Consider the following 112,979-nt stretch of genomic DNA (forward strand, 5'->3'; position numbering starts at 1 on the left):
GCTCCCCGTCGACGTACAGCCGCCCGGCGTTCACCTTCTCCAGATGGTTGATGCACCGCAGGAACGTCGACTTGCCCGAGCCGGACGGGCCGATCAGGCAGAAGACCTCGCTGGGCCTCACTTCGAGGTCGATGCCCTTGAGGACCTCGACCGGGCCGAAGGACTTGTGGACGCCCTCGGCCTTCACCATCGGCTTACCGGAACCGGAGTCCACCTTGGACATGTTGGCGGTCATGCGCTTGCTCCTCCGCCCGCGCGGTTGGACAGGGACAGCATGTTCGCCTTGATCTTCTGGAACGGGGTGGCCGGCAGCGCACGGCTCGAACCGCGTGCGTAGTACCGCTCGACGTAGTACTGCCCGACGCTGAGCACCGAGGTCAGGACCAGGTACCAGGCGGCGGCCAGGAAGTACATCTCCACGGGCGCGCCCGACGACTGGCCGATGTCCTGCGCGTACCGGAACAGTTCGGCGAACTGGACCACCGACACCAGCGAGGTCGTCTTCAGCATGTTGATGACCTCGTTGCCCGTGGGGGGCACGATCACGCGCATCGCCTGCGGGATCACGATCCGCCGCAGGGTCTTGCCGTGGCTCATGCCCAGGGCGTGCGAGGCCTCGGTCTGGCCCTCGTCGACCGAGAGCAGACCCGCGCGGCAGATCTCCGCCATGTACGCGGCCTCGTTCAGACCGAGCCCGAGGAGCGCCGTCAGCAGCGGCGTCATGAAGCTCGACCAGTAGTCCTTGTAGATCGGACCGAGGTTGATGTACTGGAAGACCAGGCCCAGGTTGAACCAGACCACGAGCTGGACCAGGACCGGGGTGCCCCGGAAGAACCAGATGTAGAACCACGCGATCGACGACGTCACCGGGTTCTTCGACAGGCGCATCACCGCGAGGAGGATGCCGCCCGCGATGCCGATCACCATCGACAGCACGGTGAGCAGCATCGTCTGGCCGACGCCCTTGAGGATCCGGTCGTCGAGGAAGTAGTCCGGTACGGCCCCCCAGTTGATCTTGCCCTGGGCGAACGCGTAGATGATGGAGACGAAGATCGCGATCGCGATGACGGCCGAGACGTACCGCCCGTAGTGGCGGACCGGGATGGCCTTGATGGCCTCCGGGCCGCCCGGGGGAGTGTCCTCGGGGCCGGCCGTCTTGTCGATGTCAACAGTCACGGTGTTGCCTTTCAGCGCCGCTGGTTACGCGGTCACTTGCCGCCGTTGAGGGTGGCTTCCTTCACGGCGCCGGCCTCGACGCCCCACTTCGCGATGATCTTGCCGTACTCGCCGTTCTTGATGACCGCGTCGAGCGCGGCCTGCAGAGCGTCCCGCAGCTCGGTGTTCGACTTGGCGACCGCGATGCCGTACGGGGCGGCCTCGACCTGCTCGCCGACGACCTCGAAGTCCTTGCCGCCGCCCGAGGTCTTCGCCGCGTACGCCGCCACGGGGAAGTCCGAGGAACCGGCGTCGGCGCCACCGGCGCGCAGCCGGGTCTGGGCCTGCTGGTCGTTGTCGAAGGCCTCGATCGAGAGCTTCTTGCCGGCCGGACACTTCTTCGCCTGGTCCTTGGCGAGGTCGTTCGAGACCGTGTTGCGCTGCACCACGACCTTCTTGCCGCACAGGTCGTCCCAGGTCTTGATGGACTGGTCCGCACCCTGCTTGGTGTAGATCGAGACGCCCGCGGTGAAGTAGTCGATGAAGTCGACGCCCTCGCCGACCTTCTTGCCGGTCTCGGCGTCGACGCCCTCCTGACGGTCCTTGGTGTCCGTCATCGCCGACATCGCGATGTCGTACCGCTTGGAGCGCAGGCCGGTGAGCAGCGTGTCGAACGTGCCGTTCTCGAACTCGAACTTCACGCCGAGCTGCTTGCCCATGGCGTCGGCGAGATCGGGATCGATGCCCACCGTCTTGCCGGAGTCGTCCTTGAACTCGACCGGCGCGTACGCGATGTCCGAGCCGACCTTGATGACGCCCTTGTCGCGGACGGCCTTGGGCAGCTTGTCGGCCAGCGGGGCGGCGCTGGAATCCGCAGTGTCCGAGCTGCCGCTGTCCTTGTCCTTGGTCTGGTCACCGCAACCGGTGAGCAGCAGGGCGCCTGCGACCGCGATCGCACCGACCGCGGCTATCCGGGACTGCGCGGCGGTCGTACGACGGGTGGAGCGTGCGGTCATGGTGGGTTCCTCCGGCGGGTGGGTGGAGTTGCCGATGGGTCGGCAGTAGCCGATGGGTCGACGAGAACACACACCTTCGGGTGTCGCGACCTCGTGTGATTAGGGCATCTTGCCATTCGGACTCGTCCCTTCAGGGTGCCCGCCATGTCAAAATCGGATAACGGGTGACCCCCTAACCGGACCGAAGCGGTCCGGCTCGACCGGATCATGTGCGGAAAACCTTCGTGAGGGCCGGAGGATCTTCGGTGGATCCACGGATGCGAGCGACCACTTCCACGCACTTACGACACCATGGCGCCTATCGGCGGATTGTTCGCGAAGTGGGCTTGTTCGATGTATTCGGTCATGAGTCATGTCGTCGGTATGTCACCGGTATGTGACCTTCGCGCTCCGGTATACGGGCCCGGGTCCTCGCGATGTGCGGGTCCCGGCTCCTCGGTGTGTGACCTTCGGCCGCCCACGTGTGACCTTCGCTTTATGGACTCGTCCGCGATGCGGTCCGTCCGGTAAGAAGGTTCCTTACACCCCTCATCCGGGGCTCAGGGCGCGTGTGCGGCGCGCCCGTCGCGCATGTTCCGTACTTAACAGTCATCAGGGACATGTGCGGTGCCCGCCCGCTCCTCACCAGGAGCGGCAACCCTCAACCATGAAGACTTAAGGGGTAAAACAAAGTGGCAGCGGAGATCGTCAATCCTCGCAGCGACAGCAGTACGGATCAGGACGGCGGGGCCGAGCCCCTCGATTCCTTCGACCCGGCGTTCGCGCTGCACCGTGGCGGGAAGATGGCCGTGCAGGCCACCGTTCCCGTCCGTGACAAGGACGACCTGTCCCTCGCGTACACGCCCGGCGTCGCGAAGGTCTGCATGGCCATCGCGGAGCAGCCGGAACTCGTCCACGACTACACGTGGAAGTCGTCCGTGGTCGCCGTCGTGACGGACGGGACCGCCGTGCTCGGTCTCGGTGACATCGGGCCCGAGGCCTCGCTCCCCGTCATGGAGGGCAAGGCGATCCTGTTCAAGCAGTTCGGCGGGGTCGACGCCGTGCCGATCGCGCTGGACTGCACGGGCGTCGACGAGATCGTCGAGACCGTCGTGCGGCTCGCGCCCTCCTTCGGCGGCGTGAACCTGGAGGACATCTCGGCGCCCCGGTGCTTCGAGATCGAGCGGCGGCTGCAGGAACGGCTGGACATTCCCGTCTTCCACGACGACCAGCACGGTACGGCCGTCGTCACGCTGGCCGCCCTGCGGAACGCGGCGCGGCTGACCGGGCGCTCGCTCGGCCAGCTGCGGGCCGTGATCTCGGGCGCCGGCGCGGCCGGGGTGGCCATCGCCAAGTTCCTGCTGGAGGCGGGGCTCGGGGATGTCGCCGTCGCGGACCGCAAGGGGATCGTGTCGGTCGACCGGGACGATCTGACCCCGGTCAAGCGGGACCTCGCGGTCATGACCAACAAGGCGGGTCTCTCCGGCTCGCTGGAGTCCGCGCTCGCCGGGGCCGACGTCTTCATCGGCGTCTCCGGCGGTACGGTGCCGGAGCCGGCCGTGGCCTCCATGGCCGAGGGTGCCTTCGTCTTCGCCATGGCGAACCCGAATCCCGAGGTGCATCCCGATGTCGCCCACAAGTACGCGGCGGTCGTCGCCACGGGGCGGTCGGACTATCCGAACCAGATCAACAACGTGCTGGCGTTCCCCGGGATCTTCGCGGGGGCGCTGCAGGTGCGGGCCTCCCGGATCACGGAGGGGATGAAGATCGCTGCGGCTGAGGCGTTGGCGGCGGTCGTGGGGGACGATCTGGCCGCGGACTATGTGATTCCGTCGCCGTTCGACGAGCGGGTCGCTCCGGCGGTCACTGCGGCGGTTGCCGCGGCGGCGCGGGCGGAGGGTGTGGCTCGCCGGTAGGCGTTTCCTTCTGGCCTGCGGCTGCCGGCCGCGGGCGGTCGGTCGCCGGGTACTTGCTGCCGGCCGCTGGCTTCCGGCTTACCGGCTGCCGGCTTCGGGTCCCGTCCATGTGGGCGGGGCCCGAAGCTGTGCCCGGAGGTTTTTGCCGGGGGTTCGGCTGGGTGGGTGGCCGCGGGTTCGCCCGGCGGTCGGGTGCGGGTCGGTGGGGGTTGCTCGCGCCGTTCCTCGCGCCCCTGGGGTGGGGGTGGTCGGGGTGGTGTGTTGGGTGCGGCCGGGTGGGGGCTGGTCGCGCCGTTCCCCGCGCCCCTTGGGTGGGGGGTGGTGGGGGTGGTGTGTGGGGTGCGGGCGGGTGGGGGCTGGTCGCGCCGTTCCTCGCGCCCCTGGGTAGGTGGGGCCCGGCTTTTGTTTCTGGGGGCGCGGGGAACTGCGCAATCTTTTGGGGTGTGGGCGCTGCCAGGGGACGCGTGGGGGCGAGGTCCGGTGGGGGACGCGTGTCACAGGCGAGGGCGGTTCCGTCGGAGGCACCTGCCACCTAGGGTCGGCACATGTTCGCTGCCTACGCCGCCCGTATCGACCGCGACCAGCCCCTGAACGGCCTTGAGTCGGGTGACCGCCCCGCTCCCGAGGCCCGCCCCGGCTGGACGACCGTGAACGTCAAGGCCGCCTCCCTGAACCATCACGATCTCTGGTCGCTGCGCGGGGTCGGCCTCGCCGAGGACAAGCTGCCGATGATCCTCGGGTGCGACGCCGCGGGGATCGACGAGGACGGCAACGAGGTCGTCCTGCACTCCGTCATCGGGCAGACGGGCCACGGGGTCGGCCCGAAGGAGCCACGCTCCATCCTCACCGAGCGCTACCAGGGAACCTTCGCGGAACAGGTCTCGGTCCCCACCTGGAACGTCCTGCCCAAACCCGCCGAACTCTCCTTCGAAGAGGCCGCCTGCCTGCCCACCGCCTGGCTGACGGCGTATCGCATGCTCTTCACCAACGCGGGTGTACGACCCGGTGACTCGGTTCTCGTCCAGGGAGCCGGCGGCGGTGTCGCCACTGCCGCGATCGCGCTCGGCAAGGCCGCCGGGCTGCGCGTCTTCGCCACCAGCCGGGACGAGGCGAAGCGCAAGCGCGCCCTGGAACTCGGCGCCGTCGAGGCCGTGGAGCCCGGCACCCGGCTGCCGCAGCGCGTGGACGCCGTCATCGAGACGGTCGGCGCCGCCACCTGGTCCCACTCGGTCAAGTCCCTGAAGCCGGGCGGCACCCTGGTCATCTCGGGTGCCACGAGCGGTGACCGGCCCCCGCACGCCGAGCTGACCCGCATCTTCTTCCTCGAACTCAAGGTCGTCGGCTCCACGATGGGCACGAAGGACGAGCTGGAGGACCTGCTGTCCTTCTGCGCCGCCACCGGCGTCCGCCCCGTCATCGACGAGGTCCTCCCGCTGGACCGCGCCCGCGAGGGCTTCGCGCGGATGGAGTCCGGCGAACTCTTCGGCAAGGTCGTGCTGACCACCTCCTGATGCCTCTGGGGCGTCAACTGGCGTTGACAAAGCCTTGTGTGTCAATCTAAGTTGACATCATGACCGAAGCAACGGATCTCGCCGAGCGCGCGGGTGACCGCGATCCGCGGATCGGGCTGCGGGCCGTCTCCGCGTTGCGGCGGCTCCTGGAGCAGCTCGAAGCGGTGCAGGTGCGCAGTGCGCGCCATCAGGGTTGGTCGTGGCAGGAGATCGCCGCGGAACTGGGTGTCAGCAGGCAGGCCGTGCACAAGAAGTACGGGAGGCAGTGATGTTCGAACGGTTCACCAAGGACGCCCGCGCGGTGGTCCTCGGCGCGGTCGGCCATGCCGAGCGCCTGGACGCGGAGACGGTCGAGGAACAGCACCTGCTGCTGGCGCTCCTCGACCGCGAGGCCAGCCGTGCGTCGTTCGCCCTGACGTCGCTGGGCCTCGGAGGACGCAGGGAGTCCGTCCAGCGGGCTCTGGCCGAGGCACGCCGTCGCGGCGGGCTCTCCCGCGCGGACACCGACGCCCTCTCGGGTCTGGGCATCGACGTCTCGGCGATCGTCTCCCGGGTCGAGGAAGCCCATGGTGAGGGCGCCTTGGAGGCGGCCCACGGGAACGGTAAGGGGGATGGGAGAGGCGACGGCAACGACAGTGGGCGTGGCAAGGGGTGGTGGGCCGGCTTCGTCGGTCAGCGACGTCCCTTCGCGCGCGGTGCCAAAGACGTCCTCACCGAGTCCCTGCGCATGGCCCTCGCCCAGCAGGACCGGCACATCGGTGACGAGCATCTCCTTCTCGCTCTCGCCGCCCGCCCCGGCGTCCCGTCGGAGGTCCTGGCCGACCACGGCGTGACCTACGTGGCACTGCGGCGCGTGCTGTACGGCGGGGGAGAGGCGAAGGCGGGCTGAGGGGGTGAGGCGGTCCGCTTCCGGACCGCCTCGACCGTCGCTCAGCCCTTGGGTGCCCGCAGCACCGCACCTATGTGCGCCGCGGCCGACGACAGGTGTCGGCGGGCATCGCGCAGTTGTTCCTCCGTCACCCCGTGATCGCGGGCCGCGTCGCGGATGTCGTCGCGGAAGCGGTCCAGCAGGCGGTCCAGGTCCCGGGTGGGGTCGCCCGTGGAGTCCTCATGGGCCCAGGAGGGCTCGTAACCGGCGGGGAAGTCCTCAGGCGTGTCCGTGTAGTCGGGCTTCCGCGACTCCGTCCCGGCGCCCGTCCCGGCGCCCGCCCCCGGCCTGCCGAAGCCGAAGTCCTTTCCGAACTCCTTGCCGAAGTCCTTGCCGAAATCGCCGAACTCCTTGGCGAGCTCGGTGAGGCCCTCCCGGACCCCCGTCGGCCAGTCGCCCCGGGTGAAGTGGTCCTGCACCTGGTCCTGCACGCGCTTGGCGATGCGCTGGAGCTCCTCCTGTGCCTGCACCCGGACCCGCTCCTGGGTTTCCTTGGCCTGGTGCCGGGCCCGCTGGGCCTCCTCGCGGGCCCGCCGGCTCTCGTCCTTGGCGCGCCGGGCCTGCTCCTTCCACTCCTGCTTGACGCGACGCATCTCCTCCTTGGCGGCGCGCCAGGCCTCCCTGTCCCCGAGGTCCGTGAAGTCGCCGCCCGTGCCCTCGTGTTCGCCGTGCGCCTTGGCACCGGCTCCCGTGGAACCCCGCCGTGCCTCGCTCGCCGCAGCACGCATCTCGCGGCGCAGATCCCCCGCGGCACCGCGTACGTCGGCACGGATCTCCGCGGCCAGCTCGGCGACCGATTCGCGGATCTCCAGCTCCAGATCGGCCAGTTCGCCGCTCCGGTCGGCCAGCTCGGCACGGCCGGCGTCCGTGATCGCGTACACCTTCCGGCCGCCCTCGGTGGTGTGGGTGACCAGGCCCTCGGCCTCCAGCTTGGCCAGCCGGGGGTAGACGGTGCCGGCCGACGGCGCGTACAGCCCCTGGAAGCGCTCCTCCAGGAGGCGGATCACTTCGTAACCGTGGCGTGGTGCCTCGTCGAGCAGCTTGAGCAGGTAGAGCCGCAGGCGGCCATGGGCAAAGACGGGAGCCATGTCAGAGCCCCTTCTGGTGGGTCGGGCCGTCGGGTGATCCGTCGGTGGCGTCGGTGGCATCAGTGACGTCCGAGGCGTCGGCGGGTGCCTGTTGAGCGGGGGTGGCGAGGCTGGCCGGCGCGGGCGTCTCGGAGGCGGGTCCGGTTCCGGGCGGGGCAGGAGCCGTGTCCCGCGGTTCATCCTCCCCGACGTCCGCCTTCTTCTCGAAATCCACACCTTCGTCCCACGGTTCGTCCTCCGCCGGGGGCCTGCGCAACAGTGCGATCGAACCGGAGATGGTGGTCGCCTTCAGGCGGCCGTTCCCCGCGCCGAGCCTGCCGGTGATCTTCTTGGCGCCCCACTGGCCGTCGATCCGCAGGTCCTCGAAGGCGCTGGAGACCGTACCGCTCGCCGAGTCCACCTCGACCTCCGCGTCCGCCGGATGCGGCAGGCGGACGGCGATCTCCCCCGAGATGCTGGTCAGCCGCATGTCACTCGGCCGACCGGCCGGGTCCAGGTCGACGATCACGGAGCCGCTGACCGAGTCGACCCGCACGGACGGGCTGGAGCCGTCGATGACGGTCAGGTCGCCGGAGACGGAGTTGAGCCGGAGGTCGCCGGTGAGGGCCTGGGCCTCCACGTTCCCCGATACCGTGTCCGCGCGGACCGGGCCCGAGAGGCCCACGAGTGTGGTGTCGCCGGAGACGCCCTTCACCACCGCGCGGCCGTCGATGCCGGAGACCACGGCGGTGGCGCTGACCACGCCCACCTCGACGCGGGTGCGGGCAGGTACGGCCAGGGAGACCACCGCGCTGCGGCGCCAGCCCTTGCGGTCGAGCCACTTGAGGAAGCCCTTCCAGGGCAGGTCCTCGTACGCGACCGTCAGGGTGCCGTTCTCCTGGGTGACTATCAGGGGCGGTCCCTCTATCGAGGAGACTTCTAGGCGGGCGGGGCCCTCGTCGATGCCCACCACGTTCACCGTGCCGTTGGCGATGCGCACGTGGAGAGCCGTCACCGGTTCGTCGAATGTGAGCTTCCTTGGCTCTGCGACGGACCACTCGGACATGGTGCTGACCTCCTCGGACGGGGGTGGTGTGTTGCGTGACGCGCCATATCGCGTCTTCTGATAGACACGATATATCGCGGATCCGGGAAGTCAAGGTGCTCGTTCTGGTGGTTTGTGGGGTCTCATTGGTGCTATATATGGACGAATTGACCTTGCGTTGACCGTCCGGGCCGGGTGTCCCGTCCTGTCGCGACTGGGGGTTTTCGCCCCCGCCGCCCCTTCCCGTTCCCGTCCACGCATGGGGGCTTCGCCCCCTCGCCCCCGTAATCGCGCTTCGCGCTCGTCCTCAAACGCCGGACGGGCTGGGTTGGCGTGCTTCGTGCTCGTCCTCAAGCGCCGGACCGGCTGGGTTGGCGTGCTTCGCGCTTGTCCTCAAGCGCCGGACCGGCTGGGTTGGCGTGCTTCGTGCTCGTCCTCAAGCGCCGGACGGGCTGGGGTGCGGGGGTTACTCGTCGTCCTCGTCCTCGTCGTCCAGGCGGGCCAGCCAGGTTGCGAGGCGTTCCACCGGGACCTCGAAGTCCGGGTTGAGGTCGACGAATGTGCGCAGCTGCTCGGCGAGCCACTCGAAAGTGACCTCCTCCTGGCCGCGCCGCTTCTCAAGTTCCTCGATACCGCGGTCGGTGAAGTACATGGTGGTTGCTCTCCTGCGTGCGTACCGGTCGTTCTCCTGCGCACAGCCTACGAAACCGGTCGATGCCCCTCGGTGGGACGATCCCGTGACTAAGGTGTGCATCTGGCACAGAATGGGTAACTCCCCTTTCCCGAAAGCCTGTTCATCCTTGTCCAGTCGTGCGGTTCTGGTGCTGCCGAGCGCCGCGATACGGAGCGGTGAGATGTCCGAACTGATGACGGCCGCCGGTCAGCTGGCTCCCTTTCTGAGCGCCGCGGCCGCGTCGATGGGGACGGCCGTGCTCGTGACCGCCCGGGACCGGCTCGCCGAGAGCGTCGTGCAGGGCGGTCGTACCTTCCTGGATGCGGCCCTGGGGCGGGATGCTGAGCAGGGTGGGGAGGGTGAGCGGGGTGGTGGCGCTGGGGTGGGAGGCGTTCTCGCGCGGTTGTCTGGTGCTGAGCGTGAGGTGCTGGAAGCGGCCGTCGGGCGCTGGCTCGCGGGTGGTGATCTGAGCGCGTCCGCTCTTGAGGGGTGGGTGGCGAAAGCCGCCGCGCTTCGGCCGGGCGGAGATATTCATGTGACGGCCACCGGGCGCCACGCCGTCGCCGTCGGGCAGGTTCAGGGGGATTTCAATCTCTCTTATCCGCCTCATCCGCCTCATCCGCCTCATGCACGAGAAAGTGAGTGCGACGAACGGGACGAACGGGCTGATCGCGTCGATCCTTTGAGCGGCAGATGACCAAACCCGCCGAAGGAGTCCGCGAAGGCGCTCGCGAAGGTGTCCCTGCGGGGGCCTCTGGGGGAGAGGGCCCCAGTGTGCGGGGCGAGGGTACCTGGGTCACGGCCGTCGGGCAGGTGCTCGGCAACTTCGTCGTCAGCCTCGTCGTCGGCGACGCGCTGCAGAGCACCCTCGACGGCGCCCGGAACTGGCGGGTGTGGAACTGGCCGCCGTTCTTCGTCGTCCTCGGCCTCGGCGGCGCCGCCCTGCTGAGGACTCCCGAGGGGCCGGGCGACCAGGTCCTCCAGCCCTATCTGATGATCGGTATCGCGGTGCTGATCGCCCTCGTGCGGGTGGTCGGCATACAGGGGCGCGCCGGGGCCCAGGCCCTTGCCTCCGCGCTGTCCGTCGCCCTCGCCGTGGGCGGGACGGTCTGGGTGGAACAGGTGCGCGGCCACGGGGAGGTCGACGTCGCCGGTCTTACCACGGTGACGCCGACCCGGCCGCTGCGAGACGGGGAGACGCTCGTCGTGGGGGTGGACGGAGGCCCAGTCCGTACGCATCTGCGTCTCGTCCTCAGGGTCGACGACGCCGCCCCTGACATGCAGTCCTGCACTCCGGAGACCCGGCTCGCCCTGCGGCTCGGCGGCGGCCCGAGCACGGTCGACGACGTCCGGTCGGGCCGGCCGGTCGACATGCGGCTGGGCGGAGTCCGGGACGGCATACGCGTCACCGTCACGGTCCACACCGACGCCGGCTGCCGGATGAACGTGTTCGTCGACGACGCCGTGCTGCACGGCTGAGGGGTACGGGGGAGTACAAGGTGAGTACAGGGTGAGTACGAAAGTGGGCTCGAAAACCCGGGTGTACGTGGCGGTGGCCGCCTTCTGCGTCATTGTCGCGGTCGGGCTGACGCTCGCGGTCAGTTCGGGCTCGGACGAACAGGACGACACCTTTCTGGGCAAGGAGCGGATCAGCGTCGGCATGCACAACGACCTGCCCGGTATCTCCTACGAGGAGAACTACCGGCGGTCGGGCCTCGACCAGTTGGTGTTCGAGCAGATCAAGGAGGGGCTGGGCATCAAGTCCGCCTCGCCGTCCAACGTGTCCTCGGAGGGGCGTTTCCCGGCGTTGGAGAAGGGCGAGGTCGACCTGGTGATCGCGGCCTTCTCCATCACGCCCGAGCGCATGAAGGAGATCGACTTCGTGGGACCGTACGCCACCACCCGGCAGGGATTCCTGGTCGGGCCCAGGTCGACGGTCCACGAGCTGAACGACTTCAAGGGCAAGGCCGTCTGCTCGTGGGAGGGCACCACGTCCGTGGCGACCCTCCAGGAGTTCCGGCGCGAGGGCATCGAGATCAAGGAGCTCGTCGACGCCTCCGACTGCATCGACGCCCTCAAGCGCGGTGAGGTGCAGGCCGTCTCGACCGACCAGATGATCCTCTACGGCTTCGCGCGCCACTATGCGAAGGAGGGGCTGCGGGTCGTGCCCGACGTCACCATCGGTGCCCCGCAGCACTATGGGATCGGGCTGCCGAAGGGGCACCGGGCGGACTGTGTCGAGCTGCGTGAGTTCGTGAAGCGGTATGTCGAGAGCAGTGACTGGATCAACGACGTGGTGACGTCGTTGCCGGACATTCCTGCGCAGGAGCCGGGGTGGATCAGTGACTACAAGCCGAGTGACGAGTCTATTGACGCGCGCTCCTGTCGGGACAAGCCGAGTGCTTGAGGGTGTGCCTGCCGCTCCCCTGGGGGCTGCGCCCCCAGACCCCCCTGTCGGCCTGAACGGCCTTGTCCTCAAACGCCGGACGGGCTGAAAGATGACCGCTGAACGGCCTTGTCCTCAAACGCCGGACGGGCTGAGAGGTGACCGTCGGACGGGCTGGGAAGTGACCGTCGGACAAGCTGAAAGATGACCGTCGGACGGGACCAAGAGTGGACGTCGGATGACGGAGGGCCCGGCCGCGTGGGTCGCGGGCCGGGCCCTTCGTTTGTGCCGTGTGCCTACCTTCAGGCGTCGAACACCTCGCGGACCAGTTGTTCCTGTTCCGCCTGGTGGCGCTTGGCGGAGCCGACCGCCGGGGACGAGCCCGCCGGGCGGGAGATGCGGCGGAGGCGCTCCCCGTGGGGGACGTCCGCGCCGACCGCCAGGTCCAGGTGGTCGATGAGGTTCAGGGCGATGAACGGCCACGCGCCCTGGTTCGCCGGCTCCTCCTGGGCCCACAGGTACTTCTCGGCGTTCGGGTACTTGGCGATCTCCGCCTGGAGCTCGGCACCCGGGAGGGGGTACAGGCGCTCGATGCGGATGACGGCCGTGTCCGTGATGCCGCGCTTCTTACGCTCGGCGTCGAGGTCGTAGTACACCTTGCCCGCGGTGAAGACGACCTTCTTGACGGCCGCCGGGTCCACCGAGGAGTCGCCGATGACGGGGCGGAAGCCGCCCGTCGTGAACTCCTCCGCCTTCGACGCGGCCGCCTTGAGGCGGAGCATCGACTTCGGGGTGAAGACCACCAGCGGCTTGTGGTGCGGGTTGTGCACCTGCCACCGCAGGAGATGGAAGTAGTTCGACGGGAGCGTCGGCATGGCGACCGTCATGTTGTTCTGCGCGCACATCTGGAGGAAGCGCTCAGGGCGCGCGGACGAGTGGTCCGGGCCCTGGCCCTCGTAGCCGTGCGGGAGGAGCAGCGTGACGCCGGACGTCTGGCCCCACTTCTGCTCCGCCGACGAGATGAACTCGTCCACCACCGTCTGGGCGCCGTTGACGAAGTCGCCGAACTGCGCCTCCCACATCACGAGGGACTCGGGACGCGCCAGCGAGTAGCCGTACTCGAAGCCCATCGCCGCGTACTCGGAGAGAAGTGAGTCGTAGCAGTTGTAGCGGGCCTGGTCCTCCGAGAGGTACTGGAGGGGGGTGAAGTCCTCGGCCGTCTCCCGGTCGATCAGCACCGCGTGGCGCTGGCCGAACGTGCCGCGGCGGGAGTCCTGGCCCGAGAGGCGCACCGGAGTGCCCTCCAGGAGCAGGGAGCCGATCGCGAGCGTCTCGCCCATGCCCCAGTCGATCGTGCCGTCCTCGACCATCGCCGCGCGGCGCTGCAGCTGGGGCAGCAGACGCGGGTGGACGGTGACGCGCTCGGGGATGTTGACCTGGGACTCGGCGATCCGCTTGACGACCTCCTGGGAGACGGCCGTGGTGACCGCCACCGGGAACTCGGGCTTCACGTCGGGGGCGTGCGCCTCACCCGGCGCCGAAGCGGCCTCACGGACCTCCGTGAAGACCTTCTCCAGCTGGCCCTGGTAGTCCTGCAGCGCCTGCTCGGCCTCTTCCAGCGTGATGTCGCCCCGGCCGATCAGCGACTCGGTGTAGAGCTTGCGCACCGAGCGCTTCTTGTCGATCAGGTCGTACATCAGCGGCTGGGTGAACGCCGGGTTGTCCGACTCGTTGTGACCGCGGCGGCGGTAGCAGATGAGGTCGATGACGACGTCCTTGTTGAACGCCTGCCGGAACTCGAAGGCCAGCCGCGCGACGCGGACGACGGCCTCGGGGTCGTCGCCGTTCACGTGGAAGATCGGTGCCTCGATCATGCGGGCCACGTCGGTGGCGTACATGGAGGAGCGTGACGACTCCGGGGCGGCGGTGAAGCCGACCTGGTTGTTGATGACCACGTGGACCGTGCCGCCGGTGCGGTAGCCGCGCAGCTGCGACATGTTCAGGGTCTCGGCCACCACGCCCTGGCCCGCGAAGGCCGCGTCACCGTGCAGGGCGACGGGCAGGACGGTGAAGTCCGTGCCGCCCTTGTTGATGATGTCCTGCTTGGCGCGGGCGACGCCCTCCAGGATCGGGTCGACCGCCTCCAGGTGCGAGGGGTTCGCGGCCAGCGAGACCTTGATCTGCTCGCCGTCCAGACCCGTGAAGACACCCTCGGCGCCCAGGTGGTACTTGACGTCGCCGGAGCCGTGCATCGACTTCGGGTCGAGGTTGCCCTCGAACTCCCGGAAGATCTGCGCGTACGACTTGCCGACGATGTTCGCCAGGACGTTCAGGCGGCCTCGGTGGGCCATGCCGATGACGACCTCGTCGAGACGCGACTCGGCGGCGGAGTCGAGCACCGCGTCGAGCAGCGGGATGACGGACTCGCCGCCCTCCAGGGAGAAACGCTTCTGGCCGACGTACTTCGTCTGCAGGAAGGTCTCGAAGGCTTCCGCAGCGTTCAGCCTGCGCAGGATCCGCAGCTGCTCCTCGCGCTCCGGCTTGGAGTGCGGGCGCTCGATACGGTCCTGGATCCACCGGCGCTGCTTCGGGTCCTGGATGTGCATGAACTCGACGCCCGTGGTGCGGCAGTACGAGTCGCGCAGCACGCCGAGGATGTCGCGCAGCTTCATCAGGGACTTGCCCGCGAACCCGCCGACCGCGAACTCGCGCTCCAGGTCCCACAGGGTGAGCCCGTGCTCGGTGATGTCCAGGTCGGGGTGCTTGCGCTGGCGGTACTCCAGCGGGTCGGTGTCGGCCATGACGTGGCCGCGGACCCGGTAGGAGTGGATCAGCTCGAAGACGCGGGCGGCCTTCGTGACGTCGTCGTCGTGCGAGGCGTCGATGTCCTTGAGCCAGCGGACCGGCTCGTACGGAATGCGCAGGGCCTCGAAGATCTCGTCGTAGAAGCCCTGCTCGCCGAGCAGGTAGTTCGCGACGACGCGCAGGAACTCGCCGGACGCGGCGCCCTGGATGACCCGGTGGTCGTAGGTCGACGTGAGCGTCATGACCTTGGCGATGCCGAGCTTGTTCAGGGTGTCCTGGGAGGTGCCCTGGAACTCCGCCGGGTAGTCCATCGAGCCGACGCCCATGATGACCGACTGTCCGGGCATCAGACGCGGGACCGAGTGGACGGTGCCGAGGCCGCCGGGGTTGGTCAGGGAGACCGTGACACCGGTGAAGTCGTCCATCGTCAGCTTGCCGTCACGGGCCCGGCGGACGATGTCCTCGTAGGCCTGCCAGAACTCGAAGAAGTTCAGCGTCTCGGCCTTCTTGATGCCCGCGACGACGAGCTGGCGGTCGCCGTTGGGCTTCACCAGGTCGATGGCGAGGCCGAAGTTGACGTGCTCCGGCTTGACCAGGGTCGGCTTGCCGTCCTTCTCCGTGAAGGAGTAGTTCATCGACGGCATGGCCTTGATGGCCTGCACCATCGCGTAGCCGATGAGGTGGGTGAAGGAGATCTTCCCGCCCCGGGCACGCTTCAGGTGGTTGTTGATGACGATGCGGTTGTCGAAGAGCAGCTTCACCGGGACCGCGCGCACGGACGTGGCCGTGGGGACCTCGACGGAAGCGTTCATGTTCTTCGCGACCGCGGCGCTCGGGCCGCGCAGCGTCACGTACTCCGGCCCGCCCGAAGACGCGGTGGCCCCGGAGGCGGGCGCGGCCTGCGCGGCGGCCGGCTTGGCCGCGGCGGGCTTCGCCGGTGCGGCCGGAGCCGCCGCCTTGGCCGGTGCGGCTGCGGCGGGCTTCGCGGCAGCCGGTGCGGCCTGGGCCTGAGCGGCCGGGGCCGGAGCCTTGGCCGGAGCGGCCTGAGCCGGAGCCTGAGCGGCCTGGGCCTGGGCCTGGGGTGCGGCAGGGGCGGCCGGAGCCGCCTTGGACGCGGTGGTGGTTCCCGCGGCCCCCGCGGCCGCGGTACCCGCCGGAGCCGAGGCGGCCACGCCGCCGGGCTTGTAGTCGGCGAAGAAGTCCCACCAGGCTCGGTCTACGGAATTCGGGTCCTGGAGGTACTGCTGATAGATCTCGTCGACGAGCCACTCGTTCGGTCCGAAGGCGGCAGCAGGGTTCTTCCCGGCTTGGTCCTCGGTCGAGACGCTCGATGAGTTACTGGGGGACTGTGGCGACACGGCGGCAACCGCCCTCTTCCGCTTCACAAGGTGATGGACAGCGGGAATAAAGGCTACGCCCCCCGGACCGGCTAGGTCAGTCCGGGCCTGGTCATCGTCGCGTAAGTCACATCGAAAAGCGTGTTTCGGCGTTCGAAATGGCGGGAAACAAGCGAGGTTCTGATGTGAAATGGACGCGCCGGGTCGGGGCTGCGACCTCGGAAGGCCGAACCTCCGTGCCAGGAACGCACGATGACACGTGTCCTGCTGCCCCATCACGTGGATCTTGGGCTCTCGCTTCGAACCCTACGTCAACCTGTCCGGCGAGGGCACTCCCGGAAGAGTGACCTGGATCCGGCAACCGCGCTGGGATTCGGCCACGCCGATCCGGCCACCGTGCAGATCGACGGCCCAGCGGGCGATCGCCAGCCCCAGACCCGTACCGCCGTCGCTGCCCGGGCCGTGCGGCGCGACGACCCCGCCGCGGTTGAACCGCTCGAAGACCCGGTGCCACTCCGAGCGCGGGATGCCGGGGCCCTCGTCCAGGACTTCGAGGTCCAGGGACTCGGGGCCGTCGCCGCGCCGGGCCTTCACCGTGACGCGGCCGTGCGGCGGGCTGTGCTTGACCGCGTTGTCGATGAGGTTGGCGACGACCTGGTGGATCCGCTCCGGGTCCGCGTGCGCGGTCAGCTCGGGCGGCGACACGTCGAGGTGCAGATGGACGTCCGTACGCGTGTGGCTGCCGGAGCCGGAAGCGATGCCCGCGCGCGCGGAAGCGACCATGTTGGCCTCCTTCAGCACGCCCGACAGGTACGGCCACACCTCGAAGCGGCGCTTGCGCAGCGGTACGACGCCGTTGTCCAGGCGGGAGAGGTCGAGCAGCGTCTCCACCAGCCGGCCGAGGCGTTCCGTCTGCTTCAGGGCGGTGCGCATCGTCTCGGGGTCGGCGGCGGAGACACCGTCCACCACGTTCTCCAGGACCGCCCGCAGGCCCGCGATGGGGGTGCGCAGCTCGTGCGAGACGTTCGCCACGAGCTCCTTGCGCTGCCGCTCCTGGGCCTCCAGGTCGTCGGCCATGCGGTTGATCGTCTGGGCCAGGTCGCCCAGTTCGTCGCGGCGGTCGGCGCCCCGGACCCGGCGGGTGTAGTCGCCGTGCGAGATGCCCCGCGCGACGGTGTTCATCTCGTCCAGCGGAGCGGTGATCGAGTGCGCCACGAACTGGGTGATCAGCAGGGTCGCGATCATCGAGAAGACCGTGATGAAGCGCAGTTCCGTCTCGGTGCGGACCGCGATCATCAGCAGACCGGTGGTGATGAAGACCGCGACGACGACCAGCGTGCCGAGCTTCGTCTTGATCGAGAAGGGACGCACGTCACCCCAGGATGCCGAGCCGGAGCCGGAGCCGGAGCCGGAGCCGGTACCTGGGCCGGCATTCGCGCTCGTGCCGGACGTGGTGCCGGATGTCGTACCGGACGTCCTACCGGCGCCCGGCGTAGCACCCGGCGCCGGGAAGCTGCCGACGCCTGTGCCGACGGTTGGACCCCGACCGGATTCCGGCCCAGGGCCGGAACGCGCGTCGGTGACCCGTCCCGCGCCCGCCTTGACGCGCTTGCGCAGTACGCCGAGACCCCTCATCACATACGCCCCCTCGGTCAGGGTGCCCGACTCTAGGGTGTCGGGGTCTCCAGCGCGTAGCCCACGCCGTGCACCGTACGGATCCGCTCCGCGCCGATCTTCCGGCGCAGCGCCTTGATGTGGCTGTCCACGGTCCGGGTGCCGGAGGCGTCCGCCCAGTCCCAGACCTCGGCCAGCAGCTGCTCGCGCGAGAGGACCGCGCGGGGCGTGTTCGCCAGGCAGACCAGCAGGTCGAACTCGGTGGGCGTGAGGTGTACGTCGTCGGCGCGCACCCGGACCCGGCGCTGGGCGTGGTCGATCTCCAGCTCGCCGAGGCGCAGGATGCCGGAGCGCGGTGTGGACGCGGCCAGCGCGGCCCGCTCCACGCGGCGCAACAGTACGTGCACGCGCGCGGCCAGCTCGCGCATCGAGAACGGCTTCGTCATGTAGTCGTCGGCGCCCACGCCGAGGCCGACCAGCATGTCCGTCTCGTCGTCGCGGGCGGTGAGCATCATCACCGGTACCGGACGGGCCGCCTGGACGCGGCGGCAGACCTCCAGGCCGTCGAAGCCCGGCAGCATGATGTCGAGAATCAGCAGGTCGGGCTGCCACGCCTCGGCCGTGTCGACGGCGGCCGGTCCGTCACCCGCTGTTTGCACGAGGAACCCCTCGGCGCGAAGCCGGGCGGCGATGGCGTCGACGATCGTCGGATCGTCCTCGACCACCAGCACCCGGCGCTGAGCGCCCGGCGTGGCCGCCGTGCCGTTGTGCGAGGTGTGTGTCTGCTCCATCGCCCGCCCCTGAGTGTGCTTTCCGGAACCAGTGGGGTGATTCCATGACTGCGCTTGACGCTTGAATGATCCGCGTCAGAGCAGCAGGGTACGGGCAGTGACCGTCGCTCGGCTATCCAGGTCTTACCGCGAGATGCACCACGTCCGGAACGCCCCGGGCAACCGGGATCTCTTCGGTACGCACGTGTCGGAACCCGGCATTCCGCAAGGTTCTTGCGAAATCAGGCGAAGGTTTGGCCGACCAAACAGCGAGTACCCCGCCGTCGCTCAACACCCGTGCGCACGCGGTGAGTCCGGCCCGCGAGTACAGGGTCTCGTTGCCCTCAGTGACGGTCCACTCGGGTCCGTTGTCGATGTCGAGGCACAGTACGTCGTACGTGTCGGATGTCTCATTGACGTGCGCGACGAGATCGACCTCGATGATCTCGGTGCGCGGATCCGCGAGGGCGGGGGCCGACAACTCCGCGAGCGGCCCGGACCGGTGCCAGTCGATGACGGCCGGCTCCCGCTCGGCGACCGTGATGCGGCCCCAGCGGGGGTCGGCCGCCGCGTGGGCGAGGGAGAAGCCGACGCCGAGGCCGCCGATCAGGATCCGCGGCGCGGGGCGCCCGTCCAGCGCGCCGAGCGCGGCGTCGACCAGCAGTCTCTCCGAGCGGCCGTCGGAGGTGTCCATGAGGAAACAGCCGTTGGCGATGATCTGCAGCAGCCCGCCGTGGCGGCGCAGCACGACCTCGCCGTACGGTCCCTCGCGGCGGTCGACGACTTCGGGGCTGCCGTGCGGAACGTCGTACGCGGTCATGGCCCCATCCTGGCAAGCCGCCCCCGGCCGGGCAGCCGTTTTCCGCCGCGTCGGCGAACACACCGGCAAGATGATCGTCATGTTCTGACACCCAGGGCCCCGTCGTGGCCGGCCACGCAGTTCCCCGTGCCCCTTCTGTGGCGCGAGTACTGCGCAGTCCTTTGGCTCGGCCCCCACCGGCCGCAGGGCGGCGGCGTCCATCGGGAAGCGGGAAGCACCGCTCGCGCCAGGTCCGAGCGACCGTCGAGCCGGCCCAGGCCCCGGACGGCGAAAGGCCGGTGATGAGCCCCGGCGTGCACTCCCTGCCCCAGTGATCGCTCACAGCGAACAGCCGTAGGGGAACAATCGGAGGCTCACGTGCATTGAGTCGGCATAGCTCAACTTGAATGCCGAAGGGGAGATCATGACTTTGACGTCCGAACCGCTCACTCTGCCCGTGCTGCCGCTCGACGACGAGGTCGTGCTGCCCGGCATGGTGGTGCCCCTGGACCTGAACGACGCCGACGTACGCGCCGCGGTGGAGGCCGCACAGGCAGCCGCCCGTTCCACCGGTGCCAGCAAGCCGAGGGTGCTTCTTGTTCCGCGGATCGACGGCACGTACGCGAACACGGGGGTGCTCGCCACGGTCGAGCAGGTCGGACGCCTCGCCGACGGCGACCCCGGTGCCCTGATCCGCGGTCGCGGACGGGTGCGTGTCGGCGCCGGTACGACCGGCCCCGGCGCCGCTCTGTGGGTGGAGGGCACGCAGGTCGAGGAGACCGTGCCCGACCCGCTGCCCGGCTCCGTGACCGAGCTGGTCAAGGAGTACAAGGCGCTGGCCACGAACTGGCTGAAGAAGCGTGCGGCCTGGCAGGTCGTGGACCGCGTCCAGCAGATCGACGACGTGTCCGCGCTCGCCGACAACTCCGGATACTCGCCGTTCCTGACGACCGCCCAGAAGGTCGAGCTGCTGGAGACCACCGATCCGGTGACCCGGCTGAAGCTCGCCACCGAGCAGCTGCGTGAGCACCTCGCCGAGCAGGACGTCGCCGAGTCCATCGCCAAGGACGTACAGGAGGGTGTGGACAAGCAGCAGCGGGAGTTCCTGCTGCGGCGGCAGCTGGAGGCCGTGCGCAAGGAGCTGCGCGAGCTGAACGGCGAGGCCGAGGGCGAGGAGTCCGACGACTACCGGGCCCGCGTCGAGGCCGCCGACCTCCCCGAGAAGGTCCGCGAGGCCGCGCTCAAAGAGGTCGAGAAGCTGGAGCGCTCCAGCGACCAGTCGCCCGAGGGCTCCTGGATCCGCACCTGGCTCGACACCGTGCTCGAACTCCCGTGGAACGAGCGTACGGAGGACGAGTACGACATCCAGGGCGCCAAGACGGTCCTGGACGCCGAGCACGCGGGCCTGGACGACGTGAAGGAGCGGATCACCGAGTACCTGGCGGTCCGTAAGCGGCGCAACGACCGGGGCCTCGGTGTCGTGGGCGGCCGGCGCGGCGGTGCCGTGCTCGCGCTCGTCGGTCCTCCCGGCGTCGGCAAGACCTCGCTCGGTGAGTCCGTCGCGCACGCCATGGGCCGCAAGTTCGTCCGCGTCGCCCTCGGCGGCGTACGGGACGAGGCGGAGATCCGCGGTCACCGGCGTACGTACGTCGGCGCGCTGCCCGGCCGGATCGTACGGGCGATCAAGGAGGCCGGGTCCATGAACCCGGTGGTCCTGCTCGACGAGATCGACAAGGTGGGCTCCGACTTCCGGGGCGACCCGGCGGCGGCCCTCCTCGAAGTCCTCGACCCGGCCCAGAACCACACCTTCCGGGACCACTACCTGGAGGTCGAGCTGGACCTGAGCGACGTCGTCTTCCTGGCCACGGCCAATGTGCTGGAGGCCATCCCGGAGGCCCTGCTCGACCGTATGGAACTGGTACGGCTCGACGGGTACACCGAGGACGAGAAGGTCGTCATCGCCCGCGACCACCTGCTCCCGCGCCAGCTGGAGCGGGCCGGTCTTGAGCAGGCCGAGGTCACCCTGGACGAGGGCGCGCTGCGCAGGCTGGCGGGCGAGTACACCCGCGAGGCGGGCGTCCGGAACCTGGAGCGGTCCGTCGCACGGCTGCTCCGCAAGATCGCGGCGCAGCACGAACTCGGTGAGCGGAAGCTGCCGTTCACGGTCGGCGCGGACGATCTGCGCGCGCTGATCGGCAGGCCGCACCACGTGCCCGAGTCCGCCCAGGACCCGGCCGAGCGCCGCACGGCGGTGCCCGGGGTGGCGACCGGCCTCGCGGTCACCGGCGCCGGCGGTGACGTCCTCTTCGTCGAGGCGTCCCTCGCCGACCCGGAGACGGGCGCGGCGGGCCTGACCCTCACCGGTCAGCTGGGTGACGTGATGAAGGAGTCGGCGCAGATCGCGCTCTCCTTCCTCCGCTCGCACGGCGCGGAACTGGAACTGCCCGTCGCCGACCTCAAGGACCGGGGCGTGCACATCCACTTCCCGGCGGGCGCGGTGCCGAAGGACGGGCCGAGCGCGGGCGTCACGATGACGACCGCACTGGCCTCGCTGCTCTCCGGCCGGCTGGTCCGTACCGATGTGGCCATGACGGGCGAGGTCTCGCTCACCGGCCGGGTGCTGCCGATCGGCGGCGTCAAGCAGAAGCTGCTCGCCGCGCACCGGGCGGGTGTCACCACGGTGATCATCCCGAAGCGCAACGAGGCCGACCTGGACGACGTCCCGGCCGAGGTTCTGAAGAAGCTCGACGTCCACGCGGTGACGGACGTCCGCCAGGTCCTGGAACTGGCGCTGGCGCCGGCGACGAACAGCGCGGCGACGGAGGTTCCGGTGGCGGCGTGACGGACGCCACCGGTCAAGGAAGGCCCGGGTCCCTCTTCGTGAGAGGCCCGGGCCTTCCGCGTACGCGGGGGCGCGGGGGTCAGCCGTTGGCCAGGGCCACCACGCGGTCGAGGGCGCCGTTGAACCTGTCGTGGTCGCCGACCGTGGGGCCGGAGGACGTGTACTGCCACATCGTGTAGAAGTCCCAGCCCGCCGGGAGCGCGCCCACCGCCGAGGCGTAACGGGCGATCCAGAGCGGGTTGGCGGAGGCGAAACCGGCGTGGTCGCCGGTGCACTGGGTCCACCAGCTGGTGGCCGAGTAGATGACCGCGTCACGGCCGGTGCGGGCCTTGTACTGGTTCAGGAAGTCGCGGATCCAGGTGACCATCGCGCTCTGCGTCTTGCCGTAGCAGGCCGCCCCGTACGGGTTCCACTCGATGTCGAGCGCGCCCGGCAGCGTCCTGCCGTCCTTCGACCAGCCGCCGCCGTTGTCCACGAAGTAGTTGGCCTGCGCGGCGCCGCCCGTCGTGTCGGGGGTCGCGAAGTGGTACGCGCCCCGGATCATGCCGACGTTGTACGAGCCGTTGTACTGCTGGGTGAAGTAGGGGTTCGTGTAGTACGTCCCCTCGGTGGCCTTCGCGTAGGCCCATCTGACCCCGCTGCTCCACAGGGTCGACCAGGCGACGTTGCCCTGGTGGCTGCTGACGTCCACGCCCTCGGTCTGGGTGGCGTCACCGGGCGTCGGCAGGCCGTCCTGGCCGTCGTGCGGGATGACGCCCATGCCCATGTACGCCGAGCCGCGGGCCGGGACGTCGGCCGCGTGGGCGGGATGGGCGGGATGGGCGATGAGCAGGGAGAGGGACAGGGAGAGGGACAGGAGCAGGGTGCCCATCGCGCCGAGGCGCGTTCTGAGGTGGTCGCGTGCGCGCGAGCGGTGGGCCGTTCCGGATGTGTGCACGGACATGTTCGTGCCTCCGAAGGCTCGGTGTTGGCCGGGTGTTGGCCGGGTGGGGGTGCTCAATAAAGTGGCGTGTACATGCCATGCGGGTACTTGTTGAAGAAGCTACGCACGCGGGCGACGGGCGGAAAGAGGGTTCGGCGGCTGCCGTTGGTCTATTCCTGCGAAATACTGGCCGAGCTGCGGCAATGGCGGTCTTTGGCGGAAACTTTCAGGATCGGGAAACCGGGTCATGGGTGCTGACGTGCACGAGGGCGACAAGGGTGAGGGGCACCGGGCGGGATCCGGCGTTCCGGGGAATGGTGTGGACCAGGGGGCCGGGGGCGGGGCCGGGTCCGGGGGCGGCGGAGCCGTTGATCAGGAGTTCCTGGCTCTGGAGCGTGAGCTGTCCGTTCTGCTGAGGCGGGCGCGCGCGTCCTCCGGGGAGATGGTTCGCGAGGTGCATCCCGACCTGGAGTCCTCCGCGTACGGGCTGCTCGTGCGGCTGGAGGAGCGTGGGCGGCAGCGGGCGACGGAGCTTGCCGCCTATATCGGGGTCGGCAAGGCCACGATGTCCCGGCAGCTGCGGGCGCTGGAGGAGCTCGGGCTCGTCGCCCGGGAGCCGGATCCCGCGGACGGGCGGGCTTGGCTCGTGCATCTCACTGACGTGGGGCGGGAGCGGTTCGGGACTGTGCGGGATGCTCGGCGGGCTCGTTATGTTCGCGAACTGGCCAGTTGGGAGCGGGCGGAGGTGGCTGAGCTGGCTCGGTTGTTGCATCGGCTCAACCGTGGGGTTGAGCGGGGCTGACTGGCCGCAGGGGTTGTTCGTCGGGTGCGGGCCGGTGGGGGGCGGTCGCGCCGTTCCCCGCGCCCCTGGAAGGCGGGGGGTGGCCGTGTGTTGTGGCTTGTTGCGCCGTTTCCCGCGCCCCTGGAAGGCGGGGGGTGGCCATGCGTCGTGGCTTGTTGCGCAGTTCCCCGCGCCCCTGGAAGGCGGGGGGTGGCCGTGTGTTGTGGATGGTCGTGCCGTTTTCTGTGGCCCTTCGGCCCTTCGGGGTGCTACAGCTCTGTGTAGACCACCGTCGCGTCGTCGTGTGGTTTGGAGCGGCCCAGGTATGTGGCGGCCGTGTCCGATCGTTCCAGGGTGCGGACCCGGTCGATCAGGGACTGGCCGCCCTCCTTGCGGACCAGGGTGAACAGGTCCGTCCAGTCGCCCTCGCCGAACTTCTCCACCCAGCGGGTCGCGCCGTCCGTGAGGGCCGTGAGGGCGCGGACCTCGGAACGGGGCAGCGTGCCCGTGACGGCGCGACCCGCCACCGAGGGGTCCGCCGCGGCCGTGAAGAAGCCGCCCTCCTTGTTGCGCAGGATCGCGTCCGTCGCCGCCGCCGACCTCAACGTGGCGTGCGGAACCCGCGAGAGGCGGTCGTCCAGGACGGGGATGACCGCTCCCGCCGGCGATTCGATGAGCAGCGCCGAGTCGGAGAGCACCAAGTACTCGACCGACGCCTCTGACCAGCGCGCCAGCACCACCGTTGCCTGCGGGGTGCGCGGGTGAGAAAGGTCACAGGTGGTCCGATGGGCGTCGGCGGTACGGGTGATGGCATGACCCAAGACCTCAGTGAGCGTCAGATCCCGCCGTGAAACGGACAGTTCGTGCAACGCGCCACCGAGCCGGGCGGTGAACCAGGGGACGGAATGAAGACAGCCCTGATCGGTCGGGGGAGGCGTCACACCGTCCAGGACGACGATCGAACCGCCTTGTCCCGAGGCGGGAAGCCCGACCGATGCGTAGTCCTCGTCGGGGCGGGCGGGGTCACCGGGTACCGAGATCAGTTCCGAGCGCATCCGGCCAGTCTGCACGACCCCTCCACGAGCTTCACCAAAGGCTGGCAACCGTCGGTCAAATGGTCCGGACAAGCAGGTCAGGCGCCTGTTTTGCGACGGATTCACCGACTCCGGCGAAGCGTGGCGGCGCATCCTGCCATCGGTTGCCGTGGACGTCCAACCGACCTGCCGCGCAGGGGTCTCGCACGCGCCGGCGGAACTTGCCGGGCCGCTCCCCGGCGATGTTCACTCCTTCGTGTGGCGGGTCAGGCGATGCGCGACCACTGCCCACCGGCACTGGGAAGGTCGGGAGCCGAACCGGGACGACACGCGAGTTGACGGATCGTCACCCGGGCCCATGGGGACACGAGTCAAGAATGCGAGCACCGGTGCAGAAAATGCGGCCTCGGCGCAATGGCAGGCAGCCGGCCTCGGGCGGAGCCTCCGGGCACACCCCGAACTCACCGGCACCGCAGGACACTCCGGACCCCGCGGGACGAGGTCGACCCGCTCACGTACGCAGTCGGCTGATCGTCGCCGTCGCCGTCGTGGCCGCCGCGATCGCGGGAGCGGGCGCTCCGTCCGTGATCGCCGCCTCCGGACAGCTGAACGACTCCCAGAACCTGGTGACGTCGGCCGAGCGGACCCAGGACGCCCTGGCCCTCGCCCACTCACTGGCCGACGAACGCGACGAGGTCACCTCGTATCTCGCGGCCGGCCGCCCCAAGGGCGAAGGCCCCTCGGAGCGCCGCAGCGCCCGCGTGGACCGTCAGGTCGACGAACTGCGGGTCGCCGCCGTCGAGGCGGACGCCCCCGCGTCCTTCCTGAAGACGCTCGACGCGATCGCCGCCGTCCGCAGGGCGGCGCTCACCGGAGAGAGCAGCTCCCTCGAAGCCCACCGGGCGTACTCGACGGCCCTCACCGAACTCCACGGGCTCGCCGAGGACCTGGCCGAGAAGATTCCGCCCCGCGCGGGCTCCGGCGCGCACGCCCTCGCCGACCTCGACACCGCCGTCCAGCAGGCCGCCTCGACCCGTGGTCTGCTCCTCGCCGCGCTGAGCGTGCCCACCAGCAGGCAGACCACCACCGACCCCATCACGGGCCTGCCCACCACGACCACCACGTCGTCGGCCGCCGCGACCAAGCAGCGCGACGCGCTCACCGCCGCGGCCCAGCAGGCCAACGTCCGTGAGCAGGCCGCCCTGGCCGACTTCGCCGGCACCGCGCCCAAGGCGGACCGCACCTCGTACGACTCCACGGTCAACGGGCCGGATGTCGCGTCCGCCGAGAAGTACCTCGCGGGCCTGGCGGACCAGCCCACGCTCTCCGACGACGAACTGGCCACCAGCACCAAGAAGCTGGACGCGGCGCTCTCCTCGCGCGTCGAGCTGATGCGCGGTGTCGAGGCGTCCCTCAACACCCAGCGGGCCAAGGAGCTCGCCCAACTGCGCGACGACGACGTCACCGCGCTGGAGATCCGGGTCGCGATCCTCGGCGCGCTGATGCTGCTCGCCGTGGGCGTCTCCACCGGGATGGCCCGGTCGCTCACGCGTCCGCTGTCCGTCCTGCGCCGCGGTTCGGCACGTCTGGCAGCCGAGCCCGGCACCGGCGACCCGGTCAAGTTCACCGGCCGCAACGACGAGTTCGCCCAGGTCGTGCGCTCCGTCAACACGCTCCACACGCACGCCCTCGCGTTCCAGGAACGCCTGGGCACGCTGGAGGGCGACCGCAAGCACCTCATCGGCCAGCGCCAGAAGATGGCCGACGAACGCGACAGGTTCCGTACCGAACTCGCCGAGGCCACCGCCCGTCTGGAGCAGGTCCGGCAGAACATCCACGGCACCTTCGTCAGCCTGGCCCTGCGCACCCTGGGCCTGGTCGAGCGGCAGCTGAGCGTCATCGAGGGCCTCGAAGAGCGCGAGCAGGACCCCGAGCGCCTCGCCACCCTCTTCAAGCTCGACCACTTCGCCACCGTCATGCGCCGCCACAGCGAGAACCTGCTGGTCCTCGCGGGCGCGGAGCACGGCCACCAGCACCCCGGGCCCGTCCCGCTGGTCGACGTCGTCCGCGCGGCCGTCAGCGAGGTCGAACGGTACGAGCGCGTCCGTATCTCCGCGCTGCCGCCGCACGCGCACCTCGCCGGGTTCGCGGCGGACGACATCAGCCACCTGGTGGCCGAACTCCTGGAGAACGCCTCCTCCTTCTCGCCGCCCGACATCCCCGTCGAGGTCTCCGGCTGGCTCCTGGAGAGCGGCGAGGTCATGCTCTCCGTCCAGGACGAGGGCATCGGCATGACCGGTGAGCGGCTGGAGCGGCTCAACACCCGCCTCGCGGCCTTCGACGCCGAGGACCCGTACGACGAGGAGAGCGGCGAGGGCCTCGGGCTCGGCCTGTACGTGGTGGCCCGGCTCGCCCACCGGCACGGCGTACGCGTGCAGTTGCGCGAGCAGAAGCAGGGTGGCATCACGGCCGTCGTGGTCCTGCCCAAGGCGCTGCTCGCCGCCGCGCCCGCCGTGGCCGTGCCCCAGGCGACCACCGCCCGCACGCCCGGGGGCGCCTCCGCGATGTCCCTGCCGGGAGCGGACGCCGAGGTCAACTCCAACGTCCTGTACGGCCGTCAGGGCCGCGACCCGCTGATCGCGGCGGCGGAGGACACCCTGCGCGAGACCGACGGGGCGGGCACGGCTGCCGCCCCCGAGCCGGCTGCCGCCAACGAGTCGGCGGCGACCGCCCCGCCCGCGGCCCCCGTCGGGCCGACCGTCCCGGAGCCGGAGCCGGAACAGCCCGGCGGCCCCGAGACCACCATGGTCCTCATGGCCCCCGTGCCTCCCGTCTCTCCGACGGACGAACCCGCCGGGCCCACCGAGTCCGCCGAGCCCGGCGCCCCGTCCCCGTCGGACGCCCCGGCGATCCGGCTCCCGGCCCAGGCCACCACGGACCACCGCGCCGAAACCCGGCGTACCAGCGACCCGTACGCGATCGGCCCCGACGCCCACGAGCGCGCCCCGGACGACGTACAGACGTCACAGGGGACCCAGGAGTCGCAGGAGTCGTCGGAGCGGACCACCGACAAGGGGCTGCCCAAGCGGACCCCGAGGATCGCCGCGCCCGCGCCGGCCGCCGGCCCGCGCCAGACGCCCGTCGACGCCGAGGCACTGCGCCGCCGTCTCGGCGGATTCCACCGGGGTGCCAGTGAGGGCCGCCGCGATGTCGAAGCGGAGATCACCGAACAGACGTCGGAGCTGCAGACGCCCGCCGCACATGCCGTAGAAACCAAGGGGGACACCGTCGAGGAGGCAAGCAGTTGACCGCGCCGAGTACCTTCGGACTGAGCCATGAAGCCCGTAACCTGCACTGGCTGCTGACGAACCTCGTCGAGGAGGTGCCGGGCCTCCTGTCGGTCGCGGTGGTCTCCTCCGACGGCCTGCTGCTCCTCTCCTCCGACCCCGGGAGGAACGCGCAGGCACGGCAGGACGAAGGGAGACCCTCGGGTCCCCGCGGGTCCGCGGCGGACCTGGCCACCATCGTCTCCGGCATCGGCAGCCTCGCCATCGGCGCCGCGAAACTGATGGACGGCGGCGCCGTCAAGCAGACGATGGTCGCGATGGAGGAGGGCGGGCTCTTCGTCATGTCGATCAGCGACGGTTCGCTGCTCGGCGTGCACGGCGCCCCGGACTGCGACATGAGCGTCGTCGCGTACCACATGGCGCTCTTCGTGGGCCGTGCGGGACACGTCCTGACTCCCGAACTCCGCAGCGAGCTGCGCCAGTCGCTCGCGGCCACGACGATGGAGACGGCCAAGTGAGCGGCACGCCCGGCACCTCCGGCACGCCCAAGCTGCCGGTCCGCGGTGGCGGCGAACGCAAACCCGCCCGCGTACGCCCCTACTCGCTCACCGGCGGCCGTACGCGCTTCGGGCACGTGCTGCTCGTCGAGACGTTCGTGGCCGCGCTGGAGGCCCCGGATGAGCGGCGTGAACTGGAGAATGGTTCACTCTCCACCCGGGTGATGCCGGAGATGAGGGCCATCGTCGAACTCTGCCGCCGGATGCGTACGGTGGCCGAGGTCGCGGCCCTTCTGAAGATGCCGCTCGGTGTGGTCCGGGTGCTCCTCAGCGACCTGGCGGACCAGGGCAAGATCCGTGTGTACGGAACAGGTCACGGCCCGGGACAGCCGGACCGCGCTCTGCTGGAAAGGGTGCTGAGTGGACTCCGTCGTCTCTGACGTCTCCCGCGTCTCGGATGTCTCCCGATCGTCCGGCCTCCCCGAAGTCGTGGAGCCCGACGAGGAGTTGAAGGCCTGGCAGAAGGATCGGACCCGCGCGCCGATCGCCACGAAGATCGTGGTGGCGGGTGGCTTCGGGGTGGGCAAGACCACCCTCGTCACCGCCGTCTCCGAGATCACGCCTCTCCAGACGGAGGCGTTGATGACACAGGCGAGCGAGGGCACCGACGACCTCAGCTCGACGCCGGAGAAGACCACCACGACCGTGGCCATGGACTTCGGCCGCATCACGCTCGACGACGACCTGGTGCTGTACCTGTTCGGTACGCCCGGGCAGCAGCGGTTCTGGTTCATGTGGGACGACCTGGTGCGCGGGGCGATAGGCGCCGTGGTCCTCGCCGACACCCGCCGTCTCAAGGACTGCTGGCCGGCACTCGACTACTTCGAGAGCTGCGGGCTGCCGTACGTCGTCGCCGTCAACCACTTCGACGGCAGCGAGCGGTTCGACCCCGACGACGTGCGGGAGGCGCTCACGATCCCCCGGCACATACCTGTCATGATCATGGACGCGCGCCGCAGGATCTCGGTGATCGAGGCACTGCTGGCGCTGGTGGGGCACGCGCTCGACGTCAGCCCCGAATAGCCCGAACGGGACGTCAGCCCCGAACAAGGCGTACGCGTACGCAGAGTGCAGAGTGAGGACCAGCATGCGGAAGATACTCGTCGTCGGAGCCGGCCAGTCCGGGCTCCAGCTCGCCCTCGGCCTCCAGTCGAACGGGTACGAGGTCACCCTGATGTCCAACCGGACGGCGGACGAGATCCGTACCGGGCGCGTCATGTCCACCCAGTGCATGTTCCACACGGCACTGCAGAACGAGCGCGACCTCCAGCTGAACTTCTGGGAGTCCCAGGCCCCGAAGATCGAAGGACTCGGCGTCTCGGTCGCGGCCCCCGGCTCCTTCGACCCGGGACCCTCGCAGCGCGCCATCGACTGGGTGGGCAAGCTCGACGGGTACGCGCAGTCGGTCGACCAGCGCGTGAAGATGGCCGGCTGGATGGAGACGTTCGCGCAGCGCGGCGGCCAGCTCGTCATCCACGGCGCCGCGGTCTCCGACCTCGACTACTTCGCCCGTACGTACGACCTGGTCCTCGTCTCGGCGGGCAAGGGCGAGCTGGTGTCGATGTTCGGCCGCGACGCCTCCCGCTCGCCGTACGCGGAGCCGCAGCGCGCGCTGGCCGTCGCGTACGTCCACGGTCTGGGGCCGCGCCCCGAGCACCCGGAGTTCGACGCGGTCCGCTGCAACCTCGTACCGGGCGTCGGTGAACTGTTCGTCATGCCCACGTTCACCACCTCCGGCCGGGCGGACATCCTCTTCCTGGAGGGCATACCCGGCGGCCCGATGGACGTCTTCCAAGGCGTCAAGGACCCGGCCGAACACCTCTCCCTGACCCTGGAACTCATGGAGCGGTTCACGCCGTGGGAGTACGCCAGGGCCACCAAGGTCGAACTCACCGACGCGGGCGGCACGCTGGCCGGACGCTACGCGCCGACCGTCCGCAATCCGGTCGGCCGGCTGCCCGGTGGCGGCCTCGTCCTCGGCGTCGCGGACGTCGTCGTGGCGAACGACCCGATCACCGGCCAGGGCTCCAACTCGGCCTCCAAGTGCGCCGCCTCGTACCTCGACTCGATCCTCGGCCACGGGGAGAAGGAGTTCGACGAGGCGTGGATGCGCGCCACCTTCGAGCGCTACTGGGACACGGCCCAGCACGTCACGAAGTGGACGAACGCCATGCTCGGCCCGCCGCCGGAGCACGTCCTGAACCTGATCGGCGCGGCGGGCCAGCTGCCGCCGGTCGCCGACCGCTTCGCCAACGGCTTCAACGACCCGTCGGACTTCGAGAACTTCTTCTACGAGCCCGAGAAGACGGGGGCGTACCTGGCCTCCGTGGCGGGTGGCTGAGGGCCGCTTCCGCCTTCTGCGCCGTCGTGGCCGGTCGCGCAGTTCCCCGCGCCCATGCAAGCAGGCGTCCTAGTACGTGTCGTAGCCCTCGTCCGAGCCGTCCGTCGCGTTCTCGGGGAGCTTCGGCGGTGTGTACTGCCGCAGGGGCTTCCCGGACGGGTCGGGGCGGACCGCGCCCAGGACCGGGTTCGCCGCGATCGGGGACACCTTGATCCTCGCCCCCGGCCTCGGCGCCTGTACGACCAGGCCGTCGCCCAGGTACATCGCCACATGGGTGGCTTCGGGGAAGTAGACCACCAGGTCGCCGGGGCGCAGGTCGGGCAGGGGGACGCGGGGGAGTTCGGCCCACTGTTCCTGGCTGGTGCGGGGGATGGGGCGGCCCGCGCCGGCCCAGGCCTGTGAGGTGAGGCCCGAGCAGTCGTACGAGTCCGGGCCCTCGGCGCCCCACTCGTACGGCTTGCCGATCTGGGCCACGGCGTAACGCAGTGCCTCACCCCCTTCCGGGGTGGGCCGGCGCGTGCTGCTGAGCGCGCCCGACGCCACCAGCTCGTCCTGGGCCTTCGCCACCCCGGACCTCTCCAGCTCGGCCACCCGCGCGAGCTGCTCCTCGGTGAGCGAGGCCAGCAGCTCCTCGACCTCCTTCAGCCGTTCGCGTACGAGGTCGCGGTCCTTCCCCTGCTTCTCGGCGAGGGCGAGCCGGCCGTCGAGGGCGGTCCGGGCCCGGCGTGCCAGCTCGCCGGTCCGCTGTTCGTCCCCCGCCAGCCGCTCCATCGTCCCGGCCCGTTCCTGCGAGACCTGCCGGATGACGTGGCCCTGGTCGAGCGCGTGCTGCGGGTCACGGGCGAGCAGCAGCCGTACGTAGGAGGAGATCTCGCTCGTGCCCTGGTACTGCTGCCGGGCGAGCCGTCCCGCCGCGCCGCGGCTGCCGTGGAGCGCGCGGCGGGCCGCGGCGAGCCGGCCGTTGAGCTTCGCGACCTCGGCCCGCTGCCGCTTCAGCCGCTCCTCGGTCGCGTTGTACGCCTCGGTGGCCTTCTCGGCCTCCCGGTAGAGCCGCTGAAGGTCCGTCAGCAGCTCGGCCACGGGGCGGTCGGCCGCGGGACGCCCGGACGCGGGGGAGTGGCTCTCGTCGGGGTCGGGCGCCGCCGAGGCCGGTGCGGGTGCGGGCACCAGCACCGCGCCGGCCGCGATCGCCGCCGTGCAGACCAGTCGCAGAAGTCTCCCTGACACGTCGTCACCTCCGGTGCGGGGCGGTATCTCCGCTCCTCCGCACCGTGAGCATCAGACGTCCGCGCGAGCCGCGCGCGCCGACCGTGGGCGGACCGGCCCAACGAAGTCACTCGTGGGTGTCTCTCGGCTTGCCGTCCGGCGTGGCGTCCGGCGTGCTGTCCGGCGTGGGGTCCGGCTTCGACCACGGCCACTTGAGTTTGCCGGCGCGGCCCGTGGGGTCGTACGCGTACTTCCATCCCTGGTGCAGGCCGAGGCGGCTGCTCGCGCCCGCCTCTACACGGCGGTAGACCAGGAGGGTGGGCGGGCCGCCGTCACCGGCCGGCACCGGGACGCGGTACACCTTCGGAGGGTGGCCGGTCGGGCCGAGCAGGACGGGCAGCACGCGGCCGTCCAGGGGGCCGCCCTCGAAGGGGGTGTCTTCGCTCTTCACCTGGCCAGTGTCACAGCAGGTGCGCCGCGTCGCCCACCACGGGCAGCACCCGGCGGGCCAGCGAGCCCATCGGTCCGTCCGCGGACTCCAGCGCCAGCGCGGCCCGTACGACCGCGGCGGTCTGCTCGTCGCGGGCGGCCGTCGCCACCAGGCACGCCACGAACTGCTCGACGAGCCAGTCGCGCAGCTCGTCCAGCGGGGGTTCCTTCTCCTCGTCCAGCCAGATCAGCGAGGCCGCCTCGACGGCCGTGATCCACATCCGGACGGTCATCCGCAGCCGGTTGCCGGGCTCCTCGACGGCCAGATGACTGAGGATGTGCTCGGCGGCGGCCCGTCGTACGCCGTCCACGATGGCCGTCGTCCTCGACGTCTCGACCACGCTGCCGCCCTGCAGCAGGGCGCTGAAACCGGCGTCGTGCTGGGCCACGAAGGCGAGGTAGCGGTCCAGGGCGTTGGAGAGGCGGCGGGTGAGGGGTCCGTCGGGCGGCTCGGCGAAGCAGTGCTCCAGCTCCTCGGCGGCGGAGCGGAGGGCGGCCTCGTACAACTGCTGCTTGCCGCCGGGGAAGTAGCGGTAGACCAGCGGTCGGGAGACGCCCGCCGCCTCCGCCACGTCGTCCAGGGAGATGTCCTCCGGGGCCCGTACCGCGAACAGTGACAGCGCGGCGTCGAGGAGCTGACTGCGTCGTTCCTCGACGCTGAGGCGTCGGTATGCGCGGGTGGGGGCCTGCGAGGTCATGTCTCGCAGCGTAGTCCGTTCCCGCGGGTGCGGAGTGGGGTGGGAGGTGGGTGGGGGTTCGGGGGTGGGTGCGGGTTCGGTGGGGGCTTGTCGCGCAGTTCCCCGCGCCCCTGAAAAGCGGGGCTGCGCCCCTGCCTTTCACCCCGCGCCCCTGAAAAGCGGGGCTGCGCCCCTGCCTTTCAGCCCGCGCCGGGGCCGAGTCGTTCAGGCCAGCAAGCCCGAGGACTTCCACAGGCGGCGGCCCGGGCCTCGTAGGACGCCTATGTCGTCCAGGAAGTCCGTGAGGCGTTTCGAACCCGTCTGCATGATCTCCCGGCGGTGGCCGCTCGCCTTCACCTGGGCGACGGCCGCCCGCCTGTCGAGGCCGATGTTCGTGTAGACCTACGGGTTGACGAAGGCGACCGAGAAGACGCGGGCGAACTCGCCCGAGGTGATCCGGGTGAACTCCTGCGACCAGCGCGGCGCGGTCATCATCTGGCGGCGCAGTTCCTCACGGGCGTACCGGACGTGACGCGCCTCCTCCACGACGTGGATCCGCGTCACCCCGCGCACCAGCGTCTGCACCCGCTCGTCCGGGAACGTCAGCCGCTGCATCCAGTCGAGCACCTCCTCGCCCAGCAGCGTGGCCGTGAACGAACCGGGGGTCGTGGACACCGTCTTGAAGAGCCGGCCCAGGTTCTGGTGCGCCCGGCTCACCGGGTAGTGCGGTGTCCCGCCCCGGCTGATCAGCCGCGCGAACATCTTCGAGTGACGGCACTCGTCCTCGATCTCGGTCAGCGCGTACCGCACGTGCGCGCTCGTCGCCGCCTTGTCGTAGATGTGCCGCACCAGCAGCTGCATGAGGATGATCTCGAACCAGATCCCCAGCGAGGCCAGTGCCGCGGCCTCGTGCCGGGAGAGCAGGATCCGCTGCTCCTCGCTCATCCGCTTCCACATCGGGGTGCCGTAGAGCGACACCAGCTCCGGCGGCCAGAACCACTTGCCGTCCTCGAACGGCGCGTCCCAGTCCAGCTCCTTGTCCGGGTCGAAGGAGTGCTTCGCGGAGGATTCGAGCAGCCGCTCGGCCACCTGTTCCCGGTCCTTGAGCAGGCCGAGCGCGTCGCGCGGACCCGCGACCGCACTGTCCTCCGTCGTCGCGGTCGTCACGGTCGTCCTGCCCGTCACGGTCGTCATGGCTGTGCCCACCTCGCCGTACGTCGTCGTGCCTCGTGGTGTCCGGGCGTACCGGAAGTCATCTGTGTTACCGGGGGTCACGTCTTATGAGACTGCTTGTCAGTAAGCCCGTCAATCCCCCCTGCGCAACTTGTTGACCCGTCGTCTACCACGTGTGAGCCTGCGAGACATGCCGACCTACGACCTGTACGCCAAGGACCCCGGAGCTCCCCTCTGGCAGGTGCCCGCGACCGGCGCGGCACGGTTCAGCTGGGAGTACGACGAAGGGCGCGACCGACTGCTGGCCCTCTACCAGAAGGGCAAGGACAAGCAGTGGGACGGGCAGAAGCGGATCGACTGGGACCTGGAAGTCGACCCGCACGACCCCATCGGCACCCCCGACGAGTCGATCTCCATCTACGGCACGCCGTACTGGGAGAAGATGAACGACCGCGACAGGGGTGAACTCCGCAAGCACGTCGCCTCATGGCAGTTCAGCCAGTTCCTGCACGGCGAACAGGGCGCCATGGTCTGCGCGGCCCGCATCGTCGAGTCCGTGCCCGACCTGGACGCCAAGTTCTACTCGGCGACCCAGACGATGGACGAGGCACGGCACGCGGAGATCTACGCCCGCTTCCTCCACGAGAAGGTCGGGATGGTCTACCCGATCGACGACAACCTCCAGTCGCTGCTCGGCGACACCCTGCGCGACTCCCGCTGGGACATGCCGTACCTCGGGATGCAGGTCCTCATCGAAGGGCTCGCCCTGGCCGCGTTCGGCCTGATCAGGGACACCACCGAGAAGCCGCTGCCCAAGCAGATACTGGCGTACGTCATGCAGGACGAGGCCCGCCACGTGGCCTTCGGCCGGATGGCGCTGCGCGACTACTACCAGCAGCTCTCCGACGCCGAACTGCGCGAACGCGAGGAGTTCGTCATTGAGGGCTGCTACCTGATGCGGGACCGCCTGCGCGGTACGGAGGTCCTGGAGAACTTCGGCGTTCCCAGGGCGGAGGCCGAGGAGTACACCGAGCAGTCGGAGTTCCTGGCCCTCTTCCGGCAACTGCTGTTCTCCCGCATCGTGCCCTGCGTCCGGGACATCGGCCTGTGGGGCAAACGCCTCCAGCAGGCCTACGTCGACATGGGCGTCTTCGACATGGGCAACTCCAACCTCGACCTCCTGATGTCCCAGGACGAGGAACTCGCCGAGAAGCTCGACGCGGACCGCTTCGCGGCGGAGGAGCAAGCGCGGGTGACGGAGGTGGGCGACGCGATCCGGGCGGGGGAGGAAGCCCCCTAGCTTTCAGGAAGCACCCAAGCCCTTTGGCGCTCAGGAAGCACCCTGGGGCTCAAGGAGGGGCCGGGCCTGCCCGGGCGGGAACGGCGTCCGCAGGGTGAACGCGTACGCCGTGGCCCCGTGCGCCCGTAGATGCAGCAGGCGCTCCTCCGCCTCGGCCACCGTCGGCCGATGCCCGGCCGGCACCCACCACAGGGCCGTCATCGCCTCCCGGATCCGCTCGAACCATTCGTTTCGCCGGGCGAGAAGCTCGCGGTGCCGCCCCTGGTACATGAAGGCGGTGAGGGCGTCGGTGTCCCGCCACACGGTCAGATTGATGATCAGCCAGTCGTCGCCGAAGACGGACACGTCCGTCGCGTTGCCCTCGCCGCTCTGCAGCCGCCAGACGAATCCGTCGGCGGCGTCGGCGACCGCGTTCACCGGGTCGAGGGCGTCGACGAAGTCCCTCAACTGCGGTGAGTCCAGAGGGGCTTGAAGTCGTGAGATGTTCACCTGGGCGAGTTCGTACGCGGCTGCCGGCTGAGTCATGACCGAACGTTAGGTCGGGCCACCACGGTGACACCACCCCCGTCTCACCGGTCGAGCACGGCCTCCATCACCGCCCGGGCGATCGGCGCGGCGTCCCCGCCGCCGCTGATGTCACCCCGGTCGGCCGCCGCGTCCTCGACGACGACGGCGACGGCCACCGCCGGTTCCACGGAGTCGTCGGCCTGCGCCCAGGAGATGAACCAGGCGTACGGCGTACCGGAGTTGTGGATGCCGTGCTGGGCCGTGCCGGACTTGCCGCCGACCGTGGCGCCGGGGATCGCCGCGTTCGTGCCGGTGCCCTTCTCCACCACGTCCGTCATCAGCTCGCGCAGTCGTACGGCCGTGGCGGGACTCATGGCCCGGCGCGGGGTGTGCTGCCCGGACGCGGCCACCAGGTCGCCGTCGTCCGTGGTCGTCCGTTCCACCAGATGCGGCGTACGCACCGAACCGTGGTCGGCGACGGCCGCGGCGACCATCGCCATCTGCAGGGGCGTGGCACGGGTGTTGTACTGGCCGATGGAGGAGAGTGCGAGCTGCGCGGTGTCCACCCGGGTGTCGAAGGTGCTGGGGGAGACCCGGAAGGGAATGCCGAGCCTGCGGTCGTTGAAGCCGAAGCCGGCCGCCGTCGTCCGCATCGCGTCCCGGCCCACCCGCACACCCAGCCCGGCGAAGACCGTGTTGCACGACCACTGGAAGGCGTACCGCAGCGACGCGTCCGCGCAGCCCTCGACCTCGTTCGTCAGCCGCGCCGAACTGCCCGGCAGCCGGTACGGGTCCGGGGAGTCGGTGGGCGCGTCCGGATCACGCACCACGCCCGAGTCGAGCGCCGCCGCCGCGGTGACCACCTTGAAGGTCGAACCCGGCGGATACGTCTGCCGGATCGCCCGGTTGAGCATCGGCTTGTCCGCCGCGCCGTTCAGCCGCGCCCATGCCCCGGCCACGCCGGAGTCCGTCCCGGAGAGTTCCCCGGGGTCGTAGGAGGGGGTGGAGACCAGGGCCAGGATCCGGCCGGTGGACGGTTCGAGCGCGGCCACCGCGCCCCGCCGCGCACCGAGCCCGGCGTACGCCGCTTGCTGCGCTGCCGCGTCGAGGGTCGTGACCACGTGACCGCCGGGGTTACGGGCCCGTGCGAGGTCGTTCCAGAGCGGGAGCAGCGAGAGCGCCGGGTCGGTGCCCGCCAGAACGCCGTCCGCGGCGCCCTCCAGCAGGGACGTCCCGTACACCTGGGAGGCGAAGCCGGTGACGGGGGCGTACAACGGGCCGTTCTTGTAGGTCCGTTCGTAGCGGAACTGCTGACCGGAGTCCCGGGAGCCGGTGACCGCGCGCCCGCCGACGAGGATGTCGCCGCGCGGCTGCCCGTAGCGGGCGATCGTGTGGCGGCGGTTGGCCGGATTCTCGTCGTACGCGCGGGCCTGGACGAGCTGTACCCGGGTGGCGTTGACGAGGAGGGCCAGCAGCAGGAGCGCGCAGAAGGCGGCGGCGTGCCGGATGTAGCGGGTCATGGGCCGTCCGTTGCCCGTCACGGCGCGACCTCCCCGCCCTGCTGCTTCTCCTCGGACCGGCCGCGTGCCGAGTCGCTGAGGCGCATCAGCAGGGCCACGATGATCCAGTTGGTGACGACCGACGAACCGCCCTGCGCGAGAAACGGCATGGCCATCCCGGTCAGCGGGATCAGTCCCGTCACCCCGCCGGCGATCACGAAGACCTGGAGCGCCACGATCGAGGCGAGCCCGACCGCGAGCAGCCGGCCGAAGGGGTCGCGCAGGGCGAGGCCCGCCCGGATGCCGCGCTCGACCAGCAGCCCGTACAGGATGAAGATCGCGGAGAGGCCGGCCAGGCCCAGTTCCTCGCCCGCCGTGGCCAGGATGAAGTCCGACTTGACGGCGAAGCCGATGAGGATCGAGTGGCCGGCGCCGAGGCCCGTGCCGAGGAACCCGCCGGCGGCGAACGCGAAGAGGGACTGGGCGAGTTGGTTCGGGCCCCGGCCCGCCTCGATCGAGGCGAAGGGGTGCAGCCAGTCCTCCACGCGGCTGTGCACGTGCGGCTCCAGCCAGCCGACGGCGAAGGCTCCGCACGCCGCCAGCAGCAGGCCCACCGCGATCCAGCCGGTGCGGCCCGTGGCCACGTACAGCAGGACCACGAAGAGGCCGAAGAAGAGCAGCGAGGTGCCGAGGTCGCGTTCGAGGACCAGTACGCCCACGCTCAGCAGCCAGACCGCGACGATCGGGCCGAGTACGCGCCCGGTGGGCAGCTGGAGCAGCCGGATCCGCCGGCCGGTGTACGCGAGGGCGTTGCGGTTGGCTGCGAGGTAGCCGGCGAAGAACAGCGCGAGCATGACCTTCGCGAACTCGCCCGGCTGGATGGAGAACCCGGCGATCCTGATCCAGATCCGGGCGCCGTTCACCGAGGGGAAGAAGATCGGCAGGACGAGGAGGGCCAGCGCGGTGACGACGGACACGTACGTGTAGCGCTGGAGCACCCGGTGGTCGCGCAGGAGCACCACCACCGCGATGAACAGGCCGACGCCAAGTGTCGACCAGACGAGTTGCGTGGGTGCCGCCCGGTCGGCCGGGGTCTCCAGGTCGAGCCGGTAGATCAGGACCAGGCCCAGGCCGTTGAGCAGGACCGCGATCGGCAGCAGCAGCGGGTCGGCGCAGGGGGCGCGCAGGCGCACCGCGAGATGCGCGAGGAGCGCGAGCACGCCCAGCCCGGCGCCGTATCCGGCGGCGCCGGGCGGGACGGATCCGGTCCTGGCGAGCCCGACAGCGCAGTAGCCGTACACGGAGAGCAGGACGGCCATGACGAGGAGGGTGAACTCGATGCCACGGCGCCGGGGGAGGCGTACAGCGGGAGCCGGCGGGTCCGCCTGCGCTGTCGTTCCGGGCGAGAGCATGTCCGGAAGTTAGCAAGCTGGTCGCCCGATGTCCTGTTATACAGCGACAAGTGGGCTGTTCCGGTGCGCCTCGGAAGGCGCTCGGGAAGCGCTCAGCACCAGCGGGGCGAGGCGCCGATGTTGTCGATGTAGCGGGCGGCTCCCCAGGCCCAGGTGCCGTCCGCGAGGAGGTACCACAGGGGATTGCCCTGGACGCTCTGGCCGGGGGTCTTGCAGAAGATGGAGACGACCTCGCCGTACTCCGCGAAGCCGATGACGGAACTGCTGCGGGTCGGCTTGTCCCGCAGGTTCAGCCCGCCGGGCGCGCTGATGCGGCCCTTGTAGTACCTGGGGTGGCTGCTGTCGTGGCTGCTGTCGTGGTCGCCCCAGTCGTCACCGGCGAGGGCGGGGCTCGTGGCGGCCCCGACGGCGAGAGCGCCGCCGGCGGCGGCTATGCCGAGACGGATGAAAGCGGTACGCAGAGACATGGCGGGCTCCTCCGAAATGGGGACCAAGGCTGACTAACCGCCACATTAGAATCCCCCTCCCACAACCGCCCGCCACACTGAGCCATCGGGGCACCGCAACGCTTGCTCTCGGGGCCGCAGCCCTCAGGGGCGCGGGGAACGGCGCAGTCCTTTGTCTTTGGGGGGCGCAGCCCTCAGGGGCGCGGGGAACGGCGCAGTCTTTCGCCTTGGGGGGGCGCAGCCTTTTAGGGGCGCGGGGAACGGCGCAATCTTTTGTCTTGAGGGACGCGGGACCGTGCCGACACGCGACTCCACCGCGCCGCGCCGCGCCGGCAAACACTCCGGGTCGGCACGGCCGGAGGGCTACTCGGCCAGCTCCTCCAGGAGCCGAGCCGTCGCCAGCCCGGTCCGCAGATACTCCACGAAGCGCTCGTTGTGCAGGGCCCAAGGCGAGCGCCGGGAGCGGATCAGCCGGATCGCCTCGTCGGCCGTGTGGCCCGCGAGGACCAGGGCGTGGGCGACGACGAGGCCCGAGCGGTTGTAGCCGTGGTAGCAGCGGACCAGCACGCTCCTGCCCTCGTCCAGCGCCTCGGCCGCGGTCCGGGCGAGCCGTATCACGCCGGCCAGCTGGGTGCCGTCCAGTGGCCCGTCGGGGATGGGCCACACATGGTGCTCCACGCCCGGCTCGGGGCCGTGGCCGGGTAGTCGCAGCAGGGTCAGCACCAGGTCGAACTCGTCGTGTACGACGGCGAACTCCGGTTCTCCCGACCGGCCCGTGTACTCGTGCCCGCCCATCCACAGACCGGGCACTATCTCGCTCCACGGGCTGTCCGGGACCGGTACGTCGGGTTGCCTTCTGCGAGCCCGCAACGGCGCCTCCCCCTCCAACTACTGCCAAAGGTAACCGCCTTCTTGCCCCTGGAGCACCCCGCCTGTTCCCATGGTCGAGAGGTGATGATGCATGAACGCACTGCGCGTCATACCGACTTGGCGGCACGGTCAGGAACGGCTCTACGTCTGCCGCACGGACGGCAGGAACGTCGCCTGGTACGACAGGGAGGCCGCCCGGGTCAATCTGCTCAGCGAGGAGGGGCGCGAGGACGTGCTCGACGCGCTCGGGCCGTTCCTGACCGGAACGGTGACGGTCGGACCGCCACCGGTGCCGACCCCCGCCGAACTCGCCCGGCTGTCCCTGCACCCGGACGACGACCTCGCGCCGAACCGGCCCGGAGAGGCCCTGCAGACCGTGCTCGACCACGAGCCGGGTCCGCAGCGGCGGCTGCGACCGGATCCCAGGCGGCACGCCCTCGCGGCGGAACTCGCGGTGGGCGAGGCGCTGGACCGGCTGGAGGGGGCCGGATGGCGCGTCCTGCACTCGGTGCCGCTGCCTGGCGGGGGCCGCGTCCATCACCTGGTGATCGGCCCGGGAGGCCTGTTCGCCGTGCGCACGGTGCCCGCCCGCAAGCAGCGCGTCCTTGTCGCCGATCCGATGGTCACGGTGGGGCGCCGGGAGGCCCGGCCGCTACTTCGCGGGGTCCGCGCCGACGCGGACCGCGCCTCGTACGCCCTCACCGCCGAGGTGCGCCCCGTACTGGCCCTCTTCGCGCCCCGGGTCGTCTCGGTGACGGCCCCGCTGCGCGAGATGCGCATGCTGCTGGACACCGATGTGACGTCGCTGGCCCGGTCGGGAGGCGTCCTCAAGCCGGCGGACGTCGAGGCGCTGCACGCCATGGCCCGCGACCGGGGGACGTGGGTACGGGTCTGAGGCCCCGCCGCCCGGAAGGGGCGCGGGAGGAACTGCGCGGCCCACCCCACCGGCCCGCAGGCTGTGCGTCAGGGCAGTGATCCCGCCCGGCCGGCGTCCAGCAACGGCTCCAGCAGGTCGCCGTGGCGCTCCAGGCGAGGTGCGATGTCCTCGGCCGTGAAGGCCAGCTCGGAAGGGGCGGCGCAGGACTCGACCTCGTCCCAGGTGACCGGGGTGGAGACCGTGGGGGACTCGCGGGCCCTGAGCGTGTACGGGGCGGCGGTGGTCTTGCGGGCCGCGTTCTGGCTGAAGTCGACGAAGACCTTGGAGGGGCGCAGGCTGCGGGTCATACGGTGGACGACCAGACTGGGCAGATCGGCCTGCGCCTCCACCGCGAGAGCCTTGGCGTAGGCGGAGACCTCGGCGGACGGGGTCGGCTCCAGGGCGGCCAGCAGATGCAGCCCCTTGGAGCCGGAGGTCTTCGCGTACGCCGTCAGACCGTCCGCCGCCAGCCGGTCGCGCAGCCATACGGCGACCCGGCAGCACTCCACGATCGTGGCCGGTGCGCCGGGGTCCAGGTCGAGGACCAGCCGGTCGGCGACATCCGGGGTCCGCGCCGACCACTGCGGGGTGTGGAACTCGGTGACCAGGTTCGCCGCCCACATCAGGGACGGCAGGTCCTGGACCAGGACCATCCGGGCCGGACCCTCCGAACGGGGGACCTCCGTGGTGGCGACCCAGTCGGGCGTACCGGGCGGGACGTTCTTGGTGAAGAAGACCTGGCCGTCCGGGCCGTCCGGATAGCGCAGCAGGGAGACCGGGCGGTCGCGGAGATGGGGGAGGAACGCCTCCGCCGCCGTCGCGTAGTAGTGCAGCAGCTCGCCCTTGGTGAAGCCCGTCGCCGGGTGGAGCACCTTGTCGAGGTTGCTCAGGGTCACCTTTCGCCCGGCCACCTCAGTGATTGGCGTCATAAGATGACAATCCCACGTATTCATACGAAAACGGGTGGGTGGGAAACGGGTGGAAGCGACCTGAAGGGTGTCGAACGTGAGATCCATTTGGAACGGTGCCATCTCCTTCGGCCTGGTCAGCATCCCGATCAAGCTGGTGAACGCCACGGAGAACCACTCGATCTCCTTCCGCCAGATCCACACCGAGGACGGCGGCCGCATCCGCTACCGCAAGGTGTGCGAGGTGGAGGAGCGGGAGGTGACGTCGTCCGAGATCGGCAAGGCGTACGAGGACGCGGACGGCACGATGATCCCCATCACGGACGAGGATCTGGCCTCCCTGCCGATCCCGACCGCCCGGACGATCGAGATCGTGGCCTTCGTGCCGGCCGACCGGATCGACCCGCTCCAGATGGACACGGCGTACTACCTGTCGGCGAACGGGGTGCCGGCGGCCAAGCCGTACACCCTGTTGCGGGAGGCGCTGAAGCGCAGCCGGAAGGTCGCCATCGCGAAGTTCGCGCTGCGCGGGCGCGAGCGGCTGGGCATGCTGCGGGTCGTCGACGACGTCATCGCCATGCACGGGCTGCTGTGGCCGGACGAGATCCGGGCGCCCGAGAACGTCGCCCCGGACGCGGATGTCACCGTCCGGGACAAGGAACTGGACCTGGCCGACGCGTTGATGGACACGCTCGGGGAGGTCGACCTCACGGAACTGCACGACGACTACCGCGAGGCGGTGGAGGAACTGATCGCTGCGAAGGCGTCCGGGGAGGCGGCGCCGTCCGCTCCCTCCGCCGAGAAGTCCGGCGGCAAGGTCATCGACCTGATGTCCGCGCTGGAGAACAGCGTCCGGCAGGCGCGGGTCGCGCGGGGTGAGGACGCCGACGCCGACGCCGCCTCCGGCGGGGGCGGGGCCGAGGTGAAGCCCCTTCGCAAGGGGGCGGCGCGGAAGACGGCCGCGAACTCTTCCAAGCCGGCTTCCGGGAAGAAGAAGGCGCCGGCCAAGAAGACGACCACGAAGTCTGCGGCAGGCTCGAAGAAAACCGCGACGAAGAAGACGTCGGACGCCCCCCCACCCAAAAAGACGTCCCCCCGAAAACGAGCATCGGCCTGACCGGGCCCCGAGACTCGACCGCAGGTCGTCTGTGGCTGGCCGCGCAGTTCCCCGCGCCCCTTAAAAACGCGCCTGCGGTCGCGTGTGGGGCGGGGGCGCTCCGGGATATGTGGTCGGCGCTCCCGAGCCGACAAGTGAACGAACCTTGCCGCGCCGCCCACACATCCCGAACCACCCCCTCAGCACACATCAGCGCCCATAGCCCCCAGAAACTGCCCGCCCCACCCCCGGCCTTTTAGGGGCGCGGGGAACGGCGCGCTCAGCCACGCACGACCCGCACGTACGCACACATCGCTCACCCCCACCCCCTAGGGGCGCGGGGAACTGCGCACCCAGCCACGTACGACCCGCACGTACAAACCCCTCCGGCCACCCCAGGCCTTTCAGGGGCGCGGGGAACTGCGCAACAACCCCCACCGGCCGAAGCCGAAGCCGAAGCCGAAGACGAAGCCCGAGCCGACGCCGAGGTCAGACCCCTCAGCCAACCGCGGCCAGTCGGACCGGCAGAGTCCGATGCCCGTTCGAGATGAACGACGCCACCGGCTCCAACCGACTCCCACCCGCCGCAAGCCGAATCCCCGGAAACCGATCGAAAAGCGCGGGAAGCGCAACCCGGGCCTCCATCCGCCCCAAGGGAGCCCCAAGACAGAAGTGCACCCCGTGCCCGAACGCCAAATGCTCCTTACCGAGCCGGGTGACATCGAAGACACCGGCATCCGCACCGTGATCCACTGGATTGCGCCCCGCCGCGGCGTAAGCCGCAAGAATCGCCTCCCCCTTGCGAATCACCACCCCCGAAGGCCCACCCAGCCCCCCGACCGCCACGTCCTCCACCGCGTACCGCAACGGCAGACTCGCCACCGGCGCCTGCACCCGCAACGTCTCCTCGATCACGTCGTCCCAGCCGGCCCGCCCCGCCCGGACATGCGCGAGCTGTTCCGGATGGGTGAGCAGCGCATGGATCGCGTTGTCGATGAGGTTGACCGTGGTCTCATGCCCCGCGCTGATCATCAGCACCAACGTGTCGAGTAACTCCTGCTCACTCAGCCGCGTACCGCCCTCGTCGTCCCGCGCCGAGATGAGCGCGGAGGTGAGATCGTCCCCGGGCGACTCCCGCTTGGCGGCGACGAGTTCGCCGAGTGCCGCGTACAGCCGCGCGTAGATGTCCGTCACCTCCTCCGGCGTGGCCGCGGTGTTGAAGACGCCGTCCACCACGGCCCGCAGCTCCGCCCCCTTCTGCTCGGGCAGCCCGAACAACTCGCTGATCACCTGGATCGGCAGCGGATAGCAGAACTCCTCGCGCAGATCGACGACTTCGGACCGCCGTCCGGCCTCCTCGATCCGGTCGAGCAGCTGCTTGGTGATCTCCTCGATACGAGGCCGCAGCGCGGCGGTACGACGCGCGGTGAAGGCCTTCGACACCAGGGCCCGCAGCCGTTTGTGCTCCCCGCCGTACGCCGTGAACATGTTCCGCACGGCGACCCAGGTGAACAGCGGCCACTCCGGGGAGATCTCCCCGTTGATCCACAGCGGCCAGTGCTGCCGTGGATCCTTGGACACCCGCGCGTCCGTGAGCAGCCGTTTCAGCAGGTCCGTACTGCTGACCGCCCAGGCCTGGACGCCGCCGGGGAGTTCCACCCGCGTCACCGGGCCGCGCTCGCGTATCCGTGCCGCCTCGCCGTGGATGTCGCGACCCGACGGGTCGATGACGACGGTCCCCTGCTCCGACCGTTCCAACCGCTCTGCCTGTTCTGACATGGGAGCCTCCCGGTACGCACACTCGAACCGCTGCAACAGCAAGACGCCGAGTGACGTTACGGGGCGGCGGCCCGCGCCAACGAGAGCGCGCGAGACCCACTGCGCACGCCGACAAGTTCCCTACGCGTAGAGGCAAGTCGAGGCGGCCTGTCCGTTCTATGGTCATGATCCCGGGTGACAGGTGGAGGCGGCCGAACCATGCCGAGCAGTGATGCGCCGATGTGGCTGCGACCGCTGGGCCCGGAGGTGCGGACCCTCCCGGCCGGCCAGTGGTGGGACGCGGTCCGGGTCCCGCTCGCCACGGGCCTGGGCGTCCTCGAACATCTGGGCCCGCGTACGGGAGCGGTGATCGAGGACGGCTACGGCGGCGTCCTGTACTGGCTCGTCCCGCCGGGCGAGGCCGCCACCTGGGACGTTCACCCGGCCCGCGTTCTCGGCCCGGGCTCCCACGTGGCCGTTCCGCCCCGGCACCGTACGTACGCGCCCGGTCTGCACTGGCGCGTGCCGCCGACCAGGACCCGGCACTGGACGGACCCGGTCCACCTCCACGCCGCCCTGCGCCTCACCCTGTCCTGATCCGATCCAGGGCCCGCCCGGCGGTTTCCTTGCTTTCGGCATCCTGACGCGGAGATCTTGACGGCTTTGAGTTACCGGTAACATCATGGTTGCCGTAGCGCCGTCGCCGACGCCCCGGTCGGCTCGTCGCCCGCGGGAACGCGGGCCTTCAACCGCCAACTGGAGTCCGCGTGAGTGACCACGTGAGTGGCCGCGTGAGCAACGACGTCACCGGTCCGTCGACCGTGCCACCGGTCCCGAACGCTGTGCGGCCCGTGCCCGTGTTCAGCACCGCGGCCGTCGTCGCCTCCTGCGGCGGGTTCGTGCTCATCGGCGCGCTCCAGGCGCTGTACGGGCCCTCGATCCCCGCCCTCCGCGAGGAGTTCGGGCTCTCCCCCTCGGCCGCCGGGCTCGGGCTGAGCGCGCACTTCGTCGGTGGCGTCGCCGGAGTGCTGCTCTTCGACCGGCTGTACGGCCGGCTCGGCAACCGGCAGATCCTCGGGGCCTCGTACCTGCTGATGGCCCTCGGCGCGGCGGGCTTCGCACTCGCGCCGAACTGGCCCGTCGCGCTGACCGCGGCCCTGCTCGCCGGGCTCGGTTTCGGCGGTGTCGACTACGGGCTCAACCAGCTGTTCGCCGTCGGCTTCGGCCACCGTTCGACCGCCATGCTCAACATCCTCAACGCGCACTTCGGCGTGGGCGCGATCCTCGGACCGGCCGTGATCGGCGTGGTCGGCGCCGAGCACTATCCGGTCGTCTTCCTCGTCTTCGCCGTCGTCAATCTGCCGCTGCTGCTGTGCCTCAGGGGAGTACGCGAGCACGCGCCCCAGCCGGGTGCGGGGGAGCAGCCGGTGGGCGGTACGTCCGCTCTCGGCCGCAGCCTGGGGTCGGTGCTCGCCCTGTTCGTCACCCTGTACGTGCTGCACGTGGGCATCGAGGCGGGCGTCGGCGGCTGGGAGCCCACCCACCTGGAGGCGGTCGGGTACGGTGCGGGCGCCGCGGCCACCGCCACCTCCGTGTACTGGCTGATGATGACCGTCGGCCGCTTCCTCGCGGCACCGCTCGCGCTGCGCCACTCCGCCCAGTCGATCCTCACCGTCTCGTGCGCCGGCATGACGGCCTGCCTGCTGCTGGCCACGATCCCGGGCCTCGCCCCCTACGCGTACGCCGGAGTCGGCCTCTTCATCGCGCCGATCTTCCCCACCGGTCTGCCCTGGCTCAACCGGGCCGCCCCGAAGGCCCGCAGAGCGGGCGCGGTGGTCATCGCCGCCTCGATGATCGGCGGAGTCGTGGCCGGACCCGCGCTCGGCAAGGCCATCGAGTGGTCCGGGGTGCGTGCCGTCCCGCTCCTGCTGGGCGCGGTCTCGGCACTGTGCCTGGCCGCCACGCTCTGGCTGGTCCGTGCCACGCGCCCGGCGGCGGCCGACCGCTGAAGCCCCGCGGCGTCGACCGCAGCCGCGATTCCCCACACCGATCCCCGCACCGATCCCCTGTCCGAGCCGAAGGGAAGCAGCATCCTGATGACTGTTCTGAGTACGTCCTCCGACGGGTTCCGGCTCCATGGAGAGCCGTTCCGGATCATCTCCGGTGCGATGCACTACTTCCGCGTCCACCCCGCCCAGTGGGCCGACCGGCTCCGCAAGGCCCGGCTGATGGGCCTCAACACGGTGGAGACGTACGTCCCGTGGAACCTCCACCAGCCCGAACCCGGCACCCTCGTCCTCGACGGCATCCTCGACCTGCCCCGCTACCTGCGGCTGGCCCAGGCCGAGGGCCTGCACGTCCTGCTGCGCCCGGGCCCGTACATCTGCGCCGAGTGGGACGGCGGCGGTCTGCCGTCCTGGCTCACCGCGGACACGGACATCCGGCTGCGCACCGGAGACCCCCGCTTCACCGACGCCCTCGACCGCTATCTCGACCTGCTGCTGCCCCCGCTCCTGCCCCGACTGGCCGCGAACGGCGGCCCGGTGATCGCCGTACAGGTGGAGAACGAGTACGGGGCGTACGGCGACGACCGCGCGTACCTGGAACACCTTGCCGAGGCATTCCGCGCCCGGGGTGTCGAGGAACTTCTCTTCACCTGCGACCAGGCCGACCCGGCGCACCTGGCGGCCGGGAGCCTCCCCGGTGTCCTCACGACCGGCACCTTCGGCAGCAGGATCACCGAGTCCCTTGAGCAGTTGCGGGCCCATCAGCCCGAAGGGCCGCTGATGTGCGCGGAGTTCTGGATCGGCTGGTTCGACCACTGGGGCGAACCGCACCACGTGCGCGACGCGGCCGACGCCGCCGCCGACCTCGACCGGCTGCTCTCCGCGGGCGCCTCGGTCAACATCTACATGTTCCACGGCGGCACCAACTTCGGCTTCACGAACGGCGCCAACCACGACCACGCGTACGCGCCCGTCGTGACCTCGTACGACTACGACGCCGCCCTCACCGAATCGGGCGACCCGGGCCCCAAGTACGACGCCTTCCGGGAGGTCATCGCCCGCCACGCCCCGGTTCCCGATGAGCCCGCCCCGGCGCCGAGTCCCAAACTGCCGCCCACGGTCGTGGAGTTGGGCGACCGTGCGTCGCTCCTCCCGCACGCGAGCGTCCTGGCCGAGCCGGTACGCGTCGACGCCGGCCCGGTGACGACGGAGGAGCTGGGCCTGCGGGCCGGATACACCCTCTACCGCACCACGGTCCCCGTATCCGGCGACGGTGTCCTGCACTTCGCGGGCGGGGTCGGTGACCGCGCCCAGGTCTTCGTGGACGGCACCCCCGCCGGCGTACTGGAACGAGAACGGCATGAGGAAGCCCTGTCCGTGCGCGTTCCGCGGGCCGGTGCCACGCTCGACGTGCTCGTCGAGAACATGGGCGGGGTCAACTACGGCCCGCGCATCGGCGCCCCGAAGGGCCTGCTCGGTCCCGTCACCTTCGACGGCGACGCCCTGCACGGCTGGGACTGCCACCCCCTGGCCCTGGACACCGCGGGTGCGGTTCCCTTCGCGCCGGCCGCGGACTTGCCGTCCGACGCCGGGCCCGTCTTCCACCGCGGCACCTTCGAGGTCCGCACGCCCGCCGACACCTTCCTCGCCCTGCCCGGCTGGACCAAGGGCCAGGCCTGGATCAACGGCTTCCACCTCGGCCGCTACTGGAACCGCGGCCCGCAGCGCACGCTGTACGTGCCCGCGCCCGTCCTGCGCCCCGGCACCAACGAACTCGTCCTGCTGGAACTGCAGGCCACGACCGAGCCACGCGTCCACCTCACCGACACGCCCGACCTCGGCCCGGTGAAGCCCTGATGCCGCCGCTTCGCCTGAAGTCGTCCACACCGGCCGAGCCACCTCTCACCGGCCACCTCCCCTTCTCCGACGCCCCCGGAGTCCCCGACCCGATCGAGGTGACCAGCCGCTGCCTCACCCGCGGCGGGCGGCCCTGGTTCCCGGTCTCCGGCGAGTTCCACTACTCCCGCTACCCGGCGGGGGAGTGGGAGGAGGAGTTGCTGAAGATGAAGGCGGGCGGGGTGACGGCCGTCGCGAGTTACGTCATCTGGATCCACCACGAGGAGGTCGAGGGCCGGATCCGCTTCGACGGCGACCGGGACCTGCGGCGCTTCGCGGGACTCTGCGCCCGCCATGGCCTGGACTTCGTCCCGCGCATCGGCCCCTGGTCCCACGCGGAGGTCCGCAACGGCGGCTTACCCGACTGGCTCCTGGCCCGCGCCCGCACCCCGCGCACCGACAATCCGGCCTACCTGGAACCCGTACGCACCTGGTACGAGGCGATCGCGGGGCAGCTGAGCGGGCTCGACCGCGCGCACGGCGGCCCGATCATCGCCATCCAGATCGAGAACGAGCTGTACGACCGGCCCGGTCACCTGCTGACGCTGAAGCGCATGGCCCAGGCGGCCGGCCTGAGCGCCCCGCTGTGGACGTCGACGGCGTGGGGAGGCGTCCGACTCCCGCCCGACGAACTGCTTCCGCTGTACGGCGGCTACCCCGAGACCTTCTGGACCGAGGCCGACGGCGGCTGGCCCGACACCTGCCGCACACACTTCTTCTTCACCCACCAGCGCGACGACGAGGGCATCGGCGCCGATCTGCGCCCGACGACGGTCCGCGGCACCGAGCCGATCACTACGGAGGGGCGATTCCCCTGGGCCACCTGCGAGTTGGGCGGCGGCATGGCGGTCTCGTACCACCGCCGCCCCCGGGTCGACGCGGCCGACGTCGGCGCGCTCGGCCTCACGAAGATCGGCTGCGGTTCCGTGTGGCAGGGCTACTACATGTTCCACGGCGGTACGAATCCGGTGGGCGAGCGGACGACCCTCCAGGAGTCCCACGCGACGGGCTACCCCAACGACCTCCCCGTCCGCACGTACGACTTCCAGGCCCCGCTGGGCGAGTACGGCCAGTACCGCCCCTCGTACGACGAACTGCGCCTGCAGCACCTGCTGTTGGCGGACTTCGGTCATCTGGTCGCGCCGATGGCGTCCTTCCTCCCCGCGCGGCAGCCGGTGGGGCAGGACGACCGGGACACCCTGCGCTGGGCGGTCCGGGCCGCGGAGGACTCCGGCTTCCTCTTCGTCAACAACCACCAGCCGCACGAGGCGCTGCCGGAGCACCCGGACACCTCGTTCACGGTCGAGTTCCCGGCGGGGCCCGCGCTCACCTTCCCCAGCACATCGGTCACGGTCCCGACGGGCGCGTACTTCTGCTGGCCGCTGCGCCTGGAGGTGGGCGGCCTGCGCCTGGACTGGGCCACGGCCCAGCCCGTCTGCACGGTCGACGCCGACGGCCGTACGGTCCTGGTACTCGCCGCGACGGACGGCATCCCGGTCGAACTGGCCCTGGACGCACGGACATCGGCTTCGGTGCGCGTCCCTTCCGGGCAGAGCGCCACACTCGACGACCGCGTCCTGATCACGGGGCTGCGTCCCGGCACCGACGCCCTGGTGGAGGTGGACACGGCGGACGGCGAACGGGTCGGCCTCCTGGTCCTGGACGCGAAGACGGCCCGTACCGCCTACAAGGGAGTCGCCTGGGGAGCGGAGCGGCTGGTGCTCTGCGAGGCCGGCGCCGGCCTCGGCCTCGGAGCGGGTGTCGGTGTGGGTGTCGTCTTCGACGAGCACGCGCGGGACGGGCAGGGCGAGGTACGGGTGCACGGTCCGGCCGGTGACACTTCGCTCGCCGTGCTGCCCGCGCCGCGACGGCCTCCGGTGGTGACGGGCGCGAGGGTGCGGGAGTCGGGAGACGGGGTGTTCACGCGATACCACCTGACGGACGAGGGCCGGGACCCGCGTTTCGGGGGAGGGGGAGTGGAGGTGGGAGGGGGAGGGGGAGCAGGGCTCGGATCGGCCGAGCTGGTCCGTGCCGCGGGGCCGGCGCCCGCACCCGTGACAGGCGTGCAGGGCCGGGCGAGCGCCCCCGCCGACGAGCACTACGACACGACCGCCGCCGAGTACGCCCTCACCGTCCCGGACGGACTCCCGCTCACCGGAACCCTCCTGCGCGTCCACTGGTCCGGGGACGTGGCACGCGCGTACGTGGGCGACAGGCTGGTGGCGGACCAGTTCCACGCGGGGCGGGTCTGGGACATCGCCCTGGACCGGCTCCCGGCGTTCGCCCTTCGGGGGGAGGGGCTGCGGCTGAGGGTGCTGCCGAGGGCGCCGGACGCGCGGGTGTACGTGGCGGACGCGTCCGCTGCCGACGGGGCTGTGGCGGCGGTCGGGCGGGTCGAGTGGGTGGCGACGCGTACGTGGGTGATCGGGGAGGTCTGAACCCGTCGCACCTTTTCCCTCGCTCCCGCCCGGCGGCCTATTCTGTGGCCAGCCGGGCGGGAGTACGACCGGCGGGACGAACCGTGAATCTGCCTGAAGGACACCACTCGCCATGACCCGAAGTGCCGGTGACGGCGTGCCGCTCCAAGGACCTGGAACCGGACCCGGGCCAGTATCCGGATCCGGGCCAGTATCCGGATCCGGGCCAGTATCCGGATCCGGGCCAGTATCCGGACCCGGGCCAGTGTCCGGGCCCGGACCCTCCGGGGGTGCCCCCAAGGGCCGCAGTCGGCGCAACTTCGCGGGCGCGCGGCCGGTGATGGACGACGTGGCGCGGCTCGCCGGTGTCTCCAAGCAGACGGTCTCCCGGGTACTCAACGACAACCCGGCCGTCCGCCCCGAGACCCGCGAGGTGGTCCTGACCGCCATGCGGACCCTCGGCTACCGCCCGAGCCGCAGCGCACGCTCCCTGGCCAGCGGCCGGACCCGCATGCTGGGCGTGATCTCCTTCGACGCGGCCCGTTTCGGTCCCGCCTCCATCCTGACCGCGATCAACAGCGCGGCCCAGGACGCGGGTTACCTGGTCAGCTCCATCGCGCTCGACACGGCGGACCGGGCCACCGTCGTACGGGCCGTGGGCACCCTGTCGGCCGAGGGAGCGGACGGCGTGATCGCCATCGCCCCCCAGCGCTGGGTGGGCAAGGCGCTGGCGGACGCGCGGCTCGACACCCCGCTGATGGTCCTGGAGAACGACCTCGGCAAGGACGCGTCGTTCGTCACCGCGGACAACTGGGCGGGCGCTCGCAAGGCGACCGAGCACCTGCTGGACCTCGGCCACGCGACGGTCCAGCACATCGCGGGACCCACGGGCTGGCTGTCGGCGGACCGCAGGGTGGAGGCCTGGCGGGCCACGCTGAAGGCGGCGGGGGCCGCGGTCCACGAGCCCCTCGTCGGCGACTGGAGCGCCGACTCGGGCTACGAACTGGGCCGCAGACTGGCCGACGACCCCGACGTCACCGCGATCTTCGCGTCCAACGACCAGATGGCGCTCGGCGTGCTCCGCGCCCTGTACGAGTCGGGCCGCCGGGTCCCGGACGACGTCAGCGTGGTCGGCTACGACGACATCCCCGAGGCCGCGCACCTGCTTCCTCCCCTGACCACGGTCCGTACCGACTTCCCCGAGATCGGTACGCGTTCCCTGCGCCTGCTCCTGTCCCAGCTGGACGGCCCGCCGGAACCGGAACTGGGCCGGGTGGTGCCGGTCGAACTGATCGTGCGCAGGAGTACGGGTCCGGCGCCGACCCGTTGAGCGATTGCGTGCTCACACGGGTCATGGACGAGGAAAATCTGTGTGGATCAGGTGAGTGGGCAGGCACTTCGGCGATATAGAAAGGACACATGCCGGAGCACGAGACCCCTGTCGGAGCCACAGATGACGCCGATGTCACCGAGGACCTTGCCGTCACCGAGGGCTTGGCCGTCACCGAGGACCTGGACGTCATGAAGGACGTGAGTGAAGTGGCGGTGGGAACCACAGTTGTTGCCGGCGCGGGCGTCGACGACGTCGACGCGGTGACCCGGGCGGTGCTGACCGCCTCGCGCGTGCTGGTCGCGGTCTCGGCGCGTTCGCTCGCCGAGGTCGAGGAACGGGTGACACTGCCGCAGGTCCGGATGCTGGTCGTGCTGTCCACGCGCGGCGCCACCAAACTGGTCACACTCGCCGAACTGCTCCAGGTCGCCCCGTCCACGGCCATGCGCATGGTCGACCGGCTCATCACCGCCGGTCTCGCCGACCGGCAGACCAATCCCGGCAACCGCCGCGAGACCCTGCTGCGGCTCACGGACGAGGGTCGGCGCACGGTCGAGGACGTCACGGCCCGCCGGCGGGCGGAGATCGCCACGATCGTGGAACGCCTCACTCCTGGCCAACGGACGGCGATAGTGGAGGCCTTGACCGCCTTCAACGAGGCGGGCGGCGAGCCACCGGTCCCGGACGTGGACGACGCGGAGGACGGGGTGCCGCACCCGCTGGGCTGGGTGGACCCGCCGACGGGTCACGACGCGTAGACCTCTGCCGTTCACCCGACGGCGGGGGTCGGAGTGGGGGTCGGGGTCGGAGAGGTCGTATTGACGTCCAGCCCCTCGGGCTCGTTGAGGACGAGGACGGGCGAGCCGGGCTGCGGGGCGGGCGGGGTCAACTCTGCCTTGGGGAGCTTGGGCGGGGTGGTCTGCTGGAAGTTGACCTGGTCGTAGTTGACGAGGTCGGTCTTCTCCAGCACGGTGATGTGGTCGAGGACGGTGTCGTTGGCCAGGTCGGCGAGTTCACGGATCATGGTGTTCTTGGTGTTGGCGCGGATCTTCGCGATGACGGGGAAGATCTGCCCATGCGTGACGCGCATGATGTTGACGGCGGTCGTGTCGAACTGCTGCCCGGTGCTTCCGTCCACGGTGGCCACGAACTGCTGCTGTTGCGGGCTGGCCTGGTTGGGCAGGGTGACGCCCAGCTCGGGTGCGATCTTCCGACACATCTCGTCGAGCCCGGAGTGCCCGGCGACGAGATGCTTCCCGGCCTCCTTCATGGCGGGAGTGGTCCCCCGCTCCATGGCCATCAGGCCGAGGGGATGCTCCCAGAGTCCGGCGGCCCGAACCTTGACGACGAAGTCGCGATCGGCTTCGGTCAGGGGCCCGTACCGGGTGTTGGCGATGATGCGGTCCTGGCTGGTCGTGGTGGTCTCCACACCGACGAGAGCCGGATACGTGAGCGCGGCAAGCGTCACGACCAGCCCACCGATCACGAATACGGTCCCTGCCGTGCGTTGCGTGACACGCATGCTGCCTCCTGAGCTGAACGACCCGGTCCACAGGAGGTACGTACGAGAAGCACGGGCCAATCATTGCTCAGGGTAAATTTTGCACTCGCGCGGATTTGGCCCACCGGGCCGGACGTCTTCGTAACCGGGCGGTACGGCGTCCTGGGGTGCGGCGGGTTCGTCCTCCGGACGTGCTGGTGGGGCTGAACGGCTGGCAGGCACCGAATGCCACCAGTCGAACGGCCCCCAGACCCGGTCGACGATCGAGCGCACGCCACGGAAGATCAGCACGAGGAGGGCGGCGAGGATGAGGAGCAGAACCCAGCCGACGACGAGAAAGACGATCGTGAAGATCAACATCGCGTCGGCCGTCGACATCCCTCACCTCGCCACGGAGACCGCACTCTCCCGAGAGAGCGCTTCTGCAAGGAAATGTACGAGCGAGGCCGTCGCGTGTCGATGGACCGACCGGACCGGCCGGACATTCCCCGGCCGCCGCGAACGCCACTCCGCTGCGGACTGCGGCTTTGGCGAGGGGCGTTGCTCAGCGCAGATGATCGACGAAGACGCTCCATGCGCCGAGAGAAAAGGCGAGGGTGGGGCCGGTGGGGCGTTTGCTGTCGCGGACGGGTATGAGGGGAGCGAGGTTGCCGGCGACCTCGACGCAGTTGCCTTGGCCGCCGCTGTAGCTACTGGCATGCCATACGGCGTCCGTGAGTACGGGCTGTATGTGGTGGTCCTGGCTCATGCTTGGTACTCCTTGGCGATGCGGCTGATCAGCGTGCGTGATTCCGTGGGAGGCAGCGCCGTGGTACGGGCGTCGTCGAAGAGAGTGCGGTAATAGGCGACGGCCGGTTCGCGCTCCACCCAGATGTTGCCGGTCGGGGTCTCCGTCAATACAAGGTCGAGCGACGTCACCTGAGGGAAGCTCAGCAGCAGGTACGGGCCGAACATGCCTGAGTGTGCGCCACGCGCGAACGGCAGCACCTGGACAGTGATGTTGGGCCGCTCCGCCATGGCGAGTAGGTGCTCCAACTGTGCCTGCATCACGGTGGGGCCGCCCACGTGCTGGCGCAGGACTCCTTCTGCCAGTACCGCCCAGAGCGACATGGGGTCCTTGTCGGTAAGCCGACGCTGCCGGGCGAGCCGGACCTGCACGAACTGGTCGATCTCCGCAGGCGTCTGCCAAGCCCGCGAGGCGACTGTCACCGCACGGCCGTACTCGGCGGTCTGAAGCAGCCCGGGGATCAATTGCACCTCGTATGTTCGGACGCTGTCGCAGATGGCCTCCAGTTCGATCTGATCCCGGTACGAGTCCCCTAGAACGGCGTCGTACGGGTGCCACCATCCGTCGCGGCGACGTCGGTTGGCGCGTTGCGCCATGGCGCTGAGGCGGGCGCGTGTCTCGAAGTCTTGGACTTGGTACGCCTGCATGAGCGCGTTCAGATCCGGAGCGCGGACGGGAACGTGCCCGTTCTCCATCCGGCTGATCTTTCCCTTGGTGCAGTCGAGCAACTCGGCGGCGTCTGCCATGGACACACCCGAGGCCTCACGGAACTTGCGCAGTTCGTCGCCGAGTTGGCGTCCGAGCACGGTGGATGGTTTGACAGTAGGCATGTGTGACTCCTACCAGAGGCCGGGCTTTCAGGCCGCGAAGGTACTCGAAAAGGTGAAACGAGACTATCAACCTCTATGCAACGTTGCGCCAATGCATATGCTGCGGAACGTCTGCTTCGGTGCGCCATTAACTGCCGCCGCGGCGCGGGGATGCGATCGCCACCTATCGACCATCAGGGAGTGCCATGGCAGGGAGCCCGGGCTCGAACGAAGTCACTTTTCAGCTGAGCAACTGCCGTCGCAGCGTGCCGAGAACGCGAGCGCTGGCACACGCCGTGCTCGGCGAATGGGGCGTCGCCCAAGACGTACTGGACGTCGCGGAATTGCTGCTCTCCGAACTGGTGACAAACGCGCTGCGCGCGCACGCACCGAGTAACCAACAGGTTGGCGTCAGGATCGCGAGATCAACGGCAGACGGTCTGCTGAGACTGGAGGTCAGCGACGAGGCCCCGGGCCGGCCCGAAGTGCGGACGCCCAGCGACGACGAGACCGGCGGTCGTGGGCTATTGCTGGTGGAGGCACTGGCTCACCGCTGGGGCGTCGAGGAACGCGAAGGCGGTACCGGAAAAACGGTATGGGCCGAGCTGAAGGCGCCGGACATCATTGCCGAGCCCGCCGAACGGGAGGTCGCGGCGGCGATGGTGCGCCCGGACCAGCTGGTGAAGGTGTGGGGCGAGTGGCGCGCGGTCGTCAGCGCACGAAGCGAACAGCGTGACGGGGACGACCCCGCAGTGCTGCTGAGCCTGGACGAGGGCCCGGCGCTACGAGTCCAGGCAACCGAACCGCTCACCGTCCGGCAACGAGAGGAGGACGCAGGGAACGTATGAGTGTGCGGCAATCCAGCTCGTGACCGCCCCATCAAGACGTACACCGGCAGCATCCGCGCCTACAGCGACCCTGAGTTCGACGACGCGCTGCAAGAGGGGCTTGACCTCATCGCCGAGATCAAGAGGGGCAATCAGGAGTGAGCCGAACCATCGAGCTCGGCATATGACGGGGCCCGGCACAGGGCAACGGCGAGACGTTCGTCTACCGAACCCGCCTCGAACGTCGCGAGGACATGCCGGGCCTGATAGTGGTGTACGTCTACGTGTACTCCAGGCCCACCAGTCAGCGGCGGCAATCATCACGGCCACACCCGACGACGATAAAAACGAGCCGCAGCCCTCACAGGGACTGAGGCAGGGCAGGAGTGCCGCGTCTCACCAGGGCGAGGGAGCGCCGGTCAATGACGGCGTGGCCACGCAACAGCCCTAACCAGCAAGGATCAGGGCGTGGCCCTGGACGGCGGGGAGCGGGCCACGCGACGCCCCCACGCCTGGCGTCTACTCCCGACGGGCCTGGTGAAGCCGGCCGCGCAGAGCGTGGATTTCCTCGTCTGTGACGGGCCCATGCTCGGCCTCTGCAGCCTGAATGATGTCGTTGAGGTCGTCACGTTCGATCTGGCGGGCCACGTCGGCGGCTACACAGGCGGACAGGCCAGAGAGGCCGCTGCGGGCCCTGGCTGCTTCCGCGACGTCGCGCGGCATCGTGATCGAATACTTGCGGACGGTCCCGGGCATGCTGCTCATCTTCCAGCCTGCAACGTGATCGCTGGCGAACGCCCGCTTAAACGGCACCCGGCTGCACATACGCCAAGACCCCGTCTTCAGCGAGAGCACTGATGGCGGGGTCTTTGGGCACCTCATACAGGGTGCCCCCGGCAGGATTCGAACCTGCGCACACGGCTCCGGAGGCCGTTGCTCTATCCCCTGAGCTACGGGGGCGTGTCGGCCGCTGTGGTTGCGGTGACGGGTTGAACCCTACCAGCTCTCTCCGGGTGTTCATGAACGGATTTCGGGGGGTCGGGGAGGGGGCGTCGGAGGTGGCTCGGCGGTTGGTTGGATCTTGGTTGGGTCCGGGTCCGGGCGCGAGCCCGGGATCCCCCGCGTGGGGTGGAAGTAGGGAAAAGCCGGACGCGAACCCGCGCGCCGACCTACTCTCAAGTTGTGCCAGGCGCGTCGGGTCGGGTGCTTGTTGTGGACGACAACAAGGTCATCCGGCAACTGATCAGGGTCAACCTCGAACTGGAGGGTTTCGAGGTCGTGACCGCGGCTGACGGTGTCGAGTGCCTGGACGTCATCCACCAGGTGCGCCCCGATGTGGTCACCCTCGACGTGGTCATGCCCCGGCTCGACGGGCTGCGTACCGCCGCCCGGCTCCGGGCCGATCCGCGTACCCGTAACCTCCCCCTCGCCATCATCAGCGCCTGTACCCAGTACGAGGTCGAGAGCGGCCTCGACGTCGGCGTCGACGCCTTCCTCGCCAAGCCCTTCGAGCCCGCGGATCTGGTCCGGCTCGTACGCCAGTTGCTTGAGCGGCGGGAGAGCGCCGACACCGGTGTGGGCAGTGCCTCCGGCAGTGGGGCCGGTTCGTCGTTCGACAGTGCCGAGAGCCTTTACGGGCCCGGCGGCCACGAGCGCGCCGGCCGCGCCGGGAACTGAGCCCCACGCGACGAGGGCAGGGAGAGAAGGCAGCGCGGAAGCAGGCCTGCCGTCCATATGCCGGACCCTTGTCCAAACCCATTCGCCTACCCACCCCCCTCCTCCCCTACGCTTGTCCCGTGACCCCCGTCGAGCTCTCCAGCACCGTTCTGCGCGCCGTGCGGCGTGCGGTGGACGATGGTGAGCTCGCCGTCTCCGTGCCCGAGCGGGCGCAGGTCGTGCCGCCCGGGCCCGGCGGGCGCGGGGACTACGCCAGCAACATCGCCCTGCGACTGGCCCGGCCCGCGGGTCGGCCGCCGCAGGAAGTCGCCGAGATCCTGCGACCGCACCTCAGTGGAGTGGCGGGTGTCGCGCGGGTCGACATCACCGGTCCCGGGTTCCTCAACATCACCCTCAGCGGCCGGGGGCCCGCCCTCGTCGCGGAGATTCTGCGGCGCCGCGAGCGGTACGGGTACGCCGAAGAGCCGACCGGGCAAGTCGTCCAGCTGCATTACCCGCGCGAAGTGCGCGCCGCCGTCACCGGGCAGGTGCTCGCCCGGATCCTGCGGTCCCAGGGCGCCCTCGTCCGTACCTCCTGCGAGGCCGCGCTCGACCTCGCCTGGGCCGGCCCCCTCGGCGTCACCGTCGACGTCACCCTCGACGCCCACGGCGCGTCCGGCGCGCCCGCGCCGCTCGAAGTCGATCTCCGGCCCGTGCCCGCCGGCCAGGACCCCAGCCACCTCGGCCGGGACGCCGGCCGCTGGGCACTCCTCCACCCCGCGCCCCACGACCGGCCGCGGATCACCGAGGAACACCTCGTCCAGACGGAGGGCAACCCCCTCTTCCGGGTCCGGTACGCGTACGCCCGCTGCCAGGCCCTCGGCCGTAACGCCGCCGCTCTCGGGTTCGCCGCCGCTCCCGGAAACCGCGCAAGCGGCCCCAGCGGCGGTCCCGGCAGCGGCTCCAGCCCGCTTCTCGACGCCCTCGACACCTACCCCCACGCCCTCGCCGCCGCCGCGCGCCACCGCGCGCCCGACCGGGTCGCGCGGCATCTCGTCACCGTCGCCGACGCGCTGCTCGCCTTCCAGCACACCGTGCTCCCGCTGGGGGACGAGAAACCCTCGGCCGCCCACCGTTCCCGGCTCTCGCTCGCCGAAGCCGCCGGGACGGTGCTGGCCGGTGGCCTGTCCCTGCTCGGCATCGACGCACCGACACATCTCTGAGCTGATCAGATCTGATCCTATTGATTTGATATTGATTTGATCCGGTCTGATTTGATTCGATCTGAGATCTTCTAGAAAGCCCAAAAGACATGAGCCGATCCGCACACCCCGCCGGGCCCCGTCACGCCGATGTCCTGCCCGAGGGTCACTACACCGCCCCGGCGGCCGACCTCAACGTCCTCGACCCGAAGGTCTGGGCGCAGACCGTGACGCGTACCGGGAGCGGTTCGGTCAGCGTCGGCGGGATCGATGTGGCGACGCTCGCCGAGGAGTTCGGGACGCCCGCCTACTTCGTCGACGAGACCGACTTCAGGGCGCGGGCGCGCGCCTGGCGTACCGCCTTCGGGCACGACGCCGACGTGTTCTACGCCGGGAAGGCGTTCCTCTCGCGTGCCATCGTGCGCTGGCTGGACGAGGAGGGCCTCAATCTGGATGTGTGCTCCGGCGGTGAGCTCGCCACCGCGCTGTCCGCCGGGATGCCCGCCGACCGCATCGCCTTCCACGGCAACAACAAGTCAGTGGAGGAGATCACCAAGGCCATCGAGGTCGGCGTCGGGCGTATCGTCCTCGACTCCTTCCAGGAGATCGTGCGGGTCGCGCACATCGCGCAGAGCCTAGGCAGGCGGCAGCGCGTGCAGATCCGGGTGACCGTCGGCGTCGAGGCTCACACGCACGAGTTCATCGCCACCGCGCACGAGGACCAGAAGTTCGGGATCGCCCTCGCGGACGGACAGGCCGCCGAGGCCGTCCGGCGCGCGCTCACCCTCGACGGGCTCGAACTGATCGGCATCCACTCCCACATCGGGTCGCAGATCTTCGACATGGCCGGCTTCGAGGTGGCCGCCCGTCGTGTCGTGTCCCTGCTCGCCCAGGTCCGTGACGAGCACGGTGTCGAACTGCCCGAGATCGACCTCGGCGGCGGCCTCGGTATCGCCTACACCAGCGACGACGACCCCCGCGAGCCCCACGAGATCGCCAAGGCGCTCGGGGAGATCGTGACCAGGGAGTGCGAGGCCGCGAAGCTGAGGACTCCTCGGATCTCGGTCGAGCCCGGGCGCGCCATCGTGGGACCGACCGCCTTCACGCTCTACGAGGTCGGCACCGTCAAGCCCCTCGAAGGACTGCGTACGTACGTCTCCGTCGACGGCGGCATGTCCGACAACATCCGTACCGCGCTGTACGACGCCGAGTACAGCGTCGCCCTCGTCTCCCGTACGAGCGAGGCCGAGCCCATGCTCGTACGCGTGGTCGGCAAGCACTGCGAGAGCGGGGACATCGTGGTGAAGGACGCTTTCCTGCCGTCCGACCTCGCGCCCGGTGACCTCATCGCGGTGCCGGCCACCGGCGCGTACTGCCGCTCGATGGCGAGCAACTACAACCACGCCCTGCGTCCGCCCGTCGTCGCGGTCCGCGACGGCGAGGCCAGGGTCATCGTCCGCCGCGAGACCGAGGAGGACCTGCTGCGTCTCGACGTCGGCTGACATGGACGAATGAGCGAGGACGGAAGATCTCCTGTTTTCCGGCCTCGCGCAAATGAAATCGACATCTCACGATCCGGACGAAGGGTAGAAACCCCCGTCCGGTGAGTGAGACTGGTCCCACCGTGACGGTATGAGGAAACGAGGTCGGATGATGCGTACGCGTCCGCTGAAGGTGGCGCTGCTGGGCTGTGGGGTTGTCGGCTCAGAGGTGGCGCGCATCATGACGACGCACGCCGACGACCTCGCCGCGCGTATCGGAGCCCCCGTCGAACTGGCGGGCGTGGCCGTGCGGCGCCCCTCCAAGGTGCGCGCGGGCATCGACCCCGACCTGGTCACCACCGACGCGACCGCCCTGGTCAAGCGGGGTGACATCGACGTGGTCGTCGAGGTCATCGGCGGTATCGAGCCGGCCCGCTCCCTCATCACCACCGCCTTCGAGCACGGCGCGTCCGTGGTCTCCGCCAACAAGGCGCTCCTCGCGCAGGACGGCGCCGCGCTGCACGCGGCGGCCGACGACCACGACGCGGACCTCTATTACGAGGCCGCCGTCGCCGGTGCCATCCCGCTGATCCGGCCGCTGCGCGAGTCCCTCGCCGGCGACAAGGTCAACCGCGTGCTCGGCATCGTCAACGGCACCACCAACTTCATCCTCGACAAGATGGACTCGACGGGCGCCGGCTACCAGGAGGCCCTCGACGAGGCCACCGCCCTCGGGTACGCGGAGGCCGACCCCACCGCCGATGTCGAGGGGTTCGACGCCGCCGCCAAGGCCGCCATCCTCGCCGGGATCGCCTTCCACACGCGCGTACGCCTCGACGACGTGTACCGCGAGGGCATGATCGAGGTCACCTCCGCCGACTTCGCCTCGGCGAAGGCCATGGGCTGCACCATCAAACTGCTCGCCATCTGCGAGCGGGCCGCCGACGGGGGATCGGTCACCGCGCGGGTGCATCCCGCGATGATCCCGCTGAGCCACCCGCTGGCCTCCGTGCGCGGCGCGTACAACGCCGTGTTCGTCGAGTCCGACGCCGCCGGGCAGCTCATGTTCTACGGACCGGGCGCCGGTGGTGCGCCGACCGCGTCCGCCGTCCTCGGGGACCTGGTCGCCGTCTGTCGCAACAAGCTCAGCGGCGCGACCGGGCCCGGCGACTCGGCGTACACCCAGCTGCCGGTGTCGCCGATGGGTGAGGTCGTGACCCGCTACCACATCAGTCTCGATGTGGCCGACAAACCGGGCGTTCTCGCCCAGGTGGCGACCGTCTTCGCCGAACACGGAGTGTCGATCGATACGGTTCGCCAGCAGGGGCGGCAGGACGGAGGCGGCGATGCCTCCCTCGTGGTCGTCACCCATCGCGCGTCCGACGCGTCCCTGACCGGGACCGTGGAGGCGCTGCGCAACCTCGACACCGTCCGGGGTGTCGCCAGCATCATGCGGGTTGAAGGAGAGTAACGAGCAATGACCCACCAGTGGCGCGGAATCATCGAGGAGTACCGGGACCGGCTGCCGGTGTCCGACACCACGCAGGTCGTCTCGCTGCGTGAGGGCGGTACGCCGCTCGTGCCCGCGCAGGTGCTCTCCGAGCGCACGGGCTGCGAGGTCCACCTCAAGGTCGAGGGTGCCAACCCCACCGGGTCCTTCAAGGACCGCGGTATGACCATGGCCATCACCCGGGCCAAGGAGGAAGGCGCGAAGGCCGTCATCTGTGCCTCCACGGGCAACACCTCTGCCTCGGCGGCGGCCTACGCCGTACGGGCCGGGATGGTCTGTGCCGTCCTCGTGCCGCAGGGCAAGATCGCGCTCGGCAAGATGGGCCAGGCCCTCGTGCACGGCGCGAAGATCCTCCAGGTCGACGGCAACTTCGACGACTGCCTCACCCTGGCGCGCAACCTCTCGGACAACTACCCGGTGGCACTGGTCAATTCGGTGAACCCGGTGCGTATCGAGGGGCAGAAGACCGCGGCGTTCGAGATCGTGGACATGCTCGGCGACGCCCCCGACATCCATGTCCTTCCGGTGGGCAACGCGGGCAACATCACCGCGTACTGGAAGGGGTACACCGAGTACGCCGCCGACAAGATCGCCGCGCGGACTCCGCGCATGTGGGGCTTCCAGGCGTCCGGGTCCGCGCCCATCGTGCGCGGCGAGGTCGTCAAGGACCCCTCGACGATCGCCACCGCGATCCGCATCGGCAACCCGGCCTCGTGGCAGTACGCGCTCGCCGCGCGGGACGAGTCGGGCGGCTTCATCGACGAGGTGACGGACCGTGAGATCCTGCGCGCCTACCGGCTGTTGGCCGCGCAGGAGGGTGTCTTCGTCGAGCCGGCCTCCGCGGCTTCCGTCGCCGGTCTGCTCAAGGCCGCCGAGCAGGGCAAGGTCGACCCGGGACAGCGCATCGTCTGCACGGTGACCGGAAACGGCCTCAAGGACCCCGACTGGGCCGTCGCGGGCGCCCCGCAGCCCGTCACGGTCCCGGTCGACGCCGCCACGGCCGCAGAGCGCCTGGGCCTCGCGTAACGAGGGGCCTGGCCCCTACTGGCGGCAGCGAGTGAGCCGAAGGGGCGCGCCTGTGTCGAGAGGGTGACCGCGCGGAGGCCCGACGAAGGAGGGTCGAGCACGGTCGCCCTCTCGACACAGGCTGCAGCGCCCCGGAGGCGAACCGAGCTCTAAGAAAAAGGGGGGTTGCACATGGGGTGTACGACACGCATCGTGCGCCTCCTGTGCGCCCTATGTCGCCACTGAACCTTCCTTCGATAAGCTGTACCGAACCCGCCCGCCGCATATGCCGCGGTGCCGCGCCGCCCCTGCGGCCTCCGGGTCTTCCGCATTCTCCGTACGTCTCGCAGGATTTCGACAATCTCGCAGCTCAAGCTCAAGGAGAGTCATCGAGCGATGGCCGGTCCAGCGTTCCGCGCCGCCGCCGTCCGGGTGCGCGTCCCCGCCACCAGTGCCAACCTCGGCCCGGGCTTCGACGCCCTCGGCCTGTCACTGGGGCTGTACGACGACGTGGTCGTCCGCGTGGCCGATGCCGGCCTGCACATCGACATCGCGGGCGAGGGAAGCGAGACGCTGCCGCGCGACGAGCGCCACCTCCTCGTACGGTCCCTGCGCACCGCCTTCGACCTGCTGGGCGGACAGCCCCGCGGTCTGGAGATCGTGTGCGCCAACCGCATCCCGCACGGCCGCGGGCTCGGCTCCTCGTCCGCGGCGATCTGCGCCGGCATCGTCGCCGCACGCGCCGTGACCATAGGCGGCGACAGCAAGCTCGACGACACCGCGCTGCTGGAGCTCGCCACCGAGATCGAGGGCCACCCCGACAACGTCGCGGCCTGTCTCCTCGGCGGGTTCACGTTGTCCTGGCTGGAGAACGGGGCGGCGCGCGCCATCAGGATGGAACCCGCCGATTCCATCGTTCCGGTGGTTTTCGTCCCCGGCAAGGCGGTGCTGACGGAGACCGCCCGCGGACTCCTTCCCCGTACCGTCCCGCACGTCGACGCCGCCACCAACGCGGGCCGCGCCGCACTGCTCGTGGAGGCCCTCACCAGGCGCCCCGAGCTGCTGCTGCCCGCCACCGAGGACCGACTGCACCAGGAGTACCGCGCCCCGGCCATGCCGGAGAGCGCGGCGCTGGTGGAGCGGCTGCGGGCGGACGGGATCCCCGCGGTCATCTCGGGCGCCGGGCCCACCGTGCTGGCGCTCGCCGACGAGGCCGCGGCCGACAAGGTCGCACAACTGGCGGGAGAGGGCTGGGCGGCCAACCGGCTGGGCCTCGACGCCACCGGAGCGAGCGTGCTGCCGCTTGCTCCGTGACACTCGGTTGCCGGATTTCGAGAGGGGGAATGTTTGTTGGATCCGGTAGTGTTAACCTCAAGTCTGCACCCGACCCCACCATGGCGAGGTGCTTCACGTCCCCGTCCGGGACAATCATTCTTCCGGGAGCCCCCCAAATCGCTTTGTGCCATGCATTGGGTGCTAGGCGCTGAGCGGTGCTGAGTACGCTCCGGAACCGGCGTGAACGAGCCGATGGACACAGAAACTCAAGTCCGCGGCCCCGGGAAACGTCATCCCAGAAATTCCCTCCGCCTTTTGGCGGACCACCGCCCCGGCACGGTCCACACATGACGGACCACTGTCGGACAGCACAACCGGTCGCCGAGCCAGACAGGCCGACGTCCGCTCCAGGGAAGGACCCTTCGTGAGCGACACCACCGATCTGATGGGCGCACGTGTCGAGGAGACCGCTGCCGCGCCCGCCACGGACGCCTCCGCGCCTGCCACCGGTGCCGGCTCCCGTCGGCGCCGCGGTACCGGCCTTGAGGGCATGGTGCTGGCCGAGCTGCAGCAGGTCGCATCCGGCCTCGGCATCAGGGGCACCGCGCGGATGCGCAAGAGCCAGCTGATCGAGGTCATCAAGGACGCGCAGGGCGGGGGCACCTCCCAGGCCGTTTCAGGCTCTGGGGGAGGGGGTGCCTCGGCCAAGGCCGCGACCTCCGCCGGGGACGCCACCGAGACGAAGCCCAAGCGCCGGGCCACCTCGAAGGCCCGTACGGGCGACGAGGCCGTCTCTCCCGCCGACAAGAAGGCGGAGGCCAAGGCCGAGAAGGCCGTGGCTCAGCAGCAGATCGAGATCCCCGGCCAGCCGGCCGGCGGCCCCGCCCGGGCGAGCGAGGGCGGCGAGCGCGGTGGGGACGATGCTCCGGCCGAGCGCCGCCGGCGTCGCGCCACCGCCGAGGCGGGCAGCCCCGAGACCATCACCGCCGAGGCGAAGACCGAGGTCAGGACCGAGGAGCCCGCGCAGTCCCAGGGCGAGGCCAAGGGCGACGGCTCGGACGGCGGAGCCGACGGCCGTCAGGGCCGCCGCGACCGTCGTGACCGCGCCGACCGTGGCGACCGGGCCGACCGCGGTGAGCGCGGCGACCGTGACCGCGGGGGCCGCGACCGCGACCGCCGTGGTGGCAAGGGCGACGAGCAGCAGGGCGGCCAGAGCAATCAGGGCGGCCAGGGCGGCCAGGGTCAGGGCGGCGGCAACCAGCCGCGTCAGGACCGTCAGGACCGTCAGCAGGGCGGCGGCCGGCAGGACCGTCAGGACCGTCAGCGCGACAACGGCCCGCAGGACGACGACGACTTCGAGGGTGGCCGCCGTGGCCGCCGCGGTCGTTACCGCGACCGCCGTGGCCGTCGTGGCCGCGAAGAGTTCGGCCCGAACGAGCCGCAGGTCGCCGACGACGACGTCCTGATCCCCGTCGCGGGCATCCTGGACATCCTCGACAACTACGCGTTCATCCGTACGTCGGGCTACCTCCCCGGTCCGAACGACGTGTACGTCTCCCTCGCCCAGGTCCGCAAGAACGGTCTGCGCAAGGGTGACCACGTCACCGGCGCCGTCCGGCAGCCCAAGGACGGCGAGCGCCGCGAGAAGTTCAACGCGCTGGTCCGCCTGGACTCGCAGAACGGCATGGCGCCCGAATCGGGGCGCGGACGGCCGGAGTTCAACAAGCTGACGCCGCTCTACCCGCAGGACCGGCTCCGTCTGGAGACCGACCCGGGTGTGCTGACGACCCGCATCATCGACCTCGTCGCGCCCATCGGCAAGGGCCAGCGCGGTCTGATCGTGGCCCCGCCGAAGACCGGCAAGACCATGATCCTGCAGGCGATCGCCAACGCGATCACCGTCAACAACCCCGAGTGCCACCTGATGGTCGTCCTGGTCGACGAGCGTCCGGAAGAGGTCACCGACATGCAGCGGTCGGTGAAGGGCGAGGTCATCTCCTCGACCTTCGACCGCCCGGCCGAGGACCACACCACGGTCGCCGAGCTGGCCATCGAGCGTGCCAAGCGACTGGTGGAGCTGGGCCACGACGTCGTCGTGCTGCTCGACTCGATCACGCGTCTGGGCCGTGCGTACAACCTCGCCGCCCCGGCCTCCGGCCGCATCCTGTCCGGTGGTGTCGACTCGACCGCGCTGTACCCGCCGAAGCGCTTCTTCGGTGCCGCGCGCAACATCGAGGACGGCGGCTCGCTGACGATCCTGGCCACCGCGCTGGTCGACACCGGCTCGCGCATGGACGAGGTCATCTTCGAGGAGTTCAAGGGCACCGGCAACGCGGAGCTCAAGCTCGACCGCAAGCTCGCCGACAAGCGCATCTTCCCGGCGGTGGACGTCGACGCGTCCGGTACCCGTAAGGAAGAGATCCTGCTCGGCAGCGACGAACTCGCCATCACCTGGAAGCTGCGTCGCGTGCTGCACGCGCTCGACCAGCAGCAGGCGATCGAGCTGCTGCTCGACAAAATGAAGCAGACGAAGTCGAACGCCGAGTTCCTGCTGCAGATCCAGAAGACGACGCCGATGCCGGGCAACGGCAACGACTGAGGTCTCAGCCGGCGCAGACAGCCGGTACCGCGGAGGGCCGTCCCCGTCACATCGGGGGCGGCCCTCCGCGTTGTCCCGGCTGGTGCCGCCGGAGCGGGTGCAGGCGCTTGTCGTCGCGGGGGATACGGGAGATCTTCGCCACAGATGTGAAGGTCGACACGGTGGCGCGAAAGCGGGGTGTCCGCCGTCGTAAGCGCAGGTGAGCCGCCGACGGCCCCTGTCGCCGCTCACCCCTTGTGTCCGGGTTCGCACAGTACGGTCACAGTGCGTTGTGCAACCCTTTTTCCGGTTTCACCGTCTGAACGGACGGGTCCTGACAGAGACGTCACGGCACATGACCACGCCTGACCCCGACCGCAGGGGGTAACCGAGCCGACCGGCGAGAACTGAGGAGCACATGGCTGCCGAGCGCACACCCAAATCCGGCCACCGCCGTAAACCGCGGAGCAGGCGTCACAAGGCGCTCGTCGTCGCGGCCTGGTCCGCGGCGGGTGTCTTCGTTCTGGGCGGTACGGGTCTCGGGTACGTGTACTTCAACCTCAACGACAACATCAAGAGCGTCGACATCGACCAGGCACTCGGCACCGACCGGCCCCTGGACGTCGACAACGGCTCGCAGGACATCCTCGTGCTCGGCTCCGACACCCGCTCCGGCAGCAACAAGGAACTGGGCGGCGGCACCGACGACGGCAGCGCCCGCTCGGACACCGCGATGGTCGTGCACGTCTACGAGGGCCACAAGAAGGCCGGCGTGGTCTCCATACCTCGCGACACGCTCGTCCCCCGTCCCGAGTGCACCGACAGCGAGGGCGTGCGGCACGACGCCGCGTCCCTGGCGATGTTCAACTCGGCGTACTCGACGGGCGGCGCCGCCTGCGCGGTCAAGACCGTCGAGTCGATGACCGGCATCCGCATGGACCACTACGTCGAGGTCGACTTCAGCGGCTTCCAGAAGCTGATCGACGAACTCGGCGGTGTCGAGGTCACCACGACCGAGGACATCACCGACAAGGAGAGCCACCTCGACCTGGAGGCCGGCACACACCGGCTGACCGGCAAGCAGTCGCTCGGCCTGGTCCGTACGCGGCACGGGGTCGGCGACGGCTCCGACCTCGGCCGCATCCAGCTCCAGCAGGCGTTCATCAAGGCGCTGGTCGAGCAGGTCAAGGACGTCGGCGTACTGACCAGCCCGAAGAAGCTGTACGACCTCGCCGACACCGCGACGAAGACGGTCACCACCGACTCCGACCTGGCCTCGGTCAAGGAACTGGCGTCCTTCGCCAACGGGCTCAAGGGCATCGGCCCGTCGAAGATGAACATGGTCACGCTGCCGGTCCAGTACGACTCGGCCGACGCCAATCGCGTTCTCGTCGAGAAGGACAAGGCCGAGTCGGTCTGGACCGCCTTGAGGAACGACCGCGCGATCCCGAAGTCGGCGACGGAGGGCACGGCGAGTGGTGACGCCAAGGGCGTCGTCACTTCGTGACCGGCGCCCGCTTCTCAGGGGCGGGTGGGCTTGTGCCGGAGGGGCGGTGCCGGTCCGTCGTGGCTGGTCGCGCAGTTCCCCGCGCCCCTTACGGGGGCCCCTCGGAGGCCCGGGGAATACCACCGGCCGTCCCCCGGTTTGGGGAGATGGCACCAGTCCTGGCAGACTGGACAGTCGGCCCCGGTTCACGCCCCCGCAATCCGCGGCAGCGACCCGGCGCCCTCCCGAAACTAGGAGACACCTTGAAGCGCGACATCCACCCCGAGTACGTCGAGACGCAGGTCAGCTGCACCTGCGGCGCGTCGTTCACCACCCGCAGCACGATCTCCAGCGGCACCGTCCGCGCCGAGGTCTGCTCCGAGTGCCACCCGTTCTACACGGGCAAGCAGAAGATCCTCGACACCGGTGGCCGCGTGGCCCGCTTCGAGGCCCGCTTCGGCAAGGCCAAGGCCGCGGCCGACACCAAGTAGCGAGCTCACAGCGCCGGTCTTCGGTGCCTCCGTCCGGGGGCGCTGGGACCGGCGCTTTGCGGTGCAGCCCCCACCCCCGCTCTCGAACGCGACCGAGCAGTTCGATCGAGCAGTTCGATCGAGCAGGGGAACCCCCATGCCGTACCTACGTCCCCGAGCCCGTGATGGTGCCGGGGGCAGTCCATTGGAGCCGGAGATGTTCGAGGCGGTCGAGGAACTCATCGGCGAGCACGCCGATCTGGAGAAGGAGCTCGCTGACCCGTCGGTCCACGCCGATCAGGCCAACGCGCGCAAGCTCAACAAGCGCTACGCCGAGCTGACCCCGATCATCGCGACGTACCGCTCCTGGAAGCAGACCGGGGACGACATCGAGACGGCGAAGGAGTTCGCGGTCGACGACCCCGACTTCGCCGCCGAGGTCAAGGACCTGGAGAAGCGGCGCGAGGAGCTCACCGAGAAGCTCCGGCTGCTGCTGGTCCCGCGCGACCCCAGCGACGACAAGGACGTCATCCTTGAGATCAAGGCGGGCGCGGGCGGCGACGAGTCGGCCCTGTTCGCCGGTGACCTGCTGCGCATGTACCTGCGGTACGCGGAGCGCGTCGGCTGGAAGACCGAGATCATCGACTCCACCGAGTCCGAGCTGGGCGGCTACAAGGACGTCCAGGTCGCCGTGAAGACCAAGGGCGGCAACGGTGCCACCGAGCCCGGCCAGGGCGTCTGGGCGCGGATGAAGTACGAGGGCGGGGTGCACCGCGTGCAGCGGGTGCCCTCGACCGAGTCGCAGGGCCGTATCCACACCTCCGCCGCCGGTGTGCTGGTCACGCCCGAGGCCGAGGAGGTCGACGTCGAGATCCACGCGAACGACCTGCGGATCGACGTCTACCGCTCCTCCGGACCCGGCGGCCAGTCCGTCAACACCACCGACTCCGCGGTGCGCATCACGCACGTTCCCACCGGAGTCGTCGCCTCCTGCCAGAACGAGAAGAGCCAGCTGCAGAACAAGGAGCAGGCGATGCGTATCCTGCGCTCCAGGCTCCTCGCCGCGGCACAGGAGGAGGCGGAGCGCAACGCCGCGGACGCCCGCCGCAGCCAGGTGCGCACCGTGGACCGCTCCGAGAAGATCCGTACGTACAACTTCCCGGAGAACCGCATCTCGGACCACCGCGTCGGCTTCAAGGCGTACAACTTGGACCAGGTCCTCGACGGTGACCTCGATGCGATGATCCAGGCCTGCGTGGACGCCGACTCGGCGGCCAAGCTCGCCGCGGCCTAGGACGCGTACCGGCACGGCCGCAGTGGACAGTCGCACTACACATCCGCACGACGGACAACAGCTCAGCCCGGAGGACGCGTGAACCTGCTGCTCGCGGAAGTGGCCCAGGCCACCCAGCGGCTGGCCGACGCCGGCGTGCCCTCGCCGCGCAACGACGCCGAGGAGCTCGCCGCGTTCGTGCACGGTGTGAAGCGGGGCGAGCTGCACACCGTGAAGGACGCGGACTTCGACGCCCGGTACTGGGAGGTGATCGCGCGCCGCGAGGCACGCGAACCGCTCCAGCACATCACCGGGCTGGCCTACTTCCGCTATCTGGAACTCCAGGTCGGGCCGGGTGTGTTCGTGCCCCGGCCCGAGACCGAGTCCGTCGTCGGCTGGGCCATAGACGCCGTCCGCGCGATGGACGTCGTGGAGCCGCTGATCGTGGACCTGTGCACCGGTTCGGGCGCCATCGCGCTCGCCCTCGCACAGGAGGTGCCCCGCTCGCGCGTGCACGCCGTGGAGCTGTCCGAGGACGCCCTGCAGTGGACCCGTAAGAACGTCGAGGGATCCCGGGTCGACCTGCGCCAGGGCAACGCCCTGGACGCCTTCCCCGACCTCGACGGCCAGGTCGACCTCGTCATCACCAACCCGCCGTACATCCCGCTCACGGAATGGGAGTACGTCGCTCCGGAGGCCCGGGACTACGATCCCGAACTCTCCCTGTTCTCGGGGGAGGACGGCCTCGACCTGATCCGCGGTCTGGAGCGCACCGCTCACCGGCTGCTGCGGCCGGGCGGTGTCGTCGTCGTCGAGCACGCCGACACCCAGGGCGGTCAGGTGCCGTGGATCTTCACCGAGGAGCGGGGCTGGGCCGACGCGGCCGACCACCCGGACCTCAACAACCGGCCGCGGTTCGCGACCGCCCGCAGGGCGACGCCATGACCACGGCGATGTCCCGTGTGGACGACGTGGAAACCGTTAGACGCGCGGCCACCGGGGTCCGCGTGTGCGAGGAGGCTTGCTGATGGCACGGCGATACGACACCAATGACGCGACCGACCGTTCGACGGGTCTGCGCGAGGCCGCGTCCGCCGTGCGCCGGGGCGAGCTGGTCGTGCTGCCGACCGACACCGTGTACGGGGTCGGCGCCGACGCGTTCAGCTCGGAGGCCGTGTCGGACCTGCTGGAGGCCAAGGGCCGCGGCCGGAACATGCCGACGCCCGTCCTCATCGGCTCCCCGAACACGCTGCACGGGCTGGTCACGGACTTCTCCGAGATGGCCTGGGAACTCGTCGACGCCTTCTGGCCGGGCGCGCTGACCCTGGTCGCCAAGCACCAGCCGTCCCTCCAGTGGGACCTCGGGGACACCCGTGGGACCGTCGCCGTGCGCATGCCGCTGCACCCGGTCGCCATCGAGCTGCTGACCGAGACAGGCCCGATGGCCGTCTCGTCCGCCAACCTCACCGGACACGCGTCCCCCGAGGACTGCGACGCCGCGCAGGAGATGCTCGGCGACTCCGTCTCCGTGTACCTGGACGGCGGTCCCACCCCCGGCATCGTCCCCTCGTCGATCGTCGACGTGACGGGCAAGGTGCCGGTGCTGCTGCGGGCCGGCGCGCTGTCGGCCGAGGAGCTGCGAAAGGTCGTACCCGACCTTGAGGTGGCGAATTGACAGCCCCTGACGCGGGGCGTGGCATAGGTACGGGGACGGGGTACACGGGGGCTTACGGCGACGGGGCCTCGGGCGACTCCTCTTTTCGCATCCTCCACGTCAGCACCGGCAATGTGTGCCGCTCGCCGATCACCGAGCGGCTGACCCGCCATGCCCTGGCGGACCGGCTCGGCGACCCCCTGTGGGGCGGCCTGATCGTGGAGAGCGCCGGTACCTGGGGGCACGAGGGCGCGCCCATGGAGGCCAACGCGGAGGCGGTCCTCGCGGACTTCGGCGCGGACGCCTCCGGCTTCGTGGGCCGCGAACTGCTGGACGAGCACGTCATCCGGGCGGACCTGGTCCTGACCGCCACCCGTGACCACCGCGCCCAGGTCATCTCGATGGGCCACTCGGCGGGCCTGCGCACCTTCACCCTGAAGGAGTTCACCCGCCTGGTCCGCGCGATAGACCCCACGACACTGCCGCCGCTGGACGACGGCATGGTCGAACGCGCCCGTGCCCTGGTCCGCGCCGCGGCGGCGCTACGCGGGTGGCTCCTGGCCCCCACGGCGGAAGCGGACGAGGTCTACGACCCGTACGGCGCCCCCCTCCCGTTCTTCCGCTCGGTGGGCGACGAGATCAACCAGGCGCTGGACCCGGTGGTCACGGCCCTGACGGGGGCGCCGGCCCGGGCCTGAGGGGCGGGGGACGGTTTCCGGCGGGCGGAGTCCGGCGCAGTGGCTCGAAGCCGGGGAGGCCCTCCGGGGCCGAGCGGTGCGAGGGGCACGTGGGGGATCGGTCGAGATCAACCAGGCGCTGGACCCGGTGGTGACGGCCCTGACGGGGGCGCCGGCCCGGGCCTGAGGGGCGGGGGCGTGCGCCCTGTGCGGGGCGGGTGGGGAGGGCTGTTCGGATGTCGTGGGCGGTGCCCGGGCGTAGCACCGGGCGCGGCAGGGGACTGGGTCCTACATTGGACATAGCGATCCCCCGCCGAGGTCCGGAGTCCGCCATGCCGGTCACACACACGCTTGAAGGCCCGCCGTCCGCCGATGTGCTCGGCCGGCAGGATCCGGAGCTGGCCGAGATCCTCCTCGCGGAGCTGACACGGCAGACCACGACGCTCCAGCTGATCGCCGCCGAGAACTTCACCTCGCCGGCCGCGCTGGCCGCCCTGGGCTCGCCGCTCGCCAACAAGTACGCCGAGGGATACCCCGGCGCCCGGCACCACGGCGGCTGCGAGATCGTCGATGTGGCCGAGCGGGTGGCCGTGGAGCGCGCCAAGGGCCTCTTCGGCGCCGAACACGCCAACGTGCAGTCCCACTCCGGGAGTTCGGCCGTGCTGGCCGCGTACGCCGCCCTGCTGCGCCCCGGGGACACCGTCCTCGCGATGGGCCTGCCGCACGGCGGGCACCTCACCCACGGGTCGCCCGCGAACTTCTCGGGCCGCTGGTTCGACTTCGTCGGATACGGCGTCGATCCGGAGAGCGGCCTCATCGACCACGAGCAGGTCCGGGCGCTGGCCCGTACCCACCGGCCGAAGGCCGTCGTGTGCGGCTCCATCTCGTATCCCCGGCACATCGACTACGAGGCGTTCCGTGCGGTGGCGGACGAGGTCGGCGCGTATCTCATCGCCGACGCCGCCCACCCCATCGGCCTCGTCGCCGGGGGAGCGGCGCCCAGCCCGGTCCCGTACGCCGACGTCGTGTGCGCGACCACCCACAAGGTGCTGCGCGGGCCGCGCGGCGGCATGCTGCTGTGCGGGAGCGAGCTGGCCGACCGGGTCGACCGGGCCGTCTTCCCCTTCACCCAGGGCGGCGCGCAGATGCACACCGTCGCCGCGAAGGCCGTCGCGTTCGGCGAGGCGGCAACACCGGCGTTCACGGCGTACGCCCATCAGGTGGTCGCGAACGCGAGGGCGCTGGCACAGGGGCTGGCCGCCGAGGGACTCCCGGTCACCACCGGCGGCACCGACACCCATCTGCTGACCGTCGACCCGGCGCCGCTCGGCGTGGACGGCCGTACCGCCCGCGGCCGGCTCGCCGCCGCCGGAATGGTCCTCGACACCTGCGCGCTGCCCCATCCCGACGTACGGGGCCTGCGCCTGGGCACGGCCGCCGTCACCACGCAGGGCATGGGTGAGGCCGAGATGGCCCGGATCGCGGTGCTGTTCGGCGCGGCCGTGCGGGACGAGTCCGCGGGCCGGCGCGTACGTGAAGAAGTACGGGATCTGACCGGGAGATTTCCCCCTTATCCCGGCTAGCGGGGGGTGGGCGATCATGGGAGCACATCCACTCGTGCAACCATCGGCTCTACCCGGAAGTCCTCAACCGTATGCGCACGAAGCTATGGTGTGGGGCTGAGATGGCCAGCGAGACCTGTGGGGAATGCCCGTGCGTGAATACCTCCTGACGCTCTGCGTCACGGCCGCGGTGACGTACCTGCTGACCGGGCCGGTGCGGAAGTTCGCGATCGTGGCCGGAGCGATGCCGGAGATCCGGGCACGTGACGTGCACCGAGAACCCACACCGCGCCTCGGCGGCATCGCGATGTTCTTCGGACTGTGCGCGGGCCTGCTGGTCGCGGACCATCTGACGAACCTCAGCGTGGTCTTCGAGAACTCGAACGAGCCGCGGGCGCTGCTGTCCGGCGCCGCCCTGATCTGGCTGATCGGCGTCCTGGACGACAAGTTCGAGATCGACGCCCTCATCAAGCTGGGCGCCCAGATGATCGCCGCGGGCGTCATGGTCATGCAGGGTCTGACGATCCTGTGGCTGCCCATCCCCGGCGTCGGCTCGGTCTCGCTGACCCAGTGGCAGGGCACGCTGCTGACGGTCGCGCTCGTCGTGATCACCATCAACGCCGTGAACTTCGCCGACGGCCTCGACGGCCTCGCCGCGGGCATGGTGTGCATCGCGGCCGCCGCGTTCTTCATGTACGGCTACCGCATCTGGTACGGGTACGGGCTGGAGTCCGCCGCCCCCGCAACGCTCTTCTCCGCGCTCCTGATGGGCATGTGCCTCGGCTTCCTGCCGCACAACATGCACCCCGCGCGGATCTTCATGGGCGACTCGGGCTCGATGCTCATCGGGCTCGTGCTGGCGGCCGGCGCCATCTCCATCACCGGCCAGGTCGACCCGGACGCGATGAACCTGTTCGCAGGGTCCGAGAAGGAGGCCGTGCACCAGACGGTGCCGGTCTACATCCCGCTGCTGCTGCCGCTGACGATCATCGCCGTCCCGGCGGCGGACCTGGTGCTCGCCATCGTGCGGCGCACCTGGCGCGGCCAGTCCCCGTTCGCGGCCGACCGCGGACACCTGCACCACCGGCTCCTGGAGATCGGGCACTCGCACAGCCGGGCCGTGCTCATCATGTACTTCTGGTCGGCGCTGATCGCCTTCGGAGCCCTCGCCTACTCGGTGAACTCGGGCGCCATGTGGATCGTGCTCGGCATCATGGCGCTCAGCGCGGTGGGCCTCCTCCTGCTCCTGCTGCCGCGGTTCACGCCGCGTACCCCGCGCTGGGCCGAGCACTTCGTGCCGCCGCGCTACCGCCGGCGCAGGGCCGTGGACCTGCCCGCGGAGGGCGGCCCGGCGGTCGCGTACGACGAAGCCGACGGGGACCACGCGCACACCGGTGAACACGGTGGGGAACAGGACGCGGAACAGGACGGGGAGCGCCGTACTCCGGTCGCTGTCGGTGTCTCAGGAGTCAACGGGGCGAGCGCGGTCGGCGCCCGTTCGCGTCTCCTGGACGAGCGAGGGGCCGGGACCTCGCGCTGACGCCGGGTAAGAGTTTCGCAAGAGCCGTCCCCTGGGCGGCTCTCCAAAAGCGCCTCATTACCAGACAAGTTGGTCCCCTGGGTGCACAGACGTGCATGTTCACTCTCATGTGTGACGCCGAGCACACCAACCAGGTAAAGACCTCATCAAATAGTTTGTGATACGGTTCACGAGAACCCAGGACAGAGCCGAAGGACCGCAGTGCGACGGTTCACCGGCGGTGAGGTTCTCTCGCTGTCCGGGACTACGCTCGTCCATGACGACACCTGCCCCCTTGAGCAAAGCGGAGTTGCCGCCATGCCCTCCAATGACGTCCGGATCCTCCTCCAAGCCGCTGTGCCCACAGCTGCCGTCGGCGCGATCGCCGCCGTGGTCAGCGGTGTGGTCGCCGGGGGCAAGGGGGCGGTCGGGGCGCTTGTGGCGACGCTGGTCGTGATCCTCTTCATGGGTGTCGGGCTGTACGTTCTGCAGCGCACCGCCAAATTGCTTCCGCACCTGTTCCAGGCGATGGGTCTGATGCTCTACACGGCACAGATCCTTCTGCTGTTCATCTTTGTCGCCGCGTTCAAGAACACGACGCTGTTCAACCCGAAGGCCTTCGCGATCTCGATCGTCGCCACCACGCTCGCGTGGATCGGCGCACAGGCGCGTGCCCAGATGAAAGCCAAGATCCTCTACGTCGAACCCGAGTCCTCGAAGGGCGACAGGCCCGAAAAGACAGGGCACTCGTCGTGAGGGGTAGGGCCGGGATAAGTGCTCGTAGAAGACCCTGCTATCGTCCGGTGCCAACTGCGGCATCGCGGGCGCGGGCATCTGAGCTGACGCCTGCTCAATCGCGAGGCTTGATGCCCCCCAGCCGCCCTCACATCCGTTACACCAGTCCAGTGCCGAACCGCGGCTGCGCGCCGCGCCGACACAACGAGGTTGCCGTACCTATGCGCCACGCTGAAGGAGCCCGCGGTGAGTGCTGACCCGACGCAGGTGCTCGCCTTCGAGACCGACTGCCACATCTTCGACGGCTGTGGATTCCCGGCTCCCGGCCTGCACTCGTTCCTGTTCGAGCCCCTCGTGGGCGATGCGGACAGCAGCGTCTATTTCAACAAGACGATGCTCCTGGCGCTGCTCGGCTCCGTCATCGTCATCGGCTTCTTCTGGGCCGCCTTCCGTAAGCCGAAGGTCGTCCCGGGCAAGCTGCAGATGGTCGCCGAAGCCGGATACGACTTCGTCCGGCGCGGCGTCGTCTACGAGACGATCGGCAAGAAGGAGGGCGAGAAGTACGTACCGCTGGTTGTCTCGCTGTTCTTCTTCATCTGGATGATGAACATCTGGTCGATCGTCCCGGTCGCCCAGTTCCCGGTCACGTCGATCATCTCGTACCCCGCGGTCCTCGCCCTGATCGTGTACGTCCTGTGGGTCTCGCTGACCTTCAAGCGGCACGGATTCGTCGGTGCGTTCAAGAACTTCTCCGGCTACGACAAGTCGCTGGGCCCGGTTCTTCCGCTGGCCATGGGCATCGAGCTTCTCTCGAACCTGATCGTCCGGCCGTTCACGCACGCGGTGCGACTGTTCGCGAACATGTTCGCGGGTCACACCCTGCTGCTGCTGTTCACGATCGCCAGCTGGTACCTGCTCAACGGCATCGGGATCGCCTACGCGGGCGTCTCGTTCATCATGGTGATCGTCATGACGGCGTTCGAGTTGTTCATCCAGGCCCTGCAGGCGTACGTCTTCGTGCTTCTGACCTGCACCTTCATCCAGGGCGCGCTCGCCGAGCACCACTGAGCCACCCCCGGTAAAACCCCCTAAACGTCCGGTGGTCAACCCCCGCCGGTCCGTACAGAGAAGGAAGAATCAGCATGGCTGCCACTGAGACCCTCGCCGCTGTCTCCGGCTCCCTCGGCTCCATCGGCTACGGCCTTGCCGCGATCGGCCCCGGCGTCGGCGTCGGCATCATCTTCGGTAACGGCACCCAGGCCCTTGCCCGTCAGCCCGAGGCTGCCGGCCTGATCCGTGCCAACCAGATTCTCGGCTTCGCCTTCTGTGAGGCGCTCGCCCTCATCGGTCTGGTCATGCCGTTCGTCTACGGCGTCTGACGTCGGATTCACGACAGACCGCCCACTAGACGAAAGGCACTGATATGAGCCAGCTGCTCACTGTCGCGGCCGAGGAGATGGAAAATCCCCTCATCCCGCCGATCCCCGAGCTGGTCATCGGCCTGATCGCCTTCGTCATCGTCTTCGGCTTCCTCGCCAAGAAGCTGCTCCCGAACATCAACAAGGTTCTGGAGCAGCGCCGCGAGGCCATCGAGGGCGGTATCGAGAAGGCCGAGGCCGCTCAGACCGAAGCCCAGAGCGTGCTGGAGCAGTACAAGGCCCAGCTCGCCGAGGCCCGGCACGAGGCCGCGCGTCTGCGCCAGGAGGCGCAGGAGCAGGGTGCCACGCTCATCGCCGAGATGCGCGCGGAAGGCCAGCGGCAGCGTGAGGAAATCATCGCCGCCGGTCACTCGCAGCTCGCCGCCGACCGCAAGGCCGCCGCGTCCGCGCTGCGCCAGGACGTGGGCCAGCTGGCCACCGAACTGGCCGGCAAGCTCGTCGGCGAGTCCCTTGAGGACCACGCCCGGCAGAGCCGCACGATCGACCGGTTCCTCGACGGTCTCGACGAGACCGCGTCGAAGGCCGAGGCCACGCGATGAACGGAGCGAGCCGCGACGCGCTGGCCACCGCACGTGAGCGTCTCGACGCGCTGACGGACTCCACGTCCGTCGACGCGGCGCAGCTCGCCGACGAGCTGGCCTCCGTCACCGCGCTGCTCGACCGTGAGGTGTCCCTGCGTCGGGTCCTCACCGACCCGGCGCAGGCCGGCGAGGCGAAGGCCGAACTGGCCGGGCGCCTCCTCAGCGGTCAGGTCAGCGGCACCACCGCCGACCTGGTGGCCGGTCTGGTGCGCTCCCGCTGGTCGCGTTCGCGTGATCTGGTCGACTCCGTAGAGGAGCTGGCCGACACCGCCGACCTCACGGCGGCGCAGCGGCTGGGCAGGCTCGACGACGTCGAGGACGAGCTGTTCCGGTTCGGCCGGATCGTCGCCTCGGACACCGGGCTGCGCGCCGCGCTGACCGACCGCGGCGCCACGGCCGCGGCCAAGAGCGAGCTGCTGCGCAGCCTGCTCGGCGGCCGGGCCGACGCCGTCACCGAGCGGCTGGTCACGCGCCTTGTGACCGCGCCCCGGGGACGTAGCCTGGAGTCGGGACTCGAATCCCTGTCCAAGCTCGCGGCCGACCGTCGAAACCGCATGGTCGCCGTCGTCACCTCGGCGGTTCCGCTGAGCGACGTGCAGAAGCAGCGCCTCGGCGCCGCCCTCGCGAAGCTCTACGGCCACCCGATGCACCTCAACCTCGACGTGGACCCCGAGGTCCTCGGCGGGATCCGGGTGCAGGTCGGAGACGAGATCATCAACGGCTCCATCGCGGACCGGCTGGAAGCAGTCAGCCGCCGCATGGCGAGCTAGCAGCAACTGAATACACGTAACCACGCAGTACTACGGCCCTCGTTGGGCCGTGCAGAGGATTCCTGGGGGCCCGCGGCGCAGCCGCTGAGGGAAAAAGCCCCAGACCCCCCAAGAAAACTTCGGGCCCAACAAGGAGAGCAGGGAACCCAGATGGCGGAGCTCACGATCCGGCCGGAGGAGATCCGGGATGCGCTGGAGAACTTTGTCCAGTCGTACAAGCCGGACGCGGCCTCGCGCGAGGAGGTCGGTACGGTCACCCTTGCCGGCGACGGCATCGCGAAGGTCGAGGGCCTGCCCTCGGCCATGGCCAACGAACTGCTGAAGTTCGAGGACGGCACTCTCGGTCTCGCGCTGAACCTGGAAGAGCGCGAGATCGGTGCGGTCGTCCTCGGCGAGTTCAGCGGTATCGAGGAGGGGCAGCCGGTCACGCGTACCGGCGAGGTCCTGTCCGTGGCCGTCGGCGAGGGCTACCTCGGCCGCGTTGTCGACCCGCTCGGCACCCCGATCGACGGTCTCGGCGAGATCGAGACGTCCGGACGCCGCGCGCTCGAACTGCAGGCACCGGGCGTCATGGCCCGTAAGTCGGTCCACGAGCCGATGGAGACCGGCTACAAGGCCGTCGACGCGATGACCCCGATCGGCCGTGGCCAGCGTCAGCTGGTCATCGGCGACCGTCAGACCGGCAAGACCGCGCTGGCCGTCGACACGATCATCAACCAGCGTGACAACTGGCGCACCGGCGACCCGAAGAAGCAGGTCCGCTGCGTCTACGTCGCCATCGGCCAGAAGGGCTCGACCATCGCCTCCGTGCGTGGCGCCCTCGAAGAGGCCGGCGCGCTGGAGTACACGACCATCGTCGCCGCCCCGGCGTCCGACCCGGCCGGCTTCAAGTACCTGGCGCCGTACACCGGTTCGGCCATCGGCCAGCAGTGGATGTACGAGGGCAAGCACGTCCTCATCATCTTCGACGACCTCTCGAAGCAGGCCGACGCCTACCGCGCCGTGTCCCTGCTGCTCCGCCGTCCGCCGGGGCGCGAGGCCTACCCCGGTGACGTCTTCTACCTGCACTCCCGTCTCCTTGAGCGTTGCGCGAAGCTCTCGGACGAGCTGGGCGCGGGCTCGATGACCGGTCTGCCGATCGTCGAGACGAAGGCCAACGACGTCTCGGCGTTCATCCCGACCAACGTCATCTCCATCACCGACGGCCAGTGCTTCCTGGAGTCGGACCTGTTCAACGCCGGTCAGCGCCCCGCGCTGAACGTCGGTATCTCCGTCTCCCGAGTCGGCGGTTCCGCGCAGCACAAGGCGATGAAGCAGGTCTCCGGCCGACTGCGCGTGGACCTGGCCCAGTTCCGTGAGCTTGAGGCGTTCGCCGCCTTCGGTTCCGACCTGGACGCCGCGTCGAAGTCGCAGCTGGACCGCGGTCAGCGGATGGTCGAGCTGCTCAAGCAGGCTCAGTACCAGCCGATGGCCACCGAGGACCAGGTCGTCTCCGTGTGGGCCGGTACCACCGGCAAGATGGACGAGGTTCCGGTCAACGACATCCGCCGCTTCGAGAAGGAGCTGCTGGAGTACCTGCACCGCAAGGAGCAGGGCCTCATGACCTCCATCAAGGAGGGCGGCAAGATGTCGGACGACACCCTGCAGGCCATCGCCGACGCGATCGCGGACTTCAAGAAGCAGTTCGAGACGTCGGACGGCAAGCTGCTCGGCGAGGACACTCCTGCCGCTGCGGGCAAGTGACGACGGAAGGGACCTGACTCATGGGAGCCCAGCTCCGGGTCTACAAGCGTCGCATCAAATCCGTCACCGCGACCAAGAAGATCACCAAGGCGATGGAGATGATCGCCGCCTCGCGTGTCGTCAAGGCGCAGCGCAAGGTACGGGCCTCCTCGCCGTACGCGACCGAGCTCACCCGCGCGGTCACGGCGGTCGGGACCGGTTCGAACACCAAGCATCCGCTGACCACGGAGGCCGAGACGGCGACCCGTTCCGCGGTGCTGCTCCTCACGAGCGACCGCGGACTGGCCGGCGCCTTCAACTCCAACGCCATCAAGGCGGCGGAGCGGCTGACCGCCCGTCTGGTGGCCGAGGGCAAGGAGGTCGACACGTACATCGTCGGCCGCCGTGGTCTCGCCCACTACAACTTCCGTGAGCGCAAGGTCTCGGATTCGTGGGCGGGCTTCACCGACGAGCCCTCGTACGCGGACGCGAAGAACGTCGCCGTTCCGCTGATCGAGGCCATCGAGAAGGAGACGGCGGAGGGCGGCGTGGACGAGATCCACATCGTCTACACCGAGTTCGTCTCGATGATGACGCAGACGGCGCTCGACAGCCGTCTGCTGCCGCTCAGCCTCGACGAGGTCGCGGAGGAGTCGTCCGGCAAGGACGAGATCCTCCCGCTCTACGACTTCGAGCCGTCGGCGGAGGACGTCCTGGACGCCCTTCTGCCGCGGTACGTCGAGAGCCGTATCTACAACGCGCTGCTCCAGTCGGCTGCCTCCAAGCACGCCGCCACCCGCCGCGCGATGAAGTCGGCGACCGACAACGCGGGAGACCTGATCACTTCACTCTCCCGATCTGCCAACGCGGCCCGCCAGGCCGAAATCACCCAGGAAATCAGCGAGATCGTCGGTGGCACCGCAGCGCTGGCCGACGCGACCGCGGGGAGTGACAGGTAATGACGACGACAGTTGAGACGGCCGTTGCCACGGGCCGCGTCGCCCGGGTCATCGGCCCGGTCGTCGACGTGGAATTCCCCGTCGACGCCATGCCGGAGATCTACAACGCCCTTCACGTCGAGGTGGCCGACCCGGCCAACGCCGGCGAGAAGAAGACGCTGACCCTTGAGGTCGCCCAGCACCTGGGTGACGGTCTGGTCCGCACCATCTCCATGCAGCCCACCGACGGTCTGGTCCGCCAGGCCGCGGTGACCGACACGGGCACGGGCATCTCCGTCCCGGTCGGTGACTTCACCAAGGGCAAGGTGTTCAACACCCTCGGCGAGGTGCTGAACTCCGACGAGGCCTACACGGGCGACCGGTGGACCATCCACCGCAAGGCCCCCTCGTTCGACCAGCTTGAGCCGAAGACCGAGATGTTCGAGACGGGCCTGAAGGTCGTCGACCTTCTCACCCCGTACGTCAAGGGCGGCAAGATCGGTCTGTTCGGTGGTGCCGGTGTCGGCAAGACCGTGCTGATCCAGGAAATGATCATGCGTGTCGCCAACCTCCACGAGGGCGTCTCCGTCTTCGCGGGCGTCGGTGAGCGCACCCGTGAGGGCAACGACCTCATCGCGGAGATGGAAGAGAGCGGTGTTCTCGACAAGACCGCTCTCGTCTTCGGTCAGATGGACGAGCCCCCGGGCACCCGTCTGCGCGTGGCCCTGGCCGGTCTGACCATGGCGGAGTACTTCCGCGATGTGCAGAAGCAGGACGTGCTGTTCTTCATCGACAACATCTTCCGCTTCACCCAGGCAGGTTCCGAGGTCTCCACCCTGCTCGGCCGTATGCCGTCCGCGGTGGGTTACCAGCCGACCCTGGCCGACGAGATGGGTCAGCTGCAGGAGCGCATCACCTCGACGCGTGGTCACTCGATCACGTCGATGCAGGCGATCTACGTTCCCGCGGACGACCTGACCGACCCGGCCCCGGCCACCACGTTCGCCCACCTCGACGCGACGACGGTGCTCTCCCGTCCGATCTCCGAGAAGGGCATCTACCCGGCCGTGGACCCGCTGGACTCCACGTCCCGCATCCTGGACCCGCGCTACATCGCGCAGGAGCACTACGACGCCGCCATGCGCGTCAAGACGGTCCTGCAGAAGTACAAGGACCTCCAGGACATCATCGCGATCCTCGGTATCGACGAACTGGGCGAGGAGGACAAGCTCGTCGTCCACCGTGCCCGTCGTGTGGAGCGCTTCCTGTCCCAGAACACCCACGCCGCCAAGCAGTTCACCGGTGTGGACGGGTCGGACGTTCCGCTGGAGGAGTCCATCGCGGCGTTCAACTCGATCATCGACGGGGAGTACGACCACTTCCCGGAGCAGGCGTTCTTCATGTGCGGTGGCATCGAGGACCTCAAGGCCAACGCCAAGGAACTCGGCGTCTCCTGAACCGCGTGTTCTGAGTGAGGGGGCGGGGCCGTGCCTCGCGGGGCGGGTCCCGCCCTTCTCACTACGCCCATTAGACTTTGACCCAACACCCGGCAGCGAACGCCGGGTGGTGACCCGAGGAGCCCACCTTGGCTGCTGAGCTGCATGTCGAGCTCGTCGCCGCGGACCGCAGTGTCTGGTCCGGCGAGGCCACCCTGGTCGTCGCGCGTACCACGTCCGGCGACATCGGCGTCATGCCCGGTCACCAGCCGCTGCTCGGTGTGCTGGAGTCGGGCCCGGTGACCATCCGTACGAGTGATGGTGGAACGGTCGTCGCCGCGGTGCACGGCGGTTTCATCTCTTTCGCGGACAACAAGCTGTCCCTGCTGGCCGAGATCGCCGAGCTGTCGGACGAGATCGACGTCCGGCGTGCGGAGCGGGCGATGGAGCGCGCGAAGTCGGACGCCGACGCGTCCGCCGAGCGTCGCGCGGACGTCCGACTGCGGGCGGTGTCGGCGCACTGAGACCAGCGCGCAGAAGGAAGTGACTCAGCCGCGGCCAGGACCGGAGCTTTTCCGGACCGGGTCGCGGCTGAGGCGATGCGGGTGCTTTTTTCCTTTCCGTTACCTAGGAGACGAGGAGGTCGGTGTCGATGGTCCTCGCTCTGACTGTGGTCGGGTCGGTAGTACTGCTGGTGGCCCTCGGACTCTTCGTCTTCGGCCTGCGTCGCAGAGTGATCCAGCGCTCCGGCGGCACCTTCGACTGCAGCCTGCGGTGGGACGTCCCGGAGAAGACCGACACCAGCGGCAAGGGCTGGGGCTACGGCATCGCCCGCTACAGCGGTGACCGGATCGAGTGGTTCCGCGTCTTCTCGTACGCGCTTCGGCCGCGGCGTGGTCTTGAACGCTCGGCGATCGAGGTGGCCGGCCGGCGGGCCCCCGAGGGCGAGGAGGAGCTGGCGTTGCTGTCCGACGCGATCATTCTCGCCTGTGTCCATCGCGGTACGCGGCTTGAGCTCGCCATGAGCGAGGACGCGCTGACCGGTTTCCTTGCCTGGCTGGAAGCCGCGCCGCCCGGGCAGCGAGTGAATGTGGCTTAACCATTCACTCACTGCCCGGGCGGTTTCGGTTCAGCGCCGCTGGGGTCGTGTGGATTCCGCGGGTCCGTCGTGGCTGGGCGCGCAGTTCCCCGCGCCCCTACGGGGCTGGGGCTGTTAGCTGAGGCCGTTGTTGATGGCCGTCACCAGTTCGCCGTTGTTCGTGTCGCCGCTGAACTCCCAGAAGAACGCGCCGCCCAGGCCCTGGTTCTTGGCCCAGGTCATCTTGGAGCCGATGGTGGCCGGGGTGTCGTAGCTCCACCAGTTGTTGCCGCAGTACGCGTACGCCGTACCCGCGATCGTGCCGGTGGCGGGGCAGGAGCTCTTGAGGACCTTGTAGTCCTCGATGCCCGCCTCGTACGTGCCGGGTGCCGCGCCGGTCGCCGAACCGCCGGGGGCGGCCTGGGTGACGCCGGTCCAGCCGCGCCCGTAGAAGCCGATGCCGAGCAGCAGCTTCTTCGCGGGTACGCCCTTGCTCTTGAGCTTGGCGATGGCGTCGGCCGAGTTGAAGCCGGCCGCCGGGATGCCGCTGTACGAGGTCAGCGGCGAGTGCGGGGCGGTCGGACCGTCCGCGTCGAAGGCGCCGAAGTAGTCGTACGTCATCACGTTGTACCAGTCGAGGCTCGCGCTGGCGCCGCCGTAGTCGGCCGCGTCGATCTTGCCGCCGGAGGAGCCGTCCGCCGTGATGGCGGCGGTGACCAGGTAGTTGGAGCCGAACTCGGTGCGCAGCGCCTGGCTGAGGGTCTTGAAGGAGCTGAAGCCGGACGTGTCGCAGCTCAGGCCGCAGGCGTTCGGGTACTCCCAGTCGATGTCGATGCCGTCGAAGACGTCGGCCCAGCGCGGGTCCTCGACGAGGGCCTTGCAGGACGCGGCGAAGGCGGCCGGGTTGGCGGCGGCCTCACCGAAGCCGCCCGAGTAGGTCCAGCCGCCGAACGACCACAGCACCTTGATGTTCGGGTACTTGGCCTTCAGCTGACGCAGCTGGTTGAAGTTGCCGCGCAGGGGCTGGTCCCAGGTGTCGGCGGTGCCGCTGACGGACTGGTCGGCGGTGTACGCCTTGTCGGTGGCCGCGTAGGCGTCGTCGAGGGTGCACTTGCCGCCCTTGACGTTGCCGAACGCGTAGTTGATGTGCGTGATCTTCGACGCGGAGCCGGAGCTGACCAGGTTCTTCACGTGGTAGTTGCGCCCGTAGACGCCCCACTCGGTGAAGTAGCCGAGCTTGACCTTGTCGCCGGTGGGCGGCGGGTCGGTGGTGCCGCCCGTGGTGTGCACGGCGGTCGCGCCGCTGACCGGACCGGTCTGGTCGGCCGTGTCACGCGCCTGCACGGTGTACGAGTAGTCGGTGCCGGCGGTCAGACCGGTGTCGCTGTACGAGGTGCCGGTCACCGTGGCGACCTTGGCGCCGTCGCGCAGGACGTCGTAGTTCTTGACGCCCTTGTCGTCGGTGGCCGCGCTCCAGGCGAGCTTCACCGAGGTGTTGGTGATGTCGGAGGCGGTCGGCTTGCCCGGGGCGGAGGGCGCGTTGTCGCCGGGGACCGTGGGTCCGCCGTCACAACTGCCGCCGTTGAGCTTGCAGTTGGCGGGGGAGCCGGTGCCCGAGCCGTTGAAGCCGAAGGAGAGGGAGGCGCCCGGTGCGAGGGTGCCGTTCCAGGACTTGTTCTTGGCGGTCCAGTGGGTGCCGGAGCTGGTGACGTCGGCGTCCCAGGCGGAGGTGACCGAGGTGCCCGAGGGGAAGTCCCACTCGACGGTCCAGGAGCTGAGGGCCGTCGTGCCGGTGTTCTTGACGGTCCACTTGCCCTCGAAGCCGGTGCCCCAGTCCTGGGTCTTGGCGTAGGTGGCGGTCGCCGACGTGGCGGCGGAGGCGGGGCTCGCGAGCCCGACCAGGGCGGCGAACGGCAGCAGCAGGGTGGTGAATCCCGCTATGGCTCTGTGTCCGAGTCTGCGTCTGAGGCGCATCCGCGTCTCCTTGGGGGAGTTTTATGAGGTGCGCAGGACAATAGAAAGGTCTGGACCATAGGTCAATAGGTCCAGACCACTGTGGGGGTGCGGTGCGACTAGTTGTTACACGCCCAACTCCTGCGCCAGTACCGCCGCCTGCACCCGGCTGCGCAGTTTCAGTTTGCCCAGGAGGCGGCTGACGTGTGTCTTCACCGTGGCCTCCGCCATGTCGAGGCGTACCCCGATCTCCGCGTTGGACAGGCCTTCGCCCAGGCAGGAGAGGACTTCCCGCTCGCGCCGGGTCAGCGCCTCCAGGACCGAGGGGTCTGCCGACGGTTCGCGGACGGGGCGCGCGGCGAACTCGGCGATCAGCCGGCGGGTGACCGCGGGCGAGATCAGCCCCTCGCCGCCCGCCACCGTGCGGACCGCCTCGATGAGCCGGCGGGCCTCGGTGTTCTTCAGCAGAAAACCGGCGGCGCCCGCGCGCAGCGCGCCGAACACGTACTCGTCCAGGTCGAACGTGGTGAGTACGAGGACGTCGGCGAGGCCTTCACCGACGACCTGGCGGGTGGCGGCGACGCCGTCCAGGCGGGGCATCTGCACGTCCATCAGGACCAGGTCGGGACGGAGTTCGCGGGCCATGGCCACCGCCTGCTCGCCGTCCGCGGCCTCGCCGACCACCTCGATGTCGGGGGCGCTGCCCAGGATGAGGACGAGACCGGCGCGTACGGCGGACTGGTCCTCGGCGACGAGCACACGGATCATGCGGTTTCCCCTTCGGTGATCGGGAGGGTGGCGCGGACCGTCCAGGTTCTGCCGCCCGTCGTGTCGTGCGGGCCGGTCCGCGCTGCCTCGGTCCCGGGTCCGGCCTCGAACGTGCCCTGCAGCAGGGCGACCCGCTCGCGCATGCCGATCAGTCCCGCGCCCGAACCGGGGGCGCGGGGGCCGTCGCGGCGGACCTCGCCGAAAGGACTGGTCACCCACACGTCCAGGGCGTGGTCGCGCTGGACGAGGGAGACGGTGACCCGGCCGGGGGAGGCGTGCTTGAGGGCGTTGGTCAGGGATTCCTGCACGATGCGGTAGGCGGCCAGTTCGACCGGGGCCGGGAGCGCGGTGTGGGCGCAGTCGAGGGCGACGTCCAGGCCGTTGCCGCGGGCGTGCTCCACCAGGGAGGCGAGCCCGTCCAGGGTGGGCGCGGCGGCCGGCTCGGTGTCCCCGCTGCTGTCGCGCAGGATGCCGATGAGACGGCGCATCTCGGCGAGCCCCTCGACACTGTTCTCGCGGATCACCCCGAGGGCCTGTTTCGAGGTGGCCGGGTCGTCGAGGGAGAGCGCGGCCGTGGAGTGGATGGCGATCGCCGACAGGTGGTTGGCCACCATGTCGTGCAACTCCCTCGCCATCCGGGCGCGTTCGGCGGTGACGGCCTGGACGCGGTCGATCTCGGCGAGCAGGGCGGTCTGCTCGGCGCGCAGCCGGGCGGCCTCGGCGGCGTCGCGGTGGTTGCGGACCACCCACCCGGTCGCGCCGGGCGTGAACGCCACGACACCGACGACCACGCCGATCAGCAGCGCCTCCGGGACCCGCCAGACCGCGAACGGCACCACCGTGCCGAGTACCGTGAGCGCCCCGCTGATCCACAGGACGCGGCGGGCGGTGGCGGGCGGGCCGTACAGGACGGCCGCGTACACGAGGTCCGTGAACATCACGACGGTCACCAGGTTGCCCTGCGTGACGGTGTCGACGGTCAGTGCGGCGACGCCGACCAGCAGGCCGGTGCGCGGGTGGGTGCGCCGCAGCAGTTCGCAGCCCGCGATCACGACGAGTGGCAGCAGGATCGGCCAGCGGCCCGACCAGAGCACGATCGGGTCGGCGGCCGGGCGGGTGCCGAGGCCGGCGCCCCAGAGGAGGAGTCCGCCGAGCAGACCCGCCAGCGCGATGCGCACGTCGTCGCGGTGCGGGCGGGGGTGTCGCATGGCCATGACTCCATCCAACACGCCGTGCCCGCTCGTCGCCTGCTCCTGGAGAACGGTCCGTGAGCCCGTCCGAGTACATCGAAGGATGCAGGAGCGGTTCGTCATCGCCGACGACGATCTCCGGTCGTTCTCTCGCGAGCCTTGGAGGGTGACCGAGAGGAGTTCGTCGTGATCGTCACGCTGATCGTTGTGTGCGAGGTCGGCTTCTGGGTGCTGCTGGCCGGGGGACTCGCCTTTCGCTATCTGCTGAAGATGCCCCGCACGGGGCTGGCGCTGCTGCTGTGCGAGCCGCTGCTTGAGGTCGTGCTGCTGGTGGTCACCGCGCTGGATCTCAAGGCGGGGGCCGAGCCGAACTGGACGCACGGGCTGGCCGCGCTGTACATCGGGTACACCGTCGGGCACGGGCACCGGACCGTGACGTGGCTCGACGGGCATGCGGCGCATCGGCTCGGCGGGGGGCCTCGGCCGGCCGGGCCGCCGAAGTACGGGATGGCTCGGGCGCGGCACGAAGGGGTGGTGTGGCTCGGCACGGTGGTGGCGGCTGCCGTCGCGACCGGTCTGCTTCAGATCGCGATCTGGTACGTCGATGACCCGGGGCGGGTCGGGTCGCTGGAGAGTTGGCGGTATGTGGCCTGGCGGGTGGCCGGGGTTCACGGGGTGATCGCGTTGACGTATCTGGTGTGGCCGAAGAAGGCGCCTGCGGGGGTCTGACGAAGGGGTGGCTGGGGTGCGGGCCCGGTGGGGGCTGGTCGCGCCGTTCCCCGCGCCCCAGAACAGGCGCAAGGCGACAAGATTGCGCCGTTCCCCGCGTCCCTAGTCTCGGTCGCCTCCCGGGATCCATAGGACGTCCCCTACTTCCTTGTTCGCCGTTCTGGCCAGGATGAAGAGGAGGTCCGAGAGGCGGTTCAGGTAGGTCGCTGTGAGGGGGTTCATGACCTCCGCGTGGGATTCCAGGGCCGTCCAGGTCGAGCGTTCCGCCCGGCGGACCACCGTGCACGCCTGGTGCAGGAGGGCCGCTCCGGGAGTGCCGCCGGGGAGGATGAAGGAGCGGAGCTTCTCCAGCTGCTCGTTGAAGCGGTCGCAGTCCGCCTCCAGCTTGTCGATGTAGAACTGCTCGACGCGCAGAGGTGGGAACTCGGGGTTCTCCACGACCGGCGTCGACAGGTCCGCCCCCACGTCGAACAGGTCGTTCTGGACGCGGGAGAGGACCTTCACGATCTCCTCGTCGAGGTCGCCGAGGGCGATCGCCGTGCCGAGCGCCGCGTTCGCCTCGTTGGCGTCGGCGTACGCCGAGATCCGCGGATCCGTCTTGGCGGTGCGGCTCATGTCGCCGAGGGCGGTGGTGCCCTGGTCGCCGGTCCTGGTGTAGATGCGCGTCAGATTGACCATGCGGCCAGCGTAGTTACGCCCCAGCCGTTCGGAACACGCGTGTGCCCACTGTCACGGCGAGTCCCGCGAGGCCGACGGCCACGAGGACCCCGTACGCCATCGAGGCGGTGGCGTACGAGCCGACGTAACCGTCCCGCATCGCGTCCACCAGATAGCGGAACGGCATGACGTGCGAGAGGGCGTCCAGCCAGCCCGGTGCCAGCGACATGGGGAGCATGAGGCCGGACAGGAGCATGGAGGGCATGGTCAGGGCGTTGATCGTCGGGCCGAACGCGTGGGGTGAGCTGATGCGCATGGCGAGCGCGTAGGAGAGCGAGGCCAGCGAGACCGTCAGAAGGGCGACGAAGGCGAAGCCGATCAGGATGCCCGCCACAGGTGCGCGCAGGCCCATCACCACGGCGGCCAGGACCAGCAGGACCGCCTGGAAGACGAAGACGGCCGTGTCGCGCAGCACCCGGCCGAGCAGGAGCGCGAGCCGGCTGACCGGGGTGACGCGCATCCGCTCCACGACCCCGTGGTTCTTCTCCACGATGATCATGAATCCGGCGAACGCGGCGCCGAACAGGCCGAGTTGCAGCAGCAGACCGGGTACCAGGATCTGCCAGGAGCTCCCGCCGCCGCCCAGCGGCAGATCGGTGAGCAGGGGGCCGAAGAAGAGCAGGTACAGCAGCGGCATCAGTACGCCGAAGAGCATCGCGAATCTGGAGCGCAGGGTCTGGCGGAGATAGCGCCCGAAGATCAGCGCGGTGTCCTGGAGAAGCATGTCGGTCACGACCTCACAAGTTCGGACGGCTGGACGGTTGCGGGGGCGGGAGCCGTCGGCTCCGGGGTGCGGCCGGTGATCGCCAGGAACGTGTCCTGGAGCGTCGCGTCGACCGAACCGCCGTGGCGGAGCTTGAGCGCGCTCGGCGTGCCTTCCGCGACCACGACCCCTCCGTCGACGATCACGAGCCGGTCGGCGAGCGCGTCCGCCTCGTCGAGGTAGTGCGTGGTGAGGAAGACGGTGGTGCCGTGCCGGTCGCGGAGGCGGCGGACGAGGTCCCAGAGGTCGGCGCGGCTCGCCGGGTCGAGGCCGGTGGTCGGCTCGTCGAGGAACAGCACCTTCGGGCGGTGGGCGAGGCCGAGCGCGATGTCGAGGCGGCGGCGCTGGCCGCCGGAGAGCGCCGCCGTCTTCCGGTCGAGAAGGTCGGTCAGGCCGAGGTCGAGGGCCAATTCGTCGGCGCGCTCGATCGCCTGCCGCTTCGTCAGACGGTAGAGGCGGCCCTGCGTGACCAGTTCCTCCCGTACGGAGACCTGGGGGTCGACCCCGCCCGACTGCGCCACGTACCCGCACACGCGGCGGACGCCCGCCGGGTCGCCGGCCAGGTCGTGGCCCGCGACGGTGGCGGCGCCGCCGGTGGGGGCCAGCAGGGTCGTGAGCATCCGGAGTGTGGTCGTCTTGCCGGCGCCGTTCGGGCCGAGGAGGCCGAGGATCTCGCCCGGCGCCACGGTGAGGTCGATGCCGCGGACCGCCTCGACGGGGCCGCGTTTGGTCTGAAAAGTCCGGGCCAGGCCGGACGTGCTGATGATGGGCATGCGCCAAGAAAAACAGAGTCACTTTAATTTTGCAATGCCACCAAGATTTAAGGGAGTCCAAAAAATCCGGTTCCGGCCTACGATGGGGCCATGGCAGAGGGGCTCAGGGAGCGGAAGAAGCGCGAGACCAGGCAGCGCATCTCGGACATCGCCACGGGACTGTTCCTGGAGCACGGCTTCGTCACCGTGACGATGGTCGACGTCGCGGACGCCGCCGATGTGTCCGTGAACACCGTGTACAACTACTTCCCGGCCAAGGAAGACCTCTTCTTCGACCGCAGTAAGGGCGTGATCGACCGGCTCTCCCGCTGGGTGCGCGGCCGGGACCCCGGCGAGTCGGCCGCCGCCGCCGTCCTGCGCGAACTGCGCGAGGAGGTCGAGGCGGTCTCGCCGCGGGTCGGCCTGATGGCGGGGTACGACCGGTTCATGCGCGTCATCCACGACGCGCCCGCCCTCCGCTCCCGGCTGTGGAGCCTGCAGCAGGAGGTCCACGACCACCTGGCGGACACCTTGCGCGAGGAGACGGGCGCGGCGCCGGACGATCCGACGCCCGGACTGATGGCGGGGCAGATCGGCTGGCTCCACCAGACGGTCATGAGCACCGTCGGGCGCGAGATGGTCGCCGGGCGCGATCCGGCCGAGGTCTCCCGCGAGGTGCTGACGCTGCTGGACGGCATGGAGGACCTTTTGAGTGAGAAGGTCCTCAACTACGCCGTACGGGCGGCGGAATGAGCCGCCCGGTGTGATGTCCGTCAGATGAGACGTGACGCGCGTTACTTAGCGGTCACACGGCACCTCACGACCGCTAGGGTCCGCCGGAGAGGCAACTCGAAGACGTGTTGTTCGGGGCTGTCTCGCGATGTCAACGCCAGTCGTTCCGGTCGGCCTCCCGCCGGCCGGAGTCCGGGGTCGCGCGGCGGTGGCCGCACATCGACGCGGCACCCGGGAAGAAGCAGCAGGGGAGTCGGACAGTGGCAGGGAAGCTCGCCGTCATCGGGGCCGGACTCATGGGGTCCGGTATCGCCCAGGTCGCCGCACAGGCAGGCTGGGACGTCGTCCTGCGGGATGTCACCGACGCGGCGCTGACCCGTGGCACCGACGGCATCAAGGCCTCGTACGACAAGTTCGTGAGCAAGGGGAAGCTGGACGCGGGCGCGGCCGAAGAGGCGCTGGGCCGCATCACCACGACCACCGACCTGGACGCGGTCGCCGACGTCGACCTCGTCGTCGAGGCCGTGTTCGAGAAGCTGGAAGTCAAGCACGAGATCTTCCGTACGCTCGACAAGCTGGTGAAGGACGAGACCGTACTCGCCTCCAACACCTCGGCCATCCCGATCACCAAGATCGCGGCGGCCACCGAGCGCCCGGAGCGGGTCGTCGGCGTCCACTTCTTCTCGCCGGTCCCGATGATGCGGCTCTGCGAGCTGGTCCGCGGATACAAGACCAGCGACGAAGCGCTCGCGACCGCCCGGGAGTTCGCCGAGTCGGTCGGCAAGACCTGCATCGTCGTCAACCGCGACGTGGCCGGCTTCGTCACCACCCGGCTCATCTCGGCACTCGTCGTCGAGGCGGCCAAGCTGTACGAGTCGGGCGTGGCCACCGCCGAGGACATCGACCTGGCCTGCAAGCTGGGCTTCGGTCACGCGATGGGACCGCTCGCCACCGCCGACCTCACGGGTGTCGACATCCTGCTGCACGCGGCGAGCAACATCTACACCGAGTCCCAGGACGAGAAGTTCGCCCCGCCGGAGCTGATGCGCCGGATGGTTGACGCCGGTGACATCGGACGCAAGAGCGGGCAGGGCTTCTACACCTACTGACACACGTACCGGCTCCGTGCTGATCCACGGCCCATCACACCGTCACTCGTCAGGGTGATTTGGGTATCGGTTCGCTCACGGACGGCAACTTCTGCCCCGGTACGGCAGTCAGTCCTGGCAACACCTCGCACCACAGGACACGACGAAGACGCCGAGTACGAAAAACGCACTCTCGGGGAGCGCATATGCACATCAGGGGCGACCACGCCGAGCTGGTCGTCGGGGGCCGCCTCGACGTCCGCAGCGCGGCGGACGCCCGTACGGTCCTGCACACGGCCATCGACGACGGCGTCGGCGACCTGGTGCTCGACCTGTCAGAGCTGGACTCCTGGGACGCCACCGGCCTCGGTGTCATCATGGGAGCCCACCGGCGGGCGGGGCGGTACGGCCGGAGGATTGTGCTGCGCGGCGTCCCGCCGCAGATGCAGCGCCTGCTGGTGGCCACCCGCCTCCACCGCATCCTGGCGATCGAGGGCGGTATCGGGGTCGAATCACTGCCCCGGGTGTGAGGCTCCGCGTCACTGCCGCAAACGGCGAAGATCGGATCGGAAGCGGCGTACGAAACCCGTATCTCACGAACAATCCTCACGAAGCTGTGACGTCTCGGGCGGCGCGGTACCCCGTGTGTTCCTGGATACTGTGCGAAGGTTTAGGGTTCGCGTGCCCGCGTGTTGATGAACCCGTCAGTGGGCACCGGACCAGAAGCGACAGCGCAGTGTGCGGCAGGCCGGAGGGGGCTCGCACACGACGCTTTTGGGGGGCTTGGACCTATGGACCCGATCAACCGGGGACCTGAAGACTTCGGTCACGACGACGACTCGGCGCCACGACAGCGCCCACCGCGCGAGCCTTTGACGCACGCGCTGGGGCAGGGTGGCGTCCAGCACACACCCGCACCGGCCCGCATCGTCCAGCTGGTCGCGGGCGACCATCTGCTCACCGTCAATCCCGTCGACGGCAGCGAGATCGAGCTCTGCCCGCCGGGCGAGCGACCGCCGCGGCCCACGAAGTTCAGCGCCGCCGAGCGGACCGAGCACACCCGTTCCGCACGGCCGCCCGTCCCGCCCGGGGCGCCGGGGCCCGGACTGCCGCTCCTGGAGCGCCAGGAGGAGCGTGAGCGGCTCGTACGGCTGCTCGCGCGCGGACGCTCCGTACGGCTCACCGGGCCCTCGGGCTCGGGCCGCACCGTCCTGCTGGACGCCGTGGCCGACGACTGCGCGGACCTCGCGCCCGACGGCGTGCTCCGCCTCAGCGGCCATCGCCGCACTGCCGACGATCTGCTGCACGACCTCTTCGCCGCCGTCTACGACGCTCCCCTGTACCGGCCGGAACGGGACGAACTGCTCGCACTCGTCCACGAGATCGGCGCGGTCGTCGTCCTGGACGACGTGGAGTTCGGCGGCAACGCGCTCGAAGACCTGCTCGACGCCACACCCGAGTGCGCCTTCCTGGTCTCCGCGACGCCCGAGATCGCCGCGCCGTCCGCCGACTCGCTCCTCGAAGAGGTCTTCCTCAGCGGTCTCGGCCGCGCCGGCGGCCTCGAACTGCTGGAGCGTGCCGTCGGCCGTGTCCTGACCGAGGAGGAGGCCAACTGGGCGGCCGACCTCTGGTTCGAGTCCGAGGGGCTCCCGCTGCGCTTCGTCCAGGCCGGTGCCCTGTTGCGGCAGCGCGACCAGCTGGGCACCGACCCGGCGGCCTTCGACGACTTCGGCCGCTACTCGGGCGAATACGACGAGGCGCCCGCGGACGCGTACCCGGACGCACCTGCGGGCGCGTCCACCGACGCGTCCACCGACGAGTACGGCACTGACGAGTACGGCACCGAGGACCGCCGTGAGGTACCCCTGCCCTCGCTCGCCGAGGGTGCCGCGCCCGCCGCGCTGCTCGCCTCCCGGCTCAGCGAGTCGGCCCGCGCCACCCTGCGCTTCGCCGTCGCCCTGGGGGGCGAGGTGCCGCACCAGGCGCATCTGCCCGCCATCGTGGGGCACACGCACGCGGACGCGGCGCTCGCGGAACTCGTCGGCTGCGCGCTCGTCACCCCGGTCGGATCGCACTACCGCCTCGCGGCCGGTGTGCAGACCCAGCTGGAGGGCGCGGGATACGCCGCGGACGCCGAGGAGACGGCCCGTGCCGCCGCGCGGCACTACGCATGGTGGGCCGGACACCCGTCCGTCACCCCGGAGCGGGTCTGCGCCGAGGCGGACGCCGTGCTCGCCGCACTGGCCGCCCTGGTGCCGCTGACCGTGCCGCCGGCCGGGGACGAGGAGAACGCCACGGCGGTGGAGCTGGCCCGGACGGCCGCGCCCGCCTTCGCCGCGGGACTGCACTGGAGCGCCTGGGAGCGCGCGCTGCGCTCCGGGAGCGAGGCCGCCCGGCTCGCCGGCGAGGTCTCGGATCAAGCCTATTTCCACCACGAGTTGGGCATTCTCGCGCTCTGCGGCGGACAGCTCGACCGGGCCCGCGCCGAACTGGAGGCCTCGGTCGGCCTGCGCGGTGCCCTGGCCGACAAGCGCGGCACCGTCGCGGGGCGGCGCGCCCTGGCCCTGGTCGCGGACCGCTCGGGCTTCTCCAGCCTCCCGGCCTCGTTCGGGCAGGGGGGACTCCCGGCACTGCCCGCGGCGATCGGCTCGACGTCCGGCGAGGAGGTGCCCGACGCGCGGTACGAGGAGTCGGCGTCCCCGCCCGGCGGCGTACCGGCCGTGTTCGCGGCGGTCCCCTCGCCGCAGGGACCGGGCGAGCCCGCCACACTGGTCACGCACCGCAGCGGGTCCGCCTCCCCGGCCAGGACCGGAGGGGCGACGGCAGGCGGTGTGAAGGGCCTGGTCAACGGCGCCCGGCGCAATCTGGTGGCCGTCGGCGCGGGCGCGCTGCTCGCCGCCGTGCTCGGCACGGTGGTGACGCTCGGCGCGACCTCCAACCCCGACGACGACACCCCGGCGGAGAAGGTCGCCGTCACCCCGTCGGCCAGCGCGGACGACGACGGTGAAGGGCTCGGCGCGGACCGGCCGAAGAACGACAGCGGCGACGTGGGCTCGACGGCCCGACCGACCGACCCGGGCGAGGACGGCGTCCTCGGGACCTCGGACGACCCGACACCGACGTCGACCGGCGAGCCGTCGGACGACCCGAGCGGGTCGCAGGAGCCGAGCCCGACCAAGTCCACGACGAAGTCGCCGTCGTCCACGCCGAAGCCGCCGACTTCGCCGAAGCCGTCCAACACCACGAAGCCGCCGACGAGTTCCACGCCCTCTCCGACGCCGACCGAGTCCGAGCCCTCCGGGGAGCCCAGCGAGAGCCCGCCGTCCGAACCGTCGACCGCCGACTCGGCCAGCGGTCCCGCGTCCAGCCCGGCCACGAGCAGCGGCTCCATGAGCAGCGGCGCACCCGGGTCGCCGACGGTGATCTGAGGCAGGCCGGAGACGCGGACAAGGCTTACGCGAGTCCGCCACGGCACGACGGTGGGCCGGGACCTTTCACAGGTCCCGGCCCACCGTCATGCCGTACGAAAGATTCCGGCCCGGGTCAGAACAGCCGCAGCTTGTCGTCCTCGATGCCCCGCATCGCGTTGTAGTCGAGGACCGTGCAGCCGATGCCCCGGTCCGTGGCGAGCACGCGGGCCTGCGGCTTGATCTCCTGGGCGGCGAAGATGCCGCGGACCGGCGCGAGATGCGGGTCGCGGTTCAACAGGTCCAGGTAGCGCGTCAGTTGCTCCACGCCGTCGATCTCACCGCGCCGCTTGATCTCCACGGCGACGGTCCCGCCGTCCGCGTCGCGGCACAGGATGTCGACCGGGCCGATGGCCGTCATGTACTCGCGGCGGATCAGCGAGTAGCCCTCGCCGAGGATCTCGATCCGGTCGGCGAGCAGCTCCTGGAGGTGCGCCTCCACGCCGTCCTTGATCAGGCCGGGGTCGACACCGAGCTCGTGCGCGGAGTCGTGGAGGACTTCCTCCATGGTGATGATGAGTTTCTCGCCCGCCTTGTTGATGACGGTCCACACACCCTCGTCGTCCCCCGAACCCTCCTTCAGGGTGCAGGGCGGCGACATCCAGTTGAGGGGCTTGTAGGCCCGGTCGTCCGCGTGGATCGAGACGCTGCCGTCCGCCTTCACGAGGATGAGACGGGGGGCCGACGGGAGATGGGCGGTGAGCCGGCCCGCGTAGTCAACGGAGCAGCGGGCAATGACGAGACGCATGGTCGGCAACGCTACTCGACCGGCACGGGTCGGCGCGATCCGGCCAGGAGGACCGTTGACCGGAGCCTTTCGCGCCGCCTTCCCTGTCGCCCCTGTTTCCCCGGATAAGCCCTGTTCGAAAGTGGCCGGTTGTGTGCACGTTGGGTCTTCGCTGTGTGCCCAATGTCCTGGTGCGGCCACGAACAGTTGCCTACCGTATAAACGGGAGGTCGCGATGCATGTACTCAGCGTGTTCGTCGTCGCGGTCTCCTTCCCTGTCAGTCAACCCCCTCTGCCGAGGGGGTGCGAGAGGAGAACCCATGTCGCTGGACGTCTCACCGGCCCTACTCGAAAAGGCCGAGCGAGGCGAGGTCGACGAAGCGGAATTCGTCGACTGCGTCCGGACCTCCCTGCCCTACGCATGGGAGATGATCAGCTCCCTGGTGGCTCAGCTGAAGGTGGACGGCGGCAACTTCGCCGACAACCAGACGCCTCCGCCGGACGAGCAGGCGCGGGGCCAGCTGCTGCGTGCCCTCGCGAGTGACGCGATACGAGGTGCGCTGCAACGGCACTTCGGGGTGAGGCTGGCCTTCCAGAACTGCCACCGGGTGGCAGTGTTCCCGTTGGACGGCTCGGTGGACGAGACCCTGACCCGCTTCACATCGGTGCGCAGTCAACTGCTGAACCAGTCGCCGGAGTTCCGGGATTGCTGATGCGGTGATGTCGCCCTGCTTGCCGCTCCGTACGCGGGAGGTGTTCTGTACCGGAGCGGCAGGCTTCCCGTGGCTCGGGCCCGTGCGGCCCGGGCCCCGGGTCCGCGGAGGCGGGGTGTCGTGGTCCCGGGCCGGTGCGCCGGTCCGCTGATCACCGGAGCCTTGGCAGTACCTCGTCCCCCAGCCGCCGTACGTTCTCCTCCGTGGCGGCCAGATCGCCGGAGCCCTCCACGAGGAGCGCGAAGCGGGTGATCCCCGTGCGCTCGGAGGTCGCCGCGAGGCGGTCCGCGCACAGCCGGGGGGTGCCCACCGGGTGCAGCCCGCAGAGGAGTTCGGTGTAGGCCGCGGGATCGCGCATCGAGCGCTTGCGGTCGTCCACCGTCACATGGGCCTCCAGTCCCTGCCGCAGCCACCCCGGCATGGCTTTCTGCAGCGTCTCGACGGCGTCCGTCCGCCGGTCCGCGATCTGTGCCACACCGGCCGACACGTGGGACGCGCCGGCGACCGCGATGTCGTCGGGGGAGTGCCCCGCGGCGAGCGCGTACGTACGCCACAGCGCGACCATCTCGGCCTTCTCCTCGTCCCCCACATGCATGCCGAGGAGCATCGGAAGTCCGCGGTCGGCGGCCATCCTGACGCTCGACGGCGAGGTGCACGCGACGACGACCTCGGGGCTCTCGCCGCCCGACAGGGCCTCCGACGGCCGCGGTACGACCGCCACTTCACGGAAGCCGAAACGCTCGGAGCCGCCCGCCACGGACGGCCGGCGCAGCCAGCTCATCAGCAGATCGAGTGATTCCGGGAACCCGTGTTCGTACGCTTCGAGGCCTGTCCCGAAGACCTCCAGGTCGACCCACGGCCCGCCGCGCCCCACCCCGAGCGAGAAACGTCCGCCCGAGGTCACGTGCAGCAGCGCGGCCTGTTCGCCGAGTGCCACCGGGTGCACGGTGGGCAGCACGCTGACCGCCGTGCCGACGCGGATCCGGCGGGTGCGGCCCAGCAGCAGCGCCGCCAGCGTCACGGCCGACGGGCACGTCCCGTACGGCACGAAGTGGTGCTCGGCCAGCCATACCGTGTCGAGCCCCGCCTCCTCGGCGACCTCCGCCGACCGCACCGCGCGGTGCAGCGCCTCGCCCTGTCCCTGACCGGGAAACTGGGCCGCCAGAACAAAACTTCCTACGCGCATCGCGCTCCTGCCTCCTTGTGCCGATGAGGCTCCCCCATCCCGCATAACCGTCTGACACGTGCCAAAGACACGGCTTGGCGGGGAGATTGGCGGATTGTCTGGAGAATGGGCCGACCGCGCGGGAGGTCTGTGGGGATTGGTGACGTACGCGTACCCCTGGGAGCTCCGCGTAGGCTGGACGCAGCCCCTGCTCCCTGTATAGCTCCGTGAGGTGTCCTGTGTCCCCGCGTCGCAACCGTCCCCACGTCGGTGGCTCCGGCCGGAGCGCGGACGAGGATCCGTCCGACCGGTACGGCGGCTGGCAGTCGGCCGAGAGCTGGCGGGGCGAGTCCTGGAGCGTACGGCACGTGGCGGGAGCGAGCGCGCAGGGCAAGACCTACCGCTGCCCCGGCTGCGACCAGCAGATTCCCTCCGGCGTCCCGCACGTGGTCGCCTGGCCCGAGCACTCCGGGGTGGACGAGCGCCGCCACTGGCACAAGTCGTGCTGGAACGCGAAGGACCGCCGCACCACGAGGGTGCAGCGGTCCCGGAACGCGCCGAGGTTCTAGGACCCCGGCCGCCGCTCGGCCGGCGCGTCGCTCAGACGTCCCGCCGCTCAAGGAGGACGTACGCGCCCGCGATCGCCGCGGCGGTCACACCGACGAGCAGGAGCAGCTGCGAGCCGCCGCCGTTACCGGAGTCGAGTTCGAAGATCTTGGCGAGCGCGTTCGGGGCGTTGTAGTCCATCATCTTCTCGCCGATCGTGCGCATGCTCTCGGACATCATCAGGAACGCCGGCAGGATCGCCGGGACCAGCACCAGACCGAGCATCGCGGTGATCGCACCGGCGGAGTGCCGCAGCATCGAGCCCACGGCGAGCGCGAGCACCCCGAGCAGCGACACGTACAGCGCGCCCATCAGGACGGTCCCGCCCCACGCGTTGTCCGAGGCCCCGCCGTGCATGCCCGAGGTGACCAGGCCGACGAACCCGATGGCGAGCGCCGACACGACGAACGCGACGACGAAGAAGATGACCAGTTTGGCGGTGAGCACCCGGTGGCGCTGGGGCGAGGCCGTGAACGTCGTACGGATCATGCCCGTGCCGTACTCGGACGAGACCACCAGCACGCCCAGGGTGATCAGGCAGATCTGCCCGAGGATCAGCCCGAAGAAGGCGGGGATCGTGTACGGGACGTCCGCGTAGTCGTTGTCGTTCGTCTGGGCGGCGACGAGGAGGCCGATCCCCACGACCAGGAGCAGGAAGACGCCGAGCGTCCACATCGTGGAGCGCACCGACTTGATCTTCGTCCACTCCGAGGTGAGCGCGTGCCCGAGATGGGTGCGCGTGATCGGAATCGGCGAGGTGTACGAAGTCCCGGGCGCCGACTGCCAGTTCGGGGCAGGGGCGGCCTGCTGGTGCGTCTGCGGCTGGGGCGTGCTCATCGGGCGTCCTCGGGCTTGGTCAGGTCGGGGGCGGCGGAGGAGGGCTGCGCGGGTGCGGCCGGAGACTGCGCGGGCGGAGACTGCGCGGGCGCGGACTGCGCAGCGGCCGGCTGAGCGGGCTGGGCGTACGGGTTGGGCTCTCCGGCGCCCGGGACGCCCGGAGCGCCGTAGGGGCCCGCGGGCGGCTGTCCCTGGGGCATCGCGAACGGCTGCCCGCCCTGCTGGGGTGGCGGCGGCGCGTACCAGCCCGGCTGGCCCTGTCCCGGCACCGGCATCTGCGGCGGGGGCATCGCGCCCGGCGGCAGCTGCTGCTGGAATCCCGCGCGCTGGTCGGTGGTGGAGCGGTAGTCGACCGCGCCCTGCGTCATCCGCATGTACGCCTCCTCCAGCGACGCCTGGTGCGGCGACAGCTCCCACAGCCGTACGTCGGCGTCGTGGGCGAGGTCGCTGATGCGGGGGAGCGGCAGTCCCGTGACGCGCAGCCCGCCGTCCTGCTCCGGCATCACCTGACCGCCCGCCTCCGTGAGCGCGGCCGTCAGCTTCTCGCGCTGGGCGGGGTCGGTGCCGGGGGTGCGCACCCGTGCGAAGTCGGCCGAGTTGTGCGAGATGAAGTCGCGGACGCTCATGTCGGCGAGCAGCTGGCCGCGGCCGATCACGATGAGGTGGTCCGCCGTGACGGCCATCTCGCTCATGAGGTGCGAGGAGACGAAGACGGTCCGGCCCTCCGCGGCCAGCGACTTCATCAGGTTGCGCACCCAGAGGATGCCCTCGGGGTCGAGTCCGTTGACCGGCTCGTCGAAGAGGAGCACCTGCGGGTCGCCGAGCAGCGCGGCCGCGATGCCGAGCCGCTGGCCCATGCCGAGCGAGAAGCCCTTGGAGCGCTTTTTCGCCACGTCCTGGAGCCCCACGACCCCGAGCACCTCGTCCACCCGGCGGGCGGGGATGCCCGACAGCTGCGCCAGGCACAGCAGGTGGTTACGGGCGTGCCGGCCGCCGTGCACGGCCTTGGCGTCGAGCAGCGCGCCGACCTGGCGCGGCGCGTTGGGCAGCCTGCGGTACGGGTAGCCGCCGATCGTCACCTGCCCGGCGCTGGGGTTGTCCAGCCCGAGAATCATCCGCATGGTCGTGGACTTGCCCGACCCGTTGGGGCCGAGGAAGCCGGTGACCGAGCCCGGCCTGACCTGGAAGGAAAGGTTGTACACGGCCGTCTTGTCGCCGTAGCGCTTCGTCAGGCCGACTGCCTCGATCATTCTCCGCACCCATCGAAAGGTTCAGGACGTCGGGGCACACGCCCCCGTAAGGGTTAGGAGGATAGCGGGGCGCTGACGGTTCCCTTCAAGAGCGGGTAAAACCTCAGGCGTCCCGCCGCTTCAGCAGCACGTACCCGCCGATCACCGCGACGACGACCCACAGCACCATGATGCCCAGCCCTCCCCAGGGTCCGTACGGTACGTCGTCGTCGAGCGGGGTGACCACCTGCATGATCTTGCTGCCGGCCTGGTCGGGCAGGAACCGGCCGATCTTCTTGGTGGCGGAGACGTTGCCGAGGATGGCGGAGATCAGGAAGAAGAACGGCATCAGGATGCCCAGGGACAGCATCGGGCTGCGGAGCATCGTGGCGACGCCCATCGAGAAGACGGCGATGAGGGTCATGTAGAGGCCGCCGCCGATGACCGCGCGCAGGACCCCCGGGTCGCCGATCGACGCCTTGTGCGAGCCGAGCATCGCCTGACCGAGGAAGAACGCGACGAAACTGGTCACGAGGCCCACGAGGAAGGCGAGCCCGGTCGCCACCGCCATCTTGCTGAACAGGAACGTGCCGCGCTGCGGGACGGCGGAGAGCGAGGTGCGGATCATGCCGGTGCTGTACTCGTTGGACACCACCAGCACACCGAACACGATCATCGCCAGCTGACCGAGGCTCATCCCGGCGAAGCTGATGTAGGTGGGGTCGAAGGAGAGCCGGTCCTTCGCGCTCATCTTGTCGAACTCGTTCTTCGACAGCAGCGAGATCAGCGCACCGAGCACGACGGTCACCACGGCGGCGAGGCTCAGCGTCCACAGTGTGGACGCCACCGACCGGATCTTGGTCCACTCGGATCTCAGGACCTGGGTCGCGGCCATGGATTCAGCCCTTCTTCCAGTCGTTGCCCCACTGGGGTCCCGGCACCGGCGGTCCCGGCTGCTCGCCGGGGAGGGGAGGCGGCGCGGCACCGAGCGGGGCGCCGGTGTGCGCGTGGTACTCCACCGACTCCGCCGTGAGCTGCATGAAGGCGTCCTCCAGCGAGGCCTGCTGGGGGCTCAGCTCGTGCAGCACGATCCCATGCTGCGCGGCCAGCTCGCCGATGTCCTCGGGCCGGTGCCCGTCCACCTCAAGTGTCCCGCCACCCGTCTCGACGGCCGTGACCCCGGCCCGGTGCAGCACGTCGAGCAGCAGCTCACGCCGGGGCGACCGGATGCGTACGTACGACCGGGAGTTCTCCCTGATGAAGTCGGCCATGGACGTGTCGGCGAGCAGCCGGCCTTGGCCGATCACGACGAGATGGTCGGCGGTCAGCGCCATCTCGCTCATGAGGTGCGAGGAGACGAAGACGGTACGTCCCTGGGCCGCGAGGGACTTCATCAGATTGCGGATCCAGTGGATGCCCTCGGGGTCGAGCCCGTTGACCGGCTCGTCGAACATCAGGATCCGGGGGTCGCCGAGCAGCGCGCCCGCGATACCGAGCCGCTGCCCCATGCCGAGCGAGAAGCCCTTCGCCTTCTTCTTCGCCACCGCGGTGAGCCCGACGGTGTCCAGGACCTCGTGCACCCGGCTCCGCGGGATGCCGTTGCTCTGCGCGAGGCACAGGAGGTGGTTGAAGGCGCTGCGCCCGCCGTGCATGGCCTTGGCGTCGAGCAGGGCGCCGATGTACGTCAGCGGGTCCTTGAGCCGGTCGTAGTGCTGCCCGTCGATCCGGACGTCACCCGCGGTCGGCCGGTCGAGCCCGAGCATCATCCGCATGGTCGTGGACTTCCCGGCCCCGTTCGGCCCGAGAAACCCGGTGACGATCCCGGGCCGCACGGCGAACGTCAGCTGATTCACAGCCATCTTCTCGCCGTACCGCTTGGTCAGCCCCGCAACCTCGATCATGCGCCCACGCTAAAACGCAACAAAGCCCCCTGCCACTGGAGGCAGGAGGCTCCGAGGCCGCACCCCGTGAGGGGCGCCCCGTGAGGGGCGCCCCGTAAGGGGCGCCGGGCTGTATCGATCTGCGGCTCCGCCGCGTGGGCGCGACCAGCCACAGCCCCTTAAGGGGCGCGGGGAACTGCGCGACCAGCCACGACGGACCCGCAGATCCCCACAAACCTGTACGTACCGAGCTGGCGCAGCCGCCTAGCGGGACTGCTGAGCCGGCACCCCACGAGTGATCGGCTCGTCCTCGGGAGCGCCCGCGGCGGCCACAGCCGCCCCCGTGAGCGTCGCCAACATCTCACGCACGTTCGTGAGCTGCGCGTTGATCGAGTCACGCCGGTTCGTGAGCGCCGCAAGCTCCCGCTCGGACTCCGACCGGATCCGGTCGGCCTTCGCGTTCGCGTCCGCCACGATGTCCTCGGCCTGCCGCTGAGCCGTCTCGACGGTCTGACGGGCACGACGCTCGGCGTCCGTACGCAGCTTCTCGGCCTCAAGCCGAAGCTGCTCCGCACGGTGCTCGATCTCCGCGAGACGCTTCTCCGCCTTGGCCTGACGCGAAGCCAGGTCACGCTCGGACTGCTCACGGCGCTTGGCGAGGTTCGTCTCGAAGTCGGCGGCGGCCTGCGCGGCCTTCGCACGGGTCTCCTCGAAGAGGGCGTCCGCCTCCTCGCGCTTCGACTGCGCGTCCTTCGTCGCCTCCTGACGGAGCTGGGAAGCGTCCGTCTTGGCCTTCTCGACGATCCGGACGCCTTCGTCCTCCGCCTTGGACTTGCGGTCCGCAGCGAACGATTCTGCGTCGTTGCGCACCTGCTGGGCCGCCGACTCGGCGAGCTCACGGTGCTGCTCCGCCGCGCGACGTGCCTCCTCGCGCAGGTCCTTGGCCTCCTCCTCGGCGAGGCGGAGGATCTTCTCGACGCGGGCACCGAGGCCGGCGTACGACGGCTCGGCGTCGCTTACCTGGGCCTGGGCGTTCTGCGTTTCGAGATGGAGTTCCTCGATGCGCTTTTCGAGAGCAGTGATACGGGCCAGAGCGCTGTCACGGTCGGAGACGAGCTTCGAGATGCGTTCGTCCACCTGAGCGCGGTCGTACCCACGCCGCACAAGCTCGAAGCCGTAGGGGGAAGTGTCGCTCATGGGGTTCCTGTCGAATGAGACCGGTGAGGTGATAGGTGGAATCCTAGGGGCCAAAACGGTGTGTCATCGAGCAGTAGCCCGATTGATATGGAGAATGACACCCTTTTTGGTGGCTAACGGCCGGAACGCTTGCCAGGGAGCTTCACCGAAGCCCCCCGGCATGCACGGAAGTTGCCCATCTGGCTAGCCCTCGGACGGCTTGCCACCCGAACGGGTCGAACCGGCCGCCGCGCCCGCCTTGATGGCCCCGTCCTTGCCGCTCGACGGCGCCTCAAAGGATTCCAACGCCTCCAGGACGTCCTGGACACGGGAGATCTCGGCATTGATGTCCTGCCGACGGCGGACCAGCACCTCCAGCTCCCGCTTGCCCTCCTCGACCGCGGCCCGCGCCTCGCGTACCGCCTCGGATCTGATCCCCTCGGCCTCGGCGATGAGCGCGGCCTTCTTCTGCTCGGCCTCCTTGAGGAGCCCCTCCGCCTTCTTCACCGCGGCGATACGGACCTTGCTCGCCTCGGAATTGGCCTCCGACACCAGGTCCTTGGCCTTCGCCTCGGACTCCTTCAGCTGATCCTCGGCGGCCCTGATCAGCGCGTCGCACCGATCACCCGCCGCCTTCATCGTCTCGGCGGACTCCCGGCGGGCCCGGTCGTGCAGCTCCTCGATCTCGCCCGTGATCCGGTCGCGCAGCTCCTCGGCACGCTCCCTTATGGCGGTGGCGTCCCGGCGCGCGCCGATCAGCAGCTCGTCGGCGTCCGTCCTGGCCCGCTCCACCCGGGAGTTGCCCTCGACCGTGGCCTCGGACAGCAGCCGCTCCGCCTCGTTGCGCGCGGCGCCCACCATCGTGTCGGCCTGTGCCTCGGCGTCCGCGGTGGTCTTGTGCGCGCTCGCCTGCGACTCCGAGAGGAGCTTGTCGGCCTCGGCGGTCGTCTCCGTGATCAGCGTGTCGACCTGCTCTGCCGCCTCGGAGCGCCGCTTGTTGGCCTCCTTGCGCGCCTTGTCCAGCGTGTCGTCGGCCTCGTCGCGGGCGTTCGACATGAGGCGGTCGGCCTCCTGGGCGGCCTCGGCCTTGAAGCGCTGGGCCTCCGACCGGATCCGCTCGGCCTGCTGCTGCGCGGAGCCGACCGTGTCGGCCGCCTCGGCGCGCAGCCGCTCCGCGTCGCCCGTCGCGTCCGAGATCAGCTTCTCGGCCTTCGCCACGGACTCGGCGCGGACCCGCTCCGCCTCCTGGTTCGTCTCCGCCGTGAGCCGCTCGACCTCGGCGGTCGTCTCGGTGATGAGGGTGTCCGCCTGCGTCGCCGCGTCCGACCGGATGCGGTTGGCGTCGTCCCGTGCCTCGGCCCGGGAACGCGAGGCGTCCTGCTCGGCCGACGCGATGGCGTCCGACGCCTCCGTACGCGCCCGCTGCAGATACTCCGAGGCGTCCGAACGCAGCCGCTCGGACTCCGCGATCGCCTCCGAGACCGTGCGCTCCGCGAGGGACTTGGCGGCCTCCGCCTCCTCCCGCGCCTCGCGCCGGACCCGGTTGCCGTCCTCGGTCGCCCGCTCCCGCTCGGCGTACGCGTCGGCGCGGACCCGGTCGGACTCCTCCTGCGCCTCCGTGCGCATGCGCTCCGCCACGTGCTCGGCGGCGCTGCGCAGGCCGGTGATCTCCTCCTGGGCCTGCTCGTGCAGCCCGGCCACCGCGTCGCGCACCTGCTGTGCGGTCTGCTCGGCGGCCGACACCATCTCGGTCGCCCGGCGGTCCGCCTCCTCGACCAGCCGTACGGCCTCGGTCTGGGCCTCCTCCACGCGGTTGCGCGCCGAGGCCAGCAGCTCCTCGCTCTGCTCGCGGGCCCGCTCGCGCTCCTGGTCGGCCTCCTGGCGCGCGGCGCCGAGCAGCTCCTCGGCCTCGCGGCGGCGCCTGGCCGCCTCCTCCTGGGCCGCGGACAGCGCCTCGGCGGCCTCCGTGGCCAGCCGCTCGGCGGCGGCCTGCGCCTCCGCCCGTACGCGGTCGGCGGTGTCCTGTGCCTCCGTCTTGAGCCGCTCGGCCTCCACCGCGGCGTCCGAACGCAGCCGTACGGCGAGGGCCTCGCCCTCGGCACGGGACGCGGACGCGTCCGAGGCGGCCTCCGTGCGCAGCCGCTCGGCCTCCGTCTCGGCCTGCGCCTGGAGCGTCCGGATCCGCTCGGCGGCCTCGCCGCGCAGCCGGTCGATCTCCTCGGAGGCCTCGCGCCGGATCCGCTCGGACTGCTCCCGGGCGTCGGTGAGCGCCTGCTCGGCGGAGGCGAGGCGCTCCTCGGCCTCCGTGTGCAGCCGCGTCAGCCCCTCGGCCGCCTCGGCCTGCCGGGCCGCTATGGCCCGCTCGGTGTCCTCGTGCAGCTCGGTGGCGGCCCGCTCGGCCTCCGCCTTGATCTCCTCGGACTGCTCGACGGCCTCCGTGCGGTGCCGCTCGGCCTCCGCGCGGGTGCGCTCCAGGGTCTCCTCGGCCTGCCGGCGCAGTGTCGTCGCGCGCTCGATGGCCTCCGTGCGGACCCGCTGGCTCTCCGTCGTGGCGTTCGACCGCAGCTCGTCCGCGTCGGCCTTCGCCTTGGACAGCAGCTCCTCGGCGGTCCGTGCCGCCTCCTCGATCTGCTGGACGGCCTCGCGCCGGGCCTCGGAGCGGATCCGCTCGCCCTCTTCGTTGGCGTCCGCGCGCAACTGCTCGGCGTCGCCGCGCAGCCGGCGCGCCTCCTCCTGCAGCTCGACCGTCTTGGCGCGGTACTCCTTGGTGTCGTCCTTCGCCGTGCCCTTGAGCTGCTCGGCGATGTCGTGCGCCTCGGCGCGCAGCCGGTCCGCCTCGGCCTCGGCCTCGGCGCGGATGCGCTCGGCCTCCTCGGAGGCTGCCTTGGTGGTCGTCTTGGCGTCCTCGGACGCCTTGTTCAGCACCTCCTCGGCCGTACGGGCCGCCTTGGCGAGCTGGGACGCGGTCTCCTCGGCGGTGAGACTGCGGGCGTTCTCCTCGGCCTCCGCGGTGATCTTCTCGGCCTTGGCACGGGCGTCCGCGACGACCTGCTCGGCCTCGGCCTTGGTGGCCTCGGCCTCCTTGATCGCCTCGCCGACCAGCCGGGCGACCTGCTCCTTGGCCGTACGCGTGCGCTGTTCGTTCGCCGACTCCGCGCCGGAGAGCGTCTTGGCCGCGGCCTCCTTGGCCTCGGCGAGGACCTTCTCGGCCTCGGCCCGCGCCTCGCGCAGCGCCGCCTCGGCCTCGCTGATGCGCTGCTCGGCGGCGCGGCTCAGCTCTCCGGCCTGACGGCGGGCGTTGTCCGAGTCGGACGCGGTCGAGCTGCGCAGCTGCTCGGCGTGCTCGGTGGCCTCCTGGGCCTGCGTCGAGGCGGCGTTCAGCAGCCGCTCGGCGTCGGTGCGGGCCCGGCGCAGCAGCGCCTCGGCCTCGGCGCGTGCCCGCTCGGCGTCGCTCTGCAGCCGCTGGCGGGCCTCTCCCGCCACCCGCTCGGCCTCCGCGCGGGCGGCGGCCAGGGCCTGCTCGGCCTCGCTGCGCGACTCGTCGGCCAGCCGGCGGGCCTGCTGCTCGCTGCGGGCCCGCAGCTGCTCGGCCCACGCCACGTTCTCGTTGACGTGCGACTCGACGCTCTGCCGGCGCTCGGCCAGCTCCTGGTCGAGCTGCTGGCGGCGGGTGACCGCCTCCTGATGCAGCTCCGCCTGGAGACGGGCGGCCTGCTCCGCGTGCTCCTGCAGGATCCGCTGCGTCTGCGCGCGGGCCTGGCTCAGCTCCCGCTCGGCGTCCTGGCGCAGCTGATCGGCCTGAACCTGCGCATTACGGAGCATCTGCTCGGCCTGATAGCCGATGTCGGCGCTGTCGTAGGCAGGCCGGGTCGCCAGACTGCGGCGCGCCTCGTGCAGCTTGGCGCGCAGCACCTCGACCTGATAGCCGAGGTCCTCGGCGTGCTGGACGGCCTTCTCCCGCTCGGTCTTCAGCCGTTCCATCTCGGCCTCGAACCGAGAGAGGTGGTCGACGTCAGCCGCCGGCTCTCGCTCCTGGCGTTCGTAGCCCCGCACTGCGCGGTCCCATCCGTCCCCTGGTCGCAAGTCTCTCCAAACGAGCACCGTCCATCCGCCGGACAGGGCCCCCGGGGAATGGTGTCAGATCAACGGCGGAGCACGTGCTGCTCCCCCGACGCTCGTCCCCCGAAACCTGGACCCCGGCCCTCGGATCCTGACGATGAGGACCCGGACCGCCCCGAAGAGGCGACGGCCGTGCCCAACCCTACCGGCCCAGATATACGGAGGTCAGTGCTCAGGTGACTCAACTGGCGCCGAAGTGACCAGTTCTGTCAGGACGCCATGACAATCCTTCGGGTGCAGAAAGGTGATCCTGGAGCCCATCGAACCCCTGCGCGGCTCGTCGTACAGCACCCGTACGCCCTTGTCGCGGATGCCGGCCGCGTCCGCGTCCACGTCCGCCGTGCCGAAGGCGATGTGATGTACGCCCTCACCGTTCTTGGCCAGCCACTTTCCGACCGCGGAGTCCTCGCGGGTGGGTTCCAGGAGCTGCAGGTAGGAGGCGCCGCCGTCGGACGTCTCATTGATCTTGAGCATGGCCTCACGCACGCCCTGCTCCTCGTTGACCTCGGAGTGGTACACCTCGAAGCCGTACGTGGCCCGGTAGAACTCGACGGTCGCGTCGAGGTCGAAACAGGCGATCCCGATGTGGTCGATTCGCGTCAGCATGCTGTCAGTGCAGCGCTCCCAGTGCGGTTACGCAACGTGCGCGCGATCACACGACGGGCCGGATGACGGCTGGCCTACCGCTCAGTACCTTCTTCAGTACACCCTCATCTGGGGGGATCCCCCCAGGCCCCCCAACTCGTTCACTCCTCGGCTGTGCAAGCTGGAAGGGGATCGCTCCTCATGTCTGGAACGAACAACACCACCTCCGTCATCGTTGCGGGTGCACGCACCCCGATGGGACGGCTGCTCGGCTCCCTGAAGTCCTTCTCGGGAGCAGACCTCGGTGGATTCGCGATCAAGGCCGCCCTCGACCGTGCGGGCATCGGCGGCGACCAGGTGCAGTACGTGATCATGGGCCAGGTGCTCCAGGCCGGGGCAGGGCAGATCCCGGCACGCCAGGCCGCCGTCAAGGCGGGCATCCCGATGAGCGTCCCGGCGCTGACGATCAACAAGGTGTGCCTGTCCGGCCTCGACGCCATCGCGCTCGCCGACCAGCTGATCCGCGCCGGCGAGTTCGACATCGTGGTCGCGGGCGGCCAGGAGTCGATGACCAACGCCCCCCACCTGCTGCCGAAGTCCCGGGAGGGCTACAAGTACGGCGCGATCGAGATGCTCGACGCGATGGCGCACGACGGGCTGACCGACGCCTTCGAGAACATCGCCATGGGCGAGTCGACGGAGAAGCACAACACGCGGCTGGGCATCCTGCGGCCCGAGCAGGACGAGATCGCCGCCCTGTCCCACCAGCGGGCCGCCGCCGCGCAGAAGAACGGCACCTTCGAGGCGGAGATCACCCCCGTCGAGATCCCGCAGCGCAAGGGCGAGCCCGTCGTCTTCAGCCAGGACGAGGGCATCCGAGGCGAGACGACCTCCGAGTCCCTCGGCAGGCTGCGCGCCGCCTTCACCAAGGACGGCACGATCACGGCGGGCTCGGCCTCGCAGATCTCCGACGGCGCCGCCGCTGTCGTCGTCATGAGCAAGGCCAGGGCCGAGGCGCTCGGCCTCGACTGGATCGCCGAGATCGGCGCCCACGGAAACGTCGCCGGGCCCGACAACTCTTTGCAGTCGCAGCCGTCGAACGCCGTCCAGCACGCCCTGAAGAAGGAGGGCATCGGCGTCGAGGATCTTGACCTGATCGAGATCAACGAGGCCTTCGCCGCCGTCGCGGTCCAGTCGATGAAGGATCTCGGCGTGTCCACGGAAAAGGTGAACGTCAACGGCGGCGCCATCGCGCTCGGCCACCCGATCGGCATGTCCGGCGCCCGGCTCGTCCTGCACCTCGCCCTCGAACTGAAGCGGCGCGGCGGCGGCGTGGGCGCGGCGGCGCTGTGCGGTGGCGGCGGCCAGGGTGACGCACTGATCGTGCGGGTACCCAAGGGCTGACGTACGTACGGGACCGGCTGGCTGAATTGGTGAACGGAGCTGTGATGCAGGACGTCCCCTCGCTGGTGGCCGCGGCCAGGGAAGGCCGGCCGCGGGCCGTGGCCCGGCTGATCTCCTTGGTGGAGGGGGCGTCCCCGCAACTGCGCGAGGTCATGGCCGCGCTGGCCCCGCTCGCGGGCAACGCGTATGTCGTAGGCCTCACCGGATCACCCGGCGTCGGCAAGTCGACCTCCACATCGGCGCTCGTGTCCGCCTACCGGCGGCAGGGCAAGCGGGTCGGCGTCCTCGCCGTCGACCCGTCGTCGCCGTTCTCCGGCGGGGCGCTGCTCGGCGACCGCGTCCGGATGTCGGACCACGCCTCGGACCCCGGCGTCTACATCCGCTCGATGGCCACCCGCGGACACCTCGGCGGGCTCGCCTGGGCCGCGCCGCAGGCCGTCCGGGTACTGGACGCGGCCGGCTGCGACATCGTCCTCGTCGAGACCGTGGGCGTCGGCCAGTCCGAGGTGGAGATCGCCTCGCAGGCGGACACGAGTGTGGTCCTGCTGGCTCCCGGCATGGGCGACGGCATCCAGGCGGCCAAGGCCGGAATCCTGGAGATCGGCGATGTGTACGTGGTCAACAAGGCCGACCGGGACGGGGCCGACGCGACGGCCCGTGAGCTGAACCACATGCTCGGGCTCGGCGAGTCCCGTGGCCCGGGGGACTGGCGGCCGCCCATCGTGAAGACGGTGGCGGCGCGCGGGGAGGGCATCGACGAGGTCGTCGAGGCCCTGGAGAAGCACCGGGCGTGGATGGAGGAGCGGGGGGTGCTCGCCTCGCGGCGGCTCGCCCGCGCGTCCCGGGAGATCGAGACGATCGCGGTCACGGCGCTGCGGGAGCGGATCGGTTCCCTGCACGGAGACAGGCGCCTGAGCGCGCTCGCGGCCCGGATCGTCGCGGGAGACCTGGACCCGTACCGGGCGGCGGACTCGCTGGTACGGGACCTGACGGCGGCCTGAACGGGTCTTCTCTCGCCCCCGCCGCCCCTACCCTTCCCGTCACTGGATGGGGGCTGCGCCCCCTCGCCCCCCTTTGTCCTCAAACGCCGGACGGGCTGAGAGATGTCGCCGGACGGGCTGAAGATGTCCGCCGGTCCGGCTGCATCTCAGCCCGTCCGGCGTTTGAGGACCGGGGGTTCGGGGGCAGCGCCCCCGAGGCAGGGACGGGAAGGGTAGGGGCGGCGGGGGCGAGGAAAGGCCCGTCGGCGCGGCCTCCCCGGACACGCTGACCGGGGAGGCCGCCGAACTCGTCAGGTGATGTCAGTCGTCGGAGCCGTCGTCGTCCGAGTCGTTGTCGTCGTGGTCGGAGGAGTTGTCGTCCGACGAGGTGTCCGCGGTGACCGCCGCGGACTTCAGGTCGACCTTCCACTCCTTCTCGGTGCCGTTCGAGGCGGTCGTGTCGACGTCCCACCCGGAGGTCCGCCCGTCGTCGTCGAGGTCGACGGAGGTGACCGTGCCCTTCGCGGCGGCGGCCTTCGCGGCCTCCTCGGCGGTGACGGACGAGCCCTTGAGCGCGGCCCGGGCCTCCGCCGTGTCGTCGGCGTCCTCCTGCTCGGCGTGCGAGCCGAGCACCTTGCCCGTGCCCGGGTCGATCCGGACGCTGTGCCAGGCGCCGCCCGAGGACAGCACGTCCACGTTCCACACCAGGCTGCTGCCCTCGTCGTCCAGGTCGGCCGAGACAGCCGTACCCTGCACG

Annotated in this window: 102 protein-coding genes, 1 tRNA gene and 1 pseudogene (2 of these 104 only partly in view); 59 read left to right on the top strand and 45 right to left on the bottom strand. The window is 70.2% G+C overall.

Annotated features, from left to right (window positions below):
- The 3 genes in view from ACH4DZ_RS11950 to ACH4DZ_RS11960 are tightly spaced (at most 32 nt apart) and all read right to left on the bottom strand, a layout consistent with a single transcriptional unit that may run on beyond the window.
- Window positions 1-235, bottom strand: the beginning of a protein-coding gene (locus tag ACH4DZ_RS11950) for an amino acid ABC transporter ATP-binding protein (RefSeq protein WP_398286898.1). 563 nt of this gene lie to the left of the window's left edge; 235 of the gene's 798 nt are visible here — the first part of the coding sequence; it begins with the start codon at window positions 233-235; the stop codon falls past the left edge of the window.
- Window positions 232-1,176 (bottom strand): amino acid ABC transporter permease, encoded by a 945-nt coding sequence (locus tag ACH4DZ_RS11955; RefSeq protein ID WP_398286899.1) that lies wholly within the window; start codon window positions 1,174-1,176, stop codon window positions 232-234. The genes ACH4DZ_RS11950 and ACH4DZ_RS11955 overlap by 4 nt, the downstream gene beginning before the upstream one ends.
- A 32-nt stretch (window positions 1,177-1,208) precedes the next feature.
- Complete coding sequence (locus tag ACH4DZ_RS11960) at window positions 1,209-2,171, bottom strand: ABC transporter substrate-binding protein (protein WP_398286901.1); 963 nt, start codon at window positions 2,169-2,171, stop codon at window positions 1,209-1,211.
- A 671-nt stretch (window positions 2,172-2,842) separates the two neighbouring features.
- Between ACH4DZ_RS11960 and ACH4DZ_RS11965 the strand changes: the two genes are divergently transcribed.
- The 4 genes from ACH4DZ_RS11965 to ACH4DZ_RS11980 all read left to right on the top strand — a co-directional run bounded on the left by ACH4DZ_RS11965 (window position 2,843) and on the right by ACH4DZ_RS11980 (window position 6,466).
- Window positions 2,843-4,066 (top strand): NADP-dependent malic enzyme, encoded by a 1,224-nt coding sequence (locus ACH4DZ_RS11965; protein WP_107021358.1) that lies wholly within the window; start codon window positions 2,843-2,845, stop codon window positions 4,064-4,066.
- Window positions 4,067-4,611: 545 nt separating this feature from the next.
- The gene (locus tag ACH4DZ_RS11970; protein WP_398286902.1) at window positions 4,612-5,577 is read left to right on the top strand and encodes a zinc-binding dehydrogenase; all 966 of its coding nucleotides are present in this window, start codon (window positions 4,612-4,614) and stop codon (window positions 5,575-5,577) included.
- 59 nt (window positions 5,578-5,636) lie between these two features.
- Entirely contained in the window at window positions 5,637-5,846 is a 210-nt protein-coding gene (locus ACH4DZ_RS11975; RefSeq protein ID WP_148010429.1) for a helix-turn-helix domain-containing protein, read from the top strand.
- A complete protein-coding gene (locus ACH4DZ_RS11980; protein WP_398286904.1) occupies window positions 5,846-6,466 on the top strand; it encodes a Clp protease N-terminal domain-containing protein in 621 nt (206 codons plus the stop codon). The genes ACH4DZ_RS11975 and ACH4DZ_RS11980 overlap by 1 nt, the downstream gene beginning before the upstream one ends.
- A gap of 41 nt (window positions 6,467-6,507) precedes the next feature.
- Here ACH4DZ_RS11980 and ACH4DZ_RS11985 read toward each other — a convergent pair whose 3' ends face one another.
- From ACH4DZ_RS11985 to ACH4DZ_RS11995, 3 genes are all read right to left on the bottom strand, one after another.
- Window positions 6,508-7,593, bottom strand: a complete 1,086-nt coding sequence (locus ACH4DZ_RS11985) for a helix-turn-helix transcriptional regulator (RefSeq protein ID WP_398286905.1) — start codon at window positions 7,591-7,593, stop codon at window positions 6,508-6,510.
- Between the two features lies 1 nt (window position 7,594).
- Window positions 7,595-8,638, bottom strand: coding sequence for a DUF4097 family beta strand repeat-containing protein (locus ACH4DZ_RS11990; protein WP_398286906.1), 1,044 nt, complete (start codon window positions 8,636-8,638; stop codon window positions 7,595-7,597).
- Between the two features lie 445 nt (window positions 8,639-9,083).
- Window positions 9,084-9,269, bottom strand: a complete 186-nt coding sequence (locus ACH4DZ_RS11995; protein WP_362086406.1) for a DUF6104 family protein — start codon at window positions 9,267-9,269, stop codon at window positions 9,084-9,086.
- Window positions 9,270-9,471: 202 nt separating this feature from the next.
- Here ACH4DZ_RS11995 and ACH4DZ_RS12000 point away from each other — a divergent pair, with 202 nt between their 5' ends.
- The 3 genes from ACH4DZ_RS12000 to ACH4DZ_RS12010 all read left to right on the top strand — a co-directional run bounded on the left by ACH4DZ_RS12000 (window position 9,472) and on the right by ACH4DZ_RS12010 (window position 11,697).
- Entirely contained in the window at window positions 9,472-9,987 is a 516-nt protein-coding gene (locus ACH4DZ_RS12000) for a hypothetical protein (RefSeq protein WP_398286907.1), read from the top strand.
- A 77-nt stretch (window positions 9,988-10,064) separates the two neighbouring features.
- Window positions 10,065-10,769 carry a hypothetical protein gene (locus ACH4DZ_RS12005; RefSeq protein WP_398286908.1) on the top strand — a complete coding sequence of 235 codons (705 nt, stop codon included), beginning with the start codon at window positions 10,065-10,067 and terminating at the stop codon, window positions 10,767-10,769.
- A gap of 31 nt (window positions 10,770-10,800) precedes the next feature.
- The gene (locus ACH4DZ_RS12010; protein ID WP_398286910.1) at window positions 10,801-11,697 is read left to right on the top strand and encodes a transporter substrate-binding domain-containing protein; all 897 of its coding nucleotides are present in this window, start codon (window positions 10,801-10,803) and stop codon (window positions 11,695-11,697) included.
- A gap of 281 nt (window positions 11,698-11,978) precedes the next feature.
- Here the strand turns inward: ACH4DZ_RS12010 and ACH4DZ_RS12015 are convergent, their stop codons facing one another.
- The 4 genes from ACH4DZ_RS12015 to ACH4DZ_RS12030 form a co-directional block, all read right to left on the bottom strand.
- Entirely contained in the window at window positions 11,979-15,839 is a 3,861-nt protein-coding gene (locus ACH4DZ_RS12015) for a multifunctional oxoglutarate decarboxylase/oxoglutarate dehydrogenase thiamine pyrophosphate-binding subunit/dihydrolipoyllysine-residue succinyltransferase subunit (protein WP_398286911.1), read from the bottom strand.
- A 285-nt stretch (window positions 15,840-16,124) separates the two neighbouring features.
- A complete protein-coding gene (locus ACH4DZ_RS12020) occupies window positions 16,125-17,189 on the bottom strand; it encodes a HAMP domain-containing sensor histidine kinase (RefSeq protein ID WP_189773740.1) in 1,065 nt (354 codons plus the stop codon).
- Between the two features lie 296 nt (window positions 17,190-17,485).
- Window positions 17,486-18,223, bottom strand: a complete 738-nt coding sequence (locus ACH4DZ_RS12025) for a response regulator transcription factor (RefSeq protein WP_107021341.1) — start codon at window positions 18,221-18,223, stop codon at window positions 17,486-17,488.
- A gap of 112 nt (window positions 18,224-18,335) precedes the next feature.
- Window positions 18,336-19,022 (bottom strand): spermidine synthase, encoded by a 687-nt coding sequence (locus ACH4DZ_RS12030; RefSeq protein WP_398286913.1) that lies wholly within the window; start codon window positions 19,020-19,022, stop codon window positions 18,336-18,338.
- Between the two features lie 403 nt (window positions 19,023-19,425).
- Here ACH4DZ_RS12030 and lon point away from each other — a divergent pair, with 403 nt between their 5' ends.
- Complete coding sequence (lon, locus tag ACH4DZ_RS12035) at window positions 19,426-21,843, top strand: endopeptidase La (RefSeq protein ID WP_398286914.1); 2,418 nt, start codon at window positions 19,426-19,428, stop codon at window positions 21,841-21,843.
- A 79-nt stretch (window positions 21,844-21,922) separates the two neighbouring features.
- Here lon and ACH4DZ_RS12040 read toward each other — a convergent pair whose 3' ends face one another.
- On the bottom strand, window positions 21,923-22,786 hold the full coding sequence (locus tag ACH4DZ_RS12040; protein WP_398286916.1) for a lysozyme: 864 nt from the start codon (window positions 22,784-22,786) through the stop codon (window positions 21,923-21,925).
- Window positions 22,787-23,012: 226 nt separating this feature from the next.
- Here ACH4DZ_RS12040 and ACH4DZ_RS12045 point away from each other — a divergent pair, with 226 nt between their 5' ends.
- Window positions 23,013-23,567 (top strand): MarR family winged helix-turn-helix transcriptional regulator, encoded by a 555-nt coding sequence (locus ACH4DZ_RS12045; RefSeq protein ID WP_398286917.1) that lies wholly within the window; start codon window positions 23,013-23,015, stop codon window positions 23,565-23,567.
- Window positions 23,568-23,815: 248 nt separating this feature from the next.
- Here ACH4DZ_RS12045 and ACH4DZ_RS12050 read toward each other — a convergent pair whose 3' ends face one another.
- Window positions 23,816-24,601, bottom strand: a complete 786-nt coding sequence (locus ACH4DZ_RS12050; protein WP_398286918.1) for a hypothetical protein — start codon at window positions 24,599-24,601, stop codon at window positions 23,816-23,818.
- Between the two features lie 356 nt (window positions 24,602-24,957).
- Here ACH4DZ_RS12050 and ACH4DZ_RS12055 point away from each other — a divergent pair, with 356 nt between their 5' ends.
- The 5 genes from ACH4DZ_RS12055 to ACH4DZ_RS12075 all read left to right on the top strand — a co-directional run bounded on the left by ACH4DZ_RS12055 (window position 24,958) and on the right by ACH4DZ_RS12075 (window position 30,765).
- Window positions 24,958-27,888, top strand: a complete 2,931-nt coding sequence (locus ACH4DZ_RS12055) for a nitrate- and nitrite sensing domain-containing protein (RefSeq protein WP_398286919.1) — start codon at window positions 24,958-24,960, stop codon at window positions 27,886-27,888.
- Window positions 27,885-28,385: a roadblock/LC7 domain-containing protein gene (locus ACH4DZ_RS12060; protein ID WP_398286921.1), complete on the top strand. Its 501-nt coding sequence runs from the start codon at window positions 27,885-27,887 to the stop codon at window positions 28,383-28,385. The genes ACH4DZ_RS12055 and ACH4DZ_RS12060 overlap by 4 nt, the downstream gene beginning before the upstream one ends.
- On the top strand, window positions 28,382-28,804 hold the full coding sequence (locus ACH4DZ_RS12065) for a DUF742 domain-containing protein (RefSeq protein ID WP_398286923.1): 423 nt from the start codon (window positions 28,382-28,384) through the stop codon (window positions 28,802-28,804). Before ACH4DZ_RS12060 ends, ACH4DZ_RS12065 begins: the two co-directional genes overlap by 4 nt.
- Window positions 28,785-29,447: a GTP-binding protein gene (locus ACH4DZ_RS12070; RefSeq protein WP_398286924.1), complete on the top strand. Its 663-nt coding sequence runs from the start codon at window positions 28,785-28,787 to the stop codon at window positions 29,445-29,447. The genes ACH4DZ_RS12065 and ACH4DZ_RS12070 overlap by 20 nt, the downstream gene beginning before the upstream one ends.
- Before the next feature lie 64 nt (window positions 29,448-29,511).
- Window positions 29,512-30,765 (top strand): styrene monooxygenase/indole monooxygenase family protein, encoded by a 1,254-nt coding sequence (locus tag ACH4DZ_RS12075; protein WP_398286926.1) that lies wholly within the window; start codon window positions 29,512-29,514, stop codon window positions 30,763-30,765.
- Window positions 30,766-30,834: 69 nt separating this feature from the next.
- Here ACH4DZ_RS12075 and ACH4DZ_RS12080 read toward each other — a convergent pair whose 3' ends face one another.
- The 4 genes and pseudogenes from ACH4DZ_RS12080 to ACH4DZ_RS12095 form a co-directional block, all read right to left on the bottom strand.
- Entirely contained in the window at window positions 30,835-31,992 is a 1,158-nt protein-coding gene (locus ACH4DZ_RS12080; RefSeq protein WP_398286928.1) for an NlpC/P60 family protein, read from the bottom strand.
- 106 nt (window positions 31,993-32,098) lie between these two features.
- Window positions 32,099-32,422: a hypothetical protein gene (locus ACH4DZ_RS12085; RefSeq protein ID WP_398286930.1), complete on the bottom strand. Its 324-nt coding sequence runs from the start codon at window positions 32,420-32,422 to the stop codon at window positions 32,099-32,101.
- 10 nt (window positions 32,423-32,432) lie between these two features.
- Window positions 32,433-33,158, bottom strand: coding sequence for a TetR/AcrR family transcriptional regulator (locus ACH4DZ_RS12090; protein ID WP_398286931.1), 726 nt, complete (start codon window positions 33,156-33,158; stop codon window positions 32,433-32,435).
- Between the two features lie 204 nt (window positions 33,159-33,362).
- Window positions 33,363-34,331 (bottom strand): annotated as a pseudogene (locus ACH4DZ_RS12095) (diiron oxygenase).
- A 169-nt stretch (window positions 34,332-34,500) separates the two neighbouring features.
- Between ACH4DZ_RS12095 and ACH4DZ_RS12100 the strand changes: the two are divergent.
- Window positions 34,501-35,610: a ferritin-like domain-containing protein gene (locus tag ACH4DZ_RS12100; RefSeq protein ID WP_398286932.1), complete on the top strand. Its 1,110-nt coding sequence runs from the start codon at window positions 34,501-34,503 to the stop codon at window positions 35,608-35,610.
- Between the two features lie 30 nt (window positions 35,611-35,640).
- On the opposite strand, the gene ACH4DZ_RS12105 is transcribed toward ACH4DZ_RS12100, so the two are convergent.
- The 5 genes from ACH4DZ_RS12105 to ACH4DZ_RS12125 all read right to left on the bottom strand — a co-directional run bounded on the left by ACH4DZ_RS12105 (window position 35,641) and on the right by ACH4DZ_RS12125 (window position 40,344).
- On the bottom strand, window positions 35,641-36,135 hold the full coding sequence (locus ACH4DZ_RS12105) for a DUF3291 domain-containing protein (RefSeq protein WP_398286934.1): 495 nt from the start codon (window positions 36,133-36,135) through the stop codon (window positions 35,641-35,643).
- Between the two features lie 44 nt (window positions 36,136-36,179).
- Window positions 36,180-37,637, bottom strand: a complete 1,458-nt coding sequence (locus ACH4DZ_RS12110) for a penicillin-binding transpeptidase domain-containing protein (RefSeq protein WP_398287082.1) — start codon at window positions 37,635-37,637, stop codon at window positions 36,180-36,182.
- 17 nt (window positions 37,638-37,654) lie between these two features.
- Window positions 37,655-39,028 carry an FtsW/RodA/SpoVE family cell cycle protein gene (locus ACH4DZ_RS12115; RefSeq protein WP_398286935.1) on the bottom strand — a complete coding sequence of 458 codons (1,374 nt, stop codon included), beginning with the start codon at window positions 39,026-39,028 and terminating at the stop codon, window positions 37,655-37,657.
- Between the two features lie 92 nt (window positions 39,029-39,120).
- Window positions 39,121-39,495 (bottom strand): SH3 domain-containing protein, encoded by a 375-nt coding sequence (locus tag ACH4DZ_RS12120; RefSeq protein WP_398286936.1) that lies wholly within the window; start codon window positions 39,493-39,495, stop codon window positions 39,121-39,123.
- A gap of 342 nt (window positions 39,496-39,837) precedes the next feature.
- The gene (locus tag ACH4DZ_RS12125) at window positions 39,838-40,344 is read right to left on the bottom strand and encodes a dual specificity protein phosphatase family protein (RefSeq protein ID WP_398286937.1); all 507 of its coding nucleotides are present in this window, start codon (window positions 40,342-40,344) and stop codon (window positions 39,838-39,840) included.
- A 91-nt stretch (window positions 40,345-40,435) separates the two neighbouring features.
- Between ACH4DZ_RS12125 and ACH4DZ_RS12130 the strand changes: the two genes are divergently transcribed.
- On the top strand, window positions 40,436-41,239 hold the full coding sequence (locus ACH4DZ_RS12130; RefSeq protein WP_398286938.1) for a nuclease-related domain-containing protein: 804 nt from the start codon (window positions 40,436-40,438) through the stop codon (window positions 41,237-41,239).
- A gap of 68 nt (window positions 41,240-41,307) precedes the next feature.
- Here the strand turns inward: ACH4DZ_RS12130 and ligD are convergent, their stop codons facing one another.
- Window positions 41,308-42,189, bottom strand: a complete 882-nt coding sequence (ligD, locus tag ACH4DZ_RS12135) for a non-homologous end-joining DNA ligase (RefSeq protein WP_398286939.1) — start codon at window positions 42,187-42,189, stop codon at window positions 41,308-41,310.
- A gap of 76 nt (window positions 42,190-42,265) precedes the next feature.
- Between ligD and ACH4DZ_RS12140 the strand changes: the two genes are divergently transcribed.
- Window positions 42,266-43,285 carry a Ku protein gene (locus ACH4DZ_RS12140; protein WP_398286940.1) on the top strand — a complete coding sequence of 340 codons (1,020 nt, stop codon included), beginning with the start codon at window positions 42,266-42,268 and terminating at the stop codon, window positions 43,283-43,285.
- Between the two features lie 477 nt (window positions 43,286-43,762).
- Here ACH4DZ_RS12140 and ACH4DZ_RS12145 read toward each other — a convergent pair whose 3' ends face one another.
- Window positions 43,763-45,043: a cytochrome P450 gene (locus tag ACH4DZ_RS12145; protein ID WP_398286943.1), complete on the bottom strand. Its 1,281-nt coding sequence runs from the start codon at window positions 45,041-45,043 to the stop codon at window positions 43,763-43,765.
- Window positions 45,044-45,241: 198 nt separating this feature from the next.
- Here ACH4DZ_RS12145 and ACH4DZ_RS12150 point away from each other — a divergent pair, with 198 nt between their 5' ends.
- The 6 genes from ACH4DZ_RS12150 to ACH4DZ_RS12175 all read left to right on the top strand — a co-directional run bounded on the left by ACH4DZ_RS12150 (window position 45,242) and on the right by ACH4DZ_RS12175 (window position 53,429).
- Entirely contained in the window at window positions 45,242-45,619 is a 378-nt protein-coding gene (locus tag ACH4DZ_RS12150) for a hypothetical protein (protein ID WP_398286944.1), read from the top strand.
- A 260-nt stretch (window positions 45,620-45,879) separates the two neighbouring features.
- Entirely contained in the window at window positions 45,880-47,031 is a 1,152-nt protein-coding gene (locus ACH4DZ_RS12155) for an MFS transporter (protein WP_398287083.1), read from the top strand.
- 87 nt (window positions 47,032-47,118) lie between these two features.
- A complete protein-coding gene (locus tag ACH4DZ_RS12160; RefSeq protein WP_398286945.1) occupies window positions 47,119-48,885 on the top strand; it encodes a beta-galactosidase in 1,767 nt (588 codons plus the stop codon).
- Window positions 48,885-51,362, top strand: coding sequence for a beta-galactosidase (locus tag ACH4DZ_RS12165; protein WP_398286946.1), 2,478 nt, complete (start codon window positions 48,885-48,887; stop codon window positions 51,360-51,362). Before ACH4DZ_RS12160 ends, ACH4DZ_RS12165 begins: the two co-directional genes overlap by 1 nt.
- Before the next feature lie 319 nt (window positions 51,363-51,681).
- Window positions 51,682-52,671 carry a LacI family DNA-binding transcriptional regulator gene (locus ACH4DZ_RS12170; protein WP_398287084.1) on the top strand — a complete coding sequence of 330 codons (990 nt, stop codon included), beginning with the start codon at window positions 51,682-51,684 and terminating at the stop codon, window positions 52,669-52,671.
- Window positions 52,672-52,862: 191 nt separating this feature from the next.
- Entirely contained in the window at window positions 52,863-53,429 is a 567-nt protein-coding gene (locus ACH4DZ_RS12175) for a MarR family winged helix-turn-helix transcriptional regulator (protein WP_398287085.1), read from the top strand.
- Window positions 53,430-53,440: 11 nt separating this feature from the next.
- Here the strand turns inward: ACH4DZ_RS12175 and ACH4DZ_RS12180 are convergent, their stop codons facing one another.
- The 4 genes from ACH4DZ_RS12180 to ACH4DZ_RS12195 all read right to left on the bottom strand — a co-directional run bounded on the left by ACH4DZ_RS12180 (window position 53,441) and on the right by ACH4DZ_RS12195 (window position 55,789).
- Window positions 53,441-54,193: a DUF4142 domain-containing protein gene (locus tag ACH4DZ_RS12180; RefSeq protein ID WP_398286947.1), complete on the bottom strand. Its 753-nt coding sequence runs from the start codon at window positions 54,191-54,193 to the stop codon at window positions 53,441-53,443.
- A 60-nt stretch (window positions 54,194-54,253) separates the two neighbouring features.
- Window positions 54,254-54,550 carry a hypothetical protein gene (locus ACH4DZ_RS12185; RefSeq protein ID WP_398286948.1) on the bottom strand — a complete coding sequence of 99 codons (297 nt, stop codon included), beginning with the start codon at window positions 54,548-54,550 and terminating at the stop codon, window positions 54,254-54,256.
- A 166-nt stretch (window positions 54,551-54,716) separates the two neighbouring features.
- Entirely contained in the window at window positions 54,717-54,920 is a 204-nt protein-coding gene (locus ACH4DZ_RS12190) for a DUF397 domain-containing protein (RefSeq protein ID WP_398286949.1), read from the bottom strand.
- Window positions 54,917-55,789: a helix-turn-helix domain-containing protein gene (locus ACH4DZ_RS12195; RefSeq protein ID WP_398286951.1), complete on the bottom strand. Its 873-nt coding sequence runs from the start codon at window positions 55,787-55,789 to the stop codon at window positions 54,917-54,919. Before ACH4DZ_RS12195 ends, ACH4DZ_RS12190 begins: the two co-directional genes overlap by 4 nt.
- A 185-nt stretch (window positions 55,790-55,974) precedes the next feature.
- Here ACH4DZ_RS12195 and ACH4DZ_RS12200 point away from each other — a divergent pair, with 185 nt between their 5' ends.
- Together ACH4DZ_RS12200 and ACH4DZ_RS12205 are read left to right on the top strand one after the other, a co-directional pair.
- A complete protein-coding gene (locus ACH4DZ_RS12200; protein WP_398286953.1) occupies window positions 55,975-56,616 on the top strand; it encodes an ATP-binding protein in 642 nt (213 codons plus the stop codon).
- Window positions 56,617-56,757 (top strand): hypothetical protein, encoded by a 141-nt coding sequence (locus ACH4DZ_RS12205; protein ID WP_398286955.1) that lies wholly within the window; start codon window positions 56,617-56,619, stop codon window positions 56,755-56,757.
- A 357-nt stretch (window positions 56,758-57,114) separates the two neighbouring features.
- On the opposite strand, the gene ACH4DZ_RS12210 is transcribed toward ACH4DZ_RS12205, so the two are convergent.
- Both ACH4DZ_RS12210 and ACH4DZ_RS12215 read right to left on the bottom strand, forming a co-directional pair.
- The gene (locus ACH4DZ_RS12210) at window positions 57,115-57,351 is read right to left on the bottom strand and encodes a CopG family transcriptional regulator (protein ID WP_398286957.1); all 237 of its coding nucleotides are present in this window, start codon (window positions 57,349-57,351) and stop codon (window positions 57,115-57,117) included.
- A gap of 132 nt (window positions 57,352-57,483) precedes the next feature.
- Window positions 57,484-57,555 (bottom strand) — tRNA-Arg (locus ACH4DZ_RS12215).
- Between the two features lie 168 nt (window positions 57,556-57,723).
- Between ACH4DZ_RS12215 and ACH4DZ_RS12220 the strand changes: the two genes are divergently transcribed.
- From ACH4DZ_RS12220 to ACH4DZ_RS12340, 25 genes are all read left to right on the top strand, one after another.
- Window positions 57,724-58,272, top strand: a complete 549-nt coding sequence (locus tag ACH4DZ_RS12220; RefSeq protein WP_398286959.1) for a response regulator — start codon at window positions 57,724-57,726, stop codon at window positions 58,270-58,272.
- A 119-nt stretch (window positions 58,273-58,391) separates the two neighbouring features.
- The gene (nrtL, locus tag ACH4DZ_RS12225) at window positions 58,392-59,474 is read left to right on the top strand and encodes an ArgS-related anticodon-binding protein NrtL (protein WP_398286960.1); all 1,083 of its coding nucleotides are present in this window, start codon (window positions 58,392-58,394) and stop codon (window positions 59,472-59,474) included.
- 89 nt (window positions 59,475-59,563) lie between these two features.
- Window positions 59,564-60,955 carry a diaminopimelate decarboxylase gene (gene lysA, locus ACH4DZ_RS12230; RefSeq protein WP_398286963.1) on the top strand — a complete coding sequence of 464 codons (1,392 nt, stop codon included), beginning with the start codon at window positions 59,564-59,566 and terminating at the stop codon, window positions 60,953-60,955.
- Between the two features lie 151 nt (window positions 60,956-61,106).
- Window positions 61,107-62,405, top strand: a complete 1,299-nt coding sequence (locus ACH4DZ_RS12235) for a homoserine dehydrogenase (RefSeq protein ID WP_398287086.1) — start codon at window positions 61,107-61,109, stop codon at window positions 62,403-62,405.
- Window positions 62,406-62,411: 6 nt separating this feature from the next.
- A complete protein-coding gene (gene thrC / locus ACH4DZ_RS12240; RefSeq protein ID WP_387320245.1) occupies window positions 62,412-63,470 on the top strand; it encodes a threonine synthase in 1,059 nt (352 codons plus the stop codon).
- 375 nt (window positions 63,471-63,845) lie between these two features.
- Window positions 63,846-64,763, top strand: coding sequence for a homoserine kinase (thrB, locus tag ACH4DZ_RS12245; RefSeq protein ID WP_398286965.1), 918 nt, complete (start codon window positions 63,846-63,848; stop codon window positions 64,761-64,763).
- 385 nt (window positions 64,764-65,148) lie between these two features.
- Window positions 65,149-67,323, top strand: coding sequence for a transcription termination factor Rho (rho, locus tag ACH4DZ_RS12250; RefSeq protein WP_398286966.1), 2,175 nt, complete (start codon window positions 65,149-65,151; stop codon window positions 67,321-67,323).
- A 397-nt stretch (window positions 67,324-67,720) separates the two neighbouring features.
- Window positions 67,721-68,809: an LCP family protein gene (locus ACH4DZ_RS12255; RefSeq protein ID WP_398286967.1), complete on the top strand. Its 1,089-nt coding sequence runs from the start codon at window positions 67,721-67,723 to the stop codon at window positions 68,807-68,809.
- Window positions 68,810-69,051: 242 nt separating this feature from the next.
- Complete coding sequence (gene rpmE / locus ACH4DZ_RS12260) at window positions 69,052-69,279, top strand: 50S ribosomal protein L31 (RefSeq protein ID WP_055510606.1); 228 nt, start codon at window positions 69,052-69,054, stop codon at window positions 69,277-69,279.
- A 196-nt stretch (window positions 69,280-69,475) separates the two neighbouring features.
- Window positions 69,476-70,552, top strand: a complete 1,077-nt coding sequence (gene prfA, locus ACH4DZ_RS12265; RefSeq protein ID WP_398286969.1) for a peptide chain release factor 1 — start codon at window positions 69,476-69,478, stop codon at window positions 70,550-70,552.
- Window positions 70,553-70,630: 78 nt separating this feature from the next.
- Window positions 70,631-71,476 (top strand): peptide chain release factor N(5)-glutamine methyltransferase, encoded by an 846-nt coding sequence (prmC, locus tag ACH4DZ_RS12270; RefSeq protein ID WP_398286971.1) that lies wholly within the window; start codon window positions 70,631-70,633, stop codon window positions 71,474-71,476.
- 82 nt (window positions 71,477-71,558) lie between these two features.
- Window positions 71,559-72,206 (top strand): L-threonylcarbamoyladenylate synthase, encoded by a 648-nt coding sequence (locus ACH4DZ_RS12275; RefSeq protein ID WP_328493918.1) that lies wholly within the window; start codon window positions 71,559-71,561, stop codon window positions 72,204-72,206.
- Window positions 72,203-72,883 (top strand): protein-tyrosine-phosphatase, encoded by a 681-nt coding sequence (locus ACH4DZ_RS12280; RefSeq protein ID WP_398286972.1) that lies wholly within the window; start codon window positions 72,203-72,205, stop codon window positions 72,881-72,883. Before ACH4DZ_RS12275 ends, ACH4DZ_RS12280 begins: the two co-directional genes overlap by 4 nt.
- A 311-nt stretch (window positions 72,884-73,194) precedes the next feature.
- A complete protein-coding gene (gene glyA, locus ACH4DZ_RS12285; protein WP_398286974.1) occupies window positions 73,195-74,445 on the top strand; it encodes a serine hydroxymethyltransferase in 1,251 nt (416 codons plus the stop codon).
- Between the two features lie 130 nt (window positions 74,446-74,575).
- Complete coding sequence (locus ACH4DZ_RS12290) at window positions 74,576-75,964, top strand: MraY family glycosyltransferase (protein ID WP_398286975.1); 1,389 nt, start codon at window positions 74,576-74,578, stop codon at window positions 75,962-75,964.
- A 297-nt stretch (window positions 75,965-76,261) separates the two neighbouring features.
- Entirely contained in the window at window positions 76,262-76,699 is a 438-nt protein-coding gene (locus tag ACH4DZ_RS12295) for a hypothetical protein (RefSeq protein WP_398287087.1), read from the top strand.
- Between the two features lie 225 nt (window positions 76,700-76,924).
- A complete protein-coding gene (gene atpB, locus ACH4DZ_RS12300; protein WP_267027281.1) occupies window positions 76,925-77,746 on the top strand; it encodes a F0F1 ATP synthase subunit A in 822 nt (273 codons plus the stop codon).
- A 74-nt stretch (window positions 77,747-77,820) separates the two neighbouring features.
- On the top strand, window positions 77,821-78,057 hold the full coding sequence (locus tag ACH4DZ_RS12305; RefSeq protein WP_067273352.1) for a F0F1 ATP synthase subunit C: 237 nt from the start codon (window positions 77,821-77,823) through the stop codon (window positions 78,055-78,057).
- Window positions 78,058-78,101: 44 nt separating this feature from the next.
- Window positions 78,102-78,656 (top strand): F0F1 ATP synthase subunit B, encoded by a 555-nt coding sequence (locus ACH4DZ_RS12310; RefSeq protein WP_107021299.1) that lies wholly within the window; start codon window positions 78,102-78,104, stop codon window positions 78,654-78,656.
- Window positions 78,653-79,468 (top strand): F0F1 ATP synthase subunit delta, encoded by an 816-nt coding sequence (locus ACH4DZ_RS12315; protein WP_398286976.1) that lies wholly within the window; start codon window positions 78,653-78,655, stop codon window positions 79,466-79,468. Before ACH4DZ_RS12310 ends, ACH4DZ_RS12315 begins: the two co-directional genes overlap by 4 nt.
- A 150-nt stretch (window positions 79,469-79,618) precedes the next feature.
- Window positions 79,619-81,211 carry a F0F1 ATP synthase subunit alpha gene (gene atpA / locus ACH4DZ_RS12320; protein ID WP_328493910.1) on the top strand — a complete coding sequence of 531 codons (1,593 nt, stop codon included), beginning with the start codon at window positions 79,619-79,621 and terminating at the stop codon, window positions 81,209-81,211.
- 20 nt (window positions 81,212-81,231) lie between these two features.
- A complete protein-coding gene (locus tag ACH4DZ_RS12325) occupies window positions 81,232-82,149 on the top strand; it encodes a F0F1 ATP synthase subunit gamma (RefSeq protein WP_398286978.1) in 918 nt (305 codons plus the stop codon).
- Window positions 82,149-83,585, top strand: a complete 1,437-nt coding sequence (gene atpD / locus ACH4DZ_RS12330; protein WP_398286979.1) for a F0F1 ATP synthase subunit beta — start codon at window positions 82,149-82,151, stop codon at window positions 83,583-83,585. The genes ACH4DZ_RS12325 and atpD overlap by 1 nt, the downstream gene beginning before the upstream one ends.
- A gap of 128 nt (window positions 83,586-83,713) precedes the next feature.
- Window positions 83,714-84,088 (top strand): F0F1 ATP synthase subunit epsilon, encoded by a 375-nt coding sequence (locus ACH4DZ_RS12335; RefSeq protein ID WP_398286981.1) that lies wholly within the window; start codon window positions 83,714-83,716, stop codon window positions 84,086-84,088.
- 128 nt (window positions 84,089-84,216) lie between these two features.
- A complete protein-coding gene (locus ACH4DZ_RS12340; RefSeq protein ID WP_398286982.1) occupies window positions 84,217-84,663 on the top strand; it encodes a DUF2550 domain-containing protein in 447 nt (148 codons plus the stop codon).
- Window positions 84,664-84,777: 114 nt separating this feature from the next.
- Here the strand turns inward: ACH4DZ_RS12340 and ACH4DZ_RS12345 are convergent, their stop codons facing one another.
- The 3 genes from ACH4DZ_RS12345 to ACH4DZ_RS12355 all read right to left on the bottom strand — a co-directional run bounded on the left by ACH4DZ_RS12345 (window position 84,778) and on the right by ACH4DZ_RS12355 (window position 88,577).
- Window positions 84,778-86,616: a glycosyl hydrolase family 18 protein gene (locus tag ACH4DZ_RS12345; RefSeq protein ID WP_398286983.1), complete on the bottom strand. Its 1,839-nt coding sequence runs from the start codon at window positions 86,614-86,616 to the stop codon at window positions 84,778-84,780.
- A gap of 105 nt (window positions 86,617-86,721) precedes the next feature.
- Window positions 86,722-87,363 carry a response regulator gene (locus ACH4DZ_RS12350; protein WP_398286984.1) on the bottom strand — a complete coding sequence of 214 codons (642 nt, stop codon included), beginning with the start codon at window positions 87,361-87,363 and terminating at the stop codon, window positions 86,722-86,724.
- Window positions 87,360-88,577 carry a sensor histidine kinase gene (locus ACH4DZ_RS12355; RefSeq protein ID WP_398286985.1) on the bottom strand — a complete coding sequence of 406 codons (1,218 nt, stop codon included), beginning with the start codon at window positions 88,575-88,577 and terminating at the stop codon, window positions 87,360-87,362. The genes ACH4DZ_RS12350 and ACH4DZ_RS12355 overlap by 4 nt, the downstream gene beginning before the upstream one ends.
- 162 nt (window positions 88,578-88,739) lie before the next feature.
- Here ACH4DZ_RS12355 and ACH4DZ_RS12360 point away from each other — a divergent pair, with 162 nt between their 5' ends.
- Window positions 88,740-89,282 carry a hypothetical protein gene (locus ACH4DZ_RS12360; protein ID WP_398286986.1) on the top strand — a complete coding sequence of 181 codons (543 nt, stop codon included), beginning with the start codon at window positions 88,740-88,742 and terminating at the stop codon, window positions 89,280-89,282.
- Between the two features lie 102 nt (window positions 89,283-89,384).
- Here ACH4DZ_RS12360 and ACH4DZ_RS12365 read toward each other — a convergent pair whose 3' ends face one another.
- Genes ACH4DZ_RS12365 through ACH4DZ_RS12375 form a run of 3 tightly spaced genes read right to left on the bottom strand, consistent with a single transcriptional unit; the run spans window position 89,385 to window position 91,535 of the window.
- Window positions 89,385-89,960, bottom strand: a complete 576-nt coding sequence (locus tag ACH4DZ_RS12365; protein WP_398286987.1) for a cob(I)yrinic acid a,c-diamide adenosyltransferase — start codon at window positions 89,958-89,960, stop codon at window positions 89,385-89,387.
- 13 nt (window positions 89,961-89,973) lie between these two features.
- Window positions 89,974-90,723, bottom strand: a complete 750-nt coding sequence (locus ACH4DZ_RS12370) for an ABC transporter permease (RefSeq protein ID WP_398287088.1) — start codon at window positions 90,721-90,723, stop codon at window positions 89,974-89,976.
- A gap of 5 nt (window positions 90,724-90,728) precedes the next feature.
- Window positions 90,729-91,535, bottom strand: a complete 807-nt coding sequence (locus tag ACH4DZ_RS12375) for an ABC transporter ATP-binding protein (RefSeq protein WP_398286988.1) — start codon at window positions 91,533-91,535, stop codon at window positions 90,729-90,731.
- Between the two features lie 90 nt (window positions 91,536-91,625).
- Here ACH4DZ_RS12375 and ACH4DZ_RS12380 point away from each other — a divergent pair, with 90 nt between their 5' ends.
- The 4 genes from ACH4DZ_RS12380 to ACH4DZ_RS12395 all read left to right on the top strand — a co-directional run bounded on the left by ACH4DZ_RS12380 (window position 91,626) and on the right by ACH4DZ_RS12395 (window position 96,762).
- Window positions 91,626-92,267 (top strand): TetR/AcrR family transcriptional regulator, encoded by a 642-nt coding sequence (locus ACH4DZ_RS12380; RefSeq protein WP_398286989.1) that lies wholly within the window; start codon window positions 91,626-91,628, stop codon window positions 92,265-92,267.
- A gap of 239 nt (window positions 92,268-92,506) precedes the next feature.
- On the top strand, window positions 92,507-93,355 hold the full coding sequence (locus ACH4DZ_RS12385) for a 3-hydroxyacyl-CoA dehydrogenase family protein (RefSeq protein ID WP_398286990.1): 849 nt from the start codon (window positions 92,507-92,509) through the stop codon (window positions 93,353-93,355).
- Between the two features lie 185 nt (window positions 93,356-93,540).
- Window positions 93,541-93,864 (top strand): STAS domain-containing protein, encoded by a 324-nt coding sequence (locus ACH4DZ_RS12390; RefSeq protein ID WP_248777348.1) that lies wholly within the window; start codon window positions 93,541-93,543, stop codon window positions 93,862-93,864.
- Window positions 93,865-94,125: 261 nt separating this feature from the next.
- Window positions 94,126-96,762: an ATP-binding protein gene (locus tag ACH4DZ_RS12395; RefSeq protein WP_398286991.1), complete on the top strand. Its 2,637-nt coding sequence runs from the start codon at window positions 94,126-94,128 to the stop codon at window positions 96,760-96,762.
- A 115-nt stretch (window positions 96,763-96,877) separates the two neighbouring features.
- On the opposite strand, the gene nucS is transcribed toward ACH4DZ_RS12395, so the two are convergent.
- A complete protein-coding gene (nucS, locus tag ACH4DZ_RS12400; protein WP_398286992.1) occupies window positions 96,878-97,549 on the bottom strand; it encodes an endonuclease NucS in 672 nt (223 codons plus the stop codon).
- A gap of 299 nt (window positions 97,550-97,848) precedes the next feature.
- Here nucS and ACH4DZ_RS12405 point away from each other — a divergent pair, with 299 nt between their 5' ends.
- Window positions 97,849-98,241, top strand: a complete 393-nt coding sequence (locus tag ACH4DZ_RS12405) for an SCO5389 family protein (RefSeq protein ID WP_398286993.1) — start codon at window positions 97,849-97,851, stop codon at window positions 98,239-98,241.
- Between the two features lie 151 nt (window positions 98,242-98,392).
- Here the strand turns inward: ACH4DZ_RS12405 and ACH4DZ_RS12410 are convergent, their stop codons facing one another.
- Window positions 98,393-99,427 (bottom strand): LLM class flavin-dependent oxidoreductase, encoded by a 1,035-nt coding sequence (locus ACH4DZ_RS12410; protein WP_398286994.1) that lies wholly within the window; start codon window positions 99,425-99,427, stop codon window positions 98,393-98,395.
- Between the two features lie 218 nt (window positions 99,428-99,645).
- Between ACH4DZ_RS12410 and ACH4DZ_RS12415 the strand changes: the two genes are divergently transcribed.
- Window positions 99,646-99,975 carry an ATP/GTP-binding protein gene (locus ACH4DZ_RS12415; RefSeq protein WP_248777345.1) on the top strand — a complete coding sequence of 110 codons (330 nt, stop codon included), beginning with the start codon at window positions 99,646-99,648 and terminating at the stop codon, window positions 99,973-99,975.
- A 31-nt stretch (window positions 99,976-100,006) separates the two neighbouring features.
- Here the strand turns inward: ACH4DZ_RS12415 and ACH4DZ_RS12420 are convergent, their stop codons facing one another.
- From ACH4DZ_RS12420 to mce, 7 genes are all read right to left on the bottom strand, one after another.
- The gene (locus ACH4DZ_RS12420; protein ID WP_398286995.1) at window positions 100,007-100,849 is read right to left on the bottom strand and encodes an ABC transporter permease; all 843 of its coding nucleotides are present in this window, start codon (window positions 100,847-100,849) and stop codon (window positions 100,007-100,009) included.
- Entirely contained in the window at window positions 100,846-102,099 is a 1,254-nt protein-coding gene (locus ACH4DZ_RS12425; protein ID WP_398286996.1) for an ABC transporter ATP-binding protein, read from the bottom strand. The genes ACH4DZ_RS12420 and ACH4DZ_RS12425 overlap by 4 nt, the downstream gene beginning before the upstream one ends.
- 103 nt (window positions 102,100-102,202) lie before the next feature.
- Entirely contained in the window at window positions 102,203-102,973 is a 771-nt protein-coding gene (locus ACH4DZ_RS12430; RefSeq protein ID WP_398286997.1) for an ABC transporter permease, read from the bottom strand.
- A gap of 4 nt (window positions 102,974-102,977) precedes the next feature.
- Window positions 102,978-103,979: an ABC transporter ATP-binding protein gene (locus ACH4DZ_RS12435; protein ID WP_398286998.1), complete on the bottom strand. Its 1,002-nt coding sequence runs from the start codon at window positions 103,977-103,979 to the stop codon at window positions 102,978-102,980.
- 243 nt (window positions 103,980-104,222) lie between these two features.
- Window positions 104,223-105,155: a cellulose-binding protein gene (locus ACH4DZ_RS12440; RefSeq protein ID WP_398286999.1), complete on the bottom strand. Its 933-nt coding sequence runs from the start codon at window positions 105,153-105,155 to the stop codon at window positions 104,223-104,225.
- Between the two features lie 183 nt (window positions 105,156-105,338).
- Complete coding sequence (scy, locus tag ACH4DZ_RS12445) at window positions 105,339-109,187, bottom strand: polarized growth protein Scy (protein ID WP_398287000.1); 3,849 nt, start codon at window positions 109,185-109,187, stop codon at window positions 105,339-105,341.
- 231 nt (window positions 109,188-109,418) lie between these two features.
- Entirely contained in the window at window positions 109,419-109,859 is a 441-nt protein-coding gene (mce, locus tag ACH4DZ_RS12450) for a methylmalonyl-CoA epimerase (RefSeq protein WP_107021276.1), read from the bottom strand.
- Window positions 109,860-110,039: 180 nt separating this feature from the next.
- On the opposite strand from mce, the gene ACH4DZ_RS12455 reads away from it, so the two are divergent.
- Together ACH4DZ_RS12455 and meaB are read left to right on the top strand one after the other, a co-directional pair.
- Window positions 110,040-111,242: an acetyl-CoA C-acetyltransferase gene (locus ACH4DZ_RS12455; RefSeq protein WP_398287001.1), complete on the top strand. Its 1,203-nt coding sequence runs from the start codon at window positions 110,040-110,042 to the stop codon at window positions 111,240-111,242.
- A 44-nt stretch (window positions 111,243-111,286) separates the two neighbouring features.
- Window positions 111,287-112,243, top strand: coding sequence for a methylmalonyl Co-A mutase-associated GTPase MeaB (gene meaB / locus ACH4DZ_RS12460; protein WP_398287002.1), 957 nt, complete (start codon window positions 111,287-111,289; stop codon window positions 112,241-112,243).
- A 300-nt stretch (window positions 112,244-112,543) separates the two neighbouring features.
- Here meaB and ACH4DZ_RS12465 read toward each other — a convergent pair whose 3' ends face one another.
- Window positions 112,544-112,979: the 3' portion of a PepSY domain-containing protein gene (locus ACH4DZ_RS12465; protein WP_398287003.1), read on the bottom strand. It continues 275 nt past the right edge of the window; only the last 436 of its 711 coding nucleotides appear in the window; its start codon lies beyond the right edge, outside the window; the stop codon is at window positions 112,544-112,546.

The organism is Streptomyces sp. NPDC017991, from assembly GCF_044328075.1.
In the GTDB taxonomy this organism is placed as follows: Bacteria; Actinomycetota; Actinomycetes; order Streptomycetales; family Streptomycetaceae; genus Streptomyces.

Excerpts from the sequence above, each read along its gene's own strand:
- ACH4DZ_RS12115 (WP_398286935.1), bottom strand. The coding sequence starts at position 39,028 with ATGCTCTCGCCCGGAACGACAGCGCAGGCGGACCCGCCGGCTCCCGCT.
- ACH4DZ_RS12045 (WP_398286917.1), top strand. The coding sequence starts at position 23,013 with ATGGGTGCTGACGTGCACGAGGGCGACAAGGGTGAGGGGCACCGGGCG.
- ACH4DZ_RS12185 (WP_398286948.1), bottom strand. The coding sequence starts at position 54,550 with ATGTCGACGGCCGACGCGATGTTGATCTTCACGATCGTCTTTCTCGTC.
- ACH4DZ_RS12275 (WP_328493918.1), top strand. The coding sequence starts at position 71,559 with ATGGCACGGCGATACGACACCAATGACGCGACCGACCGTTCGACGGGT.
- ACH4DZ_RS12195 (WP_398286951.1), bottom strand. The coding sequence starts at position 55,789 with ATGCCTACTGTCAAACCATCCACCGTGCTCGGACGCCAACTCGGCGAC.
- prfA (WP_398286969.1), top strand. The coding sequence starts at position 69,476 with ATGTTCGAGGCGGTCGAGGAACTCATCGGCGAGCACGCCGATCTGGAG.
- mce (WP_107021276.1), bottom strand. The coding sequence starts at position 109,859 with ATGCTGACGCGAATCGACCACATCGGGATCGCCTGTTTCGACCTCGAC.
- ACH4DZ_RS12365 (WP_398286987.1), bottom strand. The coding sequence starts at position 89,960 with ATGGTCAATCTGACGCGCATCTACACCAGGACCGGCGACCAGGGCACC.
- ACH4DZ_RS12315 (WP_398286976.1), top strand. The coding sequence starts at position 78,653 with ATGAACGGAGCGAGCCGCGACGCGCTGGCCACCGCACGTGAGCGTCTC.
- ACH4DZ_RS12120 (WP_398286936.1), bottom strand. The coding sequence starts at position 39,495 with ATGTCTCTGCGTACCGCTTTCATCCGTCTCGGCATAGCCGCCGCCGGC.
- ACH4DZ_RS12435 (WP_398286998.1), bottom strand. The coding sequence starts at position 103,979 with ATGATCGAGGTTGCGGGGCTGACCAAGCGGTACGGCGAGAAGATGGCT.
- ACH4DZ_RS11985 (WP_398286905.1), bottom strand. The coding sequence starts at position 7,593 with ATGGCTCCCGTCTTTGCCCATGGCCGCCTGCGGCTCTACCTGCTCAAG.
- ACH4DZ_RS12390 (WP_248777348.1), top strand. The coding sequence starts at position 93,541 with ATGCACATCAGGGGCGACCACGCCGAGCTGGTCGTCGGGGGCCGCCTC.
- ACH4DZ_RS12255 (WP_398286967.1), top strand. The coding sequence starts at position 67,721 with ATGGCTGCCGAGCGCACACCCAAATCCGGCCACCGCCGTAAACCGCGG.
- ACH4DZ_RS12180 (WP_398286947.1), bottom strand. The coding sequence starts at position 54,193 with ATGCGTGTCACGCAACGCACGGCAGGGACCGTATTCGTGATCGGTGGG.
- glyA (WP_398286974.1), top strand. The coding sequence starts at position 73,195 with ATGCCGGTCACACACACGCTTGAAGGCCCGCCGTCCGCCGATGTGCTC.
- ACH4DZ_RS12200 (WP_398286953.1), top strand. The coding sequence starts at position 55,975 with ATGGCAGGGAGCCCGGGCTCGAACGAAGTCACTTTTCAGCTGAGCAAC.
- atpD (WP_398286979.1), top strand. The coding sequence starts at position 82,149 with ATGACGACGACAGTTGAGACGGCCGTTGCCACGGGCCGCGTCGCCCGG.
- ACH4DZ_RS12105 (WP_398286934.1), bottom strand. The coding sequence starts at position 36,135 with ATGACTCAGCCGGCAGCCGCGTACGAACTCGCCCAGGTGAACATCTCA.
- ACH4DZ_RS12000 (WP_398286907.1), top strand. The coding sequence starts at position 9,472 with ATGTCCGAACTGATGACGGCCGCCGGTCAGCTGGCTCCCTTTCTGAGC.
- ACH4DZ_RS12305 (WP_067273352.1), top strand. The coding sequence starts at position 77,821 with ATGGCTGCCACTGAGACCCTCGCCGCTGTCTCCGGCTCCCTCGGCTCC.
- ACH4DZ_RS12075 (WP_398286926.1), top strand. The coding sequence starts at position 29,512 with ATGCGGAAGATACTCGTCGTCGGAGCCGGCCAGTCCGGGCTCCAGCTC.
- ACH4DZ_RS12410 (WP_398286994.1), bottom strand. The coding sequence starts at position 99,427 with ATGCGCGTAGGAAGTTTTGTTCTGGCGGCCCAGTTTCCCGGTCAGGGA.
- ACH4DZ_RS11990 (WP_398286906.1), bottom strand. The coding sequence starts at position 8,638 with ATGTCCGAGTGGTCCGTCGCAGAGCCAAGGAAGCTCACATTCGACGAA.
- thrC (WP_387320245.1), top strand. The coding sequence starts at position 62,412 with ATGACCCACCAGTGGCGCGGAATCATCGAGGAGTACCGGGACCGGCTG.
- ACH4DZ_RS12355 (WP_398286985.1), bottom strand. The coding sequence starts at position 88,577 with ATGGCCATGCGACACCCCCGCCCGCACCGCGACGACGTGCGCATCGCG.
- ACH4DZ_RS12055 (WP_398286919.1), top strand. The coding sequence starts at position 24,958 with ATGCGAGCACCGGTGCAGAAAATGCGGCCTCGGCGCAATGGCAGGCAG.
- ACH4DZ_RS12370 (WP_398287088.1), bottom strand. The coding sequence starts at position 90,723 with ATGCTTCTCCAGGACACCGCGCTGATCTTCGGGCGCTATCTCCGCCAG.
- ACH4DZ_RS12420 (WP_398286995.1), bottom strand. The coding sequence starts at position 100,849 with ATGAGCACGCCCCAGCCGCAGACGCACCAGCAGGCCGCCCCTGCCCCG.
- ACH4DZ_RS12130 (WP_398286938.1), top strand. The coding sequence starts at position 40,436 with ATGAACGCACTGCGCGTCATACCGACTTGGCGGCACGGTCAGGAACGG.
- ACH4DZ_RS12350 (WP_398286984.1), bottom strand. The coding sequence starts at position 87,363 with ATGATCCGTGTGCTCGTCGCCGAGGACCAGTCCGCCGTACGCGCCGGT.
- ACH4DZ_RS11980 (WP_398286904.1), top strand. The coding sequence starts at position 5,846 with ATGTTCGAACGGTTCACCAAGGACGCCCGCGCGGTGGTCCTCGGCGCG.
- atpA (WP_328493910.1), top strand. The coding sequence starts at position 79,619 with ATGGCGGAGCTCACGATCCGGCCGGAGGAGATCCGGGATGCGCTGGAG.
- ACH4DZ_RS12425 (WP_398286996.1), bottom strand. The coding sequence starts at position 102,099 with ATGATCGAGGCAGTCGGCCTGACGAAGCGCTACGGCGACAAGACGGCC.
- ACH4DZ_RS12090 (WP_398286931.1), bottom strand. The coding sequence starts at position 33,158 with ATGACCTCGCAGGCCCCCACCCGCGCATACCGACGCCTCAGCGTCGAG.
- ACH4DZ_RS12210 (WP_398286957.1), bottom strand. The coding sequence starts at position 57,351 with ATGCCCGGGACCGTCCGCAAGTATTCGATCACGATGCCGCGCGACGTC.
- ACH4DZ_RS12145 (WP_398286943.1), bottom strand. The coding sequence starts at position 45,043 with ATGTCAGAACAGGCAGAGCGGTTGGAACGGTCGGAGCAGGGGACCGTC.
- ACH4DZ_RS12110 (WP_398287082.1), bottom strand. The coding sequence starts at position 37,637 with ATGACCCGCTACATCCGGCACGCCGCCGCCTTCTGCGCGCTCCTGCTG.
- ACH4DZ_RS12235 (WP_398287086.1), top strand. The coding sequence starts at position 61,107 with ATGCGTACGCGTCCGCTGAAGGTGGCGCTGCTGGGCTGTGGGGTTGTC.
- ACH4DZ_RS12175 (WP_398287085.1), top strand. The coding sequence starts at position 52,863 with ATGAAGGACGTGAGTGAAGTGGCGGTGGGAACCACAGTTGTTGCCGGC.
- ACH4DZ_RS12050 (WP_398286918.1), bottom strand. The coding sequence starts at position 24,601 with ATGCGCTCGGAACTGATCTCGGTACCCGGTGACCCCGCCCGCCCCGAC.
- ACH4DZ_RS12100 (WP_398286932.1), top strand. The coding sequence starts at position 34,501 with ATGCCGACCTACGACCTGTACGCCAAGGACCCCGGAGCTCCCCTCTGG.
- ACH4DZ_RS12170 (WP_398287084.1), top strand. The coding sequence starts at position 51,682 with ATGGACGACGTGGCGCGGCTCGCCGGTGTCTCCAAGCAGACGGTCTCC.
- ACH4DZ_RS12325 (WP_398286978.1), top strand. The coding sequence starts at position 81,232 with ATGGGAGCCCAGCTCCGGGTCTACAAGCGTCGCATCAAATCCGTCACC.
- ACH4DZ_RS12040 (WP_398286916.1), bottom strand. The coding sequence starts at position 22,786 with ATGTCCGTGCACACATCCGGAACGGCCCACCGCTCGCGCGCACGCGAC.
- ACH4DZ_RS12150 (WP_398286944.1), top strand. The coding sequence starts at position 45,242 with ATGCCGAGCAGTGATGCGCCGATGTGGCTGCGACCGCTGGGCCCGGAG.
- ACH4DZ_RS12345 (WP_398286983.1), bottom strand. The coding sequence starts at position 86,616 with ATGCGCCTCAGACGCAGACTCGGACACAGAGCCATAGCGGGATTCACC.
- ACH4DZ_RS12440 (WP_398286999.1), bottom strand. The coding sequence starts at position 105,155 with ATGAGCGACACTTCCCCCTACGGCTTCGAGCTTGTGCGGCGTGGGTAC.
- ACH4DZ_RS12430 (WP_398286997.1), bottom strand. The coding sequence starts at position 102,973 with ATGGCCGCGACCCAGGTCCTGAGATCCGAGTGGACCAAGATCCGGTCG.
- ACH4DZ_RS11975 (WP_148010429.1), top strand. The coding sequence starts at position 5,637 with ATGACCGAAGCAACGGATCTCGCCGAGCGCGCGGGTGACCGCGATCCG.
- ACH4DZ_RS11960 (WP_398286901.1), bottom strand. The coding sequence starts at position 2,171 with ATGACCGCACGCTCCACCCGTCGTACGACCGCCGCGCAGTCCCGGATA.
- ACH4DZ_RS12395 (WP_398286991.1), top strand. The coding sequence starts at position 94,126 with ATGGACCCGATCAACCGGGGACCTGAAGACTTCGGTCACGACGACGAC.
- meaB (WP_398287002.1), top strand. The coding sequence starts at position 111,287 with ATGCAGGACGTCCCCTCGCTGGTGGCCGCGGCCAGGGAAGGCCGGCCG.
- ACH4DZ_RS11970 (WP_398286902.1), top strand. The coding sequence starts at position 4,612 with ATGTTCGCTGCCTACGCCGCCCGTATCGACCGCGACCAGCCCCTGAAC.
- ACH4DZ_RS12455 (WP_398287001.1), top strand. The coding sequence starts at position 110,040 with ATGTCTGGAACGAACAACACCACCTCCGTCATCGTTGCGGGTGCACGC.
- ACH4DZ_RS11995 (WP_362086406.1), bottom strand. The coding sequence starts at position 9,269 with ATGTACTTCACCGACCGCGGTATCGAGGAACTTGAGAAGCGGCGCGGC.
- ACH4DZ_RS12295 (WP_398287087.1), top strand. The coding sequence starts at position 76,262 with ATGCCCTCCAATGACGTCCGGATCCTCCTCCAAGCCGCTGTGCCCACA.
- ACH4DZ_RS12380 (WP_398286989.1), top strand. The coding sequence starts at position 91,626 with ATGGCAGAGGGGCTCAGGGAGCGGAAGAAGCGCGAGACCAGGCAGCGC.
- lysA (WP_398286963.1), top strand. The coding sequence starts at position 59,564 with ATGAGCCGATCCGCACACCCCGCCGGGCCCCGTCACGCCGATGTCCTG.
- ACH4DZ_RS12340 (WP_398286982.1), top strand. The coding sequence starts at position 84,217 with ATGGTCCTCGCTCTGACTGTGGTCGGGTCGGTAGTACTGCTGGTGGCC.
- ACH4DZ_RS12025 (WP_107021341.1), bottom strand. The coding sequence starts at position 18,223 with ATGGAGCAGACACACACCTCGCACAACGGCACGGCGGCCACGCCGGGC.
- ACH4DZ_RS12190 (WP_398286949.1), bottom strand. The coding sequence starts at position 54,920 with ATGAGCCAGGACCACCACATACAGCCCGTACTCACGGACGCCGTATGG.
- ACH4DZ_RS12030 (WP_398286913.1), bottom strand. The coding sequence starts at position 19,022 with ATGACCGCGTACGACGTTCCGCACGGCAGCCCCGAAGTCGTCGACCGC.
- ligD (WP_398286939.1), bottom strand. The coding sequence starts at position 42,189 with ATGACGCCAATCACTGAGGTGGCCGGGCGAAAGGTGACCCTGAGCAAC.
- ACH4DZ_RS12165 (WP_398286946.1), top strand. The coding sequence starts at position 48,885 with ATGCCGCCGCTTCGCCTGAAGTCGTCCACACCGGCCGAGCCACCTCTC.
- ACH4DZ_RS12160 (WP_398286945.1), top strand. The coding sequence starts at position 47,119 with ATGACTGTTCTGAGTACGTCCTCCGACGGGTTCCGGCTCCATGGAGAG.
- thrB (WP_398286965.1), top strand. The coding sequence starts at position 63,846 with ATGGCCGGTCCAGCGTTCCGCGCCGCCGCCGTCCGGGTGCGCGTCCCC.
- nucS (WP_398286992.1), bottom strand. The coding sequence starts at position 97,549 with ATGCGTCTCGTCATTGCCCGCTGCTCCGTTGACTACGCGGGCCGGCTC.
- ACH4DZ_RS12375 (WP_398286988.1), bottom strand. The coding sequence starts at position 91,535 with ATGCCCATCATCAGCACGTCCGGCCTGGCCCGGACTTTTCAGACCAAA.
- lon (WP_398286914.1), top strand. The coding sequence starts at position 19,426 with ATGACTTTGACGTCCGAACCGCTCACTCTGCCCGTGCTGCCGCTCGAC.
- ACH4DZ_RS12405 (WP_398286993.1), top strand. The coding sequence starts at position 97,849 with ATGTCGCTGGACGTCTCACCGGCCCTACTCGAAAAGGCCGAGCGAGGC.
- ACH4DZ_RS12310 (WP_107021299.1), top strand. The coding sequence starts at position 78,102 with ATGAGCCAGCTGCTCACTGTCGCGGCCGAGGAGATGGAAAATCCCCTC.